The organism is Polynucleobacter sp. MWH-UH2A (assembly GCF_018687195.1).
In the GTDB taxonomy this organism is placed as follows: Bacteria; Pseudomonadota; Gammaproteobacteria; order Burkholderiales; family Burkholderiaceae; genus Polynucleobacter.
This window is the reverse complement of the sequence record NZ_CP061321.1, coordinates 575,467-686,589: the sequence shown is the minus strand read 5'-3', so window position 1 is coordinate 686,589 and position 111,123 is coordinate 575,467. Positions and strand designations below refer to the sequence as shown.

The following is a 111,123-nucleotide window of genomic DNA, read 5'->3' as shown; positions in this document are numbered from 1 at the left end:
CAAGGCAACTTCGTTATTGCAACCACACACACTCAAGCACGCTACGCATTGCCTAAAGTGCTCACTGAATTTACGAAACGTTTTCCAAAGGTACGCGTCAGTATTCAACAAGGTAGCCCAGGACAAATTGCTGAGCTCCTCATCCATGATCGTGCAGATATCGCAATTGCGACAGAGGGCATTGCGAATACGCCTGGGGTTCTTGCTCTACCGGGATACCAATGGCAACACGTGATTATGGTTCCACTCAGCCACCCCTTGCTAAATCAAGCAAACGTTACCTTAGAAGAAATCGCTAAGTACCCCATCATTACTTACGACAAAGCGTTTGCTGGTCGTAGCAAAATTGATGCAGCCTTTGCGCAACGGAACATCGAGCCTGACATTATTTTGGAAGCCATTGATGCTGACGTAATCAAGACCTATGTCGAAGCAGGCATGGGAATTGGTATTGTTGCAGGCCATGCATACGACCCTGATCGAGATCGCAATCTCAAAGTGATTAACGTAGGACATTTATTTGGAAACAACGTTTCTCACATCGGCGTCAAGCAAGGCGCCTATCTTCGCTCATTCGTGTATACCTTCATTGAACTGTTCTCACCAACATTGACCAAGAAAATAGTTGAACAGGCCATGAATGAGAAGGCAGAGACATACGAGATCTGATCGCAGACTTAGGTGCGAATGATTCAAGTGGGTCTGAATGGGGCTGAATTAGGTTCACCAAGTTCAATTGATGGTGCCTCGGGGCGGACTCGAACCGCCACGCCTTGCGGCACCGGATTTTGAGTCCGGCACGTCTACCAATTCCATCACCGAGGCAGGTGTTTGCAGTGGAAATTCTGCTGTATTAGCCAAATTGCTATAGCTAAGACATGAGAGTGTAACAAAAATTGCCTCTATGCCCCCTACCTCGCTTTCAGTACCCCTTAAAATAGGGTCTTATAGCCAAATAATGTAAAGGACTTACCCGTATGGCCGGCCACTCGAAATGGGCCAATATTCAGCACCGCAAAGGACGTCAAGACGAAAAACGCGGCAAGATTTGGACCAAACTCATTAAAGAAATTACCGTTGCTGCCAAACTAGGTGGCGGCGATCTCGCTACAAATCCCCGTCTACGCTTGGCTGTTGATAAAGCCAAAGACTCTAATATGCCGAACGATAACGTGCAAAGGGCTATTCAGCGTGGCACCGGCACTTTGGAGGGCGTGAGCTATGAAGAGATCCGTTATGAAGGCTATGGCATCAATGGCGCCGCCATCATCGTGGATTGCTTAACTGACAACCGGACTCGTACCGTTGCTGAAGTGCGTCATGCTTTCAATAAAAATGGCGGCAATATGGGTACCGAAGGATCCGTTGCCTTCTTGTTTAAGCATTGTGGCCAAATGTTATTTGCACCAGGGACCAATGAAGATCAACTCATGGAAGTAGCATTAGATGCTGGTGCCGATGACGTGATTAGTCATGACGATGGATCTTTTGAAGTACTCACACCCGTGCCTGATTTTCCAAAAGTGCAAGATGCCATTAGCAAAGCGGGATTAAAAGCGGAGCTGGCTACGATTGCCATGCGCCCTGAAACCGAAATTTCGCTTGAAGGCGAACAAGCCGAGAGCATGCAAAAGCTACTCGATGCGCTTGAGAATCTGGATGATGTACAAGAAGTATTTACCAACGCCGCCCTGTAACTCTATTCGCCTTATAACCCTATTCATTCTTTCTGATATTTGCCATTATGAAAATTCTTCTCGTTGGATCTGGTGGACGCGAACATGCCCTAGCTTGGAAACTGGCTCAGTCCCCGCAAATTCAAACTGTTTATGTAGCACCAGGTAATGGCGGCACTGCTACTGCCAAACAAGCTGCGGCTGGGATTGAGAATCTTCCGATTACAGGTCTTCAAGAATTGGCAGATTTTGCTAAACGCGAAAAGATTCACCTCACTGTAGTGGGTCCAGAGGCACCACTAGCAGCAGGTATTGTGGATGTCTTTCGAAATAACGGTTTACGCATTTTTGGCCCAACACAATTGGCTGCCCAACTGGAGTCCTCAAAAGACTTTTCTAAAGCCTTCATGAAACGGCACGGCATTCCTACTGCTGACTACCAAACATTTTCTAATGCATTAGAAGCGCATGCTTATATTGATGCCAAAGGTGCGCCGATTGTGATTAAGGCAGATGGTCTTGCTGCAGGCAAAGGTGTAGTTGTCGCCATGAGCCTGAATGAGGCGCATGCTGCAGTAGACATGATGCTGGCTGATAACAAATTAGGTAATGCTGGCGCACGTGTGGTGATTGAAGAGTTCCTCACTGGTGAAGAAGCAAGCTTCATTGTTCTGGTTGATGGAAAAAATGTGCTTGCCCTAGCTACTAGCCAAGATCACAAACGTTTATTAGATGCCGATCAAGGCCCTAATACTGGCGGCATGGGTGCTTACTCCCCTGCTCCTGTAGTTACACCGGAAATTCATGCGCGCGCCTTACGCGAAGTCATCATGCCAACCGTTAAAGGTATGGAAGCAGATGGTTTGCCGTATACCGGCTTCTTGTATGCAGGACTTATGATCGCACCTGATGGAAAAATCAAAACCCTTGAGTTCAATTGCCGCATGGGCGATCCAGAAACCCAACCGATCATGGCTCGCTTGCGTAGTGATCTCGTAAATGCGCTTGACCACGCTGTTGATGGCAAGCTCAATGAAGTGGAACTCGAATGGGATCGTCGTACGGCGCTTGGCGTAGTACTGGCTGCTCACAATTACCCAGACACTCCACGCAATGGTGATGTCATTACTGGCATACCAGCTGATACGGATGATCAGATCACCTTTCATGCGGGCACCAAATTGCAAGATGGCAAAGTTGTGACCTCTGGCGGGCGAGTTCTCTGCGTTGTTGGTTTAGCAGATACTGTAAAAGGTGCCCAACAAAAGGCTTATGACGCAATTAGCAAAATCGAATTTGACGGCATGCAATATCGCAAAGACATTGGTTACCGCGCTATTAAATAAATACTCAAAATAAAGATTGCCTCTTTTGTCAGCTGAACAGACCCAAATCGATATAGCAGCCTTAAAGAATTATTTTCTTGGGCTGCAAGATCGCATCACTAGCGCAATGAGTGCTTTAGATGGCAAAGCCTTTGTCGCCGATGAATGGCATAAGCCTGAGGACAGCAAACTCAAAGGATATGGTCGCACCTGCATCCTGGATGGCGGCAATATTTTAGAAAAAGGTGGGGTTGGTTTCTCCCATGTTCGCGGTGATCAAATGCCACCCTCGGCATCACATCATCGCCCTGAGGTAGCGGGTCGTAGCTTTGAGGCGATGGGGGTCTCCTTGGTCTTCCATCCGAATAATCCCAAAGTACCCACTACGCATATGAATGTGCGCTGTTTTATTGCGCAAGCGCCTGATAAGGAGCCAGTGTGGTGGTTTGGTGGCGGCTTTGACCTAACACCCTACTACGGCGTAGATGAAGATTGCAAACACTTTCATCAAACGGCTAAAGACGCACTAGACCCCTTTGGCGACTCACTCTACCCTCGCTTTAAGAAATGGTGCGATGAGTACTTTTATCTGAAGCATCGCGAAGAGCCTCGCGGTATTGGTGGTGTATTTTTTGATGACTTTAATGAATTAGGGTTTGAGAAAAGCTTTGCCATGACGCGCGCCGTAGGTGATGCCTTTATTAATGCCTATCTACCCATTGTGGAGAGGCGCTACAAAGATTCCTTTACGGCAGAAGAAAAGTCATTCCAAGAATATCGTCGTGGTCGCTATGTGGAATACAACCTCATCTTCGATCGCGGCACCATCTTTGGCCTTCACTCAGGCGGGCGTACCGAATCCATCTTGATGTCAATGCCACCTGTGGTGCAATGGCGCTACAACTGGCATCCGGAGCCTGGCACACCCGAGGCTAAGCTCTATGACTATTACCTCAAACCGCGTGATTGGTTAGCTTGAGCACTACAAACACAAGCACTCGTAAACGTATAGGCATTTTGGGTGGCACCTTTGACCCACCCCATGTAGGCCATTTAAAACTTGCCAGCCACTTTGCAAAACTCTTGCATCTCGACACTGTGTTGTTGATCCCAAGCGGTGAACCCTGGCAAAAAGGCAGCGGTATCACCCCCGCTGAAATCCGCTATCAACTAACAGAGGCTGCTGGTATTGATTTAGCCAGAGCATTTCTATATTTGAAGATCCCCACTCAAATTGGTATTGACCGCATTGAAATTGATCGCGCGGGGCCAAGCTACGCTATTGACACTGTCAAAGCATTACGTGAGCGATTTGGTGCTGAGGCTAGCCTCATTTGGTTAATGGGTGCCGATTCATTAAATGCGCTTCCGAGCTGGAACTCTTGGCAAGAGCTCATTCATTACGTTAATTTTGCGGTAGCCAGCAGACCCCATCACGATCTCGGGTTAAATAGTGATACTGAAGTAAACCACACAGTAAAGCAATTCCTCGATGCCCATCAAACAATGGAAACGAGTGCTCTTGAAAACCAAGCATTTGGCCTTATCTATATAGATGAGACACTAGCAGTTGATCTTTCTTCGACAAACCTTAGAAACCAGCTGAAAACAGCTCGCAATTCGATTGAGGCTGAAGCCATTCCATCTCATACCCTGAGCATTATTCACAATCTGGGCTTGTATCAGTAATCAAGCTAAGATCACACTCAACAGTAGAATAACGATACGACTATGGATTTACGAAAATTACAACGCGTCATCATTGATGCTTTAGAAGATGTTAAAGCGCAGGATATTCGCGTCTATGACACCAGCAAACTGAGCGAGCTCTTTGATCGCGTCATCATTGCGACCGGCTCTAGCAATCGCCAAACCCGTTCTTTAGCGATGTCTGTTAAGGAAGAAGTTAATGCCAAAGGTGGTGAAGTCATTTCAATTGAAGGACTAGAAACTGGGGAGTGGGTGCTAGTGGATTGCGGCGATATCGTGGTGCATATTTTGCAGCCCATGTTGCGCTCTTACTACCAACTCGAAGGTATGTGGGGTGCTAAGCCCGTGCGTGTGAAATTGGCTGGCGATAAGGGTCTCCCCAAAGCAAGCGAGCCCGACGAAGAGTAATTCACGCTTAGCCAATGCGCTTAACTATTGTTTCCGTTGGCCATAAAATGCCGGACTGGGTTGCTACCGCAACCCAGGATTACATCAAACGCATGCCCTCCGATTGCAGTATTGAAATCAAAGAAATTAAACCGGATTTAACTCCAGCTAAAGAGGCCGTAAAGATTCTGGCTGCGATTCCGAAAGGATCGCGTGTTATTGCGCTAGATGAGCGTGGCAAAGACCAGACTACGCAAAACTTAGCAACGCAACTAGCCAATTGGCGCCAAGAAGGCTTTGATATTACCTTTTTGATTGGCGGAGCTGATGGATTAGACGCTGACTTAAAGAGTCATGCGCAAGCCATGTGGAGACTATCCAGCCTCACACTGCCCCACGCAATGGCTAGAGTGTTGCTAGTAGAGCAACTCTATCGTGCTTGGACGATTCTGCAAGGCCATCCCTATCATCGCGAGTGAGCAATTGAGCAACTTTATTTATCTTGCCTCACAGAGTCCTAGACGCCAAGAACTTTTAAAGCAAATTGGCGTGCGCTATGAAATGCTGCTTCCTGTAGCCGGTGAAGATGTCGAAAGTATTGAAACCCCCTTACCTCAAGAAAAAGCAAGTGATTATGTGAAACGCGTCACACTAGCCAAAGCATCACTGGCACTCGCACGTTGGAAACAAAGCGGTCTGCCCTGGGCACCTATTCTGTGTGCTGACACTACAGTGAGCCTGCCCAATAGTCCCGATGGTGAAATTCTTGGGAAACCCATTGACGAAAACGATGCTCGCCGAATTCTAGAGATGCTAAGCGGCAAAACTCATGAAGTATTAACGGCTGTTGCCCTTACGAGCAAACCGGAAGATACGCCAAACTGTGTTGTGCAGATTTCGGAGGTGCAATTTACCCCTCTTTCCACAGAACAAATTGATGCGTATATCGCCAGCAAAGAGCCTTTTGGGAAGGCTGGTGCCTACGGCATCCAAGGCAGTGCTGGCGCATTTATCTCCAAGATCAATGGGAGTTATAGCGGTATCATGGGGCTTCCGCTTTACGAAACCGCCCAACTACTAGATCACGCGCGAATTACCCGCATATGAATGAAGAAATTCTGATTAATATCACCCCGCAAGAAACGCGCGTTGCCTTAATTCAACAAGGCGCAGTTCAAGAGCTGCAGATTGAGCGTACCCGTCAGCGAGGTATTGTTGGCAATATCTACCTCGCAAAGGTTGTCCGAGTTCTACCAGGCATGCAATCTGCCTTTATTGAAATTGGTCTTGAGCGCACTGCATTTATGCATGTGGCGGATATCACCCAAAACAATCCACAGGCTCAAATTGAGAAGTTATTGTTTGAAGGTCAGACACTGCTAGTACAGGTCCTTAAAGATCCGCTTGGTACTAAGGGTGCCCGCTTAACCACTCAATTAAGTATTGCGGGTCGTAATCTAGTTTATTTACCTCCAGCAGGTACTGATGTCGCTACCGAGAAATATATTGGCGTCTCTCAGCGCATTGACCAACCGGAGGAGCGTGAAGCTATCAAAGCACGCTTAGCGAGCTTGATGGTCGAAGACGAAAAAGGCGGGATTATCGTCCGCACCAGCGCTCAAGATGCTACCGATACTGAATTACAGCACGATATGCATTACCTCAGAACCACTTGGGAAAGCATTCGTGAGGCCATGAAGCACAAGGCTGCCCCCAGCTTGCTATACCAAGACCTCAGTCTTGCTGAGCGCGTCCTACGCGATGTTGCCGGTGAGGAAACAACGCAAATTCGGGTGGACTCTGCCGAGAACTTTGAAAAACTCAAAGGCTTTGCCAATCTGTACATGCCCAACTTATTGGGCAAACTTACCTTGCATCGTGGCGAACGCGCCCTCTTTGATCTATTCGATGTCGATGCTGAAATCAATAAGGCACTTGGTCGTCGGGTTGATCTCAAGTCTGGCGGCTATCTCATGATTGACCAAACAGAGTCCATGACAACGATTGATGTGAATACGGGCAGCTATGTTGGTGCGCGTAATTTAGATGACACTGTCTTTAAAACTAATCTTGAAGCTGCTCAAGCGATCGCCCGTCAACTGCGTCTCCGTAATCTTGGCGGCATCATCATCATCGACTTCATTGACATGATTAGCAAAGATCATCAAGAAGCGGTGCTAAATGAACTTAAACGCAATCTTGAGAGAGATCACGCCCGCACCTCAGTAAGCGACTTCTCTGCCCTAGGCTTAGTGGAGATGACGCGCAAACGCACTCGTGAATCACTGGCCCATATCACCTGCGAGCCTTGCCCCACCTGTACCGGTAAGGGAGAAATCAAAACTGCGCAGACTATCTGTTATGAGATTTTGCGGGAAATTGTGCGCGAGCATCGTCAATTTAATCCTCGCGAATTTAGGATCGTTGCCGCACCTGATGTCATTGATCTCTTCCTGGAAGAAGAAAATCAATTTTTAGCGCAGTTAGGTGACTTCATTGGCAAGCCCATCACCTTGCAGGCAGAAGGTAGCTTCCGCCAAGAACAGTACGATATCGTTCTTAGTTAGTTCTTTGGCGTATTAAGCGTTCGCAAACTGAATGCGATGAAGATTGGCATATAAGCCGTCTTGCTTGATCAACTCTTCGTGCGAGCCATTCTCAACAATGCGGCCATGCTCAAGCACCACAATACGATCTGCATGCTCAATCGTGGATAAGCGATGCGCAATTACCAAAGTGGTTCTACCCGCCATGAGGCGCTCCAAAGCATCTTGCACCTGACGCTCTGACTCTGAATCCAGGGCTGAAGTAGCTTCATCCAAAATCAATATAGGCGCATTTTTATAGATTGCTCTAGCAATGGCTAGGCGCTGGCGTTGTCCGCCAGATAAGCGGTTGCCGTTATCCCCCACCAAGGAATCAATACCGTCTGGAAGCTCACGAATCATGGCACTCAGATTGGCAGCTTCCAAAGCTTCCATCACGCGTCCACGATCAATGCCCTTTTCGCTAGTAGCACCGTAAGCTACGTTAGCCGCAATCGTGTCATTAAACAAAATCACATCCTGACTTACAAATGCCATTTGTTTTCTGACATCGGCAAGCACAATATCTTCTAAAGGATGATCGTCCAAATAAATATGCCCGCTAGTAGGCCTGAAGAATCGAGGTAATAAATTGACTAAGGTCGACTTACCACCACCTGAAGGTCCAACGAAGGCGACGATTTCACCAGGCTTGATATTTAAATTAATGTTGCTGAGTGCATCTTTGCGACCTTGCTCTTGCTGATAAGAGAAACCAACATTCTCAAATCGAATTGCGCCTTTAGCCTTATCCAAAGATTGCATATTCAGGCGACGCTCTTCAGCCTCTTCAAATGGCTGATCCATTAGACCAAATATCATTTCAGCCGCAGTCAGTCCGCGCTGCAATGGCTGATTGATATCTGCCAAATGCTTTAAGGGGGAAATCACTAGCATCATTGCCGTAATAAAAGCAGCGAATCCACCAACGGTAGTACCTTCTGTGGCCGACTGCATCAAGGCAATCACCAATACGATTGATAAGGCCATTGATGCAATTAACTGGGTAATCGGTTGATTTAAACCCCCTGCGACTGCAGACTTCAGAGCAAATTGACGCAAACGCTCCGCCTTTTGCATAAAGCGATTCATCTCATACTCGTGAGCTCCATGTACCTTCACAATTTTGTAACCTGCAGCAGACTCTTCAACGATATACGCCAACTCACTGGTTAAATTTTGTTGTTCACGATTGAGTGATCTCAAACGTCGATTAATCTTGCTCATGATGAATGCAATCACAGGAAAGATGAATAGAACAACGAGAGTCAATTTCCAGTTTAAATAAATTAGGTAGCCCATTAAACCGACCACCGTTAATGAGTCACGCACGAGACTAATTAACATGCCACCCATAATTGACAGCACATTATTGACTTCAAACACCACAGCATTAATTAAGCTCGATGCAGAATTTTTCTGAAAGAATGTTGTGCTGGCATGAAGCAATGTCTGGAACATTTGCTCACGGAGTTTTAGGAGCACAGCATTGATCACGCGAGTCAACAAGTAGTTTGATAAGAATTGCGCCAAACTGCGCACCAAAGCCAAGCCAACCAAAAACACAGGCACTTGCCAAAGCTTGGTGTTGAGCTGTCCAGTGAAGCCACGGTCCAACAAGGGCTTCATCAGAGCGGGTATGGATGTCTCGGCAGCAGCGACCACTGCCATAGCCAATAGGGAGCCCACAATCAGCCCAATATGGGGTTTTAGATAGGTAATTAAGCGATTTAGTGCGGTACGGTCTTGAGCATTCATATAATGAATTATGCCCACCTTATCCGTCATACTCATCACCCGCAACGAAGAGGCCAATTTAGAGGACTGTCTAGCCTCTTTAGATGGAATTGCCGAGCAGATTGTGGTGGTCGACACCAATAGCACTGATCGCACCCTAGAAATTGCCCAAAAATATGGCGCAAGCATTGCCCAACCCCCGGATTGGCCAGGTTTTGGCCCCCAAAAGAACCGTGCCTTGGACCTTGCTACAGGCGACTGGGTGCTCTCTTTAGATGCGGATGAGCGCCTTACCCCTGCCCTGAGATCTGAAATTTTGACTGCCATCCACCACAGCGCCCATGTGGATTGCTTTGCCATCCCCAGACTGTCTTGGTATTGCGGTCGGTTCATTCGCCACTCCGGATGGTCGCCTGACTATGTTGACCGCTTATTTAAGCGAGGAAGCGCTCGCTTTTCAGACGATTTAGTACATGAGAGACTTATTCCGAATGGCCCAGTCGCCAAATTAGAAAACCCCATGCTGCATTACAGCTTTATGAATTACTCCCAAGTTTTACAAAAGCTGGATCGCTACTCGACCGCCTCTGCTGAACAAGCATTTGCCAAAGGCAAAACCAGCAACCCCTTAAAGGCGGTCTTGCATGGCGCCTGGGCTTTCATACGTACCTACTTCATTCGTGCCGGATTCTTGGACGGCAGTCAGGGATTTGCCTTGGCCATTTCAAATGGTCAAGGCACCTACTACCGCTATATCAAGCTTTGGCATCTGAATCAGGAAGCGCGTAAATGATTTCGATTTTGTTGGCCACTTACAACTGGCCACAAGCGCTAAAGCTCTGCCTTGAATCATTAGAGACTCAAACCGATCGGGATTTTGAAATCATCATTGCTGATGATGGCTCTACCAACAGCACCAAAGATCTTATCGATGCGTTTAAAGCGCAAACCTCTCTTCCAATCACCCATCTGTGGCAAGAGGACCGGGGTTTTCGTAAAACCAAAATTCTGAATCAAGCAATTGAGCATGCCAAAGGAGATTACTTAGTGTTCCTAGATGGGGACTGCATTGTTCAACCGGACTTCGTAGCGCAACATCGCGCCCTTTCGCAAACAGGGTTCTTAGTCACAGGCAGTCGCGTTTTATTGAACGAGCAATTAACGCAAGAGCTGACTGCATCTAGCAAAAGGGGCAAGTGGGACTACAGACTATTCAAGTCTAATCTCCTGAAATATCGGTTGACTGGTCAAATCAATAAATATTGGCCCCTCAAAATCAAGTTGGGGGATGGGTCTTGGCGTGTTTATAAAAAGTTTGTGTGGCGCCGTATTAAAGGGTGCAATATGGCTTGCTGGAAAGCCGATGCACAAGCGATCAATGGCTTTGATGAAACCATGACTGGTTGGGGTCATGAAGATGCCGATTTTGTTTTCCGTTTGCAGCATCATCACATCAAACGGAAGTCAGGTTCATGGGCAACGGAAGTACTGCATCTCTTCCATAAAATACATGATCAAAGCAATGCTGCCGAGAATGCCCGTCGTGTTCGTGAAAAAATTCTTGCTAAGGCTCTCTGAAAAAATCTGTGATGAAGTCCCTATCTAACTTCAAGCCCAAAAAAGTATTGTTCATTGCCACTCGGCAAATTGGCGATGTACTTGTCACCACTCCATTGATTAGTAAAGCACGAGAGCTTTGGCCTGATGCGGAATTTCATTTTCTGGGCTACAAGGGCAAGATGGATATGCTCAAGGGCAATCCGGATATTGCGCAAATCATTGGGACATCGGATCGTCCTGGTTTAGCGGAATATCTCTCATTATTTAATCGACTCTTTCAGCGCTATGACCTGGCATTTGTCACTCAACCTAGTGATCGAGCCTATTTATATGGTCTAGTTGCGGCATTTCGTAGGGTTGGTGTCCTTGGAGGGCATCCTCAAGGTAAGCAAAGCGCATCCGGAGATAAAACCCAGAAACAAAATACATGGAAGAAGTTTGTTTCCATGCACACGGTCGAAGTCGATTATTTCAATCAACACGTCATCACGGAAAAATTGCGTTTGCTTGAGGCATTCGTTCAGGATCCATCGGATTTATTTTCACAGCCCATCAATGTCACCCCGCCTGTTGGAGAAGCATTAACCCCTGTGATTGCCAGTCAACTTACACAATCCTATGTAGTATTGCATCCCGGCCCACTGACAGCCTACAAACGTTGGCCACTTGCACATTGGCAAGCGCTCATCACTTACTTAGTTCAGCGCGGGCTTCAAGTGGTTCTCAGTGCATCGCCCGCTAAACAAGATTTGCAACTCAACCAAGATATTCTGGCCTTATTGAGTGATGATGTTCGCGTTCAGGTAATTGATACCGCCGGAAAACTCTCGATTCCCCAAGCTGGCGCCCTCCTCAGAAATGCAGTGCTGTATATCGGGGTGGATACCTCCATTACTCATCTAGCTGCAGCTTGTAATATTCCAACGATTACCTTGTTTGGCGCTACGCCACCCACTAATTTTGGTCCATGGCCCAATGGCTTTATTGGCACACAACCCTATCAATTACGCGCTCGCACCCAAACGGTTGGCAATATTACGATCTTGCAAGGCCCTGGTGAATGCGCTCCTTGTCGTAAAGCAGGTTGTCTAGATCGCGCTGATAGCAATAGTGAATGTCTTGACCTGCTCGAACCTAGTCAAGTGATTGCTGAGGTGGAAAAAATCTTAGGCTAAAGTAGTTCGGTATCAGTGATACTGAACCTGAACAGGGTCTTTTTGTTTGACGCCTAATAATTGATTGAGGCTATGCAAGCAGGCATCATCAGGATAGATGCGCATCTCTTCCGGAAACTGTACCAAGCAAGCGCCTCCGCTAGTTGTCACCGCAGCAGTCAGCATCAAACCTTTGACGCCATCATTAGCATTAGGACTAACTGCTCCTGGAGCGCCTAATTTTGGATCGCGCGTACGGTTAGACATCAAGTATGGGCCAATTTGGTTGCGCAACATGCGTACATCGACCGCAGGATCCAGATTGACATGAACATTGCGCGCAAATCGCATCCGTGCGCCTGTGATATCCATGACTGCTTCAGAAACAATGCGCATACCACCTGAGAACTTATCGGGTGTGACGTTCACTTTGGCAATCAACAACTCATCTTCTTTAAGCCAAGAGCGGTTCGGCTCATACACTTCACTATACAAGGTGATCTCTAAGGCAGCCGTTCCATCATCAATGGTTGCGATCATCATGCGGCCACGCTGACCAGTTAACATGCGAGCGGAAGTAATAATGCCGGCAATCAATTGATCTTTACCTTCAGTAACTTTAGCCAATGACTGGCGAATGAAATGAGACGTCTCTTCACGATAGGCGTCAAACATATGGCCCGTGAGACATAAGCCTAAAGCGGTTTTTTCTTCCTGGAGTCGCTTCTTCTCAGACCAAATCGGCTCGCGCACCAACTCGGGAAGGTGGCGATGATCTTCACCAGCTACCTCAAACAAACTCACTTGATGAATTGAAGCTTCAGCCTGTTCAGCTGCCTCAATCGCTCTGGCCAATGAAGCCAATAATGTTGAACGAATGTCATAGAGGTTTCCGCCAGCAGGAACCTGATCACGATACAAACTATCAAAAGCACCAGCACGCATGAGGGCTTCGATCGCTCTACGGTTTACTTGCCTACGATCTACACGAGCACAAAAATCAAATAAGTCCTTAAATGAGCCACCCGTTTCACGTGCTTTAACGATAGCTTCAATCGCTGCTTCACCTGTACCCCTCACCGCTCCCAAACCATAACGAATATGGTTAATCGGCGAATCTGGGGCGGCATCAGGCGCACGTAGTGGCGTGAACTCATAAATCCCGGTATTGATATCCGGTGAGAACACCCGAATTTGGTTTGCCAAGCAATCGTCATACAGAATCTTCACCTTATCGGTGTCATCCATTGCTAGCGATAAGTTGGCTGCCATAAATTCGGCTGGGTAGTAGGCTTTTAACCAAGCAGTTTGGTAAGCCAATAGCGCATAAGCAGCAGCGTGGGATTTATTAAATCCATAGCCTGCAAAACGCTCCATCAAGTCATAAATCTCATTCGCCTTGGCTTCAGAGATACCACCTGCTTTTGCACCATCACTAAAGATCTTGCGATGTTGAGCCATTTCTTCTGGCTTTTTCTTGCCCATCGCACGACGTAACATATCGGCGCCACCAAGCGAGTAGCCACCAATCGTCTGCGCCATCTGCATCACCTGCTCTTGGTAGACCATGATGCCGTAAGTCTCACGCAAAACAGGCTCAATCCGAGGATCTGGATACTCTACCTTTTGACGACCATGCTTACGCTCAATAAAGTCTGGGATCAAATCCATTGGACCCGGACGATAGAGTGCTACCAAAGCAATAATATCTTCAAAGCGGTCTGGCTTAGCCTCACGTAGCATGCCTTGCATGCCGCGGCTTTCAAGCTGGAACACGGCGACAGTATTCGCTCTTTTTAAAACCTCAAAAGCCTTCTCATCATCGAGCGGGATGTCGCTAATACTCCAATCCTTGCGATCTGCATGCAAAGCTTTAATCCAACGCTCTGCTGCTGCCAAGATGGTCAGCGTGGTTAATCCCAAGAAGTCGAACTTCACCAAGCCTATGGCTTCAACATCATCTTTATCAAACTGACTAATGACAGAGCTACTGTCTTGATCTTTGGTTTCTTGTGTATAGAGTGGGCAAAAATCGGTCAAGCGTCCAGGCGCAATCAACACACCACCCGCATGCATACCCACGTTACGGGTCATGCCTTCCAATTGTTCTGCTAGCGATAGAAGTTGACGAACTTCATCCTCATTCTTTTCGCGTTCGGCTAATTGCTTCTCTTCCTTCTTCGCCATGTCAATCGTCATGTATTGACCAGGCTTATTTGGAACTAGCTTAGCAATGCCATCAACGAAGTTATAGCCTTGCTCTAAGACGCGCCCTACATCTCGAATCGCCGCGCGTGCCGCCATCGTACCGAAGGTCGCAATCTGACTCACCGCGTCCTTGCCGTACTTGTCTTTCACATACTGAATAACGCGATCGCGCCCATGCTGGCAGAAGTCGATATCAAAGTCAGGCATGGATACGCGTTCAGGATTAAGGAAGCGTTCGAAGAGTAAGTTGTAACGCAGTGGATCGAGATCGGTAATACCCAATGAGTACGCCACCAAGGATCCCGCACCAGAACCGCGGCCAGGTCCTACTGGTACGCCATTATTTTTTGCCCAGTTAATGAAGTCCGCCACAATCAGGAAGTAGCCGGGGAAACCCATTTGCGAAATCGTCTTCGCCTCAAACACAAGTCGCTCACGATAGCGTGGCATTTCTTTGGCACGCTCTTCTGGATCAGGGAAGTTACGTTCCATATGACGCTCAAGACCAGCCTCAGATTGCGTCAAGAGATATTCATCAAGAGTAATACTGGGTGGCGTTGGAAAATCTGGCAAACGTGGCTGACCCAAGACCAGCGATAAATTACAGCGTTTCGCAATCTCTACAGAATTCGCCAATGCGACTGGCAAATCTGCGAAACGCTTTTCCATTTCTTCTTGCGTCAAGAAATACTGTTCTTCATTGAATTTCTTCTGACGACGTGGATTGCCCAGTAACTCACCCTCAGCAATACAGACCCGCGCTTCATGTGCTATGAAATCGCTCTTTTGCATAAATTGCACTGGGTGTGTCGCCACGACCGGCAAATCCAACTGATTGGCTAAATGACAGGCTAGTTGCAGTTGCCTTTCATCTTGTGGGTGCCCGCCACGTTGCACTTCCATATAAAAGGCGTTGGGGAATATTTTTTCAAAGCGCTTAATCGCTTTTTTAGCCTGCTCTTCTTGCCCCGCTAGCAAAGTTTTGCCCACTTCACCCATGCGTGCACCAGACAGCGCAATCAATCCATAAGCCAAGGTTTTCTTCGCATTCTTATCTTCTGCCTTTGCAGCAGGATCACTAAACCATGACAAATCAATTTCAGCGCGGCCTCGATTTTGGTTATCTAAGGACGCCCTGGATAAAAGTTGGCATAGATTTAAGTAGCCAGAATGGTTTTGTACCAGCAAGAGTAATCGATGAGGCTGATCGGGATCTTGTGGGTTACTTACCCACACATCCGCACCCGCGATGGGCTTAATACCCCCAGAGCGTGCAGCAGTATAAAAACGGACCAGACCAAATAAATTGCTGAGATCGGTAATGGCCAGAGCGCCCATCTCATCTTTAACTGCTGCAGACACCGCGTCATCGATGCGCACCGTCCCATCCGTAATGGAAAACTCAGAATGAACGCGAAGATGTACAAAACGGGGTGAAGCCATGAGATGATTTTAGCTGTGTCCAAGCTCAAAAACCCCTCATCCCCAGCCGACGGCTATCGCGGGCGATTTGCCCCTTCGCCAACAGGGCCGCTCCACGCTGGATCCCTAGTTGCAGCCCTGGGGAGCTGGCTAGATGCCCGTGCCAATGAGGGTCAATGGCTCCTCCGCATCGAGGATATTGATACCCCAAGATGTATTCCAGGCGCTGACCTGCAAATACAAGCCCAATTGCACGCTTGTGGTCTTTTTTGGGATGAGGAGCCGAGTTATCAATCTAGAGGACAGGAACACTATCAAGCCGCTTTTGGACGCCTTAACGCGTTAGCTTGCCTCTACGCATGTACCTGTTCTAGACAAACCATTTCCAATACCTTAGCGGCGATGGGTATTCATACTCCACGCAATCAAGAAATGATCTACCCAGGAACTTGCAGGCCTTCACAACTAATGCCCTATGCCAAGGATTTGTTAGCGGATAGCAAAAAAGCATGGCGTATTGCTCTTCCTGAAAACTGCCAGATTCAGTTTGAAGATCTTTCTCTCGGCATACAACACCAAGATCTCTCTCGGGAAGTGGGTGATTTTGTATTGCGCAGAAACGATGGTTTATTTACCTATCAACTTGCAGTCGTTGTTGACGATGCAGAACAAGGCATTACCCATATTGTTCGCGGCCAAGACTTACTGAACAATACCGCCAGACAAATTTTTCTACAGAATCAATTAGGCTACTCAACTCCAAGCTATCACCACCTTCCCTTGGTGCTAGATGCCAATGGTGAGAAGCTCAGTAAACAAACGCTAGCCAGCTCAATCAACACTGAAAGTGATCAAAGCGCCCTTGCTGAACTTCGCAAAGCTGCAATACACCTTGGCTTGCGTGACTTGCCCGATGGGGATACCACTATTGCAGAGTGGTTGTTAGCGGCCACAAAAGCTTGGAAAATTAATACCTTTAAATGCGATTGAGGTATTAATTGAAATCTGCAATGCTCGTCAAGAAAATAAAACTTAATGATTTGACTGAATTTAATATTGCTAGATTTCTGGGAAATAGACGCGCGATCACCGAATATTTAAATCAAGTAATCGCTGATGGTGATGATATCGAATTAGCAACTGCCTTAGGGCACATTGCTAGAGCAAAAAATAAAACTAAAAATTCTTAACCAGTTAGCAATGATTCAAAGTCTTAAATTTTTACACTGCCTATTTTTTCTTAAAGCCACCAAGTAAGGCGCCCACCGCAGGCTTAGCAGGAGTGATGCCTGCTCTTTTCGCTTCAGGCAACTGAGCTGCTTGCGCTGAATCTACATTCGCAGATTTTGGTGTACCGCCGGGTTCATAAGGCTTATAGAAGAAAGGGTCAGTGATTTGTCCTGGAGTGGATTTCACATCAGGCAATGGGGCTACTTCTAATTTGCGTTTCATCAATTTCTCGATGTCATCGAGCAAACGCTTTTCACTGTCATCCACTAAAGCAATAGCATCGCCTTTGCTGCCAGCACGGCCGGTACGACCAATGCGATGAATAAAGTCCTCAGCATTAAATGGCAGCTCATGATTAATCACGCATGGCATATCAGGAATATCCAAACCACGTGCAGCCACATCCGTTGCTACTAAAGCTTCGATAGTGCCTGATTTAAATGCTTCCAAGGTTAAGGTGCGTTCGCCCTGGCTCTTATCACCATGGATCGCACCTGCTTTAATCCCGTCCCGCTCTAAGGCACGCGCCAATTTAGCGCAGCCAAGGCGGCTATTGGTAAAGATAATGCACTGACGTGATAAGCCTTGGCGAGTGCGATTCTCCAAGACCTTCACAATCGCACGCTGCTTATCCATTGAAGACACTAAATGCACTACCTGCTTCACTGTATCGGCAGCGGCATTTTGTCGGGCAACCTCAACCGTTACCGGAGAACGCAAATAGCTTTGTGCCAACTTCTTAATCTCTGGCGAAAAGGTTGCAGAAAATAATAAAGTTTGGCGTTGCGCCGGAATTAAATTAATGATGCGCTGTAAGTCAGGCAAGAAACCCATATCGAGCATGCGGTCTGCTTCATCTAACACCAGTAACTCTACCTGTGACAAATTCGCTACCTTAGAGCCAATGTGATCTAGCAAGCGGCCAGGGGTAGCAATCAGAATCTCTACACCATTACGCAATACTTGTACTTGCTCTTTCATATCCACGCCACCATAAACCACGGCAGTGCGTAAATCCGTATGCTTGGAATAACTTGCAGCGTTATCTGCCACCTGTACAGCCAACTCACGAGTTGGTGTCAGCACTAATGCACGAATGGGGTGACGCGCTGGCGACGCGCTATTGCTCGCGTGACGCAAAATCTTTTGAATAATTGGCAAGACGAAGGCTGCCGTCTTACCAGTGCCTGTCTGTGCCGCGCCCATCAAATCACTGCCCGCCAATACATGGGGGATTGATTGCGCTTGAATAGGTGTTGGGTTGTTATAACCCTGTTCGGCAACCGCCTTTTGAATCAGCGGATCTAAACCGAAATCAGCAAAAGTGATTGTTGCTGTAGGGCTGGCAGCAGTTGCCGCGCCAGACCCTGTAGATGAATTGTTATCAGTTGCAGTATTTGTCAAGGTAACTTACAGAATGGCCGCGATGCCGGCCTTAGCGGTCTCAGCATCTTCGGTCGATTTAACGCCGGAAACGCCGACTGCGCCGATGGTAAACCCATTTACCTCGATGTTGACCCCACCCTCTAACATGCCAGCGATGTGCGGAGCAGATAAGAAAGAAGTACGGCCATTGTTAATAATTTCTTCGTAAACACGGCTTTCGCGTTTACCCATTGCAGCAGTACGTGCCTTCTCTTGCGCAATATAAGTAGATACAGGAGCACAACCGTCGCGACGAATTAAACCCAACAAATGACCGCCATCATCACAAACCGCAATCGTCACTGCCCAATTATTTGCAGCAGCGTGTTCATTCGCAGCGTCCAAAATCTTTTGCGCGTCTGCTTGTGTGAGGTAAGGTTTAGTTGCCAACATGTTGAATCCTTTTTAAATACGTTTGTCTCGAATCTGTTTTATTTGATGAAAATATCATCTTTACAAGTGCTTGAATTATAAAGGGTGTAGCCAGACTCGAACCTACAAGCCCCGCTACACCGCATTTCTAACGCTTAGGAGATTACTTCAAGAACTCCTGGGCAGCCACTACACCGCTCGCCTTAGGCTTATAGCCCATTGCACCCAAGCTCATTTCTACGCCACTCAAAGCCGCCATCAAGCTCAACTCATTACAGTCGCCTAAGTGACCAATACGGAATGCTTTGCCTTTAATCTTGCCAAGTCCTGTACCCAATGAGAGGTTGAATTTCTCAAGCGCATGTTTACGTAAGACATCTGCATCCATACCTTCAGGCACAGCAATACAAGTTAATACAGGTGAATAGCAATCTTTATCTTGACACTGAATTTCCAAGCCCCAAGCATTTACTGCTTCACGACATGCAGCAGCTAAACGTTGATGACGCGCAAAGATATTATCCAAACCTTCAGCCATCATCATGTCCATGGCTTCGTGTAAGCCATACATCAGATTGGTACTTGGAGTGGTTGGCCAATAGCCATTTTTATTGGACTCTAGAATTTCATCCCAAGCCCAATACGCTTTATGCATCTTGTTGTTTTTACTTGCCTCAATTGCCTTTGGCGATAACGCGTTAAAGCCAATACCGGGTGGCAACATCAAGCCTTTCTGAGAGCCAGACACTGTCACGTCTGCGCCCCACTTATCGTGCTCGTAGTCCGCTGAACCCAAGCCAGACACGCTATCCACCAGCAATAAGGCAGGATGCTTGGCAGCATCAATCGCTTTACGTACTGCAGCAATATTAGAAGTGACACCAGTAGAGGTTTCGTTATGCACTACGCAAACCGCTTTGATTTCATGTTGTGTGTCTTTACGTAAACGCTCTTCAATCACTGATGCGTCTACACCCCAACGCCAAGTATCTTGACCTGGTTTTCCAACTACCTCAACATCTAAACCGAGTCGCTTTGCTAATGCACGCCACAAGTTTGCAAATTGACCACTTTCATAAAAGAGCACCTTGTCACCAGGGTTGAGCACATTCACTAAAGCGCCTTCCCATGAACCAGTGCCAGATGCGGAATAAATAATTACAGGTTGCTCAGTTTTAAAAATCTTCTTGATACCCTCAAGCACCTGCAAACCAAATGCGCCAAATTCAGGGCCGCGATGATCGATGGTTTGGTAGCTAATGGAACGCAGCACACGGGATGGAACAGGGCTTGGGCCAGGAATATGTAAAAAATGGCGGCCTGATGCGTGGTTATCAAGTTTCAACATGGTTTGTCTCGCTATTGATCAGTTTTATGGGTTTAAGGACTTAAGGACTTAAAAAGGAACTTTGACGTAGTGTATGCCAATTTTTGGGAATTTTCCATTTTGTATACAAAATATTTTGCTTTAATTACCAAAATATGCCTTATTTATGCTTTATTATGACTTATTGACTATTTTGTATACAAATTTAGGATTCCAGAATCATGGCAAACGAAACGCTGAATTCCCAGAATCTTCACGAAGCCACCTTCCAGAAACTCCGTTCCTTGCTCGTAGAAGGCAAGATTGCGCCTGGCAGCAAACTCAATGAACGTGAGTTGGCTGAAAGCCTGAACGTTTCACGCACACCGATTCGGGAAGCGATTCGTCGCTTGGCAGCAGATGGCTTGGTTGAGCTCATCGTCAATCGTGGTGCCATTGCTGTACAGCTCACCCTTGAAGATGTTATTCATACCTTTGATGTCATTGCGGACCTCGAAGGTTTCTCTGGAGAGTTAGCAGCAAACAATATTAGCAATACCACCCTCTCTGAATTAGAAGCCCTTCAATATGAAATGATGGCTTCCTATGCACGCAGAGATTTATCGAGCTACTACCAGCTCAATCTACGCATTCATCACCTCATCAATCAAGCAGCAAATAATCCAGTCCTCTCTCGATTATTTACCCAAGTCAATGCCCGCATTGAGGCCTTGCGCTTTCGCTCGAATCAAGATGGCGTGAAGTGGGAAAAAGCCGTTGAAGAACATCAAGAAATGTTGGATGCACTCAAGGCTAGAGATGGTAAGCGCATGCGCAAGATCATGATGCAACACGTTCACAACAAACGCGATGTAGTCGTGCAATTACTTCAATCTGAAAGGTCTGCGGAAGCAATCAAATCATGAATAAGCCCCTCCATAAAGAACTCATGATGGATACCGCGCTACTGGCTAAGCGCTTGCGTCAAGAAACCTCTGGCGAAGTGATGACCGATAGCGCAAGTCGCGGTCGCTATGCAACCGATGCCTCTATTTATCAAGTCATGCCGATTGCAGTCTTTGTGCCAAAGACAGCAGAAGATATCGCCAGCGCTATTCAAATTGCAGCTGACATGAAAGTGCCTGTGCTACCTCGCGGTGGCGGCACCAGTCAATGTGGCCAAACTACTGGCGCAGCATTAGTTATTGATAACACCAAGTACTTCCGCAATATTCTCGATCTCAATCTCGATAAAGGCTATGCAGAAGTAGAGCCTGGCATAGTGCTCGATCACTTAAATGCTTCGCTAAAGCAACATAATCTCTGGTATCCGGTCGATGTTTCCACTGCTGCGCAAGCAACCATTGGTGGTATGGCAGGCAACAACTCTTGTGGCAGTCGTTCTATTGCCTACGGCAACATGGTGCATAACGTATTGGGTATTGATGCCTGGCTAGCGGATGGTCAGGTTGCGCAATTTGACAACTATGCCAATAGTTCTGGTGTAGCTAAGCAGCTGGGTGATTTTGTTAAAGGCTTAGCCCACACCTTACAACCTGAAATCGAGACCCACTTTCCCAAAGTACTCAGACGAGTCGCTGGCTATAACCTCGATATCTTCCATCCACAAAGTGAGCTTCCCTACACCCAAGATGGCAGCGTCAATCTCGCACATCTCCTGGTGGGTAGTGAAGGCACGCTGGCGTATTTTAAATCCTTAAAACTTCAGCTAGCGCTGTTACCAAAACACAAAGTTCTTGGCATCGTGAACTTCGCTAGCTTTTATAAAGCAATGGATAGCGCCCAACATATCGTCAAACTCGGACCAACCGCAGTTGAACTAGTCGATCGCACCATGATCGATTTGGCGCGCAGCAACCCTAGCTTTAAGAAGACTATTGAGACTTCACTCATTGACCCTGCTGCGCCAACTCCTGAAGCCATTCTCCTAGTAGAGTTTTCTGGCGAAGCCCATGCCCCTCTGCTTGAGAAACTCAAAGCCCTTCAAGAACTGATGGGTGACTTAGGCTTGCCTGGCACTGTTGTTGCCATGCCTGATGCAGGATTGCAAAAAAATCTCTGGGAAGTACGTAAGGCCGGCCTCAACATCATGATGAGCCTGAAAGGCGATGGCAAGCCAGTTAGCTTTATTGAAGACTGTGCTGTACCTCTAGAAAGCTTAGCGGAATATACCCAGGCTTTGACTGACGTTTTCTCGAAATACGGATCACGTGGTACTTGGTATGCCCATGCCTCTGTTGGCACACTACATGTGCGCCCGATTTTGGATATGCGTCGCGATGGCGCACAGAAGATGCGCGCGATTGCAGAAGAAGCTTCAGCCCTGGTGCGCAAATATAAAGGCGCATACAGCGGTGAGCATGGTGATGGACTCTGTCGTGGTGAATGGATCTCTTGGCAATTTGGGCCGAAGATTACCGAAGCACTTGCACAAATCAAACGGGCCTTCGATCCAAAGGGATTATTTAATCCTGGCAAGATCGTTGATCCACCTAAGATGGATGATGCAAGCAATTTCCGCTTTCCACCAAGTTATAAGGTCATTCCATTGCAGCCCGCTTTAGACTGGTCTGCCTGGAATGTTCAAAATAATCCCATCACAGAAGAAACCACCGCACCCGGTACGGGTGGCGACCCTGCGCAAGGTTTAGCCAAAGCAGTAGAAATGTGCAATAACAATGGCCATTGCCGTAAGTTCGATGCTGAGGTGATGTGCCCTAGCTATCGCGTGACTCGTGATGAGAAACACCTGACACGTGGTAGAGCCAACACCTTACGTTTAGCGCTTTCCAATCAACTGGATCTGCAAGATGAGAGCTCACCCTTAGGTAGCGATGCCATTAAAGAGGTCATGGAGCTTTGCGTCAGTTGCAAAGCCTGTCGCCGTGAATGCCCTACTGGGGTTGATATGGCGAAGATGAAGATTGAGTTCTTATCAGCCTATAAAAAGCGTGTGGGTCACTCATTACGCGATTTAGCAGTGGCATATTTACCGAAGTATGCAGCCACGATTAGCAGCATTCCTTTGCTGCCGTCATTACTCAACCTACGCAATCACTTTGCGCCTATCGCTAAGCTACAAGAGTGGATCATGGGAATCTCTGCACAACGCAGTCTACCCATTTGGAAGAGCAATACTTTTTGGAATCAGAAGACTGCACATACTTATCAATACACCCCAGCGCAATTGGCTGGCCAGAGCAATGAAGGTAAAGGGGTTATATTGCTAGCAGACACCTTTAATGCTTACTTTGAGGATGAGAATCTTCAGGCAGCCATCAAAGTACTAGAGGCTGGTGGCTACAGAGTACATATTCCTCATAAGGGTAAATGCGAGAGCAAAAGCAGTAATCCATCCACCACCAATACCTGCTCTAAAGAGTTTTGCTGTGGCAGAACCTATTTAGCTGCCGGCATGGTAGACCAAGCTAAAGCAACATTAGGTGAGCTGGTAAATCACTTGGCACCCTATGCAGAGCAAAACATTCCGATTATTGGTTTAGAGCCCTCTTGTCTTTTCACCTTAAAGGATGAGGCACTTGTCATAGGTCTTGGAGAGTCAGCAGTGCGCGTATCCAAGCAAGCGCAACTACTAGAAGAATTTTTAGCAAGTGAGGTCAAAACCGGAAATCTGAAGCTGAATTTAAAAGCGGCAAACCAAGAAGTACTCTTTCATGGACACTGTCATCAAAAATCGTTTGCGGCGGTTACCCCAGCACTGGAATTGCTTAAACTCATTCCAAATGCACAGCCCAAACTGATTGAGTCATCATGTTGCGGCATGGCAGGTAGCTTTGGCTATGAAGCAGAACATATTGCCGTTTCCAAACAAATGGCTGAAGCTAGCTTATTACCTAGTATTCGTAAATCACCAGATAGTTGGGTGATTGCTGATGGTACTAGTTGCCGCCATCAGATTGCAGATGGCGCTAACAGAGAAGCGGTACACATTGCCAAAATATTGGCAGCGCATCTTCAGTAAAAACTTTTATCAAAAGTTAGCGGATTACTCCATAACCAACCATGAGCAAGGTACCCGTTAATAAAGCGGGTACTAAGCGCCTGGTAGGCTTGGATACCATCACACCAATACTGAGTACGCAAACCAAAATGCGGATCCATAAAGGCACGGTCGCCATTAAACCTAATGGCATCACAATCAAACGAATAGTTAATGCTGCAACCATCGTATAGGTTACTGCAGAGAGCCAACGAAAGATCTCGCTGTCTTGATTGATGCTATTAGAAAGTAAGACACCAATAGCTCTGCAAAAGTACGTACCGAGACAGGCGCCAACTAAAGCGATCCATAAACCCCAGCCTGAGAGCGCATCAGCCATGTTATGAATCACATTCATTAGCCGATCACCCCTGCTCTCTTGCGCAAGAACTTACGGTCGATAAAGTAAGCTAGAGTGCCGCCAACCAAACCTGCTGTTAACAGACTGGTATCACGATCAATTAAGAAAAAGATCGGGCCAAAGATACAGCCCATACAAATAGCGATTCGATTAATCCAGGGCTTCACTTCAGTAAATGTCAGTAAGAAGAACAATGGGTTAATAAACACCAAGCCCAAAGTTACTGCTGGTGGAACCATGCCGGCCAAGTAAAAACCCAATATAGTTCCCGGAATTGAAATCAACCAGCAAAGCAAACCTAAGCCCACGAAGTAACTTAAGCGATGTTTCACCTCAATCGAATGAAACTCCTTCATGGAGATAGCCCATGCCGTCATTGCCAATAAATGCACCGAGGCATATAGATTGCGATTACGATCTTTTTGATGAAACTGCGGAAAGAGTGTCACTGTCATCGTGACAAAGCGAGTTGAAGTCAAGGTTACTGCCAAGGCAATTGCCAATACTGAAGAACCAGTGATTGCCATTTCTAAAAGCACGACTTGACCTGGCAAGGCAAACATAAAGAATGTAGTAAAGCTCGTAAACCAAACATCAAAGCCGTTGGTCTTACCCATCGCACCAAAGCCCACCATACCCGCGAATAGAACCATGGCTGGGGCACCAGCTGCATCCCGTATACCCGACCAAAATGCATCCTGACGATTTTGGAAGCGTTGCACTACAGGAGTTTCATGGGAAGACATGGTGTGATTGTAAAAGCTGGGCTCAATCTTTGCTTGTTTCAATTGAGAGAGCCCACTCAATGTGTTCGGCCACCAAAGGGTCTGCAGTAGCCATGGCATTTTGCAAGGCTTGACGTATGGATCGCTTATCTTCATTACTTACTTGAGGGCTAGATAAGGCATTGCCCAAGCCAACAGCGAGATTACGACGCCAACGAGAGTAACCAATACGTCGAATCGCACTACCCTCATGACGCTGATTAAATTCTGCTTCAGTCCATGACCAGAGTTGTAACAAGCTAGCATGACCTAGTCCATGACGTTGCGCAAAATCAGGAAGTTGAGAACGCTTTGCAAATTTATTCCATGGACAAATGAGCTGGCAATCATCACAACCGTAGACACGATTACCCATTGCTCTGCGGAACTCTATTGGAATCGCCTCAGGATTTTCAATCGTCAAATACGAAATGCACCGTCGCGCGTCTAACTGATATGGCGCAGTAATCGCTTGCGTTGGGCAAATATCAATACAAGATTGACAAGTACCGCAATGTGCCTCTTGAGGCTCATCCACCGGTAAGGGAATATCGACCAAGACCTCACCCAAGAAAAAGGTGGATCCTGATTCTCGATTAAGTAATAGCGTGTGCTTGCCTCGCCAGCCAAGTCCTGCTTTGCGCGCAAGCTCCACTTCCATCAACGGCGCTGAATCCGTGAACACACGATAACCAAAAGGGCCGACTTTTTCTTCAATGGCTTTTGCGAACTCTTGCAAACGATTGCGCAAGACCTTGTGATAGTCACGGCCTCGAGCATAGATCGAGACTGAAGCTTTTGTTGGGGTCTCTATGCCTTGCAACTCGGCATCAAAATCGATGTCAGGCGAAAGGTAGTTCATGGAAACGCAGATAACCCTGAGAGCACCTGGTACCAATAGCCCAGGATTTGCTCGTAAGTCTGCATGACGCTGCATGTAGTCCATGTGCCCATGGCGCCCTTCTGCCAACCATTCTTGGAGTTTTTGGCTGGCGTCGCCTAATACCGTATCGGTAATCCGTAGATCACCAAAGCCCAACTCCACTGCCTTTGCTCCAAGCCATGAACGCAGTGAGACAGCATCCTCGAACGATGCTTGACCTGACGCTTGACTTGAAGGATCAGTAGATAAAGGCATATAAATAGAGAATGTAGCCGAATATTTGAAATAAACTAGAACAATGGCCAAAATACCAGAACCACTGGACACCATTACACATTATTGTAGGCAGGAAGCGGATACCGCTCAGCTCGCCCAAGGCATTGCCGCCAGTATTCGTAAAGGGCTTGAGCAAAACCCTGGCAGCCATCTCAATATAGCGCTTGAGGGTGATTTAGGGGCAGGTAAAACTACCTTTGCTCGATACCTTATTCAAGGTCTAGGCTATGCGGGCAAAGTGAAGAGTCCTACCTACACCCTTTGTGAGCCCTACGCACTTCAAACTAACAACACCCCATACTCCGCACATCACTTCGATCTCTATCGCATGCGTGATCCATTGGAGTGGCAAGAAGCAGGGTTTGCGGAATACTTTGATGCACCCGGGTTTTGCTTAATTGAGTGGCCAGAGAAAGCAGAAGGCACCTTACCCCCATTTGATATTGAGATTGCGCTTGAGGCTGGTGCAAATGAGAATGAACGCACAGTCAAGATCAACGCTTTATCAAAGCAAGGTTTAACTCTATTGAAGAGCATTGCCTAATTAATCTATGAATAAGCCAAAGACACAGACAAGTCTTACTAGAAGGCGTCATCTCAAGTCATCCTTGAAAGCGCTTGGCTTTGCGCTGCTACTGGGCGAGCTCGATCTTGCTTGGGGCGCCAAGATTTTAGGGGTGCGCGTTTGGCCTTCTGAAGACTACACGCGTATTACGCTTGAGTCTGATACGCCCTTACCGATCACACAGCAGATTCTGACCAACCCTGATCGTTTGGTGGTTGATGTTCAAGGATTGGAGCTCAACCCAACACTCAAAGATCTCGTTGCCAAAGTGAAACCGAATGACCCTTATGTCTCGCAAATTCGGGTTGGCCAATTTCAGCCTGGCATTGTGCGTTTGGTATTTGACTTAAAAGAACCCATCAAGCCACAGCTCTTCACATTAGATCCCGTTGGTGAATATAACTACCGTATGGTGTTTGACTTATACCCAAGCACCCCACCCGACCCACTAATGGAGTTAGTGAAAAATAGCGCCCGCAAAGAAACGGCTTTGGCCAAATCAAATGAAGAAGTCGATTTGATTGCGCAATTTGCAACCAAGAAAGATAAAGAAGTAGCAAAAGGCCCCTCTGGCCCAGTCGTTCAAGCCATCCCGGAGACGAAGGAAGCTGCCGCCCCTTCCAAATATAAGCGTTTAATAACGATTGCTATCGATCCTGGCCATGGCGGCGAAGATCCTGGAGCTATTGGCTCTTTAGGATCCAAAGAGAAGCATGTCGTTTTGTCGATTGCTAAGCGTTTACGCGACAAGATTGAAAATGAATCCTACATGCGCCCTTTCTTAACCCGAGATGGCGACTACTTTGTGCCACTACATACCCGTGTCCAGAAAGCCAGAAGAGTTGAGGCAGATTTATTTGTATCCATACATGCAGATGCATTTATTCAGCCGCATGCAAAAGGGGCTTCGGTTTTCGCTCTCTCGCAGATGGGGGCTAGTAGCACCATGGCGCGCTGGATGGCGAATAAAGAAAATGCATCCGATTTGATTGGTGGCATCAACATCAAAGTTCAAGATCGACAAGTGGCTAACCTGCTACTAGATATGTCCACCACTGCTCAGATTAAAGATTCTTTACAAGTTGGCAATTCCGTCTTAAAACAAATTGGTGGATTTGCGCCCTTACACAAAGGCAAGGTTGAGCAAGCGGGTTTTGCTGTTCTTAAGGCGCCAGACGTTCCATCCATCCTCGTAGAGACTGCATTTATTAGCAATCCCCAAGAGGAATCCAAATTAAATGATGATGGCTACCAAGACCGTATTGCCGATGCCATTTTGAAGGGAATTAAGGACTATTTTGCGAAGAATCCAACCGTCGCCAGACGGGGCAACGCATAGCGATCTTGTAAACACAAGGGCTCAAGGGTAGACGCCCCGAGACCGAGGAAGAGCCAAGAACTTCTTGCTATAATTTATGGCTTAACTGGGTCGGTAGCTCAGTCGGTAGAGCAGCGGACTTTTAATCCGTTGGTCGCGAGTTCGAATCTCGCCCGACCCACCATATAGAATAAGGCTTTGCGGGCGATTCGCTTCAGCCTAACAAAACTCCAAAAATTACGGCCCTTACTACACAAGGGTTTGCTGTTGGCGATTCAATCGCACATTTTGAGATACTTAATAAGTCAGCTTTATTCTTATTAAAGCTATCGAATTAGCTTTTCCAAACTAGGTTTTGGTAGACCGCAAGCGGTCTTTCCAATGATGTCAGCACGGCTGGTGCCGTCAACAATCCACGTTTGAGTATCCTGCTCATAGCCCTTAATTTGAATAGAGCCTCCAAAACTTCCACAAGTAACGATAAATTGAGCCATATTTCTTTTAACACCATTCTCATGCCCATAAACGACACCCTGTACTATCTTCTTGCCATTTCGATTCTTAATTTCTATTGAGTCTGTTGATAGCGCTAACTCACCCGTATCGTCCAGACTCAAAAGCTCTGCTCTACCGCTAGTCGGTAACGTAAATAGCAAAATACAAATGAGATATTGAATCATCAATCAAAATCCCAAATCTCATGTAAATCTAGACGCATTCGATAGTACGACTCAAGCGCATCCAAGCGCATTAAATCTGCAGATAACTGGTTTTCATTTGCAGCCTTCCTAGCAGCAATCAAATCTGCAATCGTTCCTTCGCCCAATACGTAAGCCTTTTCTGCTGCTTGTGCTGCATCATTTTGACTCTTTGCTGAATCAAGCAATGTTTCTGCTGCTACCTTTCGACTCATCATCTGAGACCAAAGACGCTCAAACTCAACACTAATCCGCTGCTCCGTATCCAACACTCTTTGACGAGCAACTTCAGCCTCAGAGGCAGCTGCGGCAGCATTTGAAAAACGAGCACTTCCGGATATAGGAAAAGATAGACTCAAACCACTAATCCTTTCTGCACCACCAAATTCATTTGCGGTGTAGATTCCGATAGTTGGGTCCGGCAATCTATCCAAGCTTGTTCGTTTAGCTTGTAGATCAAAACGCTCTGCATCAGATTTGACTAGCTTTAACTCATGACTTCTTTCTAAATACTGCTGGCGCAATATCTCTTTTTTGGTCTGTAGATTGGGAATAGCTTCCCATTTAAAGTTCTTGATCAATGCAATACCTTGGTAACGCTGAGTTACAGCCTCGCCACTTGCCCCCTCATGCGCCTTTGCAAGCTCAAGAAATGCCTTCAATCGACCTTGCTCAGCTGTTGCCAATTGAGCATCCAATCTTGCAACATCCCCGACCTTATATCGAACTTGAGCGATTCTGCCGATTTGATCTCCTAACTGACTATTTTTTTCAGCAACAATGCGAGACTGTAATGCCTTTAAATAATTGAACCAGGTTGCCAATAAATCTTTGCTGGTTTCATGCATCGTGTCAGCAAACTCAATTCCAGCAAATGTTTTGGTTGCGTCTGAAATTTTTTCGTCTACGCCGCCTTTGCCCCAAAAGCGAATAGGTCTCTCAATGCCAGCCCAGTATTCCTGATAGGTTGTGGCAACTGGGATATTGGTAACGTTTCGATTTTGACGAGTGCCCCTGACTACAAACTCTTGAGAACCCGAAGCAATCGCGTCTGCTTTTGAATTGAGCGAGCTTTTTCTAGCATCTGCCGCCCCAATTTTTGGACTCGCATACAGAGCATTTTTTACCTGGTCATCGGTTGGCAGTAAGTTAATGGCATGAACAGAAGTAACTATTGCAAGTAAAGGTATTAATAGGATCAATTTTTTCATTTTTTGATCCTTTTTATTAATTCCACAGCACGATCAAAATGAATCTCCCGCTTTAATTCATCCCAATTTTTCAAGGCTCCAAATCGCTCATAGAGCTTGGGCAATAAAAGTAGCGTCAATAACGTAGAGCTTATTAGCCCGCCAACTACAACAATCGCCAATGGGCGCTGAATTTCAGAGCCTGGACCTGTAGCAAATAACAACGGAATCATCCCCAGAGCGGTAATAACCGCGGTCATTAAGACCGGACGCAATCGCCTCTCAGTGCCAAAATGGATTACATCAGACATGGAATCGCCTTTGGCTAAACGCTCATTAAAGTGAGTCACCATGACTACGCCATTTAATACAGCGATACCTAGTAATGCAATAAATCCTACGGATGCGGGTACAGATAGGTATTGGCCTGATATGGTTAATGCAACAACACCCCCAACCAAAGCAAATGGAATATTCAAGAAGATAATTCCGGCTTGGATAGCAGATCCAAAAGTAATCATCAAAATTGCAAAAATTAAACCCAAAGCAATCGGAATAACAATCGCCAATCTCGCGGCAGCCCTCTGTTGATTTTCAAACTGACCACCCCAAACAATATTTAAAGATTTTGGCAAATTGAGAGCTATCACTGCAGCTTGTGCATCCCTAACAAATCCAGCCAAATCCCTACCATCAACAGATACCTGAATACTAGCAAATCGGCTGGACTGCTCATGATCAATACGTATAGGGCCATCTATCTGCTTGATCTCAGCTAACGATGATATTGGCCAGGCCCTTCCATCGGGCGCTGAAATAAAGAGATCGCCAAACGCTTCAGGACTAGTACGAATATAGTCATTACCCCTCAAAACTAGTGGGGTCCTGATTACGCCATCTAAAACAACGCCAAGATTTTCACCTTCAATTTGGTTACGCAATCTTTGCTGTAAGTCTTCAATCGAAAATCCAGCTTGGCCAGTAACGGTACGATTAATCTTTAAACTCAAATATTGCATACCCTCAGCCCGAGGGGCGATCACTTCGGCCGCACCCTTGACATTTCGGGCGGCACTTGCAATAGCCTGAGCGGCTTTATTAATTTCCGCCAAGTCACCGCCAAAGATTTTGATGGCGACATCGCCGCGAGTGCCCGTGAGCATTTCTGAAACTCGCATCTCAATGGGCTGCGTAAAGCCATAAACAAGCCCTGGAAAGTTCTCAAGAGCTTGTCTTAATTTATTGGCAATATCGTCCTTATTTCCATCCCACTCACTCTTAGGCTTAAGCACCAAAAACATATCCGTCTCATTCAATCCCATGGGATCCAATCCCAAGTCATCTGATCCAGCTCTAGCAACAATCGATTTGATTTCTGGAACATCTTTCAAGAATAGTTGCTCCACTCGCGAATCAATCATGAGTGACTCTTGCAAGGAAATTGATGGAAGCTTTTGCAGCTGAACCAAAATATCGCCTTCATCTAGCGTTGGCATAAAGGTTTTGCCGACAATCATATAAAGCAGGACCATAACTACCAGTCCAATTCCAGACCCCCTATATAGCCACCTAGTGTTACCCCAGATCTGATTTCGCCATTCGATATATTTTTCCGAAATTCTTCTCATAAACCTAGTTTCTTCATCAGCCTTACGCTCTAGAACAAAAGAGGCCAAAGCAGGAATAACCGTAAATGCAATCAATAAAGATGAACCCAGTGCCATCACGATAGTTAAAGCCACAGGAGAAAATAATTTTCCCTCTAATCCCTCAAGGCTCAGTAGAGGCAAGAAGACAACAGCGATGATGAATACACCAGCAACTACTGGCTTTACCACTTCATGAGTAGCAACAGAAATAATGTCTGTTTTTGTGAGAGCATCGGATGTATTGGGGTCTCCAAATGCCGTTTCTACATTTTCAACAACGACTACTGCGGCATCAACTAACATGCCAATTGCGATAGCAAGGCCTCCTAAACTCATGAGGTTTGCAGTCAGGCCAAAAGCCTTCATCAATATGAAAGTAGAAAGGATTGATAAAGGCAATACAGCAGCCACAACAAGTGCAGCACGATAACCACCTAAAAATAAATACAAAGTAATGCATACCAATACTGTTGCTTCTAGTAGAGCTTTAGTAACGGTTCCAGCTGCTCGTGAAACAAGCTCACCACGATTATAGAAAGTATTAACCGTCATGCCTTTTGGCAGTCTTGGGGAAATTTCCTTTAACTTTTCTTCAATAGAATCTACTAGTAGACGTGCATTTGCTCCACGCAACCCAAGAACTAATCCCTCTACTGCCTCACCTTTGCCATCTTTAGTAACAGCCCCATACCGAGTCGCTGATCCGTAATGAACTGTAGCTACCTCATCAAGCATGACAGACCCGCCACTGGTTTTTGGGATCTGAATCTTTTTTACGTCATCCAGTTTTTTTACTGCGCCTTCGACTCGGACAACCAGAGTTTCCTCGCCCTGATCAATTCGACCAGCTCCATCATTACTATTGTTGGTCATAACAGCTTTGTGTAGATCAGCCATAGTGATACCACGAGCTGCTAAACGAGCAGGGTCAGGGATGACTTCATAAGTCAAAATCTCGCCCCCCAAAACATTCACCTCAGCAACCCCAGGGATAGTTCGCAGCTCGGGACGAATCGTCCAATCCAGTACGGTACGCTTATCTCTCAAACTAAAACCCTCACCCTCTAAAGTGAACATATAGATTTCACTTAATGGGGTGGTGATCGGAGCTAATCCTCCTGTTGCGCCAGGCGGAAGGTCTTTTGTAAAAGCGTTCAGACGTTCAGAAATTTGCTGGCGAGCCCAATAGATATCAGTACCATCGTCAAAATCGATTGTGATATCCGCGATACCATACTTAGAAACGGATCTGACAATACGCTTTTTGGGAATACTCAGCATCTCGATTTCAATTGGGCGCACTACTCTTTGCTCAACTTCCTCAGGCGTCATTCCAGGAATCTTCAGAATGATTTTGACCTGGGTAGGAGAGATGTCAGGAAATGCATCAATTGGCAGAGTCAGCCATGCGTTGATACCAAAAAGTACCAATGCAATTGCCATAGCCAATACGAGCTTGCGGAAATGCAAACTAGCATCAATCACTTTAGTAAACATTACTCGTCCTTTTGCGCTAAGGCTTTTAACGATGCAATGCCCGTGACTGCTACCTTGACCCCGCTAGACAGCGGCGCCTGAATCGAAGCCAGATCATCATCACTGGAGATTACAGATACCGGCTGAAGAACCACGCCAGTATTAGTCAGCATAAAGATCGCACTTTGACCTTTCCAGCTTGTAATCGCCCTAGAAGGCACCTGCCATAAAGTTTTGTCCTGGCCTTTTGGCTTTATTTTGGTTTGAATAGTTGCGTTAACTACCTCACCCATTTGCAACGTGCCGCGCTCTTCCACCAATGCTCTTACCCTAGCAGACTGAGATGCACTCACGGCCCGGGAGACACCGGTTACTTTTGCTTTGGCATTACGCGAGGCAATCACAATCTCATCACCAGGCTGAATTCCCATCGATTTAAAACCGGATGTATTAATCTCCAAGTTCAGAGTGGATATATCGGCGATCCTAAAAAGCAATGTCCCAGTATCGACCCGTTGCCCAATTAAGTTATAAGCCTCGACTACTGTGCCTTGGATAGGCGACTTTAGAGCACCAGTAGCGTATGAATTAAATGCATCCTTGTTCTTTGGATCCTCAAAGTTGATGCCCGCAGCTTTTAATTCAGATTGCCTCGCCATTAACATAGCGTTTGCATTTTCTGCTTTTGCTTTTGTGATGTTGAGTCGAGATTGAGGAATGATGCCTTCCTTAAATAGCTCGTTATCTCGAACCAAGGCTTCTTTAGCTAGGCGAGCATCCGATGTTGCTTCTAATAATTTTTGCCTAGAATCACCCATCTGCGGACTTGTGAAATAAGCCAACGGAGAGCCCACCTTCACTTGATCACCGACGCCTACAACCATTTGGCTCAGCTGGCCAGGATATGGAGCAGAAAGGATCGCTTGCTTTTCTGGCGGCACAGTCACAGATGCGCTAACCAGCACAGAACCTGAATCCACAGGAATAGCCTGGACAAAATTTACACCCATCACGGCCTGCTGGCTAGAATTTATAGCCAATGATTTGGGTGAAAATTCTGCAGCAAAAACATACTTGCTACAAATGATGGCAACAGAAAAAATGCAAATAAATCGGAATTGATACATAGCAACCTCTAAAAATGCTGAATAGAAACTCAGATAGCGCGAAGAACTCACGCAAAAATTTAGAGGTAGTTTGGCGAGGCTAGAGAAATGGGTGGACTATTTTGAGAATAACGTTGGTGAGCAAATCTTTCAACGCTAAAAAAATACTGCTTTAAGACGTTACTAATTCTTAACTTGGCAACACTAAATAAAACCAATACATAAAACGCACAAATAATCAGATCTATCTGATCGGCTTGACGAGAAGCTGGCACCCCAACCTCTGGAGACTCTTCAGAAGAGCTAGTAACAAATGACTTGCCCACTTCTGAGGCAACTGCTGCCTCAAAACCAGTATTCACTACGTGTAGGTGCAATCCAAACTGAGTTGAAGCCCCAGTATGGGCATGTAAAAAAGGGGTCAATAGCTGCAAAATTACAGCCAGAGAGAACATCAGAAGAAGAAGGTACCTAGACCTAAAAAAGCTCATTTTCGAATTTTACATCTGAAATATTTCACCCAATTGACATATATAGAGCTAAATTGCAATCGCACAGTCAATCGCACACTGACTTTTTAGCCATACAAACTATTGATTTAAATAGGATTTTGAAGAGCCACGACTTCTTTTAATCCGTTGGTCGCGAGTTCGAATCTCGCCCGACCCACCAGTTATACAAAAGCCTCTAGAGAAATCCAGGGGCTTTTTCTTTTGCTTGGCTTAAGAAGTTATTAGTGCGAGATAGATTTTGAAAAAACATTAATAATCACAACTCCAGAAATGATGAGTGCAATTCCAATCAGCGCCCCCAAATCCAGTTTTTGATCTAACCATACCCAGCCAATTAAGCCTACGAGAGAAATCCCAGTGCCCGACCAAATGGCATATGCAATAGCAGTCGGGATTTGATCAAGCACTTTTGAGAGTGCAAAAAATGAAATGCCATACCCAGTTAGAGTTATCAAGGTAGGGGATAGCTTTGTAAAACCTTCTGTGTACTTTAGAGCAGTTGTTGCGATCACCTCGGTGATGATCGCTAAACTCAACATAAACCACGCCATAGTTCGCCTTTATAAAATTAGCGCTTCTCACTCATTTGCGCCCACAATCCCGGATTGATCACCAAAGAATCGCCTGTGAAATCGAGCACCAATGGGTAGCGGGCCGACTCATTTAACGTGAACTGGGTTAAATTCTCATTAATGGGCAAAAGTTCAACGGATCGGCCCTTGGGAATAGCAAAGGCATTTCGCTCACCAGTTGCCCGTGCATATAGCTTGCCATCTTTAGCCGTAATTTCTACAGTAACAAATCGACTAAATCGATACTTACCCGCGTATTTCGCTGGAAGTACTTTATCTGTTTTGATTGGAATGGGCAATGCAGGCTGCTCAGGAGCGGCAGATAACAATGCATCCCACATAACTTCAGAAGCAATTACAGGGAGCAATGCCATGGTTTTTTCACGCTCAGCCTTAGCAGTAGGCAAATCAACCTCATCGGTAGAGACTGCAAAAAGTACATCGCCGTCCCACTGAGTGGCAAATGGTTGAAGTGCTCGAGACATTGAAGTATGAACCTGAGTTGCTAATCGCTGTAGGTCAGCGTTTGGCAACTTTTGATTCACAATGATTAAGCTAATAGTCGTGTTTTGAGTTTGCCGAACCTCGTTGTCTTTGGTGCCCCAGGCGTTTTTGGTAATCCTTAATAAATCAGCAATTTTTAGGTTGGGCGGCCAACTCGAATGAGAATATCCAGTCTGAATATTGCCATCCCTATCCACGACAGCACCTAGTGGATTAACCACGGCAAATGCCGCGATCTTTAAATTACCTTTTTCATAAAAGGCACCACCCTGTCCAGAATAGCCATTTAATCCAAAAAGTCCGCCACTCTTTGCGGAGCGCCCCGCTCCAGCAGAGCCAACTCGAAAAATACCTTCCTTAGCATTTCTATATGCCGCTTGCGCTAACTTTTTATCTGGGACAACTTCATTTAAACGTCGATCTCCTAGGTCATAAATAATCGCACCGGTCGATAATGCGACATCGCCAATAGTGCCTGTTCTATATTGATCATCTTTCATTGCGGAGGCAACAGCAGTCGTACTCTCTAAACCGTAGATTGATCCTCCCGATAAGACAACGGCATCTACCACTGGGGTATCACGCCCTAATCTCAACCATTCCGTATTGGCAATACCCGGCTCCCCTCTTACATCCATCACTGCATGTACTTTATTATTAAAACTAAAAACAGTTACGCCCGTTGGCCCCTCTTTGTATTCTGCGGTACCAATTTTGAACATGGGCCAGTTAAATTTTATTTCTTTGCCACCTGAATTTACGATAGGCTTCAGACTTGACTGATCATTAGGAATAACATCATCCGTTGCAGCTATAGCATTCATCATAAAAACGGAAGAAGCAATTACACCAATTAAGTGCTTTGGTAGGCCTATTTTGATTTGCATATTTCTGAATTTAAAGGCTGCATGTTAGAGATGTATTTAGTATAACGATTCACAATATCGCAACCCTATTGACCTAAATCAAACTTAAATAGCTCAATTTTTACGACAAATCCTTAAAGCATGAAAAAATATCGCAATCAAATAATTCTTAGACTGGATATCCTTAGTTAAGCATTACCTTTATATTCCCAGGTGGAAGCCTGTGGAGTCGTATATAACTATTTCCCATTCATATCAAGAGAGCATCATGTTTAAAAGTAAAAATATTGCCTTCGCATTAGTTGCTAGCCTATCAATAGGCCTTCTAAATAATCAGGCGATTGCTTGTTCTCGTGTTTTATTTAATTCAACTGGCAATGTTGTAGTTGGTAGAACAATGGATCTGTATATGCCAGATCACGCTAAGCTCATGATTTATCCAAGAGGTGTTGCTAGAAACGGCGGAGTGCCTAATTCAGCAAAATGGAATGCTAAATACGGAAGTGTTGCAGTTAACTCACTAGATGTCGGTAGCTCAGATGGCATCAATGAAAAAGGCTTAGTAGCTAATCTTCTTTATCTTCATGAGTCTCAATATGAAAAAAGGGATACTCGCCCTGGCGTATCAAATGCGGTAATCGTTCAATATTTGCTCGACAATGCGGCGACAGTTAATGAGGCGCTCGCAGAGATAAAGAAAATTCAGATTGTTTCTATCAAAGCATCTGGACGCGAGTGGCCCCTACATGTATCTCTTTCAGACGAAGTAGGTGATTCTGCGGTAATTGAATTTATTGATGGCAAGATGGTCATTCATCATGGCCCAGAAACAGCAGTAATGACAAATGAGCCGCCATTGGATTGGCAATTAAATAATCTCAAGAACTACAAATACTTTGGTGGCAAGGAATCCCTTCCTGGCGACATTGACCCAGCCAGCAGATTTGTTCGTGCCTCTGCCTTCCTAAAAACTAGTCCAGTACCAAAATCTACGCAAGAAGCATTAGCTCAAGTGTTTAGCATCACTAAAACAGTTTCCGTTCCTCTTGGCGCTCACAATACCTCTACCGCAATCGAGTCTGAAGATACTTGGCCTACCTTGTGGACAACTTTGGCGGACTCTAAAAATAGGATCTACTACTTTAATGCCTCTGATTCCCCAAATATGGTTTGGGTTGATCTAAAGAAAGTAGATTTTTCTAAAGGCGCCTCAATTAAGTCTTTATCTGGTGAAGACTCGACAATAAGCGGCGATGTGACTAGCAAGTTTCAGACATTAAAGAAATAATCTTCTCATTTCATTAGTCAGGGAATTAAAAGCTGGAAATCTAATCCACAGATTCGAACTTTGCACCAAAAAGCAATCGCACAGTCAATCGCACGGTCATATTTTGGTCGCTTAAAGCCTTATGTTATATAGGTTTTTGAAGAGGTATGACTTCTTTTAATCCGTTGGTCGCGAGTTCGAATCTCGCCCGACCCACCAGTTATACAAAAGCCACCTCTCGGTGGCTTTTATTTTTGATTTATAAATTGACTAGTAAGTTTTATAGGATAGATATTTACCCGATAAAACTACCTGCACTCGATCGCCCTTGGGATCAGGCTCTCGTTGGATATCCATAGAGAAATCAATAGCACTCATAATTCCATCACCAAATTCCTCATGAATGAGCTCTTTGATTGTTGTTCCATATACGCTCACGATTTCATACCAACGATAAATTAATGGATCCGTTGGAACCGCTGTTGGTAAAGAACCTTTATAAGGAACAATTTGCAACCATGCCATCTCTTCATCAGTTAAATCAAACAATTTTCCGGCAGCTTCGGCCTGAGCTTTAGTAAAAGTCATTTGACCTAAGCAACCAGCCGTGACCCACTCTTTTGACTCACCAATTGCTTTCGCAATATCAGCCCACTTCATACCTTTTTTTACTTTTGCTTCAATAATTTTTTGTGTCACTACTGAACGATCCATCTTTTTCTCCTTAATTGTAGGTTTTTGATTTATTGCGTAACTGGGGTTTGTAGACCTGGGCAAACTAATATAGGCTTATAGCCGTCCAACATGCCCGCCGAACCTTTGGCTTGTAAATCCTTTGAACGGTTAACCAAAAAGTCAACTAAGTGATTGCGCATTGGATAATACATTGGATCATGATGCAAGTTTGCACGCTTTCGATCCTTTGGCAATGTGTTGATTACGATCTCGGCAATACGAGCATTTGGCCCATTACTCATGAGCATAATTTTGTCTGAGAGCAAAATAGCTTCATCAACATCGTGCGTAATCATAAATACAGTTTGCTTCGTTTCGCTGCATATCTTTAGCAACTCATCTTGTATCACTCCTCGCGTTAAAGCATCTAAGGCGCCAAATGGCTCATCAAGCAATAACATTTTGGGCTCAATCGCAAATGCTCTGGCAATACCAACCCTCTGCTTCATACCGCCAGATAATTCAGAGGGCTTTTTATTCTCGGCGTTAACCAATCCAACCATTGCTAAGTATTTTTTTGAATGCTCCTCAATTTGAAATTTATTCCAATCAGGATGCTTAGATTTGACGGCAAAGGCTACATTTTGAAGAACTGTCATCCATGGCATTAATGCATGCCCTTGGAAAACAACGCCGCGATCTAAACTAGGCCCTTTAATCTCTCGGTCAAGCATATAGGCATAACCGCCAGATGCATCCTCAAGACCAGCAAGCACATTAAGAATTGTGGTTTTGCCGCAGCCGGAGTGGCCAATAATGCAGACAAACTCGCCGCGATCAATTTCAAAATTGATATCTTCAAAAACTGGGGGTGCATCTAGCTTATAAGATTTAGATAGGCCATCTACCCTGAGGAATGCTTTTTCAATCTGCATATGAGACCACTTTCTGAAGTTTTGCAAAGACCATATCTAGCAACATGCCAACAATCCCAATCATCACAATTGCAAAAATAACGCTCGAAATAGACAAGTTATTCCACTCATTCCATAAGAAATATCCAATACCAGTACCACCAACTAGCATTTCTGCAGCAACAATTACAAGCCATGCGATACCCATTGAAATTCTCATCCCAGTCAAAATAGTCGGAGCGGCAGCAGGTAAAATTACCAAAAACGCCTTGCGCAGAGGAGATACTTCAAGGGTTTTGGTTACATTAAGCAATTCTTTTCTGACATTGGCTACACCAAAAGCGGTATTTAACAGCATTGGCCAAACTGAACAAATGAAAATTACAAATATTCCCGAAATAGAAGAATCTTTAATTGTGTATAGCGCTATTGGCATCCAAGCTAAAGGGGAGATGGGTTTTAGAATTTGAATAAATGGATTGAATGCTTCATAAGCCAACGGAGACATTCCGATCAAAAATCCAAATGGAATAGCAACGAGCATTGCCAGAAAAAATCCTAGTCCAACCCTACCCAAGGAATATGCAAGCTGAATACCAATACCTTTGTCATTCGGCCCATTGTCGTAAAAAGGTCGAGATAGTTGCTTATAAAAAGTCTCGCCCATCTGAGTTAGAGTTGGGAAGCCTGACTTCTCAGCATCACCGCCTCCACCTTGCCCCATAAGCGCCTGATATTCGCTTGAGCCAGAAGCAACAATTGGAGTGGTGGCAACTTTTGGAGCGGTGGCTATGTGCCATATGCATAATCCAAAAAATAGCATCACCACGGAAAGCATTGCACCCTTCGCCTTGAGAGATAAGTTATTCATTTTTAAACTCTCTACGCCTTGCTTATGGGAAATGATTTTAGATAAGCAGCAGGCTGGGAAGGATCAAACTCTTTGCCCATAATCTTGTCTTTCTTGTAGCCAACCTTTGCCAAAGGAGGAACGGAAATGCCAGTCTCGCCCATATATTTCTTAGCATCAGTCAACAAAAAGACTTTCTCTGAGATGTCTTTATAGTTCACATCACCTTTTACATAGCCCCAGCGCTGCATCTGCGTTAACATCCAAGTGGCCATGGAGTACCAAGGTATTGGGTTGAAATCAATGCGGTCAGGCACATTTTGAACATTCCCCAATCCATCAGCGAACTTTCCAGTCAACACCTGCATTACTACTGTTTCAGGCTGGTTGAGATAATTTGCAGGAGAGATCACTTTTGCAATTAGAGGTCGATTAGCTGGATCTCGCGCCATCGTTGAAGCATTTAATACGGCGCGATATAAGGCTGCAAAAGTGTTTGGATTCTTCTTGATAAAGTCCTCAGATGTTCCAAATGCGCAGCAAGGATGTCCATCCCAAATTTCTTTGGTTAGGATATGAATAAAACCAACTTCATCATAAACCGCGCGCTGATTAAAAGGATCTGGTCCAAGGAAGCCGTCAATATTTCCAGCACGTAAATTGGCAACCATCTCTGGTGGAGGTGTCACACGGATTTGAATATCCCTATCTGGATCTAACCCAGCTTGTGATACGTAATATCGCAATAAGAAGTTATGCATGGAGTATTCAAATGGAACAGCGAATTTCATGCCCTTCCATTTTTTGGGATCTCGATTATCTCTATGCTTATTAGCCAAAGTTATCGCCTGGCCATTTACATTCTGGATTGTTGCAACTCTCATCTGACTTGGATCAGATCCAAGACCCATAGACATTGCAATTGGCATTGGAGATAAAAAGTGTGAAGCATCATGCTCTTTGTTGAGCATCTTGTCGCGTATAAGGGCCCAGCCGGCAGTCTTATTCAAAGTAACATTTAAGCCCTGCTTTTTATAAAATCCTAAAGGGTCAGCCATGATGAGAGGGGTTGCGCAGGTAATCGCAATAAATCCAATTTTGAGGTCTGGCTTTTCAATAGGTGCTTTTTCTTGAGCCATGGCCTGCAAAGCGCCAACCGGAAGAAACCCAGATAGCGCGCTCATTGCACCACCAGCACCAACTGCCTTTAGAAAAGCACGGCGACGGCTTTCTTGAGGAAATAATGCTTTAACAAGGCTGGCCTCAACAAAATCTGCGCTTATCTTTTCTTCGTCGATTTTTGCCGATAGCTCTAAAGCATGCTCAGCGTCGGATGCATGACGCCCACAACTACAGCGACTAGTAAACAAAGGCCTATCTGGGTCAAATGGGCGGTATGAATTCATTTCAATCTCCTCATGTTTTTTATTCAGCTGACTACATGAATCCATTCTGAATAAAACGCTTTGGGTTAATCCCGAGGAAATGCACCAAAAGAACTCATAGAAAAATCGTATGCACCAAAACTGTATTTTTATTGGCCTGATTTTCTTGAAGTTTTAATCAACGATTCAAGTAAGACCGATAGAGGTAGCTTGCCAAAGATAATAAGAGGGAGTCGACCATAAGTGGATAGAAGGCAAAGTCCAAACTATCTACTCCCGCCATCACTATAACCACCCCTAGAAAAAAAGCTGGTGGGTGGATGCAATTTAGGAGATAAAGCCCTAAAGTAGTGCATAACATACAAATAATAAGCCCCAATATTGGTATGGGTATTATGTATACACAGGTTAGAGCAACAAATGAGGCAAATAAGTTTGCCTCCAATATTGTTAACGGTGAATACATCATGCTATTTGGAAATAGGAATATCAACAAGGCAGTCACCCCAAAGACAGCAAGCACCATTGACTCACTAACACCAAGAGTGCCATAAGCGAGATTCATGAATTCAATAGCAAGTACTGCAATGCCAACGCCAGCCGATATTACCAAGGCTCTTCGCCATTGAACTACAGGCTGGCCAGGCGCTATACGATCAAGATAAGAATTTAACTTAGCAATAAATTTTTGTAGCATGCAAAATTACAAACAATTAACAATTTATGGATCATCATATATCCATATTGAAATAATTATGATTAATGGAGCTAAAAATGGAAAAAAAATTACCTCTCCCGCCATTCACAAGAGAGACGGCCATTCAAAAAATTAGGATGGCTGAGGATGCATGGAATACTCGGGATCCTGAAAAAGTTTCGCTGGTCTATACAGAAGATACCATTTGGAGAAATCGCGCTGAATTTCCAATTGGGCGCGAGCAAGTAAAAGAATTTCTTCACCGCAAATGGGCGAAAGAATTGGATTACCGATTAATTAAAGAACTTTGGGCGTTTACTGATAATCGAATTGCGGTCAGGTTTGCCTACGAGTGCCATGATGACTCAGGAAACTGGACGCGAAGTTTTGGTAACGAGAATTGGGAATTTAATGAAAATGGCTTTATGATGCGTCGCTTTGCTAGCATCAATGACCTACCAATCAAAGAGTCTGAGCGGAAATTTTTTTGGCCTCTCGGTAGAAGACCGGATAATCATCCAGGCCTGAGCGACTACGGTTTCTGATTTTTGCCCTGTTAAGGGAAATCTAGTCAATCGTCCCAAATACCCCAATTATGAGTTGGGGGCGATGGTTGCGTCCATGAAACAGGATACTTTTTTGATCCAATTCCGAGGCGACTCCAGATCATTGCAGTCAAGAAAATGATCGATACTCCAGCCATCACAGTGACACCAAGATGAATAAAGCCAGCATGGGCTTGGATCATAATCAGCGGATTTGCGCCCGCTGGAGGATGCACACACCTAGTGAGCAATAGGATCGCAATGGTAATAATCAAGGCGAGAACATAAACCCAAAAAGCATCCCCAAGCAATTGATATGCCAAAATGCCAATCAAACTACTGATCAAGTGCGCACCAAATACCGCCCTAGGTTGAGCAGCCGGCGCCCCCGTGAGTGCAAATAAAAACAAAGTTGTTCCACCAAGGGAGGCCAGCAATAGCGGAGAATTTGCCTTTGTAATAAGTAAAGCTAAACCAATGGCAATAAAAGATCCAAATAGGACCCATAACAATCGTAGTGAATAAACTTTCATTGATAGATCATAGGCATTTACCCTCCGAAATGCATTGACCTCCATCAATGCACTCGTCAAAAGCTCAATTAGACCCCCTTTCCGAGCGATTGCTTGCAGAGTTATTTAACTCCTTCGTCACCAGTTGGAATCTCGTGCGACCTACCAGTTATACAAAAGCTCCATGAGAAATCTTGGGGCTTTTTCATGTTTTATCCAAAGCAGCAACCGAACGCATTAAGGTCAAGAGCTTAGAGTCATTCTCCGGTAAGCCATTAAGATGCTGCTTCAAATTTGGGGTATATTTCGCAATTCGATCGGCCCCAAAGAATCGCATACCCCAACTAGGGAATGCTCGCTCATCAATCTCCCGAAAATCTAATTCACGAATAATGACATGACGACTATCGTTTTGTATTTGCTTCCACAAATGAGAAATGTCTTCCCTAGTACCTTCTAATATTTGAGCAAAATATCGATTTTCATAGAATAAGACGCCGGTAATTCTATTTGCAGTGTTGAAATTAAATGCTTTATCAAATAGCTGAACTAATTGCAGTTTTGAGAATGGATCTTTCGCTCTACTGATATAGCTAAATTCAATTAGAGATTGTCGATCCATCAACACAGAACCCTACTCAGCAGCTTGGCCAAAAACAGGCTCCCGCTTTTCAAGGAAAGCCGTAATCCCCTCCTTGTAGTCGCTACCCATATAAACATTCTTGCGTAAAGACTGCAGATGCTCGAATACTGTAGGATTCAGAACAGCCGCATCCGATAACATTTGCGCCTGAGCTTTGAGGACTGAATTAGCTTGTGGGGATCTGGACGCTATGGTTTTCGCCATTTGGTATGTCTTGGCTTCCAACTCGCCTGATACATAAAGGTGATTAAGAATACCAATCTGTAATGCTCTGTCAGCACCAATTGGATCTGCCGTTAAAAACATTTCCTTAACTACATTAAGGGGCATTCTTGACATGAAGTGCAAGATACCACTTGCCGTGTATGGAAGACCTAGTTTTGCGGGCGTAATTGCGAATGTCGAATCATGGTCTCCTATTGCTATATCGCAACTCATAATCAGATCTGTAGATGCGCCCCAAACAGAACCATCAACCATGGCAATTACTGGCGCCCTAAAAGCCCTAATAGATTTAAGCAGAACCATAACGGGATCATCTGCTGGAAGAGGGTCACGCTCAGATCTTGGGAGCTCCATTACATCATGACCAGCAGACCATACCTTATTCTTTTTATCAGATCGAAGCACTAAGACACGTACATCCTCTTTACTAAAAAGTTCAAGCGCATGATGTATCTCTTCGATTAAACATTCACTCAACGCATTTCTTTTGCTGTAGTGATTGAATCGAATTGTCGCAATCAATTCTGCTTGTTTAATTTTGATGTACTGATAATTCATTTATAAAACCTTTTATGCCGCAATCAAAAGATCCCCTAATTCCATCTTTTCCCACCAAATAAAAGGCAGCAAGTAAACAGGTTCTCCTGCATCCTGCAAAATTTCTAATGAGCCATCATTGATTTTGTTTGCAACATATTTTCCAGGTTGAAGCGCAAGAGAGCCCCTATCAGTTCCATCATTGCGCCGCATTCTCGCAACTATTCCGTTAGTGATATAGACAACCATGATTCCCTCCCGATTTAAAGAGCCGATTGAATGTGGTTACGAACAACGGGATATATTTGTGTATCCCAGCGCTTACCGTTAAATACACCGTAATGCCCCACACCAGCCTGAAGATGGTGTGACTTCATGTAGCCCGGCAGACCACTACAAAGGTCTTGGGCAGCTAATGTTTGCCCTATGCCACAAATATCATCTCTTTCACCTTCCACCGTCAGGAGAAATGTCTTTTTTATCAGCTTTGGATTCACTAATCTGCCTTGATAAGTTAACTTTCCTAAAGTAAGGTCTCGATCCATAAAAACTTTTTGAATTGTTTGCAGGTAAAAGTTGGCAGATAAATCCATAATGGCGAAGTACTCTTCATAAAATTCATGAATAGCGTCAGCTTTCTCGGTCTCACCACTAATACGATATTCGTAGAGTTTACGAAACGATTCCGCATGACGATCTGGATTCATACTCATAAATGCCATTAGCTGCAAAAAGCCTGGATATACTTTTCGACCTGCGCCTCCAAAAGGTTTTGGTATCTCTCCAATAAGCTTTTCTTCAAACCATGATATCGGCTTGCTACTTGCTAACTCATTTACCTTGGTAGGACTTTGACTGACATCAATTGGGCCAGCCATGAGTGTCAAACTTGCGGGAGCATCAGGACTTTTATCTTCAGACATGATTGCTGTAGCAGCAAGGCAGGCTACCGTTGGCTGACACACTGCCATGAGATGAGTTTGCGGACCAATAAACTGCAGAAAATGAATAATATGTTCTACATAAGAATCGAATTCAAATTCGCCACAACTCTGTGGAACATCGCGAATATTGAGCCAATCAGTGACATACACATCATGATCTCGTAATAGAGTTCTAATAGTGCCCGCCAAAAGAGTGGCAAAGTGCCCTGACATAGGCGCTACCAACAATATCTTTGGCTGACCCTCAATAACAGGTTTATTAAAGCGCACCAAATCACAAAAATGGGTTGAATACACCTTTTCTTCTCTTACAGCTTGCTCTATACCAAACGAGTCGATTACCGAATCAATCTTAAAGTCTGGTCTGGTATGCGTAAAACCAAGCAATGCAATTTGCTCATAGTGCGCCGAGAGCCGTTGTAACGGATTTAAGCTGAGATTCCCAAACCAATTATTAGAAACTCGCTCTGATGCTTTCGCAAATATGCGAATAGGATCATGCAGGTTTGCAAAGGTTTGGTAAGCCTTGTACATCATTTATACGCACCACTCTCAATGTGACGCAGTGCTCTCTCAGTGGTTTTTAAAGTAGGATCAAATACCCTGCTTAGGGAAACATCATTCGCAATGATTGCTGCTGTTTGTGCTGCTTGTGCAGAAATAATGGATAGATTGACAAAACCCGCAACGTTAAAGATTTTAAGAAGGTCTAACTCTTGTATATCTACATCCGTGAATTCATCCGCCTCAATCTTCTTATAAAGATCGCGGTAATACTCGCGCATGCCATCAAGCTCCTCTGCCAACGTCATAATCCGCTGAAACAGCACCGTAAAATCGGAGGTCAGTGAATTCTTACTCAAGACTTCCATGGGGTAACTCCAGGAACATCTGCTGGCCCCTTAGCCACTGGAACCGTTTCAAAATCCGCAGGTCCTACAATTTCTAGATACTCCATATCTGGCGAGTAATCAAATAGATAGTGAGTAATCCCAGGCATTTGATGCACGACATCGCCGGCCTCAACTAATGTGACCTTATCTTCATACATGAACTTTGCCCAACCCTTGTTCATGATGACAATTTGAAATTCAGCTACGTGATAGTGCCAGCCAGTACCATCAACTGGTGGTTTATTGGCTTTAACCAAATGGGCAATTACTTTTCCCTTGGTTGCTTTTGCCACTCCCAAATCGCGGTATAAGAAAAAGTCTCTTAAGCCTCCAGGCAAAAACTGCGTATCTGCTGGCTTTACATGAGAAAAATCAGTATCACTTTTAAATTTAACGGGTGCATTCATGATCAAAACTCCACTTCAAGTTCTTCAATATCATCGGGTTCTTCAAGGGCGCCCATCACCCATTCCCTCATCTCAGGCATTGCCATGATGTGATCACAGTACTTCTCACATGCCTTATCAAGCGCTACGTGATAAGTCAGGAATCTGGTGACTACCGGTGCAAACATAGCATCGGCTAGTGTGGGCTCTTTGCCAAACAGAAATGGACCGCCATAGCTTGTAAGACAGTCTTGCCAAACGACCACAATGCGATTGATATCAATTTGTGCTTTTGACCAAATCTTAAATGAGGCAAACTTCGCCTTGATATTCATGGGCAATGAAGCACGCAGAGCCGAGAATCCAGAGTGCATCTCCCCGCATACAGAGCGACAATGTGCTCTAGCAATCGGATCTTTTGGCAATAAATGAGAGCCTGGCTTAAGCTCATTCAAATATTCGCCAATAGCCATAGTGTCCCAAACTCGACATCCATCATGATCTAACCGAGGAACCAGAATTGAAGGGGAGAGAAGTAACAACTCTGCTCTGTTATCCACATCATCCGGCGACACCACTATTTCTTGAAATGGCAAGCCAGAGAGTTTGAGCATGAGCCAACCCCGCAAAGACCATGATGAATAGTTTTTGCTGCTGATCGTCAAGGTAGTTTGCTTAGGCATATCCGTTTTCAGAAGGAGTACAGCTACAACTTATTCCTTCTGTATTCGGCAACCTGACTTCTATGCCCTATTTTTGACGTCTTTTGCCCGATTTTGGGCATATTCACATTTACCGCACTAGTCTTGTGCCAAGCAGTAATGCACCCTTGTAGTGAACTTATAGACTTTAAAGCATGTCTATACATGCTGCGCTCCATCACGTCACCGCATACAGCTATGACCGCCTAGTGGAACTAGGGCCACAAATAGTACGATTACGGCCTGCCCCGCATTGCCGCAGTCATATTCTTTCTTACTCACTCAAGGTGGAGCCTGAAGGACATTTTGTTAACTGGCAGCAAGACCCTTATGCCAACTATCAAGCACGTCTAGTTTTTCCTGAAAAGGTAAAGAAATTTAAGGTAACCGTTGATCTTGTGACTGAGATGGCGGTATACAACCCTTTTGATTTCTTCTTGGAACCTGACGCTGAGAACTATCCGTTTAGCTATAACTCAGAATTAAAGAAAGAATTGCACCCCTACCTAGGTAAGATGCGCAACGCTACTTTAAATAAGTATTTAAAAACTATCGATCGCAGCAAAATGCGAACGATTGATTTTTTAGTCAAGCTAAATCAAAAAGTTCAACACGACATTAATTACCTCATTCGCATGGAGCCTGGCGTTCAGACTCCCGATGAGACTCTAGATTTACAAAGCGGATCCTGTCGTGATTCAGCATGGTTAATGGTGAATTTATTACGCCTGAGCGGTTTGGCTGCGCGCTTTGTGTCTGGTTATCTCATTCAATTAAAGCCAGATGTCAAAGCCTTAGATGGCCCTAGTGGCACAGAGGTGGACTTCACAGATCTGCATGCATGGTGCGAAGTCTATTTGCCTGGTGCAGGCTGGATTGGTTTAGATCCAACCTCTGGACTATTTGCCGGTGAAGGCCATATTCCAGTTGCCTGCACCCCAGAACCTTCAGGTGCAGCTCCAATTGAAGGTGGTGTTGATAAGTGCGAAGTAGACTTTAAGCACACGATGGAAGTCACAAGGATTTATGAATCACCTCGAGTGACAAAACCCTATACAGAAGAACAATGGCAAGCCATTGTGGAGCTTGGTCATAAAGTTGATCAGAAATTAGAAGCTGGTGATGTACGTCTAACTATGGGCGGAGAGCCAACCTTCGTTTCTATCAATGGTCGTGATGAGCGCGAGTGGAATGTCGATGCACTAGGCCCTACAAAGCGTGGTTATGCAACAGATTTAGTAGAGCGCTTACGCAAACAATATGGTGATGGTGGTTTCTTGCACTTTGGACAAGGCAAATGGTATCCAGGTGAACAGTTGCCTCGCTGGGCACTTTCTATTTACTGGAGGGCTGATGGTCACGCTATCTGGAAAAACTCAAAACTCTTTGCTGATGAGCGCGATCCCATTACCTATACCAACAAAGATGCAGAAAAATTTGTTTATACCCTCTCCAAAAATTTAGGACTTGCTGATAAGTTTATTGAGCCTGCCTACGAGGATGTTTTTTACTACCTCTGGCGCGAATCTAAACTGCCAGTCAATGTCGATCCATTTCAGTCGAATTTAGATGACGAGATGGAACGCACCCGCTTAAAACGCGTCTTTACTCAAAAATTAGATTCCGTAATTGGTTATGTATTGCCGATTGAAGCAGGTCAAGCTCAGAACTACTTCGACACCCATTGGAAAACTGGTCCCTGGTTTTATCGCGAAGATCGCCTATATCTTTTACCCGGAGATTCTCCGATGGGCTACCGCTTACCTTTGGACTCGCTGCCCTGGACCAGTAAAGCGGATTACCCTTACATGATTGAGCAAGATCCGTTTGCGCCTAGGCCACCATTGCGAACAAGCGCTCCAGTAGTTCAGCAGCATCAAACATTAATCAAAAAATCCTTGGGCCCTTCTAGTGGCTCTGGTAATTCTATCTGGAGCCAATCTCAAGAAAGCCGCAGTCCACTTCGCCAAGAGTCTGCTGCCTGGATCACCAGGACAGCGTTATGTGTTGAGACTCGTGATCCAATGCGCGCTAATGGCCCCGATGCCGAGAATAAACATGGGGGCAAAAATGGCGCTCTCTATGTGTTCATGCCGCCGCTAGCCAGACTAGAGGACTATCTAAATCTACTAGAAGCTGTCGAAGCTACGGCCGATCAATTGCAGTTTCAAATAGTGATTGAGGGGTATCCACCTCCACTTGATCCAAGATTAAAAATATTGCAAGTTACTCCTGATCCTGGTGTCATCGAAGTCAACATTCATCCAGCTCATAACTGGAATGAGTTGGTTGAGCATACTGAGTTTCTCTATCAAGCCGCTTTCGAGTCACGACTTTCTGCTGAGAAATTTATGACAGATGGCCGTCATACTGGTACAGGTGGTGGCAATCACTTTGTGATGGGTGGTGCCACACCAGTGGATAGCCCTTTCTTACGCAAACCCGAGCTCTTGGCAAGTTTGATTTTGTATTGGCACAATCATCCGAGCCTGAGTTATTTATTTAGCGGCATGTTTATTGGCCCAACGAGTCAAGCACCGCGAGTCGACGAAGCGCGTAATGATCAGCTTTATGAATTAGAAATTGCTCTTAAAGAGATTCATGAAAATCGTAAGAAGTATGGCGCAAGCATGCCACCCTGGCTGGTTGACCGAACCCTGCGTAATATATTGATCGATGTGACAGGCAATACCCACCGTAGCGAATTTTGTATCGATAAGATGTATTCACCCGATAGCCAAACTGGTCGGTTAGGACTACTTGAATTACGCGCTTTCGAGATGCCGCCTCATGCGCGCATGAGTATCGTTCAGCAGCTACTGATTCGCGCACTGATCGCCCGTTTCTGGGATGAGCCCTATTTAGCACCAGCAACACGCTGGGGCACCGAACTTCATGACCGCTGCCTGCTACCAACATTTATCAAGATGGACTTTGATGACGTCATTGAAGAGATGCAACGCCATGGCTATGACTTTAAGCCTGAATGGTTTGCACCACACCTCGAGTTCCGCTTCCCACTCATTGGTCAAATCCAAACCATGGGTACTGAAATCACCATTAGAAATGGTCTTGAGCCATGGCATGTGATGGGCGAGGAAAGTACGGGTGGCGGGACCGCACGATATGTTGATTCTTCTATTGAACGTATAGAGGTGCGCGTGACAGGACTCAATCAAAGCCGCTACACCATTACCTGCAACGGAAAACCATTGCCGCTACAACCGACTGGCACAGCTGGAGAGTACGTTGCGGGAGTAAGGTACAAGGCCTGGAATCCCCCATCAAGCCTACACCCCAGCATTGGCGTTCATGCACCTCTCACCTTGGATGTTGTTGATACTTGGATGAAGCGTTCTGTGGGTGGCTGCCAGTACCATGTTGCCCATCCCGGCGGTCGAAATTACGACACCTTCCCTGTGAATGCTTATGAGGCAGAAAGCCGTCGTCTTGCTCGCTTCTTCCGCATGGGTCATACGCCTGGACCGATAGAGGGAGTGCAGTCCAATATTGAAATTAGTGCCAGCAAAGAGTTCCCATTTACCCTTGATATGCGTCGATGAGACAATAGCTTGTGGATCCTTCTCAAGCAAATCCTCCGATTTCTGTAGACACCCTCCCTTTGGCGGATGAGATAGCTCGTTTAGCCCCACATGCAAAAGCCGGTCATTTTGACGAACTCCGAGGTCACTCTCAGGATCTATTGCCACACTGGAAAACGTTTTTTGAGCAGCTTGGGCCATCTGGGCTGTCTGATTTAGACCAACGAACGCTTGAGCTCAATCGCCAAGTTCGTGATAACGGCATTACCTATAACGTCTATGCCGATGAATTTGGTCCGCAGCGCCCATGGTCGGTAGATCTATTCCCCTTAATTATTAATCCTGATTCATGGCAAGAGATTCAGGCAGGAGTTTTGCAAAGAGCAAAACTCCTTGAGGGCATCATGCAAGATATTTATGGGCCGCAAACTTTGCTTAAGGAAGGATTCATTCCTCCGGCACTTATTCATGGTCACCCAGGATATCTGAGGTCAATGTATGGAGCAAACTTTCATGGCCGTAAGTATCTGCATATCATTGCCTTTGATTTAGCAAGATCTCCAGATGGTAAATGGTCTGTTTTGTCACAGCGCACCCAAGCTCCCTCTGGACTGGGCTACTTACTAGAAAACAGAAACTTAATTTCTCGTCAGTTCCCCAAGGCTTATGAGCAAATGAACGTTGCCCATTTAGCGAATGCCTATCGCGATTTAATTGATGCATTAAAGCTAGAAAGTCCTGCGGGATCGAATGCCCATATTGCCCTTCTAACTCCAGGCCCATACAACGAAACCTATTTTGAGCATGCTTACCTTGCTCGTTACCTTGGATTAACCTTAGTTGAGGGTGGAGACCTTACCATTCGAGATCAACGCGTTTACTTAAAAACAGTCCGTGGCTTGGAACCGGTTGATATTCTCCTAAAACGCTTAGATGACGCATTTTTGGATCCCCTTGAATTACGCTCTGACTCGACTTTAGGGGTTCCTGGTTTACTGCAAGCCATCCGCGCTGGCAATGTGATTTTGGCAAATGCTCCAGGCTCTGCCTTTTTGGAGTCCCCTGCGCTTCTTGGTTTTTTACCTGCCATCAGCGAGCGTCTACTCGGCGAGCAAATTCAACTACCTGCAATGGATACCTGGTGGTGTGGCGAGCGAGCAGCATTGGAAGCAGCGATTCCAAATTTGGGTCGTAGCGCAATTAAACCAACATACCCTAAAGGTAGCGGACACCAAAATTACGAGTCAGTTCTTGGCGGCGACCTTACGCAAACTCAATTAGATGAATGGGTTGGAAAAATTACTCGGCAGCCTGATGAGCATACAGTTCAAACCTACATACCACTGGCACAAATGCCAACCTGGTTGAATGCCTTCAATCTCAATGATGCGTCACTAATAGAGCCACACTCTTATATGCTGCGAGTATTCGCCCTGAGCAACGGTGCGAATAGTTGGCAGGCTTTACCAGGAGGTCTTGCACGCATTGCTAGCGATGATTCAGGTATCGCCTCCATGCAACGCGGCGGAAGTAGCGCTGATGTCTGGGTACAAACCAATCAATCCGCTATCAATATTGAAGAAAATTCTCAGCAAGCAAACCAACCTAAAGAATTAACCATCCGTAAACGCATGGTTACCAGTCGTGCGGCCGAAAATTTATATTGGTTTGGCCGATATACAGAGCGTAGCGAGAATATCCTACGCCTAGCTAAACTGTACCTTGAAAATATCAATAGCGAATACACTCCATCCCGATCTTTATGGTCATGGCTTGAGTATCTCTGCCACCAATATGGCCTAGTACCCGAGGGCGTCCCAAGTAATTTTGACCAAGGCGACATTCGCCATCGTATTTTTGAGAGAACCTTAATTGACTCGCTTAACAACAGCAAAAATGTCACTAGCGTAGGATTTAATCTCAATGCAATGAAACGTACTGCATCAAATGTGCGTGAACGACTCTCAACTGAGCAATGGAGCGCCATTAATCACTGTATTGAAAACTTTCAAAAAGATTGCCATAAGGCTGCCACCTATCACGACTTTTCATCCTCTTTAGCGATTGACACTCTGGGCCAAGTCAGTAGCTCTCTAGCTGCCATTACGGGCGCCCAAACTGATCGCATGACGCGTGATGACGGCTGGCAGCTCCTCTCGATAGGTAGACACATAGAACGTTTGTCGTTTTTCACAACGGTGCTGGACTCTGCAATTCAAATGGGATTATTGTTTAACCCAAATGTTGATGGCTCTGGATATACCGCGCTACTGAATTTATTTGACAGCACCATTACCTTCCATGCCCAGTACCAGCAGAGCCGTGATATAGCACCGCTGATCAGCCTGTTAGTAATGGACGATGAGAATCCCCGTTCCTTGGCATGGGTCAGCAAGGCTCTACGAGCTCGATTATCTAAATTAGCAGGCACTGAGCGCGACAACCCGGATGAGCTCACTCGTAGTGTGACGAATTTGCAAAATTTCGATCTACTGAAGCTATCCACAGCAGATGCTTATGGTAATTTTTCGGACCTGAGAAACTGTTTGCATGCCGTTTCTCAATCAGCCTGGAATGTTTCTGATGAAATTAGTGCCCGCTACTTTAATTTAATTCACACCCAAGAGTACACCGTTCAGATATAAGTACGACTCTATGCTGCTCGAAATTATTCATGAAACCCAATACGACTATGATCCGAGCGTTGAGATTGCGCAGCATTTTGCTCATCTAAAGCCAGCCTCTCTTCAAAGTCAACAGGTTCTAGAAACAGAGATTCAAGTTAATCCTAAACCTGCTTGGTCAGAGGAGAGCTTGGATAACTTTGGAAATATACGAACTTTCTTTTCTCTGCAAAATAGACATAGCGAGCTATTAATCAACGCCAAATCATTAATTGAAACCAATAGAAATTTTCAAGCAGGCCCTAAACCGCAAGATACCCCCGCATGGGAACTAGTGCGCGAATACTTTCGCTATCACTCCAAAAGCAAATGGGATGCAGCATCAGAATTTTTATTTAGCTCTCCATTTGTGGAAATTCGCCCTGAATTTTATGAATTTGCTAGAGCAAACTTCACGTCAGGACGTCCAATACTAGAAGCTGCAATTGATTTAACCCAGAGAATTTATGGTGAGTTTCACTATGTCAGCAAAAGTACAGATATTGGTACACCCGCACTCGAAGCTTTAAATAATCGAGAAGGTGTCTGCCAAGATTTTGCACATATTCTGATTGCGTCTCTTCGCAGTCTTGGACTACCAGCTAAGTACATCAGTGGTTATATCCTTACCAACCCACCTCCTGGTCAACCACGTCTAATTGGCGGGGATGCCTCTCATGCATGGGTGTCTGTTTATGTGCCCAATATTGATTCAAATGGAGATTTAACAGTTGGAAATTGGTGTGACTTAGATCCCACCAATAATCGCTGGGGATACATCTCTCCAGGTGAAGACTATATTCACCTCGCTCAGGGCCGAGACTATGCGGATGTATCCCCCATCCGAGGCGTCATTCATGGCGGATCAGATCACAAACTAGATGTTGCAGTTACAGTCAGACCTATAGAGCGGTAGGACCAGTCTCACCAGTACGAATACGAATGACCTCAGTGAGCGGATGTACAAAAATCTTCCCGTCACCAATCTTTCCGGTGTAGGCCGCCCGAGAAATTATTCGCAACGCATCTTCCAGCAGTTCATCAGAAACTGCCACTTGAATTTTTAATTTCAAGATAAAGTCAATGATGTACTCGGCACCACGATAAAGTTCGGTATGCCCTTTCTGCCTTCCAAATCCTCGCACATCATAAGATGTCATTCCATTAACACCTATTTCAGCAAGAGCCTCATGAACTTCATCTAACTTGAAAGGCTTAATAATTGCAGTGATTAGTTTCATAATTCACCATAAGATCAGATCATTGCATTGCACAAAATATCTTAAATATTAATTAAACAACTAGCGAGGATGCAAAAGAAAAATATTTGCACCTGGTTTGTGCAAATAACTCTTAATAACCAATCAAAAAGTCATAATTGGTTGAAAATATAAGCATTAATTTACTTGAAAATTCTAAGACTCATTTTGGTGCAGCATATTAGCAAAAGTGTGCATCAAACCATTTCTTCTTGATGGCTAAGACATATGCTTTGGCATGCGCATCAGAATTACAAAAGGACTTATCCTCGACGCTTATTCATCTAGCAAGAATCATCTTGCTCAGATATTATTTCCCGCTGGAGAATATTTTGCGAATTTCACTCCCGATGGAAAGATTGAAATCTTGAACTCTGGAGTAAGTAAGGCTCAATTTTCTTTTTCCCAATTTAGGGAGAAATTATCCTTGGGGGAGTTTGTCCTTCTAGAGACGTAGTTTGTATATTCAGATGTCGCATTTCGAGAAGCTTGAAGCTTAAATTCAGATCGGGAATTGGTGGACCGCTGTGCTGTCGGCCAACCAAAAAACAGATGGTGCAGTCTTTCTTTACCCCCTAAACATAAAGTAAACGGCGCCAAGCAAACAAAACCCCGCCCAGATGTAATCAGTTTTAAATGGCTCGCCCATATAAAAAACAGCAAATGGCACAAACACGCTAAGTGTAATAACCTCTTGAGCAATCTTGAGTTGACCCAATGAAAAATACCGAAAGCCAATTCGATTGGCTGGAACTTGAAAGAGATATTCAAGCAAAGCTATTGACCAGCTCGCAAATACAGTAATCCACCAAGGCTTGGAGGATAAGTTCTTTAAATGGGCATACCAAGCAAATGTCATAAAAACATTAGAAAGAACCAAGAGGCTAATAAATGAAAATGGCCCAAAGAGATTAGATAGATTCGGCATACTTCAATATTAACGGGTTGCTAGACCTATTAATGAAAAACCACCCGAAGGTGGTTTCTTGCACATCATTTTAAATCTTGTTACCCACAATTTTTACCAGATATCATCTGAGGGTCATGTCCAACTGGCAAAGTAATTCCTTTTTCTTTTGCCCGCTTTTCCATCTCAGTATGTGTTGTGGTCATAATGGCTTGACGCTCTTCCCATGACTTTGCATCAGCCATCTTATCCATCATTGCTAAACGCTCTGCTGGAGTCATGAGCTGTTGCATGACCTTCATTGGCGAGTTAGGTCCCGTCATCTGACCTTGCATCATTTGTCCGCGCATCATCCCTGGGCCCATGCCATTACCCATCGGACCTTGCCTCATCATCCCCATGGGCCCATTGCCACCCATTGGACCTTGTTGAGCATGAACTATCGCAACTAAACCCAATGCGACAGTGACACCAATCACCACTTTTTTAATCATCTTCATCTCGTCTCTCCTTTAATTAATGACAGCAGCAACTTTGACCGCCACAACCACCACCTTTAGCCAACTCCTTTGAAGCAACTGTATCTGCCGAGCTAATTGTTGACGGATAACCATCTGCCTCTAGTGCAGCCAACAGAGGACTTGCGCCGCCTGGAAGATCTCCAGTCACGCTAGCAGTACCAGTAGATAAATCTACGACCACTGTTTGCACGCCGGTAACTGCCCTCAGCGCTTTTTCAACATGCTTCACGCATGAGCCACAAGTCATTCCCGTTACTTTTAAATTGACTGTTTCCATAACACCCTCCTTTGTTTGTATTCATTATTGGTCTAGGCTATAAAAAGACGTATGATTCTGATCATATGGAGCTGTATATTCCCCAAACCCTCAAAGAACTATTGCCAGATGCACTTTTAAGTCAGTGCAAAGCACACCCCTTTGCCAAGGGTGAATACCTTTTTCACCTAGGAAAAGCCCCTGAATACATGTTTTTTATTGTGTCTGGAGAAGCGGTACTGAGTAGATCAAACTCTCATGGAGAGGCGACTATCTTGCAGCGCTGTAAAGGGGGCTTTCTGAGTGAAGCCAGCCTACTAACAGACGTGTATCACTGCGATGCGATTGCCACTCATGCTGGGACAGCCATTACCCTGCCAATCCAATCTTTTAGAAGCTCCCTCAAAGATGAGCAATTTTCTTCAAAGTGGATCAAGCTCTTAAGTAGAGAAATCATGCGCCTTCGTACCCAATCTGAAAGGCTTGGGCTAAAGGATATTAAAAGCAAATTGATTCATCTGATTGAAACTGATGGAAAGCGAGGAACTCTGGTGCTGGAATCTGACTACAAGTCGCTTGCCTCAGAACTTGGTATCACACATGAAGCGCTTTACCGCGCGCTATCCAAGATGGAAGCAGAAGGTTTGATTGAGAAACAGAAAAACTCATTAAGGCTTGTCAATAAATTATTTCGAGCCCAAGATTGCTAATTAATTTGAGTCGAGGCTAGCGCAACTAATTAGCCTTTAGGTCTATCAGAGTCCTCTAAGGGATACGCATCAGCAACATACGCCGGCCCTTTCATTAGAACGACTATGTAAGCTCCAATAACGATAGTAAAAATCGCAATCCAATAACATATCAAGGTTGCGATCACTAAGATATCAATTAAACCTGAATTACCAGCCACCTTGGGGTCAGAGGAAATAATGCGCGTCAAAAATGAAGGCATCAAAATTGCCAATGTTCCCATCAGCGTCCAAAAAGGCGCTTGACGCAAGATCCATCTCTCCTTACCAGGAGGTGACGTTTGAAAGCCCGGGAGGCGATTCAATAACTTACTCATTTGATTGAGCGCTTTTTTTGACAAATAATCTAATAAAAAATACAAACATCCCAATCATAAAAAGAATCACTGCTAAGCTCAATTGACCAGCAAATGTTCCGAATAACTCCAATAACATATAAGGCCTCCCTATATCATGTTGATTCATTCTGACCATTTAGAAATTAAGCCCTTTGATCCAAATCAAAATATAAAGACTTGATTCGCCCTCATAATAAGTTCATGATTTACATCAAATAAAGAGAGAATGTGATGCTCATCAAATGCCCAAGCTGTCATAAATTTAATCGACTACCTCTGGATCGGATCAATCACAAACCGATCTGTGGATCGTGTAAATCAAATCTACTTTTGGGTCCAATTGATGCTGATCAGGCAAGCTTTAGAGAAGTCTTGACCCAAAGTAAATTGCCAATCATTGTTGATTTTTGGGCGCCTTGGTGTGGGCCCTGTAAGATGTTTGCCCCGACCTTCGAAGCAAGCGCCAAGAGGCACGGTGAAAAAATCCTGCACATCAAAATAGATACCGAGGCTAATCCTTCGATTGGCCAACAATTTAATATTCGCTCAATTCCTACATTGGCAATATTTAAGAATGGGGCTGAAGTTGAGCGAATCTCTGGCGCACTTCCGCCAGCGCAACTAGAACAGCTTGTATTAAAGGCAATATGAGTACAGCTATAAAGTATTTTTTAGCAACTAGGCCAGCTTTTCTTACTATTACTATTTTTGGTTGTTTGATTGGTTTTGTTTTTGGAAATTTAACAAACAATCCCAATTGGACCATCAACCTCCTTGCGTTGGCAATGGCGTTACTAGCACATGCCGCAGGCAATGTATTAAACGATTATTTTGATCACTTAAATGGATCTGACTTAATCAATTCAAATCGAGTCTCGCCCTTTACTGGCGGAAGCCGCTTCATACAATTAAATATTTTTCAGCCCAAGCAAATTCATCAATTTGGAATTCTGCTACTCCTGCTGGCAACGATCCTTGGTCTTTTTCTTTGCTTTATGACAACTTGGAAACTTTTGCCAATTGGAATCCTTGGAGTAATGCTCTTATGGATGTATTCAGCACCACCTTTTAAGCTTATGTCACATGGAGTTCTTGGTGAAATTGCGATAGCACTCTCTTGGTCCTTGGTTGTCATTGGATTTTCAGCTTTGCAATCGAGGGTCATTGATATTGAAATTATTCCCATTGCTATTGCATACGGACTAATGGTTGCCAATATCCTATTTTTGAATCAGATTCCTGATATCAGTGCAGACAAAAGTTCGCAGAAAATGACGCTAGCAGCTCAATCAAACCCAAAGTATCTATGGATTTGGTACTCCTCATTTCCGCTATGCGCATACCTACTGCAAATATTTGCCATTCAACGGGAATTTGCGCCTCCACAGACCCTAGTAACTCTTTTGGTCACGCCCATCTTTTGGTTCTGCGCATTTAAATTAAAAAATGGCGAGATAGATCAATCTCATTTGAGAAAGATGATACCGATCAATATATTAGGCGTTCACCTATACGCCTTACTATTATGTGTCGGATGTATATTGAAAGCTAAAGTCCCTTTTTAGCAAATTCTTGAAGCACCTGGATGCTCGGGATCTGGACAGATAGTCTAGTAATGTTGGAAATAAGGCCCTGCTCTGCCATGGATGCCAAAGCCCGACTAATTGTTTCAAATTTGACATCCATCATTAAACCCATATCCTCACGTCTAAAGAGCGGTGCAATAGCATGAGATCCAGACTCTTTAGCCAACTTGAGGAAAAATCGCGCTAAGCGCACTTCAATTCTTCCGGTATTGATTTCAGAAAACCAAGATTCTGATTGAAGTAGAGCCTCTCCCCACTTGCGAACAATTTGCCTATGCAATCGTGGCGACTCTTCACCCAAACTCACAATAATTTGCTTCGGAATTCGACATACATGTGCATTAGTCAAGGCAACAGCAGCATGCTCATATCTATCGCCTAGCAATGCCTCCATGCCAAATAAATTACCCGGCAAAACGATCCTAACGATACGTTCAGAGCCATCAGAGTTAATATGCAAAATCTTTACATAACCACTGCGCAATGTATACAAAGACTGGGCTGAATCCCCTTGAGCATAAATCTCTGTATTTGCATCAAAACTTAAGTCATCAATGGGGCTGTGTATTTTTGAGAAGTCATCCTCATTTAATTCAGCAAATAATGCCGAACTTCTAATCGAGCAATTCTCACAATCACTTACGCCCTGCCAGGCGCTCTTAATCTCAATCGTTTTCATGCGACTAACTACACCAAATGAATATGAAACGGATAGCTACTTTCAACCATTACAAATCCAGAAAGCAAAAGCCATCCAATAATGATGAAGTTATTTCTCGCAGCGACCGCCTTTGCAAGCAGCCCCAGTTCCACAGGTGTTAATTTTCAGGATTGGGTATGCCGGGCAAAATCTAAATAAACCCGTGGCAAGCGGAACAACACCGATCCACCCCCAAGCACCAACCATCCCAGTAGCAGCCAAGCCTATTAATACCAGTCCCACTGCCATGCGCAAAATACGATCGACACCACCAACGTTGCATTTCATCTTCAAACTCCTTTAGTTATCTACTACAGTAATTTCGATACAAGACATCCATCACCTCTAATGCCACCTCATTAGAGAGGGAATAATAAATTTGCTTGCCCTCTCTTCTGGTCTGAACTAATTCTTCATTTCTCAAAACAGTCAATTGTTGAGATAAGGTTGGCTGATGTATATCAAGACATTCTTCAAGCTCACTGACACACTTCTCACCTTGACTAATCTGACACAACAGCATCATCCGATCTCTATTGGATAACACTTTCATCAAACGGCAGGCATCATCTGCTGATGACTGCATCTTTTTGAGGTTGATATTAGTTTTTAAGACGGGCATACGAATATTCTTAGTTAAGTGGCACACCTACCAAAGGACGCCCTTCTAATGTCCAAAGGTATAGAGAGCCATCATACAGCTTGGTTGATTTATTACCTACAAGCTCAGACATGACAAACCAGCCACCCGCTGCCAAATGCCCAGTGTTGCAATAAGCAATTGTTGGACCTTTTGCACTTAGTCCGTTAGCCGCCAATAAGGCATCATAAGTATTTTTCTGCCAGAAATATAAAGCGCCATTGGTTGGCTTTGCCAATAACTCAGGAGCCAATTCTTTAGAACCAGCAATATGGCCAAATGTCATGACATCAGGACGCTTAGCAAGTCCTAAATACTGCGCAGGCTGACGAGCATCTAGCAATTGTGGTTTACCGCCTTTTGATGCGGCAGCAACTTCATCAGAACTAGCAATCAATTCTTTACGATAGGCTTTTGCGGACCAGTTACCAGCTGCTTTTTGATTGTTAGCAGTTTCGTAATTGCGTCCCTCACCTAACCAACCAGCAATACCACCATCCAGCACGGCAACTTGATCTTCGCCGTAGACCTTAAATGTCCAATAGGTCCTTAATGCCTCGTCAATATCAGACATATCTTGACCAATAGGAACAAGCACAATTGGCTTATCAGAGTTTATGCCAAGGGATTGCACCAACTTCTCAAAATCAGCTTTTTCTGGAATCAAAAACTTGATTTTTTTAACATCAACAATTCGCTCTGCACGCACCTTTTTAAAATCCAAAAGACTGGAATTTGTTATATGACCACCCACTTCAACCAAAAACTTCTTGCCTGTTTTTTTATCAATATCAAATTCTGGATTTTTCAGGTAGCTAGCGAGATCAGTTCTCACTTCAATCACCTGAACCTCAGATAGATTATTAGACAACCAATCAGCACTAACTACAGGGCCAGGCAAGTTGATCGCTTGGGCCAGACTAACTAATCCACTTAAAACGACAGCTAAAAGCCATTGCATCTTTTTCATATACACCCCTTTATGAATTTACATCCAATAAACACTCAGAAAGACGACCCATCAAGTCAATCTTTCGCTCAGTTAATACATGATTTTCTTTTGAATCTAGCGCGAGCTTTCGATCACCAAATTCTTTTGTTAAGTGATGGATCTTTTGATCTCGCTCCAAAATAAGCACTTCAATTTCTACAAAAAATAGTCTAATTAAGGCGCTTATCCATCTGCAGACTGGAGCCATGCGACCTTTGACGGCCATCTCAAAACTACTTAGAGATTGAATGACTCGCATCGCATCCACCATATCCTCACCAGTTACCCATTGATTGGTAGTAAACAAACGCACTGGGATCCCCTGCTGATTTAAGGCAATCCCAATTAAATGATAAAAAGAGTCTTTATCACGCTTAATTACATGAAAATGCCCGTGCTCTCCGCTCGGCATTTCATCGGAAGAATGGGCATGGTAATAAAACTCATAGCCACTCACTTCATCTACTAGGTCGTCACTTGGATAATGCTGCCACTCAACGAATTCCTTGGCACCGCATAGCGCGGCCTCGCTTATAGTGCGACCAGACTTGGCGTACTGCATCTGAATACTTGCCAGCTCCTGCGCTGCTAACCAAAGATTGGATTGGGTGAGCATTGATTAATTACTCTGCAGCTTTACGCTTTTTAGGGCCACAAGGATTAGCTGGTCCACAGGGATTGGCTGCCTTTTTCTTTGCCGGTCCGCATGGATTGGCGGACTCCTTTTTAGGGCTACAAGGATTTTTTTGCTCCGCACCTGCTGGAGTTGTTGGTGCATCAGCCGAGTGCGCCAATGGGGCCACTGATAGGCCAGCCAAAGCTAGAGCTAATGCTGCTACGGTAGATTTTTTAGACATACACTTCTCCTTTAAAAATTAGACCGAAGTTCCGCAACCAGAGCTCTTGCATTTCTTTTCCATCCAAGATCCCAGAATAAACACTCCGATTGCTGCAATAACCATCACCACATCGACAGATAGCGCTGATACATTCAGGGCATCTGGCAATGAATCTGCTTTTGAATATTCGCCAAACGTTGTTAGGAATTCGATACCTGGATAAATTCCAGCAAACAAGACCGTTCCCAATAGCAATCCAATTAAGAAGATTGCGGCATCAATGCGTCCAGACATAAATCCGACAACCGAAGTTCCGGGGCAATAACCCCCAATTGCAAATCCTGCGCCCACCAATGCTCCTCCAATTGCTGCTGCTCCCAGAAACGCTGGGGGCACAAATAGATTGCCCGCATCTACAAGACCAATCTTCTCCAGGAGAAATAGCCCAACCGATGCAAACACAATCGCAGTAAACATCACCTTAAATACAGACCAATCGCTTAAGCGAAATTGCCCCGTTAACTTATTGGGATTACCGAAACCGGCACGCTCCAGTACAAAACCAAACCCCATTCCCAAAAGAAGTCCCGATAAAATTTCACTCATCTTACTTTTCCTCTTTCATCAAGCGACTAGCCAGAAGTCCAACTGCAAAGAATGTGACTAAAAAAGTAAATCCAGCCAAACTCAGTACTGCTGCCCCAGATAGCCCAAGACCACTGGTACAGCCTGCGGCAACACGCGCACCAAAACCAGCTAGCAATCCGCCCAGTAGAGCTGTAACAGGACGCTTAGCACCACCTAGGTATTTTTTTCCATCTAATTGAATTTGAATTCGCTTTGCTAGAAATGCTGATAAGAGTGCACCGATTGCCACGCCAATTACCTGCCATGTAATCCAGGCACTCAGTGGGTTTCCATCCTCCACCATGCCACCCAGATAATCATTAGCGCTAGTAGCAACCGGGGCGGCATGCATCCCAATCCAGGCAGTCAATCTAGTAGTAAAGCCAGTAGCCCCAAGACCATGACCAGTAGTGACAAAAGTTGCCAGCAAAACCAGTCCTAGCAAAATTCCCGCCATAAGGGGGCTCATATATTGCATCTGCTTAGCCTGTCCGCTTGTCGTTTCCATACTAATTGGCCTCATTTAAGGTTTTAATAATATATTAAGTTATATAATATTAAATCAATCAACAAAGTCAAGTTTTTAAAGCGGTTAAACAAATGTATTTGATCTAAATCATGCAAAAGACTCTTTTCATGACATAGATCATGCTGCGTCAAGAGTTAATGACTAGAATTTTTAACCAACATTAGGGTTCCATATGAAATTCCATAAGTTTTTACCAATAATCCTCATCGCCCCACTTTTTGCCATTGCGCAAACCGACGATATTAGTAAAAAGTATGACGTCGATAGCCTTCCAAATGATCACTATGGTCGTTTAGTGCGCTATGGAAAACATTTATCCGAAAAAACATTTGAAGTTATTGGCCCAGAAGTTGCTGATAAAAAAATGCGTTATGCCGGCAATAACTTAGCCTGCACTAACTGCCATCAGGAGGCTGCGACAAAAAAGTTTGCTATGCCATGGGTTGGCGCGCAAGCAACATTTCCTCAATACAGGGGACGTGAAAACGATGTCAGCACTATTGAAGAACGGGTCAATGGTTGCATGGAAAGAAGTATGAATGGCAAAGTGCTTCCATTTGATAGCCGAGAAATGAAAGCTTTTGCTACCTATATTCACTTCTTGTCTAAAGGTGTTCCAGTAGGCAGCGCTGTAGAGGGCCAAGGATTGCCAAAATACACCCCTCCAGATAGAGCGTCTAATCCAGCCTTGGGCGAGAAGGTATATGCTGAAAAATGCGCGGCATGTCATGGCCAAGATGGTGCTGGACTGAGGAACGGAAAAGTGGGTGAAGCAAAAGGCTATACATTCCCACCATTATGGGGAAAGGATACGTTTAATAACGGTGCCGGTATGAACCGTTTATTAACGGCAGCAGCATTCATAAAGACTAATATGCCCCTCGGCACATCACATGGTCAGCCAATGCTATCCGATGAGCAAGCTTATGATGTAGCTGGTTATATCCTAAGTAAGCCACGTCCAGTCAAATCGAATTTAGATAAAGATTTTCCTGCTCGCTGGAATAAGCCAGTTGATGCAGCATTCCCCCCTTATGTAGATGGCGCTTCTGCCGAGCAACATAAGTACGGCCCATTCCAGCCATTATTGGAAAATATGAAGCGATTGAAACCTGTTTTAGATAAAGGCGTGTAGAGTTAACCCGAGATCAGAAATAACTCACAATGTTTTTATTGGAATTTATTTAAATTTTTACACTTAATCTGGAGTCCATATGAAATCCACTCGTCGTCAATTTATGATTTTGTCCGCCGCTGGTGCTTGCACTTTGGCATTAAACGGTAAGGTTCAAGCCCAAGCCATGGTTGCTGAGGCCGATCCACAAGCTGCTGCATTAGGCTACAAGGCAGATGCCTCGAAAGTAGACAAGGCAAAGTACGCCAAATACGCTGCTGGTCAGCAATGTAGTAACTGCGCTTTATTCCAGGGAAAAGCCGATGCTGCTACAGGTGGTTGCTCTTTGTTTGCCGGCAAACAAGTTTCCGGTAAAGGCTGGTGCTCTGCTTACGCAAAAAAAGCTTAATTTTTAATGCGAATAACAGGCCGCCAAAGCGGCTTGCTATTTAATACCAGCAGATTTAAGCAATTCATCAAATCTCCTCCTCAACCAGCGCCCCCGCAAGAAGAAGTACCGTTACTTAAGTAACGCTCAAAAGTTCGAAATCCGGTCCACGGATTAGAACTTTGCACCAAAAAGCAATCGCACAGTCAATCGCACGTTCATATTTTGGTCGCTCATAGCCATATGCTATATAGGGTTTTGAAGACCCACGACTTCTTTTAATCCGTTGGTCGCGAGTTCGAATCTCGCCCGACCCACCAGTTATACAAAAGCCTCTAGAGAAATCTAGGGGCTTTTTCTTTTACCTCTACATACCCCAAGCCTATCTACCCTCAGATTTTTCTGGTTTGGAGGGGTATTATTTAGATAAATCATGCTATAATGCTTTCATGCTGCATGAATATAGGAGAATGCCATGGGCGCAGTTATAGATCATCCAACCATCAAATCAATCGGCTCTAGTGGTCAAATTTCGCTTGGGAAAGAACATGCAGGTCGCCAGGTTTTAGTAGAAACTCCAGAGCCTGGCGTTTGGGTGATTCGCACTGCCACCGTTATCCCAGACAATGAAAAATGGATGCATACACCAGCCGTCAAAAAGGATTTATCAACAGCTTTAGCCTGGGCACAAAAAACTCCACCGAAAGCTACTGACCTTTCCAAATTGAAAATGACTAAAGCACATGGCGCGAAACGTAAAGCCTGAGCTATTAGTTGAGCTTGATCTGAATAGTCCAGTCTTTCTATCTAACTGGGAGACCTTGGAATTAGATGAGCAACAGAAAGTCTATGCTACTTTTCAAAAAATCACGCAACTAACATGGAATCAGATTTATCGTGACAAAGGCCTCAAGTGGGAAAAGATTCATAGCATTCCCGCACCAAAAGGTATCGATGCACTTTACTCGTTTCGGGTTAGTAAATCGATTCGGGGAATTGGCTTTAGAGAGGATCACTTCCTCAGAGTCTTATTAATTGAACCAGATCATGATGCAGCATATGGAAAAAAATAAGTCACTTAAAATGAGTCGAGCGATCAATCCAGATAAAGACATTCGCAATTCAACAGACCCCGATATATCAGGGTCCTACAATGCCATGCAACGTGCTGGCAAAGCAGCCATTGATTTAGCGATCCAGACTAATACCGCGATTGTGACATCGATTAATGGCAAGGTAGTGCGAATACCAGCTTCCGAGCTGATTAAACAGCGTCAACTTAGCGCCTAAGTTCCGTTGGTCGCGAGTTCGAATCTCGCCCGACCCACCAGTTATGCAAAAGAATGAACTGATTCACCCTTAAGTATTATTAATTTCCGCAAGCAAACATCAGAGTCAGATTAGAACTTAAATGTCACAGAGAGTTGTGGCCCCAGCATCGTAGTCTTTTGCAAGACGGCGCCTGACTTCATATCGTAGTAGAGCGCACGATAAGTTAATGAGGCATCAATTAAGTTATTAAAGGTTTTGCCAACGCCAGCTGCTACTTGCCACGTCAGGTTCGTGGTACCGCCACCGCTACCAATATCAGCATAGGCCGGGATGTACCAACTAGAGTCTGCAATGCGATAACGGCCTTTAGCACCAATGATCGGATCGACTGTTGAGGTCTTACTAGAAATAATTCTTGAGCTTGATGTGCCATCTAAGTTGCCGTTTAATGTGGCGGTAATATCAATTGCTCTGACGCCTACTAATCCATCAAGGTAAGCATCTTTGTTATTCACCAAAGTGTAGGTTGCAGCACCGGTTAGAATTGTCTGCTGCAAAGTGATCTTGTCAGCAATTGTTGCTTGACCCCCATGAACTGGAATAGAGCCTGAGTTTTGCAGGGTTGCAGAAACCAAGTCGCCCATGATGCCCCAGTTTCCATAGTGCGCTTCGGCAGCAATCATGCCGCCAGACTTGAGATCACTCAGTACATTACTAGTGCTCATGTCTGCTGACTTTGCAAGACTGTTATTGAGGTTCACAGTACCTTTGATGCCTGCCCCCCAAAGATAAGGGGTTACTTCAATACGCCAATTTTCTGCAATCTTGGGAATCGGGGAGGCTTCGCCAGCACTTTGTGCTTGAGCCAAATTAGTAGCCACTCCAATAGCAATAAAAATGATTATTTTTGGTAGAGTTTTCATTATTTTTGTAAGTAAATTCAAGAGCATTGCAAGTTTATCAAAGCTTCACACAAGCTTGTACGAGTATCATGCCGTTTATATAAACAGGGTAAACCCCAATCTATATCTGACATAATCCTTAACTTATGTTCAAACAAAAGGTTCTGGCTCTCACCCTACTTTGCAGTATTTTTTCCACGCCTTGGGCGGTGGAAGATGAGAACAAGTTTTCCGCCTACTTTCAGAACATATCCGGTGAATATTCTAGAGATCAAATTTTAGAATTCTGGGGATACCACGACTATCAAGGCAATCAAAACTATAGCGATACGATCAAGTTGCGTTATTACCATCCGCTAGATTTAGAACGATTTCGGGGAACGATGCGTTTAGATACCTCCTACGTTTCTTCTTATGGGCCAAGTTTCCCAGCCCAAAACTCTGGGCAATACAGCGCAGGTAATACGATGCTGACTTTTTGGGGAAATCATCCAGACTTACTTCCAGAAATTGGCGCTAATTTTGGCGCAAGACTTATTTTTCCGTTTGGCAACAATGGTCAATGGGCGATTGGCCCACAGGTTGGCGCTAGCTTTAAACCTGGCGAGAATAATCCTTTAAGGCTGGCAGATTTTTCTCCCTTGGCACGTTATATGTATGGGTTTGATACTAAAAATAATTCACTGCAAGTAAATCCGACTCAACCACCACTCGTGCGCAACCTACAGCTTTTTCCAACACTGGGGTTTCAGTTGACGCCAGAAACACAGCTAAGACTATGGGATGAAAATGGGGCTGTTTACAACTCTGCAGGTGGAGGTTGGTTTATACCGCTAGATGCCATGGTTACCCATCGAGTGACCAAGAATTTCTTATTCGCAATTGGTGCCAGCAAACAAGTAGTGCAGACCTATAGCCAATATGACTGGTCGGTTTACGGGAAGCTCTCTTTCAACTTCTGAGAAACATCTAAGCCTGGCATTACACCCATAGTTGTTTCATCTCAGGCAAATCTTGCATACCCCTCTCATAACCATACTTGATCGCGGGCGCCATAATTTTGGGATCCACAACGCTTAAGGTCTTTCTTCCTGGCAGCATTCCAATTACCACTAGTTTTACTTTAGTGCCACCCGCCTCTAGATCCCTTACCTCTTGAAGAATCGTATTCGGCAAGTGGTTTAAGCGCAGTCCCGCCTTTTCTTGTTCAAGCGTATCCGCCAAAGCAATCACTAATGCCCTTTTGGAGCCCGCCACAATATCGCAATGGGTTTCCGTTGGCCCAATACTGCCATCCATACAAACGCGATCTTTTACCCAAGTTGGTCCCGTTACCCCAGGTGCTGATGCGCTAGCAGCAACTGCTGTAGCTACCGGCACTCCCGAATCTGGTGCAATGACCAAGCGCTCTGCTGTATAGCAATCAATCGCAGTGATGTACATCTTTGGAGGAATTGCTTTCATATTCCCCAAAAATACTTTGATGTTTGTTTCAAACTTATCTTGAGGGATCGATTTAGCCGCCATAGCTGCATGGCCAATCGCTTGAATCGTAGCAGGACTACCATCCTTTGCATCGATTCCCATTTTCATTACGCGCTGCTGGCTGGAAGTAAATTTTTCAGTAGGTATAAACTTTGCCATAATCTTTGGATAGTCTGCCAACAAATTAAATTCTGCAGAGAATAAATCCAAGCGGCTACCCAATAAAGCACTTCCCAGAATTGCTCCGGCTGATGTTCCAACCACAATATCCGCTAAGCGTAAGTTAACGCCATTGCTGAGCATCGCATGAAAATAGCCCACTAAAAATGAGCTCATATATTCTGAGCCGCCACCCAACACAATCGCCCTATCTCTGCCTTTACCAGGCGCATTCTTATATGGGATGGGATGAGCTAAGCCATCATCCCAACTGGCAGTTGTCGCCTGAATCTTCTTGGCTTCAAGATTTTGCACTTCAGCAACTACTTTGCTAGTTGGCGTTGAAGCATTTCCTAAGGCCTGAGTGCTCGCGACTGCTGCAGCGCCCACTGCAGAGCTTTTTAGAAAATGACGGCGAGAAGATTGTGGCATAGGGACTCCATAAAGTAATATCCCTTTATAACATCTCATTGAAACTTATCTGCCAGTAATATTTAAACCACTAGATAAATCTAAAGACTTATTATTCTTTAAAACCGCGCCATTTTTGCCAAATTCATTGAGTGGCTAATAAGTGCCCTGTCTTTACAAAGATTGTGCAGCCTTCTTTGCTAAAGGGCTGGTGCAAACTCATATGCGCACTTCTAATCCATGTGCCTACCGGGTATCTTCCATGCTCATCCTCAAAGACGCCATCCAACACAAAGATTTCTTCTCCGCCGTAATGCTTATGTGGATTGAAGTAGGTTTCTGGCGCCCACCTTACTAAAGTTGATCCACTACCCTGTTGCATCAGTGGCATGACATTGAGACCGGGTACCATACCTTGATACCAAGGCGCGGATTTAGTGTCAATCACTTCTCTCAACACTTGATCAGCCCCTAAATGTCTTAGCTTTACAAAAAGCGTGCAACCGCTCTCACTAAATGGCGCATGAGAAGACCCTGGCGGATTCATGATGTAAGTACCAGCTGGATAGTCACCGGTTTCATCGCTAAATATCCCATCCAAAACTAAAATCTCCTCCCCATAATCATGAGTATGGGCTTGGAATCTTGATCCTGGCTGATAGCGAACGATTGAAGTCGCTCTAGCTACTTCATCGCCTTGGCGCTCAAGCATCCGTCTTTCTACTCCAGACTGCGGGCTTGGCACCCAAGGCAACTCATCAGAGTGGATCACCACTCGCTGGCTATAGTCAGAATGTATATTCATAAATTGAGGTCCTCGTTTATGGCAAAGGAATCGAAAGGATTGCCTTTAAGGTAGTTTGGTCTGCGTTATGACTAATACCTTTACCAATGCCAGCCTGAAAGGCGATGGGCTTGCCGTCGTAGTACACCATGGCATAAGCAACATTATTCATATTGGGATAAACAATTGGTTGAGATACTTGGTTCACATTGGTATAAAGCTCTCCACCTAATGCCCATTCTTGGCTCACGTTACGTGACACTCGAGTGGCAGTGGCAAATACAGGACCTTGATGAACTAGTGGCTGCGAGAGTGCTTGATCAAATATGGGATTGAATGCTAATAGCCATTCATCTATATGCTTACCAATAATAAAACGCAGTTCCCCGTTGTAACGTGATGGTTCATAAGGGTATGGTGTATCAGACACCTCAACGTTCACACCCGCAAAAAATGGATCGCCCTTCTCTTCTTGATACGGCAGCCATTTCAGGCGCGCCTTTACTCCAGCATAGTTAAAGGAATTATTGTTATTGGAGTAACTAAGATAAAAACCCGCCTCCAAGTCATGGCCTAGACCATAAGCCAATTCTGGGGTGACGCGAGTGTTATTGTTGTTGACTACCTCACCAGGATAGCCTTGCTGCTGATTGCCTCTTGGAGTTGTGTTGAGGTGCAGCTCAAGACTATATTCCCCCTTGGCATTGATTTCATCATCGTAGACCTGAATCTCATCCTGAAGATAAGCATGTGCGGCATTGGAATGAAATAATCCAGCCAAGGCTATACAGCAAAAAAACGTTAGTAAAACCCTATATTTCATACTTAGTAATGATGGTGAATATATTGATGTATCACAGTTCGTAATTCACTAAGCCACAAAGTGCCCGCTGTAAATCTAGAGAGCTATAGGAATACTAGTCAACCACAGTGCAATTCAAAGAGATTGAAACACCATCTTTTTTTGGCTTAATAGTGAGTACGCCGGTATGTCGATCCATGGATGCCTGACTAGCGCCCCGATCCCATGTAAATGTATTTTTGGTCACTTTTCCAATGCAGGTTTCTGAGTTAAACCCATCCAATACAGAAATAGGTAAATTGAGATTAGCCTCTGACCATAAAATCCTGATGCTTTCAGCCTTTACATATTCGTTTGAGCAAGAATAAGAAATATGTTTCGCTCCACTTAGTTTGACTGGGTTTTGAGAATTTGTGCCAGCATTAGCATACCCACCCAAAAGGGATAGAGCCAACATGACGAGGCCGAATAAAATTAGACACTTACTCTTCATACACCAATTTAACCTAAATTAATCTAAGCATGCATATGATCATTTGAGTGCATTCCAGCCTACAATGCACCTGAAAATTTTAGGACAACACTAAAATCTTTACCAGCTTAATTAAACACACTTATAAAGCAAACGAAGATTTTGAATTTTGCCAAACTGATACTCAGCAGCCTCCATCTCGGCATCATAATTTTCCTTATGAGTGTGCACAAATATATGCAATACCCTCTTGGCTTGATCGTGACCCTGTAGGGCCGCTAGAGACAAGAAATAAAACGCTTTTTTTAAATCTAAAGGCACAAACTCGCCCTTACCATAGAGCGAACCCAAGGTATAAGCACATTGACGACTTCCCTCCTCTGCGCCAATGGTAAGGTACTTAATACCAAGCTCTACGTTTCTCGGAACGCCCTGGTCCATACCAAGCCCTAGAGCGTAAATATTTCCTAAATTACAAAAAGCATCCTTAACCTCTTCTTTGACCGCCTTTTGATAATATTCAACAGCAACTTTATAACTTTGCGGCACTTTACCAAGACCGCGTTCATGCATCAAGCCAACATTAAATAAGGCGTAGCCGTTCCCCAGGCTGGTATGGCCATTTTGCAATTCATAAAACTTCTCCATCTGCTCAGCATTGAGATTGCCATCAAAGGTCATTTTCGTTAACAAAAATAGTGCATCGTCATTTTGATCATTAACTGCTGAATCAAATAAAATATCAAAGGCAACCTCATACTTACCTCTTTGCATATTTAATTGAGCTAAATCAATTGCACCGTAACCCATTAGCTATCCTTTAATATTTTTCCGAGTTAATTTTTACGAATATTCAGCAGTATAAAGAAATGTGTGACATTTACTGCACCGCTAAAGTGCATCAGCACCAGCTGACATCCTGATACCAGTAGTTAATCCGGCGATTGAGTCTAGCGCTTTGAATGGCTGATCTAGTACTCAAAAATTCATTTAAATTGAGCTTGGTTGGCTGATGTAGTTCGCAACCCACCCGAATACGAGAGGCCTCCGATGGGCTTGGTCTAACGTTTCTGATGATGAGATCAAATTTGGCGGTTTTTGCAGTTAATCGTTCTAATGAACAATTTGTCCATATGGTCCCAATTTTCATGTCCGTTGCCCCGAGGCGTAGATCCAACTGCAATCCATTATCAGAAACGTCAACAATATCGCCGATCATCTCCTTGCCAACAGCAAAAAAAATAAGCGCCTTAAACGCGCGGTCAGGTGGCGCCTTTACCCTAAAATCTTCTCGCCTCTGAATGAGTGACATCGTTTTGGGAATATCACAAGTCAACCCACCCGACTCGGCAGATCTGAGACCTGCGAGTGGAAATTGGAGTTTCCCTCCCTCAAGGCCAGCTACAAAATAACACAGCCCCCCAATAACAGTGCCAACACCATTTTTAACCGGCTCCTCCACCTTGAACTTAATACCAGCTTTAGAATCCAAGCTTTGCACGCTCACCGGAAAATTTCCCGAAGTTTTAACATTAAAGACTGCGGAAACCGGCCCCGGGGACAGCATTCGCTCTAGATTTTTAAAAATAAAGCGTGGGTCTAAGGAGAACTTCACGTCCATTTCTCCTAACTCTGGGGGGTATATTTCAAAGGCCATGATGATTATTTTACTGGGAGTATGATGACTTAAAAGTAAAGGTTAAATGAGCTGTAAATCCAGTAATTCGGCACCATACTGGGTTCATAAGTTGCAAAATCAGCGGTAAAAAATTGAAAAGAGGAAATAGGCAATGACTCCCGAAGAGCTCGAAAGACACTCAGACCTGATAAAGAAGGCCAAAATACTCAGCGTGGCCAGCGAACAATATTTCAAAGCTGCCCATGCGATTGAAGTCGGCGGCTCCGAAGAGGAGCGTTATCGCTTTATCAAATCAGCCAAAGAGTTGATCGAAGATGCCTTTCCGGAAATATTTCAAGTACGCCATCCAACACCTAAATATGTCATCAAAGAGGAAAATGATCACAAAGTACTTAAAACTATTGCAATTGTGGTCTTGATTCTTGGCGTCTTATATTCATTCGTAAAATTTGGCCCAACAGGCGATCTCAGTAAAACTTGGACGGCTGATGATATTCCTAAGGCGACGGCCTATCCAAAATAATTTGCATTTCCGATTGATTCAAATTTCAGATGCAACTTGGGCTTCGGCAAACTTCATCTCTAAGGCCAGTCTTTTAAATCCAGCTTTATCAGGATAAGTCTTTGATAGGTAATAAATTAATTCTCGATCCGTTTTGCCATGCTGATGCTCTTTGAGCAAAGACCTTAAAGCCCAAATAAGCTGTAAGGTATTGCGCTCATCCCTTAATAAGTTCGCCTTTTCTTCAGCATTTTCATCCAAGGCGTCAAGGTCAACCCCTTGTGCAAATGCAGCAAGTCTTGCAGGCATATCCCATTTGCGAATATGTCGCGCCCAAAACAGAAACCGCTTGAAATCGACCCGCATATTCTGAGCTGAGAAGTTTTGTATCCAAGCATGCTCAGTTAGCAAATCAAGCTTTACTCTAAATTCGTCATACAGACTATCAAAATTAGATCGGTCAAAATGAAGCTCACCCGCGGCGTCCCGAACAGGAAATTTGATTTGCTTAGGATTAATACCCTGCACTAAGGCAGCAGCCTGCCAAGTGTAGATATAAGGCTTGGAAAACCAAAAATCCCAGTCAATATCAACCATAAATGATCCTTGTGAATAATTTCAATTAATAATCTATCACCGATAGCTTACTATGGCTTATAAATTCAAGGCATTTCAACAGGCTTCTGTTAAATTAAACGCAAGTTCACTTTCATTTCTACATCGGCAAAAATCATGATCAAAAAATCACTAGCTCTACTGCTCTCTATTGAAATATTGGCATCCCCAAATGCATGGGCTGATTTATCGATCGCTGATTTTGAAAATAAAGGCAAGACTCAATCTACCAATACTTATCTTTTAGGCCTGAGCTCCGGTCTCAACGCTACAAATAAGGCGCTAATTGCAAAGAAACAGGTGCCCCTCTACTGCTACCCGCCTTATTTGAATTTGACTATCGCTGACTACCGGGAAATCATTTTTACCGGCATAAAAGAGTTGGACGATAACCCTGTCAAACCTAGCGTAGATGACATACTGTTGCAGAAACTAAGCAAGCTATACCCCTGCGGATACAACTAGCCCCACTAAATTTGGTCAGCTTTTTTATCCAACTGAGCGCCGCTGGCCTCAGCAGCCTCTTTCGCATATTGATCTGCTTTAGCCGAAAAATACCGCATTACATCCGCATCCAATACGCTAGCCTCTGAAGCTGAGCGATTGCCAACCGGGCTAGAGCCCAACAAGAAGTAAAACCCCATGACAACAGTCAATAAAGTCAAAACTACAGGCGCAATATAGCTTTTTAGATTCATACCACCTACCTGATAGCTGTCAGAGTAGATTCAACAATGTGAATCACACTAGGCAAGTTGTCGTTGGGATAGGCGCGCCTGCCAATCTGCGCCTGCCACAAAAGCCGATCCTTGACGAGGTCCTCGATATGTAACTCCACAAAAGACTCTGAAGTCTGCGGTAATTTGCCAGCCACCTCTTTTTGCCCCATATAACCTCCATCAAGATGAGAATTAACTCTTAGGACATCGTAGGGTGAGTTGAGGATATCTCAAAGAGAAAAACCCTTGTTTTGCAGGATTTCTTACCTGCTGAAATAGCGGTCTAAGCCATTGATTTACATGAAATTATTGATACAGTTTCAAACTAAAAACTTAGAAGAAATCATAGCAATCTATTAACCCCAGGAATAACAAGGGTGTAGATAAAAAAACTCAGCGTCACCTGAGAATGTTGCCCTAAGCTATTGATTCAAATATAAAATCAAGCTGCTAAACGGTCACAATATGAGCAAAAGTAAGGAAAAAGATCAGACTAATATCTAATCGATCTAAGTAAACAGGATCGCAGCCAGCTACTTTAGTAGCAAGCGACTCAAGGCACCCCGAGCTTCGGGAACCCCCAAATCCATCGCCAATTGCAGCAATTCCGTTGCTTTTTGCAAATCCCCAAGGTAACTTTTTACGACCCCGTAGTTGTATATCGCTTGCGGATTTTTATTATTTAACTCGCGCTCAAGTTCATGAAACAAAACCTCTAGTTGGGATTGATTGAGCTGACCATTCAAAGCCATCTTGCAGGGAGCAAGGAAAGTGCAGTCAATATTACCCACCTCAAGCGCCATAAAAGCCTCAAATGCCTGTGGATAAAGGCCCAGCTTAAGGTATTGTTCGGCCTGGTAAAAATCAGAGTTTTGCATCGACATATTGGGCCTATTTTAGACCGTTATCTGCTCCCAAGTACCACTCAACTTTGCGTGAAAGGGCTCATGATAGCGATAAAACTCGATATCTTTAAACTGGCTGTCTGTTTCTAATATCCGGTTTGATAACTCCGCAATATTTGACGGTTGCCAACTGAAATCAGGCTGCTCTACCCACGCCCGAATCCCCTCTTCCCGTTTAATGAAATGATCCATCGACCCAATCATTTTGGTGATATCGCCCCCATAGGTCACTATGACGCGCAGGTATTGCGGAGAGCCTACAAAAGCAAGTTGAATGACGATGTAGGGCAATGCAAATGCAAGGGCTTTATGCTTGCGTACATTTCGGAAATAGACCTGCTGAGTGATATCCCATTGCCTGTCGGTACTATTGAGGGAGTAGTCAAAAATCCAATTGCGACTATAGAAAAAAATACATTGCTGACCTACGATTTCGTCAGTTATTGTCCGCACATGAGTTTGCTCCCGCAATAAACGCAATTGCTCATAGGGCTGTAACTTATTGCCAGAAGATGTCTCTAATTCAGACGGGGTTGTCATTCACTTATTCTTGTTTTTTAAATTGCTCAACCACTACATCAGCTTTATCACCCAGATCTCGGCTAATGCGATACACGTAATTTTGATCATAAATAAAGAAGTATTTCTTCAGATAAGGGTCTGCAAATACGATTCGCTTGAAGTTACCTTCACTTAGGCCACTCAGTAATGCCATGGTCTTTTGGGATTCAGGTTTTAGTGAGGCACCAGGATCTTGCGCCCCTGAAATTCTGGCAATCAAGTCGGCCTTGGTTGTGGCCCCTTCGTAGAAAGCCAAACAACATTGCACAATACCTTTCGGCCTAACTCCCGCCCAAGAAAATTCCTCATCGCCAAACTTCATTAAGCTTGCAGTAACCAATAGTTTTTGCTTGCCGGCACTCTCTGGAACCCAAAGGCCAATCCATCTTTCGTTAATAGGCATTGCAACCAAAAGCTTGCCAACTTCTTTTGCTTCAGAGGTATTACTTACAGTATTTGCATCCTGACTCGCTATAGAGCCAGACACTACCTGATCGGAATTGGCTGTTTGAGAGAAAGGAGGGGTAGGCTCAATAACAGCAGATTGAGGAATATTACGAGCAGAGTGCGAGTTCGCATAAAACAGTCCACCTAGTACGATCACAAATAGAAGCGCACCTAAAATCAGAGTAACCTTGTTGCGCTTAGCATCGCTCCAGGCGGTATAGTCTGTAGATAAAGCTGATGATGGAGTTTGCGCGAATGGATTTCTGAGGCTCTCTGCAAAGCCATTTTGAGTTTCGAACTGTGGGCCTAAATCTTCCACGATGGGTACCGGCAGTTCAGGGCTTATAACCTCGGCAACCTGAACGCCAATTTGAGTTGGGCACTCAATAGCATGAGCAAATGCTAGAGCATCATCAACATTAGAGAATATTCTGTCACGCACTATTAATTGATCTAATACAAGATTTTTTTCAATCTTGTATTTACCAACCAGATACAACACATAGGAGTCATTGCCCAATTCTTTGCTACCAGAAAAAGGCAGGGATTTACGAGTATCTATCCTTATTGGCATAAAGAAAATACCTGCGGATAGAAAAATAAGTCCGAATAGCCACTGTAGTTGTTGCGTGCTTTGAGTCTGACTTGCAATGAAAGAAAATAAAACATCAAAGCTCAGCGATGCGCTTCCTGAGTGCGCGGATACAAGCAACAAAATACTGCCGCAGATAAGCGCAGTAATTTTTAATGCTACTTGTAGATCCCTAGATTGGGTAAGGGCATCTCGCATCAGCTTCCTTGTGAAGTAAAAAGCCCTGGCAGCCATAACCAGAGAGCTAGCATCTATATGATTGCTGCAATTTTAACCGCAAGCAGGCCAACTATTCGGTTCTAGAAGGTTTGGGCGCCACCTGACCCCCTGCCCGCTCATCTGCCACGTCATCCGAACCCTCGACAACCAAATTGTCGCTCTCGAGACCCTTCTCCTCACCTTCAGTGTTTGAGGAAGCTGCTATTACGTTCTGAGACGCCACTTTAGCGAAGGTATCGGTTGAGCTAAAGTTATCAAGCCATTTAAATTTCTCCAAAAACTCTTCCTTGGGCAAAAATTGAAGATTAGAGTTAGACAAGTTCTTGTACTCGACATAAGTAATCCCCAAAGCATTTGGGGGGAAAATCTGCCTTACAGCCACACGCGTGCCATTTTCATCTTCAAATATGTCGTGTCTTTGGGGTTCGCTCATTTTGGCCTTAACTTAGTTTTAGATCTGAGGGGGCCGGCTAGCGCCCAGCTTGATATGACCTCAAAAACATTTTCTATGGGCTTATCTTAAATGTCAATTCAAGCTTGCATAGCTTAATATTAAGTTTTGATAAGGGTCTGAATCCAGTCTAAATTATGTTTTTCGATCTGATTGCTCTTTGTATCGAGGTCTGCACTACTGTTTTAGTGGCGGCATGTCTTCTCCGTTTTTATTTGCATTTCTTAAAAATCAATTTTGCACCTACTTCTGGCAATCCATTTAGCCAGTTTCTGCACCCACTCACCGACTGGTTTATTCGCCCTCTCGGAAAAATCATTCCCTTTGGCGCGCGCATCGATATCAACTCTTTACTTGCAAGCTACTTACTCATATTAGCCAAAATATCTTTTCTGCAAGCTTTTTCAAGATGGTCATACCCTGATTCACAAATTCTCATCATTGCACTGTTTGATCTTTTTGACCTAGCGCTATCGGGCTTAATTGGCTTATTACTAGTTTATGTATTTTTCAGCTGGACTAATACTTACTCTGCCACACAAGAACTATTCCATCAGATGCTTGAACCGCTTTTGAAGCCTTTGAGAAAAATAAGTCCAAAAATTTCTGGGGTTGATTTTTCAGCACTCATTTTGATGCTACTCATTCAAATGAGTAAAGTCATTCTAGGGCATATACAAATAGCCATACTAAACAGCCTTTAAAACTTATTCTGTGGTTTTGCGCAAGAAACCAGGAATAAAACGTTCCCCGATTGTTCTGGTGGCAGGGGCATCTGGAACAGGAGTTAGATTATTGTCGGGATTTGCTCCGGTCAAAGCGGCGCCACCATAAAAACCAAGATTTTTAGCGCGCTTACGGTAATCATCTAACACGCTAACTTTTTTTGCAATCTCACGATTAACGGACTGCCCATTAATGGATAGGGTTTTCCTGATCTCACGGCGCTCATCAACTTTATGCGCAATATATTTACCAAACATGCAAAAATTATCCGCAACTGCCTTATCAGGGCAGACGCAAAAGAAATCTTCATAAACATAACTATCAACTTCTGGCATGCGATGTATTGGCGGGGCAATAAAGCAATTTGCTAAAAAATCTAAATTGGTAAATGTGCCAATCGAGGCATAACCCGGATCTACTCTGCTGGGAACAACAATCAAACTTTGTTTACTTGCAGCTAGACGGGCCATTCTCTTTTGTACGTACTCCAATATGAAGATTTCGGTACTCGCCATCTCAAACTTAGCGCTAGAGCTTGGGACCAGCACAACATCAAAGTCAGACATAAAATCTTCCGACATTGCTGGGGTCCATGTAAAGTCGCAAATACTGATATCTACCCCAGATGAATATTTACGAACTCCAGCTCGAGCGCTAAGCAATGCCATACCGGCACTTTGGTAATTAACTTCTACCTGACTTATTCGAACCCCGACATCGGGAGCCTTTTTGGTCCAACGAGAAGAGGAGGCTTGCTTATCAAAATCAATTAAGGCAATCTGCATGCCTTCTTGCATTGCAAAATAAGCAGCCAAATTTGCTGCGATAGTGCTTTTACCAACGCCACCCTTTTGATTGGTGACAAGTATTTTGATCGGTTCCTTAGGCGTCATATTTTCCCCGAGCGAAAAATTAACCATCAGAATGATCATCGAGCAATAAATCCTGCTCGGTGATCTTTGATAACAAGCCGCTTAGGCGAGCTCCTTGCTCAATACCAATTTGGGCATAAATAATGTCCCCATGAACATCTGCCCCACTATGCAACTCCACCCTCTCAGTTGCGCGAACATTACCTTCAACTCGCCCCGCCACCAAAACTCGTCCGGCCGATATATTGCCCTGCACTAAACCGGTCTTACCAAGCGCCACACAGACATCAGCACCCTGTTTAGTAACAACATCACCAATAATGGTGCCATCAATACGCAAGCTCTTGGTCGCAACAATTCGACCAGAAATCTCTAAATCAGATCCAATAATCGAACCAAAAGTTTCCCTAGAGGGATCTAAAACTCGAATCGCATGACTTTGTCTAATGGCCATGTGGGTTGAGCATTAGCTTTTGATAAATTTTCCAGCCACTTTACCGCCGCGCTGAATATGAATGTATTTGTAACTGATATTGCCATCCACGTAAGCAAGCGGACCAACATTGAGATCCTCGCAGTTAACATCGCCCTTGAGTTGGCCTTTGATAACCAACTGCTCTGAATTGAGCTCGCCATCAACCTGTCCACTAGAGTCTATCAAAACAGACTTAGCGGTAATTTTGCCGCGTACTGTACCAGCAATATTTAAAACGCCATCTGAGGTAATAGTGCCCTCAAAAGTAAAGCCCTCGCTGATGATTGAAGGCTTGCTTAATACGCTTGACCGAGCCGGAGACTCTAGTCTTGTTACTTGCTCAGGGGAGCTCGCACTGGAAACCACTTCTTCAGGTGCGACATATTCTTGAACAACTTCTTCGTTGCTAGCGCTTGACTCATTTTCTGTAGCGGGAGTATTTTTGGAAAATATAGACATCGTTATGTATTAGGTAATTATTAGGTATTAGGCAATCAAATTAAAAATTTAAGAATGGGGGTTGAGATTATGCAAATCACCGTGGAGATGACCGCCCTTCTCAATTTCAATTTCAGAGTAATTAATAGAGCCAGTTACCTTACCTGTAGAGCGAATGATTAAGCTGCGAGATGATGAAACGTACTCATTCACTTCGCCACGAATATCAATTGATTCACCAGTGAGCTTGCCACGCACAGTGCCGGTTGCTTCGATTAAAACTTGTTTAGCGGTGAGTTCACCTTCAACTGTTCCAGAAATTGACGCGATATCAGGCACCTCAAAGTTACCCTTCAGAACTACGCCCTCACCCACAAATAGGCAACCTTGTTGATTCACTTCAGCCATACTTAGCACTCCTTAGCGCACAATGTCATTTATAAAGATTTAGGCAATTCTATCAGCTGATCTTTGTTTTTGGGCTTTAAAATGCACAAATTAACAACAAAACACTGCATGAGCCATGCGCCTAAAAATACCGCCCTTTTTCAAAAATTTAATCCTAGTTGGATTAACGGCAATTTTGCTCAATCCCCTTAGCCCCAGTCATGCCAAATGGGTATTTATATCCAACGATAATGTCGGCAATGCCTATTACTATGAGGATAGTAAGACAGTAAGCGACCCCGCGAATGAGCAAGTAAGTACCTGGCAGCTCATTAGCTATGCGGAATCACTGGGTGCGCCCAACGGCGAGCCCACCCAATCAGTTATTCAAGATATCTCCTATTACTGCCGGGTCGGCTATGAGAGCTACAAACAGTTCTATATTGGTTACTATTCAGGCCCCGAGGGCTCAGGCGTTAGCGTAGATCAAGCGGATACCTCAAACTCCAACTGGGAGAGGGTAATTCCTGACACCATGAGCTATGTGCTTTACAAGTTTTTTTGCAGGCCGCCCAATATTCCAAGCTAATTCCAGCAAAAATCAAAGGCTCTACTGCTTAACCTCGGGGTCAGCCTCTGACTTACCAGATTCAGCCGGTTTGGTGAAATAACTCATTGGGAAGGTGGATTCCGAACCATAAGGACCCTTAATCCATATCTGATCGTTATAACGCACATAACAACTTCGAGTCACTGTACCCACAGCATTAACCGAGTAGGAAAAATACCAATTAGGCTCAACCCTTCCCGACTCTGAAGTGCAAGGTTCAGAAGTAATGTACAAAACCTCGCTTAATGCGGGCATTTGGCCGATGATAGCGGCTTTAGCAGGCAGCGCCAGCGCCAACAGCAGATACCAAAGAAGCGAAAAAAGAGGGTTACACCCCCCCAAAAGAGGTTTTAATTTGTTCACAGGCTTATATTAAGGCTAAAATCACATTCGAAGTAGCGATTATAGGTCCTTTAGGGGCCTTCAATTTACTAAATTAATTTATATAAATCAGTCACTTATACTCACTAAATGCAATTATTTTGGGTATCAGGCTCTACTGGAGCCATTAAGCAAATCAATATCACCAAAGAGCGTCTTACACGCCTTGCAGTGATTATTGGGACATCTTTTCTAATCCTTGGGATATTGATCTTTTCAACCGGCATTCATATTGCTCTGGAGGTTAGCCCGGACTTTGCCAGAGAAGTCAGCGGTGTTGTAACAGTCAAAGAGCGCATGGCGCTTGATAATAAGTACACAAAACAACTCAAGGCGATTCAAGACCAGCTTGCAAAAGCCTCAATGCAATTTAATGAGCTTAAGTCCATCAAAGACCGTTATCTTGCCATCTCAACCCCCTACACCATCAAAAGTAAATTTACTGAAAGTCTCAGCGTCGGTGGACCACTAAAGCCATTGAGCTTTAAGTTCGAGCCCACCAAAACCCTGGTGGAAAATTTTGAGGAATCCGTCTCCAAGTCCACTGAAATGGCTGAGATCTTTGAAAAATCTGAACCTGAGTGGGAAAAACAGTACGCATGGCTACGCACCCTCCCAATTGGACCACCCATTGATGCACGTTTGGGCATGACCAGTAACTTTGGGGTTCGTGTTGACCCTTTTACAAAACAATTAGCTCAACATTCTGGAATTGACTTTGTTACACCAGCGGGCACTCCGATTGTGGCAACGGGTGATGGCACCGTCATCAAGGCTGGTTTAGATCCAGCTTATGGAAACTTTATTGAAATTGCTCATGGCGATGGCTTTATCTCGAAGTATGCTCACAACAGTAAGTTGTTCGTAAAGCCTGGCCAAACAATTACCCGCGGTCAACTAATTGCGAACTCCGGCTCCACCGGACGATCAACTGGCCCGCATTTACATTATGAAATCCATCAACATAACAGCTACCTAAACCCAGCCAAAATTTTAGTGTACGCACCACCATCCGCTTACTGGTAAAAACCGCCTAGGTTTAACTCTTTTGCTTTTGCGCGCTCTCTAACAGAAGCTTAAATAACGCACTTTGTAATGGCGTAGCGTTATTTGGATCGCCAAAGTATTTTACTAACTCATCATTGCTACTCACACTCATAATTTGCTGCAGTTTTGAGATGGTGATCTTGAGCTGTTCAGCAGCTACGGCTGGATGAGTAGATAAAAATGCCAGATCTAGCTCATGCGATACGCCATGATTACCACTAGAATCAGCATGCTCGACACCCATCTGCACCTTAGCTTTTTCAAGCAAGCGATCCAACTCGCTTTTGGATAAATGCAATCGCTTGGCTTCAGCCTCGATGAGCTCTTGCTCTTCTGCAGAGATCACACCATCCTCTAGCATGTGATAGAGCTCATTCATCATCATTTCACGCTCAATACGCAGTTGATCACTCAAAGCAGATGACAAAATTGCAGCCGGAATAGCAAAAATACCAATGCCCAACAGAGCCAGCACGATCGTCATTGCACGTCCTGCGGGGGTGATTGGTGAGATATCACCATAGCCCACGCTGGCCAGCGTTACAACTGCCCAGTAAATTGACTGCGGAATATTTTCAAACTTATCAGGCTGCGCTTCGTGCTCAAACAAATAACCTAAGCAAGCGGCCAACATCACCAGCAAAATCATGATGAAAGCAGAAGCCTTCATTACCGGCCACTCGCGCTTGATCACCACAAATAAAGACTGGGTTGCGCCTGAGTAACGCGCCAACTTGAGAAGACGCATCAATCTAAAGACTCGCAAGAAACGCAAGTCAAATAAATGATGCAAGAGACTCTCTAAATAAAATGGAAGAATTGCCAGCAAATCAATAATACTAGTTGGGGTGGTGGCATTTTTAAGACGGCCCATGAGCCATGATTGGTATCTAGGATCCTCAGGGCAACTGTAAATGCGCATTAAATATTCGGTTGAAAATACTGCTACCGCCATAATGTCAAGAATCACAAATTCAGAGTGCAAATAGTAATTAATGCTGTGCACCGACTCTAGAATGACGCATAACACAGAGATGATCACCCAAACTACGATCATGAAATCAAATAAGTGATGAAGCTCACCGCTTGTTGGAGTCTCATTCACTAAAGCATAAATTTTGTAGCGAAACGATTTGTCTTTATTCTGCTCCAGAAAATCCTGCGCCGCTGGCGCTACCGCTCTAAATAACTTAAACAAACGCAAGAGACGTAACGCCCTTAGAACGCGGAGATCAGCATCAAAGAAGGCGCCAAGGTAGAACGGCAATATCGAGACCAAATCGATTAAAGCAAAGGGGCTTTTAAAAAAAGCGAAGCGCGGAACTTTTGCGGAGCTAAAAGCAGGATCTTCAGGTGCAACGTATAAACGTAACGCATACTCTGCCGTAAAGACACCTAGAGAAAAAACATCAAAAAGGTGAAACAGGTGCTGACGGGATTCATAAATTACCGGAATGTGCTCAAGCACCAAACCTGCCATATTGAGCACGATCATATAGGTGATGAAGTGCTCAAACTGATTATGAAAATTACTCTTTAGCTGGGCATTAAACAGTAAGTCATACACCCGCTTACGCACGCGCAGATTCAAAGTAGAGGCCAAGGGAATTTTGATACTCATAATTTAAACTCCCCGATCTTGACCAGGTAATAACCTGTGTCACAAAGACTTAAGCGAACATTTTGGCCACTTACGAGCTTTTCATGTAGTTCCATTGGCCCAACTACTGGAGGCCCAGCAGGGTTCATCGTCAATTTTTCAAATATGAAAGCACCACTAGTTCCTAATTCATGCTTGTCACATTTGCTCGCAAAAGCAGGATCTTCAGGATTCAGAAGATTGGTGTATTCGTGAAACGGGCCGTCAGCGGCAAATAAAGAGCCAATGCAATCATTCCAAGTATTTGGTTTGGCGCCCTCAGGACTTGCCGCACCTTCTTGCGCAGGGACGCAAGACTGTTGCTCCACAGGTTTGTTTTCCTGAAGTTTTTGATTAAAGCCCTCAAACCACGCAATAATCTGCTCGCCGCTAGTCTGAGAGTAACCGATCTTGAGCGCCTTTTGGTGATCGGCAACACCGAGGTAAGCGACCAGCAATAAATTTGCGAATAGCACCCACAAGAATAAAAAATCGGAATATCGCATTCCCCGGAATATTCCATAACTTTTTTTGCTCAAACCCACCTCCCAGAACCCATCAATTGTTAACGGCTATCATGCCGCTTTTAATTGCTGTATCTTTTAATTGCTGTATATTTGAATCACTACATTGCATTTATTCTTTTGGAATCGTCTATGTTTATTCAAACAGTTATTCAACACCTTCTAGGGAAGAGAAAAAAAGCGGCAAAAATAGCAAAGCCAACCGCTGAAAAAGACTTATCCCCAATGGCTCAGAGAATAATGCAAAAGCTTGCGGAGCATGAAAAAAATACTGCTCTTGATTCAAAAAAAGACAGTGCATCAGAAAATAAAGGCAATAAATAGGTAAATGGGGTGCGATAAACCCTTAATGGGGGTTTTAGTCTATTTTGATCTTTTTAAACTTGCCCAATAGTTCCAGGCTAGCTAAAATTTTATTGGCCATGGAGCCAGCTAAATTGCCTTTAGCCAACTCATAGAGTACTTGATCGGCCCTCTCATGCTCGGGCGCACCCAGTAAAGCCTTGAATACCTGAGCCTCACTGATGCTGATACTCAATTGCAATGGGGTTAAATTGATGTTCACACTACCGCCCTTGATCCCAAAACGCACTTGAGCAATTTCAATTAATTCTAGTTCCTGTTTTTCTTGAAGTTCTGCCAAGCTAGGAAAATCATTGATAGCACTCGGTTGCCGCTTCTTGTTTTTTGTATACACCAGATCATCCACATTAACCCCTCTGTCGCATTGGCGACTGCGCTAATTTCGATAGCCTATAACAACTTGGTAATTCTTTGGTAGGCGCTGATACGCCTATCAGCACTCATCGGAATCGCGTCAAGCGGATTGGGACTACTTACTTTTACCTCTAGATTCACAGAGGGCTCAGACTGAGTCACCTTTAAATCTTGAGGGGCGGGATGAGACCTACTAACTGCGGCCCTGGGGATCGTGGTTTGACGCTCGTGGATAGTACCCCCACTCTTTTGGGAAGAGGTACTTAAGTACTGAGACTGGAGATTTAATTTATCCAATAGACGCCACAGAAAGAGGTTAATTTATTAGCATATTAACAAATATATCCATAAGGCAAGGGTAAAAAGAATAAGAGCGGGTTACTCTCTGGGGTCGATTCCGATACGGGCATCTGCTGGGGTATGATTATCAGAGTACAAGCCATTAAGACGTATTCAACTTGCTTTCGCCCAACCCTGTCGAGACTGCCACGATGATACTTAAAACCTGGATTAACCTCATTTTTGTCACTGGATTAGCGCTTTCCCTCATAGCCTGTGGGAATAAAGAAGAACAGGCAAAAACAGAGATATGGCTGCCGGATACCAAGGTAGTCAAAATGCCCATGGATGACTATGCCGGGATTCCATTCAATACCACCCGCGAAGAAGCAAAAGAAAAATTTAATTGCACAGCCTATGAACTGTCATTTAGTTGCAAAGTGAAAGTAGATGATAAAGAAGAGGCAATTTGGCTCATCTATAACGAAGCTGGGCGTCTTGTTTTGATGAAAAAAGAATTGGGCTACTACAACAAGCAAATTGCGGACACGATTATTGAGCGCTTCACCATTAAGTATGGTCTTGATTACACCCCATCAGAAGGTCAAGAGAGTGCGTTTGCTGCAGGCATTCGCAAATCCAAGACCTATGTATTCGGTGGGGGTCAAGTTGCCTTTCAGATTGGGCGTAGCTTAAATAACCGCAACGAACTCATGCTGGTTTACTACTTCCCAGAAGATGTCGGAACAACTTTTGCCAAAAGCGTCATGAATTAAAGTAGTGGCCTATTAGGTCTTAATTGCTCTGGAATGAAATTAACTTCGGGTATTTCTCCCTGGACGCCACCAGACTCTTTTACCTCATACGCCCAAGCCAATATTTTGGCGATCGCCTCAAAAAGCGACATAGGTATAGCCTCACCAATCTCAAGCTGACTGTATAGATAACGTGCCAGCGGGGGTACTTGAGCAACCGGTACATCGTGCTCTTTAGCAATCTCCTGAATACGCAGTGCAACCAAGTCCATTCCCTTTGCGACCACAATAGGCGCAGCCATTTTTTCAATATCGTAACGTAGTGCTACAGAGTAGTGATCTGGGTTGGCCAAGACTACATCGGCCCGCTCAATGGCGGCCATCATCCGGGATGAGGCGATTTGACGTTGTCGTTGACGTAAACGTTGCTTAATCTCAGGCGAGCCCTCGGACTCCTTCATCTCCTGCTTCATTTCTTCCGGACTCATCCGAATTTGCTTGCGAAAGTTAAACCACTGCAACCAACCATCCCCAACAGCAATCAATAACAAAGGAAGCATCAATAATAAAAAACCATTTAGGATGAAATAAGAGGTGTGCAAGAGAGCAGCATCAAAATCCTGACTCACAATTGATCTGATATAAACAAATAGCCCTGATAAATAAGCCATTCCTATGCCCAAAACCAAAGTGGTTTTCAGGATATTTTTAATAAGCTCCGTTAGGGCGTTTAGCGAAATCATTCTGCCCAGTCCAGATATAAAGTCCAAACGACCCATATCAAATTTAGGTGCAAAATAAGCGCGAAAATTGACTAAAGATAAGGGGGCAAAAACGGCGACCAACCAAATAGGCAGGAAAATTAAACTCAATAAAAGCAAAACCACCAGAAATGCGCCTCCGAGCCACTCCTGAATATGATCCAATAGCTCTATTGGCTTGGAAAATATAAAGCTGGATTTGGTCATCAAAACTAACTGCTGCAAAAGAAGAGGGCCTGCAGCAATCAAAAAGATAATAAAAACTGTCAGAAGAGCGAAAGTGGCTATGTCTCTCGACTGCGGAAGTTGACCCTGCTCACGGGCGCGCAATATTCGCCGTTCACTCGGCTCCAGTTCCCGTTCTTGAGCATTATCTCCGCCTTCAGCCAAACCCTACCTCTTTAAGCAAACTTTAGAAGAGAATAAACGATTTACAGCCAAAAGCTGAAGCCAAAAACCTAAGGCAAGGTCTTCTTTAGCTTAGAAAGCACTCCATCTGCTTTTTCTAGGTCAGTCGGGCTTAATTTTGCTTTTAGTTGCTTGGCCTCTGAGGCCGCAATTGGATTGCCCGAATCATGGGATAAAGTCATCCATACATAGGCCTGAACCAAATCCACCGAAGTCTGATTACCATCCTCATAGAGATGTGCTAGGTTGTACTGACCAGCGGCACTTCCTGCCATTGCCGCCCTCTGAAACCACATAAATGCCATCTGTTCAGAATTTTCCAAGGCGGGACTTTTTTGATAGCGAACCGCCAACTCCAGCATGGCCTGAACATTGCCGCCATTGGCCGCTCGGTTCATCCAAACCCAACCCTTCTCAACATTTTTATTGGTACCAATACCTTGCAAATACATTTGCGATAAATCATATTGGGCTTGACTGTCGCCAGAATTGGAAAGTTGCTCAAAGATATGTAAGGCCTTTGCATACTCGCCAGCCTCATAAGCAGACCTGGCCTTACGGTAGTCAGAGCAAGCAATAAGTGAGGCGGCTATCAAGAAAAAAAATGGCACTCGCATCACGGAGTGCCAATTGATCAATTGCATTGCAGAACCAAGCTCAATTATTTTTTTGCTGGAGCTTGCTTATCTTTGGCCGGCTTAGCGTCTTCCTGATCTTCCTCATCCTCAGCAGGCGCATCAGCAGCCTTAAGGTTGAGAGTAGGAGCAGGTGGCTCAACGCGATAGCTCGCACCTAAGTCGCCGCCGATCATTCTGGCATAAGCACCAAAGTAACGGCGGCTTAAATCAGGGTAGTAAGGCGAAGTTGCCAAATAGCCTTTACTACGAATACATGCAGCATTATTCATAGCACCCTCGCAACTAGCGATCGCAGAAAGCCTGCCTACTTCAAACTGCTCACCCAAGATGAAACAAAAAATGAGCAGCACTAAGGGCAGAATGAACCAAAGCAGGGCTTTTTTGAGAAGTCCAACGATACGTTCTAATTTTTCATTCATGTTGAGCAATCTCCAATGTATTCAGTATTAATGTTGCTGCACTTTTTTATTTGTAGGCTTTTGCACTAGATCACTAGGCAATTTTCTCCAAGATGCAATGGGTTCCTCATTATGCAGTTTTGCATAAACCTCGACAATTCGAGAATCTGCTGGATTCGCATTTTCCTTCATGGCGTTATACATCTTTGCGCCATCTATCTTATTGCCTTGATTGATAAACTCAATTGCCGCAGTGTAGTAATAGTTGGTTGCCTTATCTTTGCGTGGCGCACCCAAAATGGTTGAGCTGTATACGTTTCCTAAGTACTGACAAGCATAAGCATTTTTTTCTTTAGCAGGTAGCGCTAAATATTTTTCCGCCAATAAAAATTGCTGCTTAGCGTAGCGTCGGTAGACCGTGGCGGTCAAAATAAAATCAGGATGAGTGATAATCTCAGCTTGGGAGTCATAATAAACACCCCTCTCATAGGCAATCAGGCCACGATAATAATTGGCCTGGATATCGCCCTCTGCAGATAACTCATCCAACTTCTGCAGTATTCGCAATGCTTCCTTACTATAACGCAGCACTTCATCTTCGGGATCAACGCACTTTGGACTACGCACACATGCGATAGCTGTAATGGTTTTATCGTTCGCCTTTTTATATCGCCTGTACAGTTTTTTTGCTTCCGATGAAGGACCTACAAATGGCTCGCCATTATTTGATGATGAAGTTTTAGTTACCTCGGCATGAGAAGCCTCTACTGAAGCATGAGAATCACTTGCAAAACTGGTTTTGCAAGTGAAGACGATTATTAAAAATAAACTAAACCTGGAGATAGTAAACAAGGTTTTACCTCGCTGGCTTATCCGCTGGAGGGCTTAACTTCGAAGGTATATCCATTACCGGCGCTTTGGGCGCATTGTCTTTAGACAGGAATTGCGCTGGAGCTCGCAGATTCGGTGGAATTTCTTGAGCGCCCTTCTCAATTGTCTCTGGCACTTTCTCAATTGGACGAACTATAGGCTTTTTCTCATCCTGCTTGGGCTTCTTATTCAGCAAAGTAATAGAAATACGTCTATTTAATGGATCATTCAAATCTTCTGGGTTTAAAGGAACAGTATTGGCAAAACCAATTACCTGGACAATCAAAGCGGGATCAAGACCGCCCGCAATTAACTCACGACGCGCTACGTTAGCGCGATCTGTGGACAGCTCCCAGTTGGTATAGCCAGCCTCACCGTTACCAAACTTAGCGCCATCAGAATGCCCTTCAATACGCACAGGGCCAGGGGACATCTGAATAGATTTACCGATAATCCGCAATAATCTTCGCGCAGAAACACTGGGCACAGTACCACCGCTACTAAATAGCGGCTTACCCTTTTCATCAACAACCTGGATGCGCAGACCCTCAGCGGTGATATCCATAAATACTTGGCCCTTAGCATTCTTGAGCTCAGCATCTGCTTCTATCTTCTTCTGAATATCTTCTTTGACTTGCTCATTCTTTGTTTTGTCTTTTCGAGCATTTTCAACATCAGTAACCGATGAATCGCTAATGCGACGCTGTTCAGTATCAGCATCAGCACGAGATTCCTCGCCAACGGTTTTTGTGATGTTGTCTCCCCCGCCTTTAATGATTCGAGTGGCATCGCCAGAACCCTGTCCACCAGATAAGGAAACACGTAATGGATTTTGAAAGTAAGCCGAAATACCAGCCAAGTCACCTGCCGTTGTAGACCCAAGAACCCACATCAACAAAAAGAAGGCCATCATGGCCGTTACGAAGTCTGCGTAAGCGATCTTCCAGGCGCCACCGTGATGTCCGTGGCCGCCCTTTTTAACGCGCTTGATGACAATAATGGGCGCGTCGTTCTTCGCCATACTACTTATTTCCCTTTAACAGCTTTGGTACCCTCATCAAGCTCAGCAAACGTTGGACGCTGATAGCTAAAAAGCACTTTGCGACCAAACTCAACAGCTGCAGCAGGAGGGAAATTGTTCAAGCTTGCGATCAAGATAGCTTTTACCGCCATATAAGAACGGCTATCTGCTTCTGCGTTTTGCTCCAATACTTTTGCCACGGGAGAAACAATCGCATACGCAAGCAAAATACCCAAGAAGGTACCCACAAGTGCCGCACCAATCAGCTTGCCCAATTCTGCAGGAGGCAGACCAATAGATCCCATGGTATGAACCACACCCATAACCGCCGCCACAATACCGAAAGCCGGCAAACCATCACCAACGTTAGTTACAGAAGCTACTGGAATATGGGTTTCCTGATGATGAACATCCAATTCCTGCTCCATCAAGCTCTCAATCTGAATCACATCTAAAGAGCCACCCAACATCATGCGCAAATAATCAGTAATAAAGTCCACCAGATGGTGGTCTTTGGTAATCAGAGGGTACTTTTCAAATAATGGACTAGCTTCTGGTTCCTCAATATCACCTTCTAATGACATCAAGCCATCACGCTTAATCTTTTGCAAAATCTCAAACATCAGACAGAGCAAATCTAAATGCATCTGCTTTATATTGCTTTTCGATTTAAATGCACCGCCCAAAGCAGAAAGGGTCTTCTTCAGATTGATCATGCTGTTCGATGCAATCATCGTTCCAACAGCCGCACCCACAATAGTTAGAACCTCGGTTGGCTGCCATAAAACCATGATGTGTCCACCATGCAAGGCATAGCCTCCCAGGGCACAAGCAAGCGCAATAATCCACCCTAAAGGAATATTCATACTTCGATCAACTCAGTTTTTATAGTTTTGAAAATAAGTTACTTTGCTGCAGTCTAGCAAACATTGCTTGGGCTGCATTAAGTAAGGTCTGAGCTCTAGTATAAGACGCAGTGGCTGCAGCCATGTCGGTATCCAATAAAGCGGACTGAGAGGCGGCCATTTGGGTGCCAAAAGCAGTCATAGCGTTCCTGGCGTTATCCACCTGGGAGGAAACCCCCCCACTCCGCTGTTCAGCCATAGTTAGCTGGTCAAAAGAGGCATTTAAACCGTCCGAAACGACGCTTGCAGTCTTGCTGGGAATGGCTCCGGTAGCCATTTCACCCAAATAGGTCACAAAACTATCAATGTTTTTGTAGAGAGAGGTGTTTTCGGGGTGGGCCAAGACTCCCTCAGAGCCAAAGGCCTTCTGAAAACTCACCCCAGACTCAACCATCACATTAGGCTCAATCTGAACCTGATTGATGCTGGCATCATCGTTAAAAATAGGGTTTCCAGTGGCATCTTTGGCAGCCATTTGATTTTTTATGGTGTCGCGAATCTGCTCAGCATGGACTTTAAGTGCAGCAAAATTGGACTTATTTAATGCGCCACTTTGAGACTGCACATATAGCTGTTTTAAGCTATTCATCTCATTAATCATGCTATCCATTTGGGTTTGAGCATTGGCATGGCTGCTGGTCACAAAATTTTGATTTGCTTTAAACATGTCAAGACGCGAAACATCAAAATCCAAGCGAACACCCCTAGATACTGCATAGGCATTATCAGATGCCTTGCTATATTGCTTGCCAGAAGTCACCTTTTGATTCCATGACATTGCATCGGCCAAAGCATTATCCATGCCCTGCACGCCTGCATCTACAACCTGGTTTGAACTAAATCGTACGGTCATCATTTACTCCTTAGTTCATGATTGACAAGAGGGTGGTAAACATTTGATTCCCAGCCTGAAGAACCTTCGTAGAAGCGGTATACAGTTGCTGGTACTTTAAAAGATTGGCTGCCTCTTCATCTAAGTTCACTCCCGACACAGAATCGCGCTGCGCCTTCAAGTTCGACAACACGACATTATCTGCTTTTTGATTGCTTTTCCAGGTGGCAACCTGCACGCCAACCTCATTCACTAAATTAGATACAGAAGTACCAAATACAGCACTTAATTGCTGAACCGCATTAGCCTTAACCGAGCTAATAAGTGGGGTATTTCCGTTGAAATAACTAGCAAAATTACTTGGCGCAAGAGACACAAAGTTTGCAGCATTCAAGCCGTAGTTAACGAGCGGGTTAGCCATTCCGCTCACTTTGATCTTTAGGCCATCAAGAGCACTTGCGATAGTAGACTTGGAATCATCAGCCTTCTCAAGCGTGATTACTTGGTTATTTAAGTACCCAGCAATAGTTGCTGCATCTTTAACTGGACTACCAGTATCGGAGACCGAAAATGAGATCCCCATCTGATTAAAGTTCAATGCTTGACCTGAGGCAGAGCCATCCCCAATAGTGATGGTCTGGCTACCACCATTGCTACTAGCCAATGTCAGTTGATTGCCACTACTGGTGAAAGTATAAGTCCCAGATTGCACATTATTTTGCACAGCCATATTGGAAATATTTTGATTTGCTGTTCCGACAACAGGCAATGTTGCCCCTGATTTAATAACACTTGAGGAGCTAACAGCACTCAATGCAGGGCTGATATTTGCCAATTGCATTGTGATGCCTAATTGACTAAAGTCAATCGTTTGGAGTCCACCAGAAACACTATCGACAAGTGAGACAGTTTGTGTTTTTCCCAGTCCATCAGAAAGTTGCAACTGATCTGACCCAACTTTAGTCAGCGTATATTCACCGGCTAATGTTGTTGGCCCAGCTGTTAATGAGCTCACCTTTGTATAAACGCCAACGGTATTACCAACCTTTACGCCACTATTCGATGCGATCGCGTTACCCAGGCTGCTATATAAGTCCAGCAAATCATTTTCATTGGAGATGGATGGCAGGTTGCCCGTTAAATCATTCGCCGCTAGACTTGAGTAAGTTTTGTCGGAAACTTTAAACCCAAAAATGGCTAAATTTGTTGCCGATCCCTGACTTGTTTGGGCTGCGCCATTCGCGACCTTCACTAATCCCAACGCTATGGTATCCAATCGTTTTTGTAATGCGGGGGCAAAATTATTGGATAGCTCCAATAATGCTCCGGCTTGGCCGCCATCCAAGGTTTGAACGGTTGTTAACACTCCTTTTGTGGGTCCATTTTGCAAATTAAAAGTTAAAGCAACATGCTGCTGATCAGCATTTATCGTCACCTTATTTGCAATTGCTCTTTCAACAAGCGGCTGTCCTGCAACCAATTGAGTAGCTGTGCCATCGGCATTAATCAAACTCTGTCCGCCAACTAACTGCTGTAGTTGAGTAAGCAAGCGGTCGCGCTCGTCTAATAAATCGGCGGATGGAGCTGAATTGCCTGGGCTATTGCCATTGACAATTTTTTGATTAACACTTGCCAGCGACGGGAGCAGTGTATTGACCTGTGAAACAGTATCAACCAGAGCTTTTCGTGAATCGCTTTGAATCTGGGCAGCCAATGTGCTCATACCACTCATTCTTTGCGCGACAGTATTAGCAGTCCCTGTAATTGCACCAGCCATTGCTTTATTGGTTGGGTCCGCAGCATAAGCGCCCATAGCATTAAAAAAGTCGCTAATTGCAGTATTCAAGCCAGCTGACTTATCAGCAACCAAACTATCTACAGAATTGGTGTATTGCACTAAGGTGTCTGAATAGCTAGATTTAGCTTGCTGACTCAACAACTGCGAACCTATTAATGAAGAATATTGTCGAGTGAAGCCTTCGACTGCAAAACTAGAGCCATTGAGCATAAGCGAATTGGGTGCCAGCGCATCCATAATCGCATTAGCATTTCGGCGGGAATAACCCTCAACCGAGGTACCTGCGACGTTCTGTGAGGTTGTCAAAATTCCAGCCTGAGCAATATTCAAGCCTGCCATTGCTGATTCAGTGATGGAATAGATACCCATTTTGCTTCCTTAGTTATTTAGCCGAGCCTACAAAGCCGTCTGGTCGCTTTAGAGCATTTAAGGTTTCAGCTGAAACCATACCTTCTCTTGGTGCATTTAATGGTTTAACGGCAATTTCTGAGGATCCGATTAGTTTTCCAGCATTAGCCTGTTGTATCAGCTGCTCAGCCATTTTTGTAGCAAATCCAATGCCATTGCCCCTGGAAAGCATATCCGCCACATGGTCATCCATAATCTCTAGATATGACTTAGAGGTATTACTACTCTCATCGGTTCCACGTAAATTAGTACTACGAACAGTGCTTAGCATTTGCCTAATTAGAGTGCGCTCAAAACCCTGAGCAGCCTTCTTTAGCTTATCTTCATTAGTTACAGCAGGCGCATCAACTTTGGCAGGCATCATTAGTCTTGCGCTGTTTTGATCGACTGGAGATGAGATTGAATTAATGGCTGACATTAGATCACCTCTAGCTCTGCTCTGAGAGCCCCAGCAGACTTTAGTGACTGCAATATCGAAATTAAGTCCTGAGGTGTGGCGCCCATCATATTCAATGCCTTTACTACCTGATCCAATGAAGCGCCTTGTGGCACAGAAATTAAACTATTTTCTTTACCACTATCACTTAGTGTTGCAGTATCTTGGGTGGCTACTGATGTCTGTCCACGACTAAAAGGAAGAGGTTGGCTAATAGTTGGAGTCTGCTGAACTTTTACCGTTAGATTTCCATGAGCCACCGCCGATGGAGATAGCCTAACTGCCTGGTTCATCACTACCGATCCAGTTCTAGAATTTAATATAACGCGCGCAGGCCCACTGACCATTTGAACATCTAAATCTTGTAAGGCAGCCATAAATGCAGTGCGTCTTAACGGCTCAATAGGCACTCTTACATTAAGTGTTCTAGCGTCTATTGGTAAAGCCGTACCCAGACCAAACCTTCTGCCAATTGCTTCCGCAGTCTGTTGCATCAACGCAAAATCCGCCCGATGCAGATCAAGCTGCACGAACTCATCAGCCAATAACGATGGAACTGCTTTCTCGATCAGACCACCACCAGGAATGCGGCCCGCATTTAAATGGTTTACTGAGGTTGCTGCACCACCTGTTGCTGCTCTTGCGCCACCAATAACCAAATTTCCCTGTCCTTGAGCATAAACTTGTCCATCAGCTGCTTTTAGCGGTGTCATAACTAATGTGCCACCCTTTAAGCTGGTTGCATTGCCCAACGAAGAAACGGTGACATCAATTTGCTGTCCAGGTCGTGCTAAAGCTGGAAATTCAGCGGTAACCATAACAGCTGCAGTATTACGCAACTGGGTTTGACCACCCCCCTGAGGAATGGTGACGCCCAATACACCAATCATCTGCAATACGCTTTGCAATGTAAATGGGGTTTGAGTTGTTTGGTCGCCAGTACCATCCAATCCAACAACTAAGCCGTAACCCACTAACTGGTTTGAACGTTGCCCTGCAACATCTGCAAAATCCTTAATGCGATCCGCAAAAGAATTACTTGAAAATACAGCAAAGCTCACCAATACAAGCAAGCCCTTTGTGATGGAGGAAATAGAACTATTCTTCATCAAATTAAAACGGCGCTATCTTTAAGAAAAGCCTTGTCAGCCAACCGGTACCTTGCGTATCGTCAGTTGCACCTCTGCCGCGATACTCAATTCGAGCATCAGCGACTTGCTGAGAGGAAACTTGGTTAAACACCAGAGTATTGGGGTTCACTACGCCACCAAAACGAATAATCTCTTCTTCGTTACTGACGGCAACTTGCTTCTCGCCCGCTACTACCAAGTTTCCATTTGAGAGGACCTCAACCACAGTTACCGTAATCGTTCCGGCAAAAGTATTGCTTGCAGCGCTTGCGCCTGTACCTTCACTCTTAATATCGCCTGTGCCACCGAAGTTCGCTATGTTGGCAATACTCGTATAAGGCCCAAAGGCCATTGGTCCCGTATTGGAGAAATCAGATGCCGCATTAGCTTTTCGAGCCGCTGACATGCCAGTGTTTTTTGCTGCGCTAGTAGTTTCATTCAGCACCACGGTCAGCGTATCACCCACATTGCGTGCACGACGATCTTCAAACAACGGGCGATGACTTACGGCATTGACATATGGTCCACCAGAGTTAGCTGGATATAAGCTGCCCATATTGGCAGAGGTTTCTTGAATTGGACGTGGTCTTGCTGTTACTGGCGTAGTTAATAATGTTGGACGGTCCGCGCTTGCACAGCCCCAAAGAACTACTACGCTAAATGTCAGCGCGATATAGCATCGAAAGTTTTTAATGAAACCGCTCATTACTGACCCATATTACTTACGCGTTGCAAAATCTGATCTGATGCAGTTACTGCTCGAGTATTAATCTCATAGGCACGCTGGGCCGCAATCAAGTTAACCAATTCTTCTGCAACATTCACGTTTGATTGCTCAATGTAATACTGATTCGTTGTGCCCATGCCGTTTGTACCAGCAATGTTATTTTGAGCGGTTCCTGATGCCGGAGTCGGAATAAAGTTTCCACCACCAAGTGCAAACAAACCCGCTGGATTAACGAAGTTAGCCATCGTAATTTGGCCAGCCTGAATAGCAGTCTGATTACCCTGCAAGGTATATTGAACTAAGCCCGCCTGATTAATGGTGATAGAGGTTGCATTAGCCGGAATAACGCCCGCGCCAGCTACCACATTGCCCGCTGAGGTTACGATTTGACCAGTTGCACTCTTACTAAATTGACCATTTCTTGTGTAAGCAAGCGTACCATCCGCCAATTGAATCTGAAAGTAGCCATTACCTTGAATGGCGACATCCAATTGATTGCCAGTTTGAATCAATGTACCTTGAATATTATTGCGCTCTGTTGATGTGACTGCTGCACCAGCGCCAATTTGTAAGCCAGTTGGTAAAAGATTTTGCGCATTAGATGCGGATCCTGCGCTACGTAACGTTGTGTACAGCAAATCCTGGAACATTGGCTGCACACGCTTAAATGCTGTTGTCTGAGAGTTCGCAAGGTTGTTGGTAATAACGTCAAGATTGAACTGCTCAGCGTCCATCCCCGTTTTTGCAATCCATAATGAACGTAACATTTTTTTCTCTTTTTCTTATTGGCTTGTTATTGGTTATTAGGCGCGTGATAAAGACAGCAATGTAGTTGCAGAACGTGCGTTCTGATCTGCATAGGTAATAGATCTTGTATTCAAATCAAACATACGACTTTGGTCAATCATTTGCACCATTGCTAATGCAGGGTTGTTATTGCTTAATTCATATGCGCCCTGCACTACTCTTACGCTAGGATCGGCAGCAGCCTGCTCCCCCGGAATATCAAACAATCCATCTGCCGCTCTAACTAAACTATTGGTATTCGGATTTACTAACTTTAATTTTCCCGCTTGATTCAAGTACTGATTTCCCGGAATCTGCGTGTACACAGAACCATCTTCAGCAATTTGCACGGATGCGCCAACGGGAATAGTGATCGTTCCGCCAGCACCAACAACTGGGATATCCTTACCAATCATTAGAATTCCCTGCTCATTAGTCATAAACTTGCCGGCTCTTGTATAAGCTTCCTGACCATCAGGACGCCGTACCGCAAACATTCCATCACCCTTGATTGCAACATCTAAAGCATTTCCGGTTGTTTGGATCTGACCTTGATTGAAATTACTACCCGGAGTGGTATCCGCCACAAATACGCGCGTATCAGCGCCATTACCAGTAAATGGCTCGCCATCACCTTTCAAAGGGACTGCACGGAACGCGCTTATGACCTCACGAAAACCTGGCGTTAAAGAGTTCGCCAAGTTATTTGATGTGACGGCCAACTGCTGCGTAGCAGAAGTTGCACCCGTCATCGAGGTATAGGCATAGCGATTAATCATGGTGTTTTAGCAGATCAACTCTTATCGACCGATATTGATTGCATCATCAATCAAGGTGGCAGCCATCACTTTGGTTGCCTGTGAAACCGCTGAATATTGACGTTGCAATACCATCAACTTGACCAACTCTGAAGTCAGGTCTACGTTAGATTGCTCTAGCGCTCTGGACCGCACCTGACCCAAAGTCCCGTCTCCTGGAAAACTTAGGAGCGGATCTCCCGAAACGGAAGATGCTTCAAATGTATTATTTCCATTTGGGATTAGACCCTCAACATTGTTAAAGTAGGCCAATAAGACCTGCCCTTTAACCTTTGACTTTCCATTGTCATACTGAGCCACAAGGTTACCGCTGGTATCAATGTTATAAGAGACCAATTGTGAAGTGGCAGATCCGTCTTGATTATTTGCATATGTTTGAGCTGCCGAAGTGTAGCCCGTCATATCCGTGTTATCTAACGTAAACTGAACAACGCCACCATTTAAGGTTTTACCAAAGGTACTACCCGTGCCGCCACTAGCATCAATCTTCATTTGCGTCACAAATTGAGGCTTTCCAAAAGCGTCGCGCGATAGTGAATCTAAGTTTTTGCCTGCCACAAACGCAATGGTCCCCAAAGATGTTTGCTCAGGCGTTCCGCTAACCCCAACGTTAGTCGTAGCAGCTCCCGCAGCATCACCTGCTACAGCCACATTATCCAAGGTTGCAAAAACCTCAAATCGATCTACGTTCACTGTATATTGCGCGCTTACACCAGCGCTTGCCGCAACAGTTTGTTTAACTGACAAGTTAGTGCCGTCCTTTAATTTCAGGTTATAGGTTGCGCCGTTCGTATTGTCCGTGCCACTCATTAAAGTCAATGTAGTTTCAAACAAGGACTCATTCGGTCCAGCGACAGAAGATGCAACCGATGTTGTAGCAATAGTAGTAGCTTGCTCACCACTTGGCTTTGAGCCGCTATTAATAGTTTCCTTAGGATTAAAATCAAATGTAGTGTCAGCCGCTGTATTTGCATTTCGAGCGGTAATTGTCAGTGGCTGGGAGCTCACTTTTTTATAGTACATAGTTAAAGTATGAGCTGCCCCCTTATCGTCATAGACAGTCTGTGATGTTGCCTGTGAATAGGTAGCGGGTACTGATGGGTTAAAAATATTACCCGTAGCTGGATCAACCCGATTATCCAAATTTAAATTAATTGTTGAATTTTTTGTCGCTATCTGCGCCATAGGTGTTGGGTCTAATGTCAACACTGACTTTGCCGTTGATAAAACCTTACCAGCAGAGTCCGCCGGATAACCAACTAAGAACATCCCATTTTCATTCACAATCCGATTCTGGCTATCAACTGAAAATTGGCCATTGCGAGTGTACTGAAATTTTGTCGGATTCTCTGTAGGTACAGTTCCGTCAACAGTTTTTGCCAACTGGAAATATCCCGGTCCTGTAATGGCCATGTCAAGAGGATTCTGGGAGCTAACAACCGTTCCATAGGAGGCGGTTCTTCGAATACTCATTCGATATGAACCCATACCAGCCCTATCCTCGGATTGCGGGTCTTGAGCTCTAAAGAACTGGTCTGAGAATACGTATTCACCGGACTTGTATCCTACTGTTTGAGCGTTTGAAATATTGTTACTGGTTACATCAATCGCCTCAGCAGCTGACATTAAACCCGATAGTCCAATTCCATATCCCATTTTTCTTCCTTTATCTGACTTGTTCTATTTACTTGTACTGCGTATTTTCAAAAATTACTTAACTTACCCACTGTTGCACGTCTGACGAATTAACAGTCCTACCGTCTAAGAGATTTAATATTGCATCCCCATTGCTACCCTTCGTTACGGATGCTACTGGTGAGGCTACGTAGGCTGCAGGATTCTCCGTAGCGTTATTCGCGTTTTTACCTGAAAGACTCAAGTAGTACATGCCCGCTGGAACTTGACTACCATTCGCATCTTGACCATTCCAAACAAAGTTGGTCATGCCAGCATTTACATTACCAAGATCAACGCTGTTTATTACATTGCCACTTGCGTCGGTTATCGTTGCCACCACTGATTTCAATGGATTTGTTGCATTAGCACCAAGCATTACTTGATTTGTGCCATCAAATGCAATGCCATTGCCAGCAACTACTGGCCTATGCCCAATCAAGGCAGCTTGATTCATAAAGTTCACGCTTTGCATTTGCGCAAGCATGGCAGTCATTGAGGTATTCATGTTACCCATACTACTTACCATGTTGAGCTGCGACATTTGAGATGTCATAGTCGATGCATCCATTGGGGCCATTGGATCTTGATTCTGGATCTGCGCAATCAATAACTTTAAAAAGTTTTGTGTTTGTTCAGCTGCAGTACCGCCTGTGGTTGAGTTCGTTGTGGCGTCAGCCGGCTTATTAGCCGTAGCCGGGTCATAAACTCGAATTCCGCTGAGTGGATTGGTTGCCATGATTTCCTCTTATCTCTTACTTTTTAAGCGCTACTGTTTACTTACCTAAATCCAAAGTCTTTAACATCAACTGACGCGATACATTCATAGCTTCAACATTCATCTGATAGGAGCGTGAAGCTGAAATCATATTCACCATCTCTTCCACTGGGTTAACGTTTGGCATCTCTACATAACCAGCAGCATTTGCCTTTGGGTGACCCGGTCTGTATTCAATACGCATTGGAGCATTGCTCTCAATTACCTTGCTAACTTCAACGCCAGAGCCTGGTTGACCTGGTTTATAAACAGCACTAAATTCCACCTGACGCGCACGGTATGGGCGTCCATCAGGACCAGATACGCTCTCAACGTTGGCAATATTCGAAGCGGTCGTATTCAAGCGCATGGATTGCGCTGTTAGGCCACTAGAACCAATATCAAAAGCGCCCAATAAACTCATGAAGCCTGCCCTGTAATGGCTGACATACGGGCGCGAATCGTACTACCCAACATATTTAATGCAGACTCAGTAAACACTGAGTTCTTGGTAAATTCACTAAGCTCAACATCACCATCAACCGTATTACCATCCATCGAAGGTTGATTGGGGATGCGATAAAGCAAACGGGGATCTTCCTGCGGGACCTTCCCTGGAATATGGGCTGAATGAGTGGTAGCCAAACCAATCGCATTAGAAGGCGCTATGCCTTCTAGCTGAGCTTTCAGTACATCAGCAAAACGAATATCCCGAGCCTTAAAGCCTGGTGTATCAGAATTTGCCAAATTGTTACCCAGCACTTGTTGACGGAAAGTACGCAATTTAAATGCGTTTTCACCAAAAGTAAGCGGGTCGTACTGTGGCACTGCGTTCATCAAATCTCCTCCCTATTCGGGGACGAAAAAACCTGAGGGGAAAGTCCTCAAGTATGAATATGCAAAGACCGTGCCAGAATTGCCAATATTAGAGATATAAGTAGACGCTAACCCATCAAGGTTTGCTCGCTCTGTAGCCCAAATGTGAAAATCAGGGCTTAAATAGTCAAAAAGCCCTGGACTCAGGGCTTTTGAAGGCAGGGTGGCAAATTTTGCCGTTTTTACAGGTTAAGCCCTGTCAAAATGGCGCCACTAGAAATTATTTATTAACTACCTTTGGTTTCCTTGATCAAACGATCACCCTTGGGCTGCAAAGGACGCGCATTCATCGGATAGATCCGATCAAAGTTCTTAACTTGCTCCTCGCTGACATAGATTGGGTTCTTCATCACGAACCAAAGTACGTTTTCGCTACATGGAGGGGTTGTTAGGGATCCCATGTATGTGAAATAGCTTCTATCGGTTGGCAATAACTGGTTCACATCGATCATCACCCCGGGGGTCTCAGTCCTGCCCTTCACCAAGGGAACATTGTTCCAAAGAGTCTGAATCATTGGGTTATCCTTGCCCGCTTCATCCCCAAACCAGGATTTTTTGCTCGAACCCAGCTTTTTGGTGTTCATCAAAACACCCACTACTGCCAAGCTACCGTCGTAATGCTGATGCACTAAGTGCACCACCATATCGGTGCGCTCACCGTTAATCGCCTCTTCGCTGGGCTTGTGAAAGTGGAACTGAACCAGACGGTATTGGCGACCGTCAACCAATAAATTACTACCTTCGCCATAATTCACCATCACGGTATGGCCGTTATCAACAATGGATAACGGAGATGGTCTGTAGAGGAATTCCAATGGAGGCAATTCTGCCTTAACCGCTCTATCCACGTTGATATTGATTGGGGACTGCGTTTTACCTGTTGAGCATGCCAAATTAGCTTTACTCAAATTACCCCAATTTTCAGGGCCACCAGGACCATCTACATAAGACCAATGCACATCATGCGCATCTTTTTCGGCAGGCTTTGCAACCACTTTAGTGACTTTAGGCTTATCGGCTGCCTTTGACTCGCTAGGGGCAGCTCCTGCAGGCAAATCACCAGTTCGTATAACGATATCACCCGAGCCCTTGCTGATCTTGTCAAACAATGCTTTGCTCATCTGGTCATCGCCAGAAGCAGCGGGCACCGCAGCCTTTGCCTTGGTGGCTGCCGGCGTAGCGGCAGTTGCAGCTGAAGCGGCTGCAGGGGCATCATGCGAGTCGTTCGCGAGGGCATTAACCGCAACCAGCATACTTAATAAGGCGCCAATTGAGACAATAACGCGTGGGGATAGATTATTTGTTTTCATAGGTTCGCTAACGGCTTTTGTATAAATAGTGTTTATATTGCCATATAAATCAATGCTTAAGCCGATTTTTCAGCTGACTCAAGGCGATTGCTTCAATTCAACGCTTAGGGCTGTTTATTTGCGGGCTTCTTAGGGGTAGTTTTTTTCACGGGAGTTGAAACAGGTGCCGGACTACCATTCGCCGCGCTACCTCCAGGCAATACATCAATTACTGGCGAACTGCTTCGAGAAAACATCCACTCACATTTCATGAGTCCCGCAGTTTCCTGCTTACTCTCCAGCGGGGTGGACTGCTTCAGCGCCACCTCCAATGCCTCATCTGAGGGAGGTGGAGTCAAGTCATTGCTGGTAGCCCATCTCAGAAAACGCTGGTACCAGCCTTGCTTAGGCATTCTTCCTGGATCGGCATAAAAATTGGAGCTACAAATTTGCAAACGACGCTCAATTTCACTAGCAGCCATGTAATAGCCGTCAACCAAAATATTGGCTACAGCAGCATTGCATCTAGCCCAAGCAGCAAGCTCAATTTTCGATCCGGTAGTGCTTCCGCCAGAGGACTTATCGGCAACCAAAGAATTGATTTCGCAAATCATTCTTTTTCCACGAATTTGCAATTTTTTGCAGATGTCTCCACCGTTATCAGCATAAGGATTATTGGAGGTAGAAGCGGGGAATGGGTACTTCACTTCACAGTCCACGGGGCCTGTAGGAGCCTGATCCAATGAATTTTGATTCAACTTATCCTTTTGCGCGACAGTGAGCCCCTCTTCTACAGAGCCATTGAGTGGCACCTCTGAATTTACCTGGGCATTCACCAGATTGCCAATACAGGCCGCAGTTAAAAAAAAGCTTGCAACAAGTAGGTGAGAAAAGAATTTATTTTGCATAAGGAGTCTCTACGCCTTGGCGAATAAGTTGCATGGGGTTTTCAAGGGATCGCTCCAACACAATTTGTAAATCTGGAAGAATCATAAAAATAACCAAGAATGCTAAAGGAATGCTAACAGCAAAGCCCACGGAGAACAAATTCATTTGCGGACTCGTCCTTCCCAAAAATGCTTGGGTTAAATTAAACATCATGTAAACCAAAAGAATGGGCATAGATAGAATCAGGCCCAATCGGAATGAAGCCGATACCAAATCTACCACCCCTTTCGACGACCAAGCATCTGGCCACACTCCCACAGGGATTGTTTTAAAACTATGCAAAACAATGTCAATCAATATCAGGTGAATATTTAAAGCGAACGCCAGGGCTATCACAATCAAACCTAAAAACTGTCCAACTAAACCTGAATCGAGAGTGGGGTCGCGAAAGTAAGTAGAAGCAAAGCTAAAGCCCGCCTGAAATGACAATACCTCGGCGGCGATATCAACCACCATAAAACCAATACGAATCACAAAACCAATAAACGCACCAATCGCCAATTCGATTATCGATGCAAAAAAAGTGATACTACCTGGACTGGGTATTTGCTCGCCGCCAACCAAAGGCATTACGTAAAACGCAAATGACAATGCAATCAATAATCGAAATTGCATTGGCAATGATCTAAAAGCAAACATGGGGGTAGTTAAAAAAATACCAAACACCCGCAATGAGGCAAACATAAAAATTGCCATGTACTGCTCAATTTGCAGACCCGTGATGGTCAGCATAATTTAATTTACCAAACCCGGGATGCGGGCAAAGAGCTCTTTTATATAGTCCGTGAATAGCGATAGACTCACCGGACCAATAAGCAAAATGACAACGCCAAAAACAATTAGTTTTGGAACGAAAGCAACTGTGGACTCATTCACGGAAGTAGCAGCCTGCAAAATACCGATAATCAAACCCACTACCAAAAGTGCCATCAGTATCGGACCCGCTAATACTGCCGCCATGCGTAGAGCCTGATACACCAAATCGATGATGACTCCGCTTTCCATAATGCTTAATTAATATAACTTTGCACTAAAGAAGTTGACAGCAGAGCCCAGCCGTCAGCCAAAGCAAAAACAATCAACTTAAGCGGCAAAGAGAACATCATCGGAGAGACCATCACCATACCAAGCGAAGTGAGAATACTTGCAACCGCAAAATCAATTACCAAAAATGGTAAGTAAATTACAAAGCCGATTAAAAATCCCGTTTTAATTTCTGAGATAGCGAAAGCAGGTATGAGAACTGTGAAAGGCACATCCTCACGCGCCTCAATTTCTTTTCCGTAAAGCTTGGCAAATAAATTTAAATCATCACGGCGTGTTTGCTTGAGCATGAATTCTTTTAAGGGTTTAGCGCCCACTTCTACCGCCTGAGGAAAACCCATCTTTCCAGCTGAATACGGCTGGTATGCATTCTTATAAATAGAATCAAATACCGGGTTCATGATGAACAAGGTTAAAAAGAATGAAAGTCCAATCAATACAATATTTGGCGGCATTGTCGTTAGTCCCAGAGCCTGACGCAGCAAAGAGAAGACAATCAGAATGCGCGTGAAACTAGTCATCAAAACCAATGCTGCCGGCAAGAAACTTAATGCGGTTAAGGCTAAAACCGTTTCGACCGGCACGGCATAGATGGTGCCACCCCCACCCTGCTTAGCAGTGACCAAAGGCAGGGTTTGACTCCATGCAAATAAAGGAAACAGCCCAAGAAGGGCTGTGATTGCAAGTGACCACCAGAATATTTTGCGCTTCAACCTAATTTCCTTTTTACAAACTGTCGCAGATTATTTGCAAAATCGGCACTCGTAGTTTGTGGTTTTAGGTTAGCCACATCTTCAGGCTCTAATTCAGTAATGAGAGAAATTTGCGATGGCGTATGGCCAACCACCAAAATTCGGTTTAATACATTGAGCACAACGACACGCTCCCTTGGGCCTAAGGCTTGTTGCGCCAAAATCTTCACATGAGGATTGCTGGCGCGCATTGCTGTGTCGCGCTTCACCAAGTAAGCCACAACCCAAATGAGCGCTGCGGCAAGCGCAAGCCAAATAAATGAAAAGAGCAACATACCTCCCACCGAGGAGCCCATGCCGATTAGCGGTTGATTTTGCGAAGTCGTTCTGCAGGGGTGACGATATCAGTCAAACGAATACCGTAGCGATCATTCACAATCACCACCTCACCCTGAGCCACCAAACAACCATTCACAACAACTTCTAGAGGCTCGCCTGCCAAGATATCAAGCTCAATAACAGAGCCGTATGTGAGATTGAGTAGATTACGGATTTGCATCTTGGCACGACCTAACTCAACAGTCACCTGAACCGGTACATCCATAACCAAATCAATTTCATTGAAATCAGCACCTGCCTTGGCGCCGTCTTCCAACGTATTAAAAGTGGCTTTACGTAATGAACCGGACACGTCTGTGCTGGTAAGCGATTTCGCTAAATCGTTGTCATTTTCAGCCATGGTGATCCTTTTGTTCTTCGCCTTTTTATGCGTTAGGGCCGTCTGGCACCAAGCCATCCGCTATGGTGCTAATTGTATCTCCAGAGCTCGCAGGCGCTAGATTTTCTGGATGACTTTGGGCGCCTTCAGGCAATTGCTCGTAAAGCTCCCCTTTTTCTGCGCTACGCATCATGCTAGGGCCCAAACGAGCGCTCTCAAGCGGGCTCTTTAGGAACTCCGCGGGATGTTGAATAGTACCCACTTTTACCGAGTAACGACCATCTTTTGTGCCATATTGCCCTTTGATGACGGGCAAGCCGTCAACGTATACGGTCACTGGATCATTAATTTCAATCGGAATAATGTCGCCAACTGACAAAGAAGTAACTTCTCTTAAAAGCATTTGTTTGCGAGCAAGAACAGCCACGGCGGTAACTGGGGCTTCATGAACTTGATCATTAAGGAGATCGGTCCAATGCTGGTCTGGCTCAGTCGCAAAACCTTGCATATTGTTATACAGAATACTTTTAACTGGCTCTAGCACCCAAAACGGAATACAAAGATCGATATCACCAGGGCGACCATTAATCTCAATAGTGAATTTGGAATGCAGAACCATCTCGCCAGGAGAAGTAATTTTTGCAAAACCAAAGTTTGTTTCTTGGCGCATGAAGTCAAATTTGATTTCATATACAGACTTCCAGGCCTTTTCATACTCATTCAAAAAGGCATCAACCAAGCGACGAATGATTCGTAGCTCTGTAGCGGTATATTCACGCAAATTTAAACGGGGGGCCAAACGCCCTTCCCCGCCAAACATATTATCAATTGCAATGTAAACAACGCCAGGGTCAACAATCCAGCAACCCACACCCCGTAATGGACGAATACCAACAATATTAATGTTGGTACGCTCAGGGAATTCATCCACAAACTTTTGATAGCTCTTCACAATTGGAAGATGCATTTGCACCTCGATGGGCGCGCGAATCATATTAAAAAGTGTTAAGCGAACCGCACGGCTAAAGCGCTCATGAATAAGCTCCAAAGTCGGCATGCGGCGCCGAGCAATAATCTTCGATTTGTCAAACATTGCACGCTGATCTTCAGCGTCAATATTCATCTCGACATTTATTTCCTCTGCCGCCATGATTTCCTAAATGGACTTTCTAAAGTGGTTGATTACTGCATCACAAAAGAACTAAATAACACTGCCTGTACCGGCAAATCCATTTCAGTTACATTCCAGAACTCTGCGGCTGCCCTAGCTGCTTCACCGGTAATCTTTTGGCCCGATGAGGTCTCTTTAGGCACAGCACCAATACGCTCTAAATTTTGCATATCGGCAGTACCAGGCTGTTGCTGCAATACGTAAATTGCGGTGAGCTGTGGCGCGATGATCGAATTAATTACCAAAGCAATTTCACGAGCCATCATGACCTTGCCTTCCACTGTGGCCAATTCTTGCATTTGGCGAGAGGATAAAACAGTAATGATCTTGTCGCGAATAACCGGCATGAAATTCTTAATCTTGCCTTCAGTTGAAGAATCGTTTGTGCGCAAAACAATTTTGGTTTGCAAATAGTGCTCGCCACCACGGCCAGGCAAATTCACCACCATCTCTTCTAACGGAATATAAATCGGAGGCGCATTTTCTTTGCGCTCCATCAATTGTTTTTTGAGAATATTTTCCGGGCGCTTAGCTTCTTCTTCTAGACGATGCTTTTCCGCCGCAGAGTGCTGCATGTACATGTAGCCACCAACACCACCAGCAATCACAACCACTAAAGCGATAATCAGGAGCAGCTTTCCTTTGCCTTTTGGCTTTGGCGCCTCTTCTTCAGAATCATGACCGCCTGCAGGAACAGCAACAGCTGCCTGTGGGGCAGCTGCGTTTGGATCTAAGGTCGGTTCAACGCGCTCTTCATCAGCCATTACTAATCCTCTTTACTCAATAATATCAAGCATACAGGTGAACTGCACTGCTATTACCCCTATTATCACCTGAACCGATAGAATTGAGTGAGGTTGAAGGGCTCAAACCTTGGTTATTAGAAGAAATGTTGTTATGGCCAGGCTGGCGTCCACCAAAAGAGGCTTGATCACGCATTTGCTGCGATTGTCCGCCCTGCCTTAAATCCAAGGACAAATTGAGTCCCATTTGAGCAAATTCATTCTTGAGGTTTTGACCACCTTGATCCAGGCGAGACTTGGTTGCATCACTAGCGCCCTCAACAATTAAGTGAGCCTGTCCAGCAGAATTAATCCTCAAATCAATGCGAATAGTGCCCTGCTCAGGAGGGGTCAACTCCAGCATGATTCTGCCGCCGCCTGATTTAGCAGCGCTCAATACTTCAGAATGCAATGGACCTGCTGCCAAAGAGACTTCGGAGGCTTTTAGCTCCATTTTCTGAGCTGCAACTGAATGACCGTCCAACCTTGCAAGGCCACCGTTATTTGTGGCATTTAAAGCGTTTAAATCTGACTGATCCTTGGGATTTTGAGTAGTCAATTGATCAACTTGGCCAGACTTAGCGTTTTCGCCTTCATCTTTAGATAAGGCCGATACAGCGTCATCAATTAAAGAGCCGGCCTTGGATCCGTGATTCTTGTCGCCAACTGCATTAAATGAAAGTGGGCCGTCAACAGTTTTGCCTTTTGGCAACTTATCTGTGGCACTAGTCATTACCTGAGCTTGCTTACCCTCAGTTAGATTCTGGATTGTTGTTGCCTTGGTAGGATCAACTGCTCCAGCCTGAAGGGTGGCGTCCGTTTGTACGCCAAGTAATTTAATACCTGAGGACTGATCATTACCCTGGTTGATCAGGTTTGTTAATTGCGTCTGGAGCTCAGGTGGAAGACTGATGCCATTTTTCTGAGCAAAAGCCTGGATCGCACTTGCGATCTGCGCAGGAGTTTGACTGTTCGCCTGAGTTTGCGGACCACCACTTTGCAAAGACTGTAACAAAGCAGCGACCTGGCTTTGCATCATGGCATCTGGAGATTGACCGCTAGCTTTCATTGCCTTTGTTAACGCCTGGCTGATGAGAGCTGCCTGTTTAGAATCAATTTGCTGACCCATTAGCGCCATTAAATCCTGGTTTGAACCATTGGACTGCGTATTCAGACTAGCCATCAACGCCTCAACACTCATCGACTGATTTGACGTAGCACCTAGCGAAGTTAGGTTTGTCGAACTAGATGCTTGCACTGCCGCGTTTTGAGCCGCTAAGGTTTGCGCTGCTAGTTGAGCCATCAAAAGCTGCAATGGGTCGGAATTTTTTGCAGTATCAGAAGCATTCTGAGCTGAAAGAGGCAAATTTTGCCCTTTTGATCCCAATGCTGAGGCATTTTGGTTGCTTAATCGATCAGAATCGCTTCTAGCGCCTAAACGAGCCATCTGACTTTGGTCAAGCGCGGCCAAGAAAGCCTCAAAGCCACCGGGCGTAGCAGAGCTGCCAGGCGTAGAGCCAGGCTTCGCCGTAGCGTTATTTACGCTATTAGCTGATGCTTGCATCCGAATTTGACTTACTGTTGGCATAGCCTCTCCAAAAGGAACACTTCTTACTATGCATCTTTCGTGCCAGAATTCACATTCAGTCTTGCGGCGTAGTTATCTTCAAACTGATTCATCTCCGCCTTAGCCTTCTTCTGTCTGGCCTCATGGCGTTTTTTTTCAACTAATTTAGTTAAGCCCCGGGTCCGCATTCTGGCCTGGGTA

The 111,123-nt window shown here is 44.7% G+C and carries 130 protein-coding genes, 2 tRNA genes and 1 pseudogene (2 of these 133 cut by a window edge); 40 read left to right on the top strand and 93 right to left on the bottom strand.

All coding sequences use genetic code 11. The features are described 5' to 3' along the window. A protein-coding gene (locus IC571_RS03760) for a CysB family HTH-type transcriptional regulator (protein ID WP_215317487.1) crosses the window boundary here: on the top strand, positions 1–669 show its 3' portion. It extends 273 nt beyond the left edge of the window; 669 of the gene's 942 nt are visible here — the last part of the coding sequence; its start codon lies off the left edge, out of view; it ends in the stop codon at positions 667–669. A 71-nt stretch (positions 670–740) separates the two neighbouring features. On the opposite strand, the gene IC571_RS03755 is transcribed toward IC571_RS03760, so the two are convergent. Beyond that, a tRNA-Leu gene (locus IC571_RS03755) sits at positions 741–825 on the bottom strand. Positions 826–977: 152 nt separating this feature from the next. Here IC571_RS03755 and IC571_RS03750 point away from each other — a divergent pair. From IC571_RS03750 to rng, 8 genes and pseudogenes are all read left to right on the top strand, one after another. Then, positions 978–1,697: a YebC/PmpR family DNA-binding transcriptional regulator gene (locus IC571_RS03750; protein ID WP_215317486.1), complete on the top strand. Its 720-nt coding sequence runs from the start codon at positions 978–980 to the stop codon at positions 1,695–1,697. Between the two features lie 47 nt (positions 1,698–1,744). Then, the gene (purD, locus tag IC571_RS03745) at positions 1,745–3,022 is read left to right on the top strand and encodes a phosphoribosylamine--glycine ligase (protein WP_215317485.1); all 1,278 of its coding nucleotides are present in this window, start codon (positions 1,745–1,747) and stop codon (positions 3,020–3,022) included. 46 nt (positions 3,023–3,068) lie between these two features. Next, positions 3,069–3,980: an oxygen-dependent coproporphyrinogen oxidase gene (gene hemF, locus IC571_RS03740; protein WP_215317801.1), complete on the top strand. Its 912-nt coding sequence runs from the start codon at positions 3,069–3,071 to the stop codon at positions 3,978–3,980. Continuing rightward, positions 3,977–4,690 (top strand): nicotinate (nicotinamide) nucleotide adenylyltransferase, encoded by a 714-nt coding sequence (gene nadD, locus IC571_RS03735; protein ID WP_215317484.1) that lies wholly within the window; start codon positions 3,977–3,979, stop codon positions 4,688–4,690. The genes hemF and nadD overlap by 4 nt, the downstream gene beginning before the upstream one ends. 42 nt (positions 4,691–4,732) lie before the next feature. Continuing rightward, positions 4,733–5,116, top strand: a pseudogene (gene rsfS, locus IC571_RS03730) (ribosome silencing factor); the annotation flags it as partial. Positions 5,117–5,133: 17 nt separating this feature from the next. Next, on the top strand, positions 5,134–5,577 hold the full coding sequence (gene rlmH / locus IC571_RS03725) for a 23S rRNA (pseudouridine(1915)-N(3))-methyltransferase RlmH (RefSeq protein WP_215317482.1): 444 nt from the start codon (positions 5,134–5,136) through the stop codon (positions 5,575–5,577). A gap of 4 nt (positions 5,578–5,581) precedes the next feature. Beyond that, entirely contained in the window at positions 5,582–6,205 is a 624-nt protein-coding gene (locus IC571_RS03720; RefSeq protein WP_215317481.1) for a nucleoside triphosphate pyrophosphatase, read from the top strand. Then, entirely contained in the window at positions 6,202–7,665 is a 1,464-nt protein-coding gene (gene rng / locus IC571_RS03715) for a ribonuclease G (RefSeq protein ID WP_215317480.1), read from the top strand. The genes IC571_RS03720 and rng overlap by 4 nt, the downstream gene beginning before the upstream one ends. A 12-nt stretch (positions 7,666–7,677) precedes the next feature. Here rng and msbA read toward each other — a convergent pair whose 3' ends face one another. Then, positions 7,678–9,441 carry a lipid A export permease/ATP-binding protein MsbA gene (gene msbA / locus IC571_RS03710; protein ID WP_215317479.1) on the bottom strand — a complete coding sequence of 588 codons (1,764 nt, stop codon included), beginning with the start codon at positions 9,439–9,441 and terminating at the stop codon, positions 7,678–7,680. Positions 9,442–9,451: 10 nt separating this feature from the next. Between msbA and IC571_RS03705 the strand changes: the two genes are divergently transcribed. From IC571_RS03705 to IC571_RS03695, 3 genes are read left to right on the top strand one after another with little or no spacing between them, the layout of a single operon-like run. Next, positions 9,452–10,213: a glycosyltransferase family 2 protein gene (locus IC571_RS03705; protein WP_215317478.1), complete on the top strand. Its 762-nt coding sequence runs from the start codon at positions 9,452–9,454 to the stop codon at positions 10,211–10,213. Continuing rightward, complete coding sequence (locus tag IC571_RS03700) at positions 10,210–10,998, top strand: glycosyltransferase family 2 protein (RefSeq protein WP_215317477.1); 789 nt, start codon at positions 10,210–10,212, stop codon at positions 10,996–10,998. The genes IC571_RS03705 and IC571_RS03700 overlap by 4 nt, the downstream gene beginning before the upstream one ends. A gap of 11 nt (positions 10,999–11,009) precedes the next feature. After that, entirely contained in the window at positions 11,010–12,155 is a 1,146-nt protein-coding gene (locus tag IC571_RS03695; RefSeq protein ID WP_215317800.1) for a glycosyltransferase family 9 protein, read from the top strand. Between the two features lie 12 nt (positions 12,156–12,167). Here the strand turns inward: IC571_RS03695 and dnaE are convergent, their stop codons facing one another. Further along, complete coding sequence (gene dnaE / locus IC571_RS03690) at positions 12,168–15,785, bottom strand: DNA polymerase III subunit alpha (RefSeq protein ID WP_215317476.1); 3,618 nt, start codon at positions 15,783–15,785, stop codon at positions 12,168–12,170. 3 nt (positions 15,786–15,788) lie between these two features. Between dnaE and gluQRS the strand changes: the two genes are divergently transcribed. Beyond that, positions 15,789–16,754 carry a tRNA glutamyl-Q(34) synthetase GluQRS gene (gene gluQRS / locus IC571_RS03685; protein WP_215317475.1) on the top strand — a complete coding sequence of 322 codons (966 nt, stop codon included), beginning with the start codon at positions 15,789–15,791 and terminating at the stop codon, positions 16,752–16,754. A 20-nt stretch (positions 16,755–16,774) separates the two neighbouring features. Continuing rightward, positions 16,775–16,954: a hypothetical protein gene (locus tag IC571_RS03680; protein ID WP_215317474.1), complete on the top strand. Its 180-nt coding sequence runs from the start codon at positions 16,775–16,777 to the stop codon at positions 16,952–16,954. Positions 16,955–16,994: 40 nt separating this feature from the next. On the opposite strand, the gene IC571_RS03675 is transcribed toward IC571_RS03680, so the two are convergent. The 3 genes from IC571_RS03675 to IC571_RS03665 all read right to left on the bottom strand — a co-directional run bounded on the left by IC571_RS03675 (position 16,995) and on the right by IC571_RS03665 (position 20,139). Then, positions 16,995–18,398: a DEAD/DEAH box helicase gene (locus IC571_RS03675; RefSeq protein ID WP_215317473.1), complete on the bottom strand. Its 1,404-nt coding sequence runs from the start codon at positions 18,396–18,398 to the stop codon at positions 16,995–16,997. A 6-nt stretch (positions 18,399–18,404) separates the two neighbouring features. Further along, positions 18,405–18,809 carry a heme-binding protein gene (locus tag IC571_RS03670; RefSeq protein ID WP_215317799.1) on the bottom strand — a complete coding sequence of 135 codons (405 nt, stop codon included), beginning with the start codon at positions 18,807–18,809 and terminating at the stop codon, positions 18,405–18,407. A 145-nt stretch (positions 18,810–18,954) separates the two neighbouring features. Next, entirely contained in the window at positions 18,955–20,139 is a 1,185-nt protein-coding gene (locus tag IC571_RS03665) for an alanine--glyoxylate aminotransferase family protein (RefSeq protein ID WP_215317472.1), read from the bottom strand. Positions 20,140–20,339: 200 nt separating this feature from the next. Here IC571_RS03665 and IC571_RS03660 point away from each other — a divergent pair, with 200 nt between their 5' ends. Together IC571_RS03660 and IC571_RS03655 are read left to right on the top strand one after the other, a co-directional pair. After that, positions 20,340–21,023: a GntR family transcriptional regulator gene (locus IC571_RS03660; RefSeq protein ID WP_215317471.1), complete on the top strand. Its 684-nt coding sequence runs from the start codon at positions 20,340–20,342 to the stop codon at positions 21,021–21,023. Then, positions 21,020–24,100: an FAD-binding and (Fe-S)-binding domain-containing protein gene (locus IC571_RS03655; protein WP_215317470.1), complete on the top strand. Its 3,081-nt coding sequence runs from the start codon at positions 21,020–21,022 to the stop codon at positions 24,098–24,100. The genes IC571_RS03660 and IC571_RS03655 overlap by 4 nt, the downstream gene beginning before the upstream one ends. A 16-nt stretch (positions 24,101–24,116) precedes the next feature. On the opposite strand, the gene IC571_RS03650 is transcribed toward IC571_RS03655, so the two are convergent. From IC571_RS03650 to queG, 3 genes are read right to left on the bottom strand one after another with little or no spacing between them, the layout of a single operon-like run. Next, positions 24,117–24,476: an AzlD domain-containing protein gene (locus tag IC571_RS03650; protein ID WP_215317469.1), complete on the bottom strand. Its 360-nt coding sequence runs from the start codon at positions 24,474–24,476 to the stop codon at positions 24,117–24,119. Next, positions 24,476–25,225 (bottom strand): AzlC family ABC transporter permease, encoded by a 750-nt coding sequence (locus IC571_RS03645; protein WP_215317468.1) that lies wholly within the window; start codon positions 25,223–25,225, stop codon positions 24,476–24,478. Before IC571_RS03645 ends, IC571_RS03650 begins: the two co-directional genes overlap by 1 nt. A gap of 22 nt (positions 25,226–25,247) precedes the next feature. After that, positions 25,248–26,381: a tRNA epoxyqueuosine(34) reductase QueG gene (queG, locus tag IC571_RS03640; protein ID WP_215317467.1), complete on the bottom strand. Its 1,134-nt coding sequence runs from the start codon at positions 26,379–26,381 to the stop codon at positions 25,248–25,250. A gap of 43 nt (positions 26,382–26,424) precedes the next feature. On the opposite strand from queG, the gene tsaE reads away from it, so the two are divergent. From tsaE to IC571_RS03625, 3 genes are all read left to right on the top strand, one after another. Further along, the gene (gene tsaE / locus IC571_RS03635) at positions 26,425–26,946 is read left to right on the top strand and encodes a tRNA (adenosine(37)-N6)-threonylcarbamoyltransferase complex ATPase subunit type 1 TsaE (RefSeq protein ID WP_215317466.1); all 522 of its coding nucleotides are present in this window, start codon (positions 26,425–26,427) and stop codon (positions 26,944–26,946) included. Between the two features lie 7 nt (positions 26,947–26,953). Beyond that, positions 26,954–28,306: an N-acetylmuramoyl-L-alanine amidase gene (locus tag IC571_RS03630; protein ID WP_215317465.1), complete on the top strand. Its 1,353-nt coding sequence runs from the start codon at positions 26,954–26,956 to the stop codon at positions 28,304–28,306. A gap of 87 nt (positions 28,307–28,393) precedes the next feature. After that, positions 28,394–28,469: transfer RNA gene (locus IC571_RS03625), tRNA-Lys, on the top strand. Positions 28,470–28,611: 142 nt separating this feature from the next. On the opposite strand, the gene IC571_RS03620 is transcribed toward IC571_RS03625, so the two are convergent. The 7 genes from IC571_RS03620 to IC571_RS03590 form a co-directional block, all read right to left on the bottom strand. Beyond that, positions 28,612–28,965, bottom strand: a complete 354-nt coding sequence (locus tag IC571_RS03620; protein WP_215317464.1) for a hypothetical protein — start codon at positions 28,963–28,965, stop codon at positions 28,612–28,614. Then, positions 28,965–30,194: a TolC family protein gene (locus IC571_RS03615; protein WP_215317463.1), complete on the bottom strand. Its 1,230-nt coding sequence runs from the start codon at positions 30,192–30,194 to the stop codon at positions 28,965–28,967. The genes IC571_RS03620 and IC571_RS03615 overlap by 1 nt, the downstream gene beginning before the upstream one ends. Continuing rightward, positions 30,191–33,319: an efflux RND transporter permease subunit gene (locus tag IC571_RS03610; protein ID WP_215317462.1), complete on the bottom strand. Its 3,129-nt coding sequence runs from the start codon at positions 33,317–33,319 to the stop codon at positions 30,191–30,193. Before IC571_RS03610 ends, IC571_RS03615 begins: the two co-directional genes overlap by 4 nt. Continuing rightward, complete coding sequence (locus IC571_RS03605) at positions 33,319–34,476, bottom strand: efflux RND transporter periplasmic adaptor subunit (protein WP_215317461.1); 1,158 nt, start codon at positions 34,474–34,476, stop codon at positions 33,319–33,321. The genes IC571_RS03610 and IC571_RS03605 overlap by 1 nt, the downstream gene beginning before the upstream one ends. Before the next feature lie 8 nt (positions 34,477–34,484). After that, positions 34,485–34,859 (bottom strand): hypothetical protein, encoded by a 375-nt coding sequence (locus IC571_RS03600; protein WP_215317460.1) that lies wholly within the window; start codon positions 34,857–34,859, stop codon positions 34,485–34,487. A gap of 278 nt (positions 34,860–35,137) precedes the next feature. Next, on the bottom strand, positions 35,138–35,467 hold the full coding sequence (locus tag IC571_RS03595; protein ID WP_173955438.1) for a multidrug efflux SMR transporter: 330 nt from the start codon (positions 35,465–35,467) through the stop codon (positions 35,138–35,140). Positions 35,468–35,484: 17 nt separating this feature from the next. Continuing rightward, positions 35,485–36,879, bottom strand: a complete 1,395-nt coding sequence (locus IC571_RS03590) for a P1 family peptidase (protein ID WP_215317459.1) — start codon at positions 36,877–36,879, stop codon at positions 35,485–35,487. A 247-nt stretch (positions 36,880–37,126) separates the two neighbouring features. On the opposite strand from IC571_RS03590, the gene IC571_RS03585 reads away from it, so the two are divergent. Next, the gene (locus tag IC571_RS03585) at positions 37,127–38,146 is read left to right on the top strand and encodes a linear amide C-N hydrolase (protein WP_173955436.1); all 1,020 of its coding nucleotides are present in this window, start codon (positions 37,127–37,129) and stop codon (positions 38,144–38,146) included. A 249-nt stretch (positions 38,147–38,395) separates the two neighbouring features. Here the strand turns inward: IC571_RS03585 and cynS are convergent, their stop codons facing one another. The 5 genes from cynS to IC571_RS03560 all read right to left on the bottom strand — a co-directional run bounded on the left by cynS (position 38,396) and on the right by IC571_RS03560 (position 42,646). Continuing rightward, positions 38,396–38,839 (bottom strand): cyanase, encoded by a 444-nt coding sequence (gene cynS / locus IC571_RS03580; protein WP_173955435.1) that lies wholly within the window; start codon positions 38,837–38,839, stop codon positions 38,396–38,398. Between the two features lie 29 nt (positions 38,840–38,868). After that, complete coding sequence (locus IC571_RS03575) at positions 38,869–39,735, bottom strand: ABC transporter ATP-binding protein (RefSeq protein ID WP_173955434.1); 867 nt, start codon at positions 39,733–39,735, stop codon at positions 38,869–38,871. Then, positions 39,725–40,585, bottom strand: a complete 861-nt coding sequence (gene ntrB, locus IC571_RS03570) for a nitrate ABC transporter permease (RefSeq protein ID WP_215317458.1) — start codon at positions 40,583–40,585, stop codon at positions 39,725–39,727. Before ntrB ends, IC571_RS03575 begins: the two co-directional genes overlap by 11 nt. Positions 40,586–40,596: 11 nt before the next feature. Further along, a complete protein-coding gene (locus tag IC571_RS03565; RefSeq protein ID WP_173955433.1) occupies positions 40,597–41,970 on the bottom strand; it encodes a CmpA/NrtA family ABC transporter substrate-binding protein in 1,374 nt (457 codons plus the stop codon). A gap of 157 nt (positions 41,971–42,127) precedes the next feature. After that, positions 42,128–42,646 (bottom strand): HPP family protein, encoded by a 519-nt coding sequence (locus IC571_RS03560; protein WP_215317457.1) that lies wholly within the window; start codon positions 42,644–42,646, stop codon positions 42,128–42,130. A 77-nt stretch (positions 42,647–42,723) separates the two neighbouring features. Between IC571_RS03560 and IC571_RS03555 the strand changes: the two genes are divergently transcribed. Beyond that, positions 42,724–43,191 (top strand): nuclear transport factor 2 family protein, encoded by a 468-nt coding sequence (locus IC571_RS03555; protein WP_251373501.1) that lies wholly within the window; start codon positions 42,724–42,726, stop codon positions 43,189–43,191. Positions 43,192–43,217: 26 nt separating this feature from the next. Here IC571_RS03555 and IC571_RS03550 read toward each other — a convergent pair whose 3' ends face one another. The 8 genes from IC571_RS03550 to IC571_RS03515 form a co-directional block, all read right to left on the bottom strand. Beyond that, the gene (locus IC571_RS03550) at positions 43,218–43,724 is read right to left on the bottom strand and encodes an HPP family protein (protein ID WP_215317455.1); all 507 of its coding nucleotides are present in this window, start codon (positions 43,722–43,724) and stop codon (positions 43,218–43,220) included. A gap of 184 nt (positions 43,725–43,908) precedes the next feature. Beyond that, positions 43,909–44,325, bottom strand: coding sequence for a BLUF domain-containing protein (locus IC571_RS03545; protein ID WP_215317454.1), 417 nt, complete (start codon positions 44,323–44,325; stop codon positions 43,909–43,911). A 12-nt stretch (positions 44,326–44,337) separates the two neighbouring features. Beyond that, the gene (gene scpB, locus IC571_RS03540) at positions 44,338–45,129 is read right to left on the bottom strand and encodes a methylmalonyl-CoA decarboxylase (RefSeq protein WP_215317453.1); all 792 of its coding nucleotides are present in this window, start codon (positions 45,127–45,129) and stop codon (positions 44,338–44,340) included. A gap of 12 nt (positions 45,130–45,141) precedes the next feature. Beyond that, entirely contained in the window at positions 45,142–45,357 is a 216-nt protein-coding gene (locus tag IC571_RS03535) for a hypothetical protein (protein ID WP_215317452.1), read from the bottom strand. Positions 45,358–45,371: 14 nt separating this feature from the next. After that, positions 45,372–46,589 (bottom strand): polyhydroxyalkanoate depolymerase, encoded by a 1,218-nt coding sequence (locus IC571_RS03530; protein WP_251373499.1) that lies wholly within the window; start codon positions 46,587–46,589, stop codon positions 45,372–45,374. After that, entirely contained in the window at positions 46,586–46,864 is a 279-nt protein-coding gene (locus tag IC571_RS03525; protein WP_215317451.1) for a hypothetical protein, read from the bottom strand. The genes IC571_RS03530 and IC571_RS03525 overlap by 4 nt, the downstream gene beginning before the upstream one ends. 47 nt (positions 46,865–46,911) lie before the next feature. Beyond that, complete coding sequence (locus IC571_RS03520) at positions 46,912–47,352, bottom strand: cupin domain-containing protein (protein ID WP_215317450.1); 441 nt, start codon at positions 47,350–47,352, stop codon at positions 46,912–46,914. A 2-nt stretch (positions 47,353–47,354) separates the two neighbouring features. Continuing rightward, positions 47,355–48,014, bottom strand: coding sequence for a glutathione S-transferase family protein (locus IC571_RS03515; RefSeq protein WP_215317449.1), 660 nt, complete (start codon positions 48,012–48,014; stop codon positions 47,355–47,357). Positions 48,015–48,187: 173 nt separating this feature from the next. Between IC571_RS03515 and IC571_RS03510 the strand changes: the two genes are divergently transcribed. The 3 genes from IC571_RS03510 to IC571_RS03500 are packed head-to-tail and all read left to right on the top strand — an operon-like array spanning position 48,188 to position 55,153. Further along, positions 48,188–51,595 (top strand): DUF2126 domain-containing protein, encoded by a 3,408-nt coding sequence (locus tag IC571_RS03510; RefSeq protein ID WP_215317448.1) that lies wholly within the window; start codon positions 48,188–48,190, stop codon positions 51,593–51,595. An 11-nt stretch (positions 51,596–51,606) separates the two neighbouring features. Further along, positions 51,607–54,219 (top strand): circularly permuted type 2 ATP-grasp protein, encoded by a 2,613-nt coding sequence (locus tag IC571_RS03505; protein WP_215317447.1) that lies wholly within the window; start codon positions 51,607–51,609, stop codon positions 54,217–54,219. 10 nt (positions 54,220–54,229) lie between these two features. Continuing rightward, positions 54,230–55,153, top strand: a complete 924-nt coding sequence (locus IC571_RS03500; protein ID WP_215317446.1) for a transglutaminase family protein — start codon at positions 54,230–54,232, stop codon at positions 55,151–55,153. Here the strand turns inward: IC571_RS03500 and IC571_RS03495 are convergent. The 4 genes from IC571_RS03495 to IC571_RS03480 all read right to left on the bottom strand — a co-directional run bounded on the left by IC571_RS03495 (position 55,140) and on the right by IC571_RS03480 (position 57,201). Continuing rightward, complete coding sequence (locus IC571_RS03495; RefSeq protein WP_215317445.1) at positions 55,140–55,478, bottom strand: P-II family nitrogen regulator; 339 nt, start codon at positions 55,476–55,478, stop codon at positions 55,140–55,142. The two genes, IC571_RS03500 and IC571_RS03495, sit on opposite strands and share 14 nt — an antisense overlap. 586 nt (positions 55,479–56,064) lie before the next feature. After that, positions 56,065–56,424 carry a DMT family protein gene (locus IC571_RS03490; RefSeq protein ID WP_215317444.1) on the bottom strand — a complete coding sequence of 120 codons (360 nt, stop codon included), beginning with the start codon at positions 56,422–56,424 and terminating at the stop codon, positions 56,065–56,067. Between the two features lie 80 nt (positions 56,425–56,504). Beyond that, positions 56,505–56,903 carry a hypothetical protein gene (locus IC571_RS03485; protein WP_215317443.1) on the bottom strand — a complete coding sequence of 133 codons (399 nt, stop codon included), beginning with the start codon at positions 56,901–56,903 and terminating at the stop codon, positions 56,505–56,507. Positions 56,904–56,919: 16 nt separating this feature from the next. Continuing rightward, positions 56,920–57,201, bottom strand: a complete 282-nt coding sequence (locus IC571_RS03480) for a heavy-metal-associated domain-containing protein (protein WP_215317442.1) — start codon at positions 57,199–57,201, stop codon at positions 56,920–56,922. Between the two features lie 11 nt (positions 57,202–57,212). Between IC571_RS03480 and IC571_RS03475 the strand changes: the two genes are divergently transcribed. After that, positions 57,213–57,890, top strand: coding sequence for a Crp/Fnr family transcriptional regulator (locus IC571_RS03475; RefSeq protein ID WP_215317441.1), 678 nt, complete (start codon positions 57,213–57,215; stop codon positions 57,888–57,890). A 29-nt stretch (positions 57,891–57,919) separates the two neighbouring features. Here the strand turns inward: IC571_RS03475 and IC571_RS03470 are convergent, their stop codons facing one another. Next, complete coding sequence (locus IC571_RS03470; RefSeq protein ID WP_215317440.1) at positions 57,920–58,246, bottom strand: hypothetical protein; 327 nt, start codon at positions 58,244–58,246, stop codon at positions 57,920–57,922. Beyond that, positions 58,239–58,304, bottom strand: coding sequence for a DUF3149 domain-containing protein (locus tag IC571_RS10470; RefSeq protein WP_251373541.1), 66 nt, complete (start codon positions 58,302–58,304; stop codon positions 58,239–58,241). Before IC571_RS10470 ends, IC571_RS03470 begins: the two co-directional genes overlap by 8 nt. A gap of 194 nt (positions 58,305–58,498) precedes the next feature. Here IC571_RS10470 and trxC point away from each other — a divergent pair, with 194 nt between their 5' ends. Both trxC and IC571_RS03455 read left to right on the top strand, forming a co-directional pair. Beyond that, positions 58,499–58,918, top strand: a complete 420-nt coding sequence (gene trxC / locus IC571_RS03460) for a thioredoxin TrxC (protein ID WP_215317796.1) — start codon at positions 58,499–58,501, stop codon at positions 58,916–58,918. Further along, entirely contained in the window at positions 58,915–59,832 is a 918-nt protein-coding gene (locus IC571_RS03455) for a prenyltransferase (RefSeq protein WP_215317439.1), read from the top strand. The genes trxC and IC571_RS03455 overlap by 4 nt, the downstream gene beginning before the upstream one ends. Here IC571_RS03455 and IC571_RS03450 read toward each other — a convergent pair. The 8 genes from IC571_RS03450 to IC571_RS03415 all read right to left on the bottom strand — a co-directional run bounded on the left by IC571_RS03450 (position 59,816) and on the right by IC571_RS03415 (position 64,158). Beyond that, complete coding sequence (locus IC571_RS03450) at positions 59,816–60,532, bottom strand: Crp/Fnr family transcriptional regulator (RefSeq protein WP_215317438.1); 717 nt, start codon at positions 60,530–60,532, stop codon at positions 59,816–59,818. The two genes, IC571_RS03455 and IC571_RS03450, sit on opposite strands and share 17 nt — an antisense overlap. Before the next feature lie 90 nt (positions 60,533–60,622). Further along, entirely contained in the window at positions 60,623–60,841 is a 219-nt protein-coding gene (locus IC571_RS03445) for a DUF2892 domain-containing protein (RefSeq protein WP_215317437.1), read from the bottom strand. Between the two features lie 16 nt (positions 60,842–60,857). After that, positions 60,858–61,175: a metalloregulator ArsR/SmtB family transcription factor gene (locus tag IC571_RS03440; protein WP_215317436.1), complete on the bottom strand. Its 318-nt coding sequence runs from the start codon at positions 61,173–61,175 to the stop codon at positions 60,858–60,860. 10 nt (positions 61,176–61,185) lie between these two features. Next, complete coding sequence (locus IC571_RS03435; protein WP_215317435.1) at positions 61,186–62,163, bottom strand: sulfurtransferase; 978 nt, start codon at positions 62,161–62,163, stop codon at positions 61,186–61,188. Between the two features lie 10 nt (positions 62,164–62,173). Next, positions 62,174–62,800: a hypothetical protein gene (locus IC571_RS03430; RefSeq protein ID WP_215317434.1), complete on the bottom strand. Its 627-nt coding sequence runs from the start codon at positions 62,798–62,800 to the stop codon at positions 62,174–62,176. Between the two features lie 7 nt (positions 62,801–62,807). Beyond that, on the bottom strand, positions 62,808–63,041 hold the full coding sequence (locus IC571_RS03425) for a hypothetical protein (RefSeq protein WP_215317433.1): 234 nt from the start codon (positions 63,039–63,041) through the stop codon (positions 62,808–62,810). A gap of 18 nt (positions 63,042–63,059) precedes the next feature. Beyond that, positions 63,060–63,629 carry a YeeE/YedE thiosulfate transporter family protein gene (locus IC571_RS03420; RefSeq protein ID WP_215317432.1) on the bottom strand — a complete coding sequence of 190 codons (570 nt, stop codon included), beginning with the start codon at positions 63,627–63,629 and terminating at the stop codon, positions 63,060–63,062. A gap of 1 nt (position 63,630) precedes the next feature. Next, positions 63,631–64,158, bottom strand: a complete 528-nt coding sequence (locus IC571_RS03415; RefSeq protein WP_215317431.1) for a YeeE/YedE thiosulfate transporter family protein — start codon at positions 64,156–64,158, stop codon at positions 63,631–63,633. Between the two features lie 193 nt (positions 64,159–64,351). Between IC571_RS03415 and IC571_RS03410 the strand changes: the two genes are divergently transcribed. The 5 genes from IC571_RS03410 (at position 64,352) to IC571_RS03390 (ending at position 66,971) form a co-directional block, all read left to right on the top strand. After that, complete coding sequence (locus IC571_RS03410) at positions 64,352–65,314, top strand: c-type cytochrome (protein WP_215317430.1); 963 nt, start codon at positions 64,352–64,354, stop codon at positions 65,312–65,314. A gap of 79 nt (positions 65,315–65,393) precedes the next feature. After that, positions 65,394–65,702 (top strand): high-potential iron-sulfur protein, encoded by a 309-nt coding sequence (locus tag IC571_RS03405; RefSeq protein WP_215317429.1) that lies wholly within the window; start codon positions 65,394–65,396, stop codon positions 65,700–65,702. Between the two features lie 454 nt (positions 65,703–66,156). Then, a complete protein-coding gene (locus tag IC571_RS03400; RefSeq protein ID WP_215317428.1) occupies positions 66,157–66,447 on the top strand; it encodes a hypothetical protein in 291 nt (96 codons plus the stop codon). After that, positions 66,425–66,754, top strand: coding sequence for a hypothetical protein (locus IC571_RS03395; RefSeq protein ID WP_215317427.1), 330 nt, complete (start codon positions 66,425–66,427; stop codon positions 66,752–66,754). The genes IC571_RS03400 and IC571_RS03395 overlap by 23 nt, the downstream gene beginning before the upstream one ends. A gap of 10 nt (positions 66,755–66,764) precedes the next feature. Beyond that, on the top strand, positions 66,765–66,971 hold the full coding sequence (locus IC571_RS03390; protein WP_215317426.1) for a hypothetical protein: 207 nt from the start codon (positions 66,765–66,767) through the stop codon (positions 66,969–66,971). Between the two features lie 110 nt (positions 66,972–67,081). Here the strand turns inward: IC571_RS03390 and IC571_RS03385 are convergent, their stop codons facing one another. Further along, positions 67,082–67,876 carry a hypothetical protein gene (locus tag IC571_RS03385; RefSeq protein ID WP_215317425.1) on the bottom strand — a complete coding sequence of 265 codons (795 nt, stop codon included), beginning with the start codon at positions 67,874–67,876 and terminating at the stop codon, positions 67,082–67,084. A 125-nt stretch (positions 67,877–68,001) separates the two neighbouring features. Between IC571_RS03385 and IC571_RS03380 the strand changes: the two genes are divergently transcribed. Further along, the gene (locus tag IC571_RS03380) at positions 68,002–68,817 is read left to right on the top strand and encodes a hypothetical protein (protein WP_251373497.1); all 816 of its coding nucleotides are present in this window, start codon (positions 68,002–68,004) and stop codon (positions 68,815–68,817) included. Between the two features lie 19 nt (positions 68,818–68,836). On the opposite strand, the gene IC571_RS03375 is transcribed toward IC571_RS03380, so the two are convergent. The 6 genes from IC571_RS03375 to IC571_RS03350 all read right to left on the bottom strand — a co-directional run bounded on the left by IC571_RS03375 (position 68,837) and on the right by IC571_RS03350 (position 73,625). Continuing rightward, entirely contained in the window at positions 68,837–69,931 is a 1,095-nt protein-coding gene (locus IC571_RS03375) for a patatin-like phospholipase family protein (RefSeq protein ID WP_215317424.1), read from the bottom strand. A gap of 124 nt (positions 69,932–70,055) precedes the next feature. Beyond that, on the bottom strand, positions 70,056–70,715 hold the full coding sequence (locus IC571_RS03370) for a cupin domain-containing protein (protein WP_215317423.1): 660 nt from the start codon (positions 70,713–70,715) through the stop codon (positions 70,056–70,058). Positions 70,716–70,731: 16 nt separating this feature from the next. Continuing rightward, a complete protein-coding gene (locus tag IC571_RS03365) occupies positions 70,732–71,517 on the bottom strand; it encodes a hypothetical protein (protein WP_215317422.1) in 786 nt (261 codons plus the stop codon). 94 nt (positions 71,518–71,611) lie between these two features. Further along, the gene (locus tag IC571_RS03360) at positions 71,612–71,953 is read right to left on the bottom strand and encodes a hypothetical protein (RefSeq protein WP_215317421.1); all 342 of its coding nucleotides are present in this window, start codon (positions 71,951–71,953) and stop codon (positions 71,612–71,614) included. Between the two features lie 147 nt (positions 71,954–72,100). Next, positions 72,101–72,778 (bottom strand): tetratricopeptide repeat protein, encoded by a 678-nt coding sequence (locus tag IC571_RS03355; RefSeq protein ID WP_215317420.1) that lies wholly within the window; start codon positions 72,776–72,778, stop codon positions 72,101–72,103. Positions 72,779–72,869: 91 nt separating this feature from the next. Then, entirely contained in the window at positions 72,870–73,625 is a 756-nt protein-coding gene (locus tag IC571_RS03350) for a flagellar brake protein (RefSeq protein ID WP_215317419.1), read from the bottom strand. Positions 73,626–73,758: 133 nt separating this feature from the next. On the opposite strand from IC571_RS03350, the gene IC571_RS03345 reads away from it, so the two are divergent. Then, positions 73,759–74,130 (top strand): hypothetical protein, encoded by a 372-nt coding sequence (locus IC571_RS03345; protein ID WP_215317418.1) that lies wholly within the window; start codon positions 73,759–73,761, stop codon positions 74,128–74,130. A gap of 18 nt (positions 74,131–74,148) precedes the next feature. Here IC571_RS03345 and IC571_RS03340 read toward each other — a convergent pair whose 3' ends face one another. Continuing rightward, a complete protein-coding gene (locus IC571_RS03340; protein ID WP_215317417.1) occupies positions 74,149–74,706 on the bottom strand; it encodes a hypothetical protein in 558 nt (185 codons plus the stop codon). Positions 74,707–74,841: 135 nt separating this feature from the next. Between IC571_RS03340 and IC571_RS03335 the strand changes: the two genes are divergently transcribed. Beyond that, positions 74,842–75,189, top strand: coding sequence for a hypothetical protein (locus tag IC571_RS03335; RefSeq protein WP_215317416.1), 348 nt, complete (start codon positions 74,842–74,844; stop codon positions 75,187–75,189). 5 nt (positions 75,190–75,194) lie between these two features. Here IC571_RS03335 and IC571_RS03330 read toward each other — a convergent pair whose 3' ends face one another. The 6 genes from IC571_RS03330 to IC571_RS03305 all read right to left on the bottom strand — a co-directional run bounded on the left by IC571_RS03330 (position 75,195) and on the right by IC571_RS03305 (position 78,600). Beyond that, positions 75,195–75,422 carry a hypothetical protein gene (locus IC571_RS03330; RefSeq protein WP_215317415.1) on the bottom strand — a complete coding sequence of 76 codons (228 nt, stop codon included), beginning with the start codon at positions 75,420–75,422 and terminating at the stop codon, positions 75,195–75,197. Between the two features lie 5 nt (positions 75,423–75,427). Further along, a complete protein-coding gene (locus IC571_RS03325) occupies positions 75,428–75,613 on the bottom strand; it encodes a hypothetical protein (protein ID WP_215317414.1) in 186 nt (61 codons plus the stop codon). A gap of 363 nt (positions 75,614–75,976) precedes the next feature. Continuing rightward, complete coding sequence (locus IC571_RS03320) at positions 75,977–76,327, bottom strand: hypothetical protein (protein ID WP_215317413.1); 351 nt, start codon at positions 76,325–76,327, stop codon at positions 75,977–75,979. A 12-nt stretch (positions 76,328–76,339) separates the two neighbouring features. Further along, a complete protein-coding gene (locus IC571_RS03315; RefSeq protein WP_215317412.1) occupies positions 76,340–76,888 on the bottom strand; it encodes a hypothetical protein in 549 nt (182 codons plus the stop codon). A 4-nt stretch (positions 76,889–76,892) separates the two neighbouring features. After that, positions 76,893–78,146, bottom strand: coding sequence for a hypothetical protein (locus IC571_RS03310; RefSeq protein WP_215317411.1), 1,254 nt, complete (start codon positions 78,144–78,146; stop codon positions 76,893–76,895). A 91-nt stretch (positions 78,147–78,237) separates the two neighbouring features. After that, positions 78,238–78,600 carry a hypothetical protein gene (locus tag IC571_RS03305; protein ID WP_215317410.1) on the bottom strand — a complete coding sequence of 121 codons (363 nt, stop codon included), beginning with the start codon at positions 78,598–78,600 and terminating at the stop codon, positions 78,238–78,240. A 155-nt stretch (positions 78,601–78,755) separates the two neighbouring features. Here IC571_RS03305 and IC571_RS03300 point away from each other — a divergent pair, with 155 nt between their 5' ends. Further along, positions 78,756–79,322 carry a YggT family protein gene (locus IC571_RS03300; RefSeq protein WP_215317409.1) on the top strand — a complete coding sequence of 189 codons (567 nt, stop codon included), beginning with the start codon at positions 78,756–78,758 and terminating at the stop codon, positions 79,320–79,322. Between the two features lie 3 nt (positions 79,323–79,325). Here the strand turns inward: IC571_RS03300 and IC571_RS03295 are convergent, their stop codons facing one another. The 4 genes from IC571_RS03295 to IC571_RS03280 are packed head-to-tail and all read right to left on the bottom strand — an operon-like array spanning position 79,326 to position 81,537. Further along, the gene (locus IC571_RS03295; RefSeq protein ID WP_215317408.1) at positions 79,326–80,237 is read right to left on the bottom strand and encodes a ParA family protein; all 912 of its coding nucleotides are present in this window, start codon (positions 80,235–80,237) and stop codon (positions 79,326–79,328) included. 19 nt (positions 80,238–80,256) lie between these two features. Next, positions 80,257–80,670: a polymer-forming cytoskeletal protein gene (locus IC571_RS03290; protein ID WP_215317407.1), complete on the bottom strand. Its 414-nt coding sequence runs from the start codon at positions 80,668–80,670 to the stop codon at positions 80,257–80,259. A 12-nt stretch (positions 80,671–80,682) separates the two neighbouring features. Beyond that, positions 80,683–81,150 carry a polymer-forming cytoskeletal protein gene (locus IC571_RS03285; protein ID WP_215317406.1) on the bottom strand — a complete coding sequence of 156 codons (468 nt, stop codon included), beginning with the start codon at positions 81,148–81,150 and terminating at the stop codon, positions 80,683–80,685. Positions 81,151–81,198: 48 nt separating this feature from the next. Then, complete coding sequence (locus IC571_RS03280) at positions 81,199–81,537, bottom strand: polymer-forming cytoskeletal protein (protein ID WP_215317405.1); 339 nt, start codon at positions 81,535–81,537, stop codon at positions 81,199–81,201. Positions 81,538–81,652: 115 nt separating this feature from the next. Here IC571_RS03280 and IC571_RS03275 point away from each other — a divergent pair, with 115 nt between their 5' ends. Beyond that, positions 81,653–82,105 (top strand): surface-adhesin E family protein, encoded by a 453-nt coding sequence (locus IC571_RS03275; protein ID WP_215317404.1) that lies wholly within the window; start codon positions 81,653–81,655, stop codon positions 82,103–82,105. 21 nt (positions 82,106–82,126) lie between these two features. Here the strand turns inward: IC571_RS03275 and IC571_RS03270 are convergent, their stop codons facing one another. Next, entirely contained in the window at positions 82,127–82,381 is a 255-nt protein-coding gene (locus IC571_RS03270) for a hypothetical protein (RefSeq protein WP_215317403.1), read from the bottom strand. A 216-nt stretch (positions 82,382–82,597) separates the two neighbouring features. Between IC571_RS03270 and IC571_RS03265 the strand changes: the two genes are divergently transcribed. Further along, a complete protein-coding gene (locus IC571_RS03265; protein ID WP_215317402.1) occupies positions 82,598–83,533 on the top strand; it encodes a M23 family metallopeptidase in 936 nt (311 codons plus the stop codon). 13 nt (positions 83,534–83,546) lie between these two features. Here IC571_RS03265 and IC571_RS03260 read toward each other — a convergent pair whose 3' ends face one another. Beyond that, positions 83,547–85,175 (bottom strand): ion transporter, encoded by a 1,629-nt coding sequence (locus IC571_RS03260; RefSeq protein ID WP_215317401.1) that lies wholly within the window; start codon positions 85,173–85,175, stop codon positions 83,547–83,549. Continuing rightward, positions 85,172–85,732, bottom strand: coding sequence for a hypothetical protein (locus tag IC571_RS03255; RefSeq protein ID WP_215317400.1), 561 nt, complete (start codon positions 85,730–85,732; stop codon positions 85,172–85,174). Before IC571_RS03255 ends, IC571_RS03260 begins: the two co-directional genes overlap by 4 nt. A 117-nt stretch (positions 85,733–85,849) precedes the next feature. Here IC571_RS03255 and IC571_RS03250 point away from each other — a divergent pair, with 117 nt between their 5' ends. Further along, positions 85,850–86,041 (top strand): hypothetical protein, encoded by a 192-nt coding sequence (locus IC571_RS03250; protein WP_215317399.1) that lies wholly within the window; start codon positions 85,850–85,852, stop codon positions 86,039–86,041. Between the two features lie 34 nt (positions 86,042–86,075). Here the strand turns inward: IC571_RS03250 and IC571_RS03245 are convergent, their stop codons facing one another. Further along, a complete protein-coding gene (locus tag IC571_RS03245) occupies positions 86,076–86,426 on the bottom strand; it encodes a hypothetical protein (RefSeq protein WP_215317398.1) in 351 nt (116 codons plus the stop codon). A gap of 499 nt (positions 86,427–86,925) precedes the next feature. On the opposite strand from IC571_RS03245, the gene IC571_RS03240 reads away from it, so the two are divergent. Then, positions 86,926–87,489 (top strand): hypothetical protein, encoded by a 564-nt coding sequence (locus tag IC571_RS03240; RefSeq protein ID WP_215317397.1) that lies wholly within the window; start codon positions 86,926–86,928, stop codon positions 87,487–87,489. Here IC571_RS03240 and IC571_RS03235 read toward each other — a convergent pair. The 28 genes from IC571_RS03235 to IC571_RS03100 form a co-directional block, all read right to left on the bottom strand. Beyond that, positions 87,486–88,619 carry a flagellar biosynthesis protein FlhB gene (locus tag IC571_RS03235; RefSeq protein WP_215317396.1) on the bottom strand — a complete coding sequence of 378 codons (1,134 nt, stop codon included), beginning with the start codon at positions 88,617–88,619 and terminating at the stop codon, positions 87,486–87,488. The genes IC571_RS03240 and IC571_RS03235 overlap by 4 nt on opposite strands. Positions 88,620–88,687: 68 nt before the next feature. Further along, entirely contained in the window at positions 88,688–89,281 is a 594-nt protein-coding gene (locus IC571_RS03230; RefSeq protein ID WP_215317395.1) for a tetratricopeptide repeat protein, read from the bottom strand. Positions 89,282–89,298: 17 nt separating this feature from the next. Further along, positions 89,299–89,694: a hypothetical protein gene (locus tag IC571_RS03225; protein WP_215317394.1), complete on the bottom strand. Its 396-nt coding sequence runs from the start codon at positions 89,692–89,694 to the stop codon at positions 89,299–89,301. A gap of 27 nt (positions 89,695–89,721) precedes the next feature. After that, positions 89,722–90,525, bottom strand: coding sequence for a hypothetical protein (locus IC571_RS03220; protein WP_215317393.1), 804 nt, complete (start codon positions 90,523–90,525; stop codon positions 89,722–89,724). Positions 90,526–90,529: 4 nt separating this feature from the next. Beyond that, positions 90,530–91,564, bottom strand: a complete 1,035-nt coding sequence (gene motB, locus IC571_RS03215; RefSeq protein WP_215317392.1) for a flagellar motor protein MotB — start codon at positions 91,562–91,564, stop codon at positions 90,530–90,532. 5 nt (positions 91,565–91,569) lie between these two features. Continuing rightward, the gene (gene motA, locus IC571_RS03210) at positions 91,570–92,430 is read right to left on the bottom strand and encodes a flagellar motor stator protein MotA (protein WP_215317391.1); all 861 of its coding nucleotides are present in this window, start codon (positions 92,428–92,430) and stop codon (positions 91,570–91,572) included. A gap of 19 nt (positions 92,431–92,449) precedes the next feature. Next, positions 92,450–93,325 carry a flagellin gene (locus tag IC571_RS03205; RefSeq protein WP_215317390.1) on the bottom strand — a complete coding sequence of 292 codons (876 nt, stop codon included), beginning with the start codon at positions 93,323–93,325 and terminating at the stop codon, positions 92,450–92,452. A 7-nt stretch (positions 93,326–93,332) separates the two neighbouring features. Further along, positions 93,333–95,468, bottom strand: coding sequence for a flagellar basal body rod C-terminal domain-containing protein (locus IC571_RS03200; RefSeq protein WP_215317389.1), 2,136 nt, complete (start codon positions 95,466–95,468; stop codon positions 93,333–93,335). Between the two features lie 13 nt (positions 95,469–95,481). Next, positions 95,482–95,925, bottom strand: a complete 444-nt coding sequence (locus tag IC571_RS03195; RefSeq protein WP_215317388.1) for a hypothetical protein — start codon at positions 95,923–95,925, stop codon at positions 95,482–95,484. Continuing rightward, a complete protein-coding gene (locus tag IC571_RS03190) occupies positions 95,925–97,052 on the bottom strand; it encodes a flagellar basal body P-ring protein FlgI (protein WP_215317387.1) in 1,128 nt (375 codons plus the stop codon). The genes IC571_RS03195 and IC571_RS03190 overlap by 1 nt, the downstream gene beginning before the upstream one ends. A 4-nt stretch (positions 97,053–97,056) precedes the next feature. Continuing rightward, a complete protein-coding gene (locus tag IC571_RS03185; RefSeq protein ID WP_215317386.1) occupies positions 97,057–97,779 on the bottom strand; it encodes a flagellar basal body L-ring protein FlgH in 723 nt (240 codons plus the stop codon). After that, positions 97,779–98,567, bottom strand: coding sequence for a flagellar basal-body rod protein FlgG (gene flgG, locus IC571_RS03180; protein ID WP_215317385.1), 789 nt, complete (start codon positions 98,565–98,567; stop codon positions 97,779–97,781). The genes IC571_RS03185 and flgG overlap by 1 nt, the downstream gene beginning before the upstream one ends. Positions 98,568–98,603: 36 nt before the next feature. Beyond that, positions 98,604–99,365 carry a flagellar basal body rod protein FlgF gene (locus IC571_RS03175; protein WP_251373495.1) on the bottom strand — a complete coding sequence of 254 codons (762 nt, stop codon included), beginning with the start codon at positions 99,363–99,365 and terminating at the stop codon, positions 98,604–98,606. Between the two features lie 21 nt (positions 99,366–99,386). Continuing rightward, entirely contained in the window at positions 99,387–101,060 is a 1,674-nt protein-coding gene (locus tag IC571_RS03170) for a flagellar hook-basal body complex protein (protein ID WP_215317384.1), read from the bottom strand. Positions 101,061–101,118: 58 nt separating this feature from the next. Next, the gene (locus IC571_RS03165; protein ID WP_215317383.1) at positions 101,119–101,817 is read right to left on the bottom strand and encodes a flagellar hook assembly protein FlgD; all 699 of its coding nucleotides are present in this window, start codon (positions 101,815–101,817) and stop codon (positions 101,119–101,121) included. A gap of 37 nt (positions 101,818–101,854) precedes the next feature. Further along, a complete protein-coding gene (gene flgC / locus IC571_RS03160; RefSeq protein WP_215317382.1) occupies positions 101,855–102,259 on the bottom strand; it encodes a flagellar basal body rod protein FlgC in 405 nt (134 codons plus the stop codon). After that, complete coding sequence (gene flgB / locus IC571_RS03155) at positions 102,256–102,672, bottom strand: flagellar basal body rod protein FlgB (protein ID WP_215317381.1); 417 nt, start codon at positions 102,670–102,672, stop codon at positions 102,256–102,258. The genes flgC and flgB overlap by 4 nt, the downstream gene beginning before the upstream one ends. A gap of 266 nt (positions 102,673–102,938) precedes the next feature. Next, positions 102,939–104,021, bottom strand: coding sequence for a carbonic anhydrase (locus IC571_RS03150; protein ID WP_251373493.1), 1,083 nt, complete (start codon positions 104,019–104,021; stop codon positions 102,939–102,941). 104 nt (positions 104,022–104,125) lie between these two features. After that, complete coding sequence (locus IC571_RS03145) at positions 104,126–104,908, bottom strand: hypothetical protein (RefSeq protein WP_215317380.1); 783 nt, start codon at positions 104,906–104,908, stop codon at positions 104,126–104,128. Further along, entirely contained in the window at positions 104,898–105,680 is a 783-nt protein-coding gene (locus IC571_RS03140) for a flagellar biosynthetic protein FliR (RefSeq protein ID WP_215317379.1), read from the bottom strand. The genes IC571_RS03145 and IC571_RS03140 overlap by 11 nt, the downstream gene beginning before the upstream one ends. A 3-nt stretch (positions 105,681–105,683) precedes the next feature. Beyond that, complete coding sequence (locus IC571_RS03135) at positions 105,684–105,953, bottom strand: flagellar biosynthetic protein FliQ (protein WP_215317378.1); 270 nt, start codon at positions 105,951–105,953, stop codon at positions 105,684–105,686. A 5-nt stretch (positions 105,954–105,958) separates the two neighbouring features. Continuing rightward, positions 105,959–106,705 carry a flagellar type III secretion system pore protein FliP gene (gene fliP / locus IC571_RS03130; protein ID WP_251373491.1) on the bottom strand — a complete coding sequence of 249 codons (747 nt, stop codon included), beginning with the start codon at positions 106,703–106,705 and terminating at the stop codon, positions 105,959–105,961. Then, positions 106,702–107,019 (bottom strand): flagellar biosynthetic protein FliO, encoded by a 318-nt coding sequence (fliO, locus tag IC571_RS03125; RefSeq protein ID WP_215317377.1) that lies wholly within the window; start codon positions 107,017–107,019, stop codon positions 106,702–106,704. The genes fliP and fliO overlap by 4 nt, the downstream gene beginning before the upstream one ends. A 26-nt stretch (positions 107,020–107,045) precedes the next feature. Next, positions 107,046–107,423 carry a flagellar motor switch protein FliN gene (gene fliN, locus IC571_RS03120; RefSeq protein WP_215400179.1) on the bottom strand — a complete coding sequence of 126 codons (378 nt, stop codon included), beginning with the start codon at positions 107,421–107,423 and terminating at the stop codon, positions 107,046–107,048. Between the two features lie 25 nt (positions 107,424–107,448). Continuing rightward, positions 107,449–108,552 (bottom strand): flagellar motor switch protein FliM, encoded by a 1,104-nt coding sequence (fliM, locus tag IC571_RS03115; RefSeq protein WP_215317375.1) that lies wholly within the window; start codon positions 108,550–108,552, stop codon positions 107,449–107,451. A 32-nt stretch (positions 108,553–108,584) separates the two neighbouring features. After that, positions 108,585–109,337 (bottom strand): flagellar basal body-associated protein FliL, encoded by a 753-nt coding sequence (gene fliL, locus IC571_RS03110; RefSeq protein ID WP_215317374.1) that lies wholly within the window; start codon positions 109,335–109,337, stop codon positions 108,585–108,587. 25 nt (positions 109,338–109,362) lie between these two features. Then, the gene (locus tag IC571_RS03105; RefSeq protein ID WP_215317373.1) at positions 109,363–110,943 is read right to left on the bottom strand and encodes a flagellar hook-length control protein FliK; all 1,581 of its coding nucleotides are present in this window, start codon (positions 110,941–110,943) and stop codon (positions 109,363–109,365) included. Positions 110,944–110,969: 26 nt separating this feature from the next. Then, positions 110,970–111,123, bottom strand: partial view of a flagellar export protein FliJ gene (locus IC571_RS03100; RefSeq protein WP_215317372.1) — the end only. The gene runs 293 nt beyond the window's last position; only the last 154 of its 447 coding nucleotides appear in the window; its start codon lies off the right edge, out of view — the gene reads right to left on this strand; its stop codon occupies positions 110,970–110,972.

What these genes read in the sequence shown, in the direction of transcription:
- IC571_RS03240 (WP_215317397.1), top strand. Translation starts at nt 86,926, where the DNA reads ATGATACTTAAAACCTGGATTAACCTCATTTTTGTCACTGGATTAGCG.
- IC571_RS03280 (WP_215317405.1), bottom strand. Translation starts at nt 81,537, where the DNA reads ATGGCTGAAGTGAATCAACAAGGTTGCCTATTTGTGGGTGAGGGCGTA.
- IC571_RS03485 (WP_215317443.1), bottom strand. Translation starts at nt 56,903, where the DNA reads ATGAAGATGATTAAAAAAGTGGTGATTGGTGTCACTGTCGCATTGGGT.
- IC571_RS03265 (WP_215317402.1), top strand. Translation starts at nt 82,598, where the DNA reads ATGCAATTATTTTGGGTATCAGGCTCTACTGGAGCCATTAAGCAAATC.
- IC571_RS03230 (WP_215317395.1), bottom strand. Translation starts at nt 89,281, where the DNA reads ATGCAATTGATCAATTGGCACTCCGTGATGCGAGTGCCATTTTTTTTC.
- IC571_RS03185 (WP_215317386.1), bottom strand. Translation starts at nt 97,779, where the DNA reads ATGAGCGGTTTCATTAAAAACTTTCGATGCTATATCGCGCTGACATTT.
- flgG (WP_215317385.1), bottom strand. Translation starts at nt 98,567, where the DNA reads ATGTTACGTTCATTATGGATTGCAAAAACGGGGATGGACGCTGAGCAG.
- IC571_RS03340 (WP_215317417.1), bottom strand. Translation starts at nt 74,706, where the DNA reads ATGGTTGATATTGACTGGGATTTTTGGTTTTCCAAGCCTTATATCTAC.
- trxC (WP_215317796.1), top strand. Translation starts at nt 58,499, where the DNA reads ATGCTCATCAAATGCCCAAGCTGTCATAAATTTAATCGACTACCTCTG.
- IC571_RS03410 (WP_215317430.1), top strand. Translation starts at nt 64,352, where the DNA reads ATGAAATTCCATAAGTTTTTACCAATAATCCTCATCGCCCCACTTTTT.
- IC571_RS03615 (WP_215317463.1), bottom strand. Translation starts at nt 30,194, where the DNA reads ATGAAAAAATTGATCCTATTAATACCTTTACTTGCAATAGTTACTTCT.
- IC571_RS03455 (WP_215317439.1), top strand. Translation starts at nt 58,915, where the DNA reads ATGAGTACAGCTATAAAGTATTTTTTAGCAACTAGGCCAGCTTTTCTT.
- IC571_RS03450 (WP_215317438.1), bottom strand. Translation starts at nt 60,532, where the DNA reads ATGAAAACGATTGAGATTAAGAGCGCCTGGCAGGGCGTAAGTGATTGT.
- purD (WP_215317485.1), top strand. Translation starts at nt 1,745, where the DNA reads ATGAAAATTCTTCTCGTTGGATCTGGTGGACGCGAACATGCCCTAGCT.
- IC571_RS03305 (WP_215317410.1), bottom strand. Translation starts at nt 78,600, where the DNA reads ATGAGCGAACCCCAAAGACACGACATATTTGAAGATGAAAATGGCACG.
- IC571_RS03295 (WP_215317408.1), bottom strand. Translation starts at nt 80,237, where the DNA reads ATGACGCCTAAGGAACCGATCAAAATACTTGTCACCAATCAAAAGGGT.
- IC571_RS03435 (WP_215317435.1), bottom strand. Translation starts at nt 62,163, where the DNA reads ATGAAAAAGATGCAATGGCTTTTAGCTGTCGTTTTAAGTGGATTAGTT.
- IC571_RS03550 (WP_215317455.1), bottom strand. Translation starts at nt 43,724, where the DNA reads ATGAAAGTTTATTCACTACGATTGTTATGGGTCCTATTTGGATCTTTT.
- IC571_RS03195 (WP_215317388.1), bottom strand. Translation starts at nt 95,925, where the DNA reads ATGTCAGCCATTAATTCAATCTCATCTCCAGTCGATCAAAACAGCGCA.
- IC571_RS03590 (WP_215317459.1), bottom strand. Translation starts at nt 36,879, where the DNA reads ATGCAAATCAAAATAGGCCTACCAAAGCACTTAATTGGTGTAATTGCT.
- IC571_RS03445 (WP_215317437.1), bottom strand. Translation starts at nt 60,841, where the DNA reads ATGAAATGCAACGTTGGTGGTGTCGATCGTATTTTGCGCATGGCAGTG.
- IC571_RS03135 (WP_215317378.1), bottom strand. Translation starts at nt 105,953, where the DNA reads ATGGAAAGCGGAGTCATCATCGATTTGGTGTATCAGGCTCTACGCATG.
- fliL (WP_215317374.1), bottom strand. Translation starts at nt 109,337, where the DNA reads ATGGCTGATGAAGAGCGCGTTGAACCGACCTTAGATCCAAACGCAGCT.
- IC571_RS03325 (WP_215317414.1), bottom strand. Translation starts at nt 75,613, where the DNA reads ATGGGGCAAAAAGAGGTGGCTGGCAAATTACCGCAGACTTCAGAGTCT.
- rng (WP_215317480.1), top strand. Translation starts at nt 6,202, where the DNA reads ATGAATGAAGAAATTCTGATTAATATCACCCCGCAAGAAACGCGCGTT.
- IC571_RS03420 (WP_215317432.1), bottom strand. Translation starts at nt 63,629, where the DNA reads ATGAGTGAAATTTTATCGGGACTTCTTTTGGGAATGGGGTTTGGTTTT.
- IC571_RS03440 (WP_215317436.1), bottom strand. Translation starts at nt 61,175, where the DNA reads ATGCCCGTCTTAAAAACTAATATCAACCTCAAAAAGATGCAGTCATCA.
- IC571_RS03290 (WP_215317407.1), bottom strand. Translation starts at nt 80,670, where the DNA reads ATGGCCATTAGACAAAGTCATGCGATTCGAGTTTTAGATCCCTCTAGG.
- fliO (WP_215317377.1), bottom strand. Translation starts at nt 107,019, where the DNA reads ATGTTGCTCTTTTCATTTATTTGGCTTGCGCTTGCCGCAGCGCTCATT.
- IC571_RS03535 (WP_215317452.1), bottom strand. Translation starts at nt 45,357, where the DNA reads ATGGTTGTCTATATCACTAACGGAATAGTTGCGAGAATGCGGCGCAAT.
- IC571_RS03375 (WP_215317424.1), bottom strand. Translation starts at nt 69,931, where the DNA reads ATGCCACAATCTTCTCGCCGTCATTTTCTAAAAAGCTCTGCAGTGGGC.
- IC571_RS03225 (WP_215317394.1), bottom strand. Translation starts at nt 89,694, where the DNA reads ATGAATGAAAAATTAGAACGTATCGTTGGACTTCTCAAAAAAGCCCTG.
- IC571_RS03140 (WP_215317379.1), bottom strand. Translation starts at nt 105,680, where the DNA reads ATGCTGACCATCACGGGTCTGCAAATTGAGCAGTACATGGCAATTTTT.
- IC571_RS03695 (WP_215317800.1), top strand. Translation starts at nt 11,010, where the DNA reads ATGAAGTCCCTATCTAACTTCAAGCCCAAAAAAGTATTGTTCATTGCC.
- IC571_RS03555 (WP_251373501.1), top strand. Translation starts at nt 42,724, where the DNA reads ATGGAAAAAAAATTACCTCTCCCGCCATTCACAAGAGAGACGGCCATT.
- IC571_RS03585 (WP_173955436.1), top strand. Translation starts at nt 37,127, where the DNA reads ATGTTTAAAAGTAAAAATATTGCCTTCGCATTAGTTGCTAGCCTATCA.
- IC571_RS03145 (WP_215317380.1), bottom strand. Translation starts at nt 104,908, where the DNA reads ATGCAAAATAAATTCTTTTCTCACCTACTTGTTGCAAGCTTTTTTTTA.
- dnaE (WP_215317476.1), bottom strand. Translation starts at nt 15,785, where the DNA reads ATGGCTTCACCCCGTTTTGTACATCTTCGCGTTCATTCTGAGTTTTCC.
- IC571_RS03335 (WP_215317416.1), top strand. Translation starts at nt 74,842, where the DNA reads ATGATCAAAAAATCACTAGCTCTACTGCTCTCTATTGAAATATTGGCA.
- IC571_RS03430 (WP_215317434.1), bottom strand. Translation starts at nt 62,800, where the DNA reads ATGCTCACCCAATCCAATCTTTGGTTAGCAGCGCAGGAGCTGGCAAGT.
- IC571_RS03495 (WP_215317445.1), bottom strand. Translation starts at nt 55,478, where the DNA reads ATGAAACTAATCACTGCAATTATTAAGCCTTTCAAGTTAGATGAAGTT.
- IC571_RS03395 (WP_215317427.1), top strand. Translation starts at nt 66,425, where the DNA reads ATGGCGCGAAACGTAAAGCCTGAGCTATTAGTTGAGCTTGATCTGAAT.
- IC571_RS03300 (WP_215317409.1), top strand. Translation starts at nt 78,756, where the DNA reads ATGTTTTTCGATCTGATTGCTCTTTGTATCGAGGTCTGCACTACTGTT.
- IC571_RS03260 (WP_215317401.1), bottom strand. Translation starts at nt 85,175, where the DNA reads ATGAGTATCAAAATTCCCTTGGCCTCTACTTTGAATCTGCGCGTGCGT.
- motA (WP_215317391.1), bottom strand. Translation starts at nt 92,430, where the DNA reads ATGAATATTCCTTTAGGGTGGATTATTGCGCTTGCTTGTGCCCTGGGA.
- IC571_RS03400 (WP_215317428.1), top strand. Translation starts at nt 66,157, where the DNA reads ATGGGCGCAGTTATAGATCATCCAACCATCAAATCAATCGGCTCTAGT.
- IC571_RS03470 (WP_215317440.1), bottom strand. Translation starts at nt 58,246, where the DNA reads ATGAGTAAGTTATTGAATCGCCTCCCGGGCTTTCAAACGTCACCTCCT.
- IC571_RS03285 (WP_215317406.1), bottom strand. Translation starts at nt 81,150, where the DNA reads ATGTCTATATTTTCCAAAAATACTCCCGCTACAGAAAATGAGTCAAGC.
- IC571_RS03315 (WP_215317412.1), bottom strand. Translation starts at nt 76,888, where the DNA reads ATGACAACCCCGTCTGAATTAGAGACATCTTCTGGCAATAAGTTACAG.
- IC571_RS03380 (WP_251373497.1), top strand. Translation starts at nt 68,002, where the DNA reads ATGTTCAAACAAAAGGTTCTGGCTCTCACCCTACTTTGCAGTATTTTT.
- IC571_RS03330 (WP_215317415.1), bottom strand. Translation starts at nt 75,422, where the DNA reads ATGAATCTAAAAAGCTATATTGCGCCTGTAGTTTTGACTTTATTGACT.
- IC571_RS03350 (WP_215317419.1), bottom strand. Translation starts at nt 73,625, where the DNA reads ATGGCCTTTGAAATATACCCCCCAGAGTTAGGAGAAATGGACGTGAAG.
- IC571_RS03250 (WP_215317399.1), top strand. Translation starts at nt 85,850, where the DNA reads ATGTTTATTCAAACAGTTATTCAACACCTTCTAGGGAAGAGAAAAAAA.
- IC571_RS03510 (WP_215317448.1), top strand. Translation starts at nt 48,188, where the DNA reads ATGTCTATACATGCTGCGCTCCATCACGTCACCGCATACAGCTATGAC.
- IC571_RS03655 (WP_215317470.1), top strand. Translation starts at nt 21,020, where the DNA reads ATGAATAAGCCCCTCCATAAAGAACTCATGATGGATACCGCGCTACTG.
- IC571_RS03360 (WP_215317421.1), bottom strand. Translation starts at nt 71,953, where the DNA reads ATGTTGGCTCTATCCCTTTTGGGTGGGTATGCTAATGCTGGCACAAAT.
- cynS (WP_173955435.1), bottom strand. Translation starts at nt 38,839, where the DNA reads ATGGATCGTTCAGTAGTGACACAAAAAATTATTGAAGCAAAAGTAAAA.
- IC571_RS03680 (WP_215317474.1), top strand. Translation starts at nt 16,775, where the DNA reads ATGCTCGTCAAGAAAATAAAACTTAATGATTTGACTGAATTTAATATT.
- IC571_RS03310 (WP_215317411.1), bottom strand. Translation starts at nt 78,146, where the DNA reads ATGCGAGATGCCCTTACCCAATCTAGGGATCTACAAGTAGCATTAAAA.
- IC571_RS03275 (WP_215317404.1), top strand. Translation starts at nt 81,653, where the DNA reads ATGCGCCTAAAAATACCGCCCTTTTTCAAAAATTTAATCCTAGTTGGA.
- msbA (WP_215317479.1), bottom strand. Translation starts at nt 9,441, where the DNA reads ATGAATGCTCAAGACCGTACCGCACTAAATCGCTTAATTACCTATCTA.
- IC571_RS03270 (WP_215317403.1), bottom strand. Translation starts at nt 82,381, where the DNA reads ATGCCCGCATTAAGCGAGGTTTTGTACATTACTTCTGAACCTTGCACT.
- IC571_RS03355 (WP_215317420.1), bottom strand. Translation starts at nt 72,778, where the DNA reads ATGGGTTACGGTGCAATTGATTTAGCTCAATTAAATATGCAAAGAGGT.
- IC571_RS03525 (WP_215317451.1), bottom strand. Translation starts at nt 46,864, where the DNA reads ATGACGTTGGCAGAGGAGCTTGATGGCATGCGCGAGTATTACCGCGAT.
- IC571_RS03205 (WP_215317390.1), bottom strand. Translation starts at nt 93,325, where the DNA reads ATGATGACCGTACGATTTAGTTCAAACCAGGTTGTAGATGCAGGCGTG.
- IC571_RS03515 (WP_215317449.1), bottom strand. Translation starts at nt 48,014, where the DNA reads ATGCCTAAGCAAACTACCTTGACGATCAGCAGCAAAAACTATTCATCA.
- IC571_RS03190 (WP_215317387.1), bottom strand. Translation starts at nt 97,052, where the DNA reads ATGAAGAATAGTTCTATTTCCTCCATCACAAAGGGCTTGCTTGTATTG.
- IC571_RS03560 (WP_215317457.1), bottom strand. Translation starts at nt 42,646, where the DNA reads ATGCTACAAAAATTTATTGCTAAGTTAAATTCTTATCTTGATCGTATA.
- IC571_RS03705 (WP_215317478.1), top strand. Translation starts at nt 9,452, where the DNA reads ATGCCCACCTTATCCGTCATACTCATCACCCGCAACGAAGAGGCCAAT.
- IC571_RS03545 (WP_215317454.1), bottom strand. Translation starts at nt 44,325, where the DNA reads ATGGATCGACAATCTCTAATTGAATTTAGCTATATCAGTAGAGCGAAA.
- IC571_RS03500 (WP_215317446.1), top strand. Translation starts at nt 54,230, where the DNA reads ATGCTGCTCGAAATTATTCATGAAACCCAATACGACTATGATCCGAGC.
- IC571_RS03650 (WP_215317469.1), bottom strand. Translation starts at nt 24,476, where the DNA reads ATGAATGTGATTCATAACATGGCTGATGCGCTCTCAGGCTGGGGTTTA.
- IC571_RS03665 (WP_215317472.1), bottom strand. Translation starts at nt 20,139, where the DNA reads ATGTTGAAACTTGATAACCACGCATCAGGCCGCCATTTTTTACATATT.
- IC571_RS03520 (WP_215317450.1), bottom strand. Translation starts at nt 47,352, where the DNA reads ATGAATGCACCCGTTAAATTTAAAAGTGATACTGATTTTTCTCATGTA.
- IC571_RS03660 (WP_215317471.1), top strand. Translation starts at nt 20,340, where the DNA reads ATGGCAAACGAAACGCTGAATTCCCAGAATCTTCACGAAGCCACCTTC.
- IC571_RS03425 (WP_215317433.1), bottom strand. Translation starts at nt 63,041, where the DNA reads ATGTCTAAAAAATCTACCGTAGCAGCATTAGCTCTAGCTTTGGCTGGC.
- IC571_RS03200 (WP_215317389.1), bottom strand. Translation starts at nt 95,468, where the DNA reads ATGGGTATCTATTCCATCACTGAATCAGCAATGGCAGGCTTGAATATT.
- IC571_RS03645 (WP_215317468.1), bottom strand. Translation starts at nt 25,225, where the DNA reads ATGTCTTCCCATGAAACTCCTGTAGTGCAACGCTTCCAAAATCGTCAG.
- IC571_RS03490 (WP_215317444.1), bottom strand. Translation starts at nt 56,424, where the DNA reads ATGCCGAATCTATCTAATCTCTTTGGGCCATTTTCATTTATTAGCCTC.
- IC571_RS03610 (WP_215317462.1), bottom strand. Translation starts at nt 33,319, where the DNA reads ATGTTTACTAAAGTGATTGATGCTAGTTTGCATTTCCGCAAGCTCGTA.
- scpB (WP_215317453.1), bottom strand. Translation starts at nt 45,129, where the DNA reads ATGAATTATCAGTACATCAAAATTAAACAAGCAGAATTGATTGCGACA.
- ntrB (WP_215317458.1), bottom strand. Translation starts at nt 40,585, where the DNA reads ATGAATAACTTATCTCTCAAGGCGAAGGGTGCAATGCTTTCCGTGGTG.
- IC571_RS03365 (WP_215317422.1), bottom strand. Translation starts at nt 71,517, where the DNA reads ATGAAATATAGGGTTTTACTAACGTTTTTTTGCTGTATAGCCTTGGCT.
- flgC (WP_215317382.1), bottom strand. Translation starts at nt 102,259, where the DNA reads ATGAGTTTATTGGGCGCTTTTGATATTGGTTCTAGTGGCCTAACAGCG.
- IC571_RS03595 (WP_173955438.1), bottom strand. Translation starts at nt 35,467, where the DNA reads ATGGCGTGGTTTATGTTGAGTTTAGCGATCATCACCGAGGTGATCGCA.
- fliM (WP_215317375.1), bottom strand. Translation starts at nt 108,552, where the DNA reads ATGGCGGCAGAGGAAATAAATGTCGAGATGAATATTGACGCTGAAGAT.
- IC571_RS03600 (WP_215317460.1), bottom strand. Translation starts at nt 34,859, where the DNA reads ATGTTCTCTCTGGCTGTAATTTTGCAGCTATTGACCCCTTTTTTACAT.
- rlmH (WP_215317482.1), top strand. Translation starts at nt 5,134, where the DNA reads ATGCGCTTAACTATTGTTTCCGTTGGCCATAAAATGCCGGACTGGGTT.
- IC571_RS03480 (WP_215317442.1), bottom strand. Translation starts at nt 57,201, where the DNA reads ATGGAAACAGTCAATTTAAAAGTAACGGGAATGACTTGTGGCTCATGC.
- IC571_RS03165 (WP_215317383.1), bottom strand. Translation starts at nt 101,817, where the DNA reads ATGGCAACCAATCCACTCAGCGGAATTCGAGTTTATGACCCGGCTACG.
- IC571_RS03565 (WP_173955433.1), bottom strand. Translation starts at nt 41,970, where the DNA reads ATGAATTCATACCGCCCATTTGACCCAGATAGGCCTTTGTTTACTAGT.
- IC571_RS03170 (WP_215317384.1), bottom strand. Translation starts at nt 101,060, where the DNA reads ATGGGATATGGAATTGGACTATCGGGTTTAATGTCAGCTGCTGAGGCG.
- IC571_RS03345 (WP_215317418.1), top strand. Translation starts at nt 73,759, where the DNA reads ATGACTCCCGAAGAGCTCGAAAGACACTCAGACCTGATAAAGAAGGCC.
- IC571_RS03105 (WP_215317373.1), bottom strand. Translation starts at nt 110,943, where the DNA reads ATGCCAACAGTAAGTCAAATTCGGATGCAAGCATCAGCTAATAGCGTA.
- IC571_RS03415 (WP_215317431.1), bottom strand. Translation starts at nt 64,158, where the DNA reads ATGGAAACGACAAGCGGACAGGCTAAGCAGATGCAATATATGAGCCCC.
- tsaE (WP_215317466.1), top strand. Translation starts at nt 26,425, where the DNA reads ATGGCCAAAATACCAGAACCACTGGACACCATTACACATTATTGTAGG.
- IC571_RS03700 (WP_215317477.1), top strand. Translation starts at nt 10,210, where the DNA reads ATGATTTCGATTTTGTTGGCCACTTACAACTGGCCACAAGCGCTAAAG.
- gluQRS (WP_215317475.1), top strand. Translation starts at nt 15,789, where the DNA reads ATGATTTTAGCTGTGTCCAAGCTCAAAAACCCCTCATCCCCAGCCGAC.
- IC571_RS03390 (WP_215317426.1), top strand. Translation starts at nt 66,765, where the DNA reads ATGAGTCGAGCGATCAATCCAGATAAAGACATTCGCAATTCAACAGAC.
- IC571_RS03620 (WP_215317464.1), bottom strand. Translation starts at nt 28,965, where the DNA reads ATGATTCAATATCTCATTTGTATTTTGCTATTTACGTTACCGACTAGC.
- flgB (WP_215317381.1), bottom strand. Translation starts at nt 102,672, where the DNA reads ATGAACGCAGTGCCACAGTACGACCCGCTTACTTTTGGTGAAAACGCA.
- IC571_RS03150 (WP_251373493.1), bottom strand. Translation starts at nt 104,021, where the DNA reads ATGAAAACAAATAATCTATCCCCACGCGTTATTGTCTCAATTGGCGCC.
- IC571_RS03575 (WP_173955434.1), bottom strand. Translation starts at nt 39,735, where the DNA reads ATGCAGATTGAAAAAGCATTCCTCAGGGTAGATGGCCTATCTAAATCT.
- queG (WP_215317467.1), bottom strand. Translation starts at nt 26,381, where the DNA reads ATGCCTTTATCTACTGATCCTTCAAGTCAAGCGTCAGGTCAAGCATCG.
- IC571_RS03320 (WP_215317413.1), bottom strand. Translation starts at nt 76,327, where the DNA reads ATGTCGATGCAAAACTCTGATTTTTACCAGGCCGAACAATACCTTAAG.
- fliN (WP_215400179.1), bottom strand. Translation starts at nt 107,423, where the DNA reads ATGGCTGAAAATGACAACGATTTAGCGAAATCGCTTACCAGCACAGAC.
- IC571_RS03405 (WP_215317429.1), top strand. Translation starts at nt 65,394, where the DNA reads ATGAAATCCACTCGTCGTCAATTTATGATTTTGTCCGCCGCTGGTGCT.
- IC571_RS03750 (WP_215317486.1), top strand. Translation starts at nt 978, where the DNA reads ATGGCCGGCCACTCGAAATGGGCCAATATTCAGCACCGCAAAGGACGT.
- motB (WP_215317392.1), bottom strand. Translation starts at nt 91,564, where the DNA reads ATGGCGAAGAACGACGCGCCCATTATTGTCATCAAGCGCGTTAAAAAG.
- IC571_RS03175 (WP_251373495.1), bottom strand. Translation starts at nt 99,365, where the DNA reads ATGATTAATCGCTATGCCTATACCTCGATGACGGGTGCAACTTCTGCT.
- IC571_RS03630 (WP_215317465.1), top strand. Translation starts at nt 26,954, where the DNA reads ATGAATAAGCCAAAGACACAGACAAGTCTTACTAGAAGGCGTCATCTC.
- IC571_RS03385 (WP_215317425.1), bottom strand. Translation starts at nt 67,876, where the DNA reads ATGAAAACTCTACCAAAAATAATCATTTTTATTGCTATTGGAGTGGCT.
- IC571_RS03530 (WP_251373499.1), bottom strand. Translation starts at nt 46,589, where the DNA reads ATGATGTACAAGGCTTACCAAACCTTTGCAAACCTGCATGATCCTATT.
- IC571_RS03370 (WP_215317423.1), bottom strand. Translation starts at nt 70,715, where the DNA reads ATGAATATACATTCTGACTATAGCCAGCGAGTGGTGATCCACTCTGAT.